Annotated in this window: 105 protein-coding genes, 1 tRNA gene and 3 pseudogenes (1 of these 109 only partly in view); 50 read left to right on the top strand and 59 right to left on the bottom strand. The window is 65.5% G+C overall.

The genetic code is table 11. The features are described from left to right. The 7 genes and pseudogenes from AC1DRE_RS00005 to AC1DRE_RS00035 all read left to right on the top strand — a co-directional run. Window positions 1-258, top strand: a pseudogene (locus AC1DRE_RS00005) (lipoyl synthase); the annotation flags it as partial. An 18-nt stretch (window positions 259-276) separates the two neighbouring features. After that, window positions 277-1110 carry a methylenetetrahydrofolate reductase gene (locus tag AC1DRE_RS00010; protein WP_476982780.1) on the top strand — a complete coding sequence of 278 codons (834 nt, stop codon included), beginning with the start codon at window positions 277-279 and terminating at the stop codon, window positions 1108-1110. Beyond that, window positions 1100-2554 carry a D-serine/D-alanine/glycine transporter gene (cycA, locus tag AC1DRE_RS00015; protein WP_476982781.1) on the top strand — a complete coding sequence of 485 codons (1455 nt, stop codon included), beginning with the start codon at window positions 1100-1102 and terminating at the stop codon, window positions 2552-2554. The genes AC1DRE_RS00010 and cycA overlap by 11 nt, the downstream gene beginning before the upstream one ends. A 49-nt stretch (window positions 2555-2603) precedes the next feature. Further along, complete coding sequence (locus AC1DRE_RS00020; protein WP_476982782.1) at window positions 2604-3359, top strand: lytic transglycosylase domain-containing protein; 756 nt, start codon at window positions 2604-2606, stop codon at window positions 3357-3359. 101 nt (window positions 3360-3460) lie between these two features. Then, window positions 3461-4120 carry an SAM-dependent methyltransferase gene (locus tag AC1DRE_RS00025; protein WP_476982783.1) on the top strand — a complete coding sequence of 220 codons (660 nt, stop codon included), beginning with the start codon at window positions 3461-3463 and terminating at the stop codon, window positions 4118-4120. A 311-nt stretch (window positions 4121-4431) separates the two neighbouring features. Then, window positions 4432-5070: a hypothetical protein gene (locus tag AC1DRE_RS00030; RefSeq protein WP_476982784.1), complete on the top strand. Its 639-nt coding sequence runs from the start codon at window positions 4432-4434 to the stop codon at window positions 5068-5070. 113 nt (window positions 5071-5183) lie between these two features. After that, a complete protein-coding gene (locus tag AC1DRE_RS00035; protein ID WP_104174334.1) occupies window positions 5184-5399 on the top strand; it encodes a death domain-containing protein in 216 nt (71 codons plus the stop codon). Window positions 5400-5430: 31 nt separating this feature from the next. On the opposite strand, the gene AC1DRE_RS00040 is transcribed toward AC1DRE_RS00035, so the two are convergent. Next, the gene (locus AC1DRE_RS00040; RefSeq protein ID WP_476982785.1) at window positions 5431-6033 is read right to left on the bottom strand and encodes a hypothetical protein; all 603 of its coding nucleotides are present in this window, start codon (window positions 6031-6033) and stop codon (window positions 5431-5433) included. Then, window positions 6033-6389 carry a PEP-utilizing enzyme gene (locus AC1DRE_RS00045; RefSeq protein WP_476982786.1) on the bottom strand — a complete coding sequence of 119 codons (357 nt, stop codon included), beginning with the start codon at window positions 6387-6389 and terminating at the stop codon, window positions 6033-6035. The genes AC1DRE_RS00040 and AC1DRE_RS00045 overlap by 1 nt, the downstream gene beginning before the upstream one ends. A gap of 112 nt (window positions 6390-6501) precedes the next feature. Here AC1DRE_RS00045 and AC1DRE_RS00050 point away from each other — a divergent pair. Then, window positions 6502-6825 (top strand): annotated as a pseudogene (locus AC1DRE_RS00050) (YciI family protein); the annotation flags it as partial. 22 nt (window positions 6826-6847) lie between these two features. Continuing rightward, complete coding sequence (locus AC1DRE_RS00055) at window positions 6848-8104, top strand: RNA polymerase sigma factor (RefSeq protein WP_476982787.1); 1257 nt, start codon at window positions 6848-6850, stop codon at window positions 8102-8104. Window positions 8105-8341: 237 nt separating this feature from the next. On the opposite strand, the gene AC1DRE_RS00060 is transcribed toward AC1DRE_RS00055, so the two are convergent. The 6 genes from AC1DRE_RS00060 to benA form a co-directional block, all read right to left on the bottom strand. Then, window positions 8342-11122, bottom strand: coding sequence for a helix-turn-helix transcriptional regulator (locus tag AC1DRE_RS00060; RefSeq protein ID WP_476982788.1), 2781 nt, complete (start codon window positions 11120-11122; stop codon window positions 8342-8344). A gap of 17 nt (window positions 11123-11139) precedes the next feature. Further along, window positions 11140-12546, bottom strand: a complete 1407-nt coding sequence (locus AC1DRE_RS00065; protein WP_476982789.1) for an MFS transporter — start codon at window positions 12544-12546, stop codon at window positions 11140-11142. 77 nt (window positions 12547-12623) lie between these two features. Beyond that, window positions 12624-13472, bottom strand: a complete 849-nt coding sequence (locus AC1DRE_RS00070) for a 1,6-dihydroxycyclohexa-2,4-diene-1-carboxylate dehydrogenase (RefSeq protein WP_476982790.1) — start codon at window positions 13470-13472, stop codon at window positions 12624-12626. After that, window positions 13469-14521, bottom strand: coding sequence for a benzoate 1,2-dioxygenase electron transfer component BenC (gene benC, locus AC1DRE_RS00075; RefSeq protein WP_476982791.1), 1053 nt, complete (start codon window positions 14519-14521; stop codon window positions 13469-13471). The genes AC1DRE_RS00070 and benC overlap by 4 nt, the downstream gene beginning before the upstream one ends. Window positions 14522-14549: 28 nt before the next feature. Then, window positions 14550-15101 carry a benzoate 1,2-dioxygenase small subunit gene (gene benB / locus AC1DRE_RS00080; RefSeq protein WP_476982792.1) on the bottom strand — a complete coding sequence of 184 codons (552 nt, stop codon included), beginning with the start codon at window positions 15099-15101 and terminating at the stop codon, window positions 14550-14552. Between the two features lie 26 nt (window positions 15102-15127). Next, entirely contained in the window at window positions 15128-16495 is a 1368-nt protein-coding gene (gene benA / locus AC1DRE_RS00085) for a benzoate 1,2-dioxygenase large subunit (protein ID WP_476982793.1), read from the bottom strand. 279 nt (window positions 16496-16774) lie between these two features. Between benA and AC1DRE_RS00090 the strand changes: the two genes are divergently transcribed. The 5 genes and pseudogenes from AC1DRE_RS00090 to AC1DRE_RS00110 all read left to right on the top strand — a co-directional run. Next, window positions 16775-17689 (top strand): LysR substrate-binding domain-containing protein, encoded by a 915-nt coding sequence (locus AC1DRE_RS00090; RefSeq protein ID WP_476982794.1) that lies wholly within the window; start codon window positions 16775-16777, stop codon window positions 17687-17689. After that, window positions 17686-18795, top strand: a complete 1110-nt coding sequence (locus AC1DRE_RS00095; RefSeq protein ID WP_476982795.1) for a mandelate racemase/muconate lactonizing enzyme family protein — start codon at window positions 17686-17688, stop codon at window positions 18793-18795. The genes AC1DRE_RS00090 and AC1DRE_RS00095 overlap by 4 nt, the downstream gene beginning before the upstream one ends. 69 nt (window positions 18796-18864) lie before the next feature. Beyond that, on the top strand, window positions 18865-19731 hold the full coding sequence (gene catA, locus AC1DRE_RS00100; RefSeq protein WP_476982796.1) for a catechol 1,2-dioxygenase: 867 nt from the start codon (window positions 18865-18867) through the stop codon (window positions 19729-19731). Window positions 19732-19772: 41 nt separating this feature from the next. Beyond that, entirely contained in the window at window positions 19773-20072 is a 300-nt protein-coding gene (catC, locus tag AC1DRE_RS00105; protein WP_476982797.1) for a muconolactone Delta-isomerase, read from the top strand. Beyond that, a pseudogene (locus AC1DRE_RS00110) lies at window positions 20069-20188 on the top strand (flavin reductase family protein); the annotation flags it as partial. The gene catC and the pseudogene AC1DRE_RS00110, both read left to right, overlap by 4 nt. On the opposite strand, the gene AC1DRE_RS00115 reads toward AC1DRE_RS00110, so the two are convergent. The 10 genes from AC1DRE_RS00115 to AC1DRE_RS00160 form a co-directional block, all read right to left on the bottom strand. Continuing rightward, entirely contained in the window at window positions 20163-20753 is a 591-nt protein-coding gene (locus tag AC1DRE_RS00115) for a heme-degrading domain-containing protein (protein WP_476982798.1), read from the bottom strand. The pseudogene AC1DRE_RS00110 and the gene AC1DRE_RS00115 overlap by 26 nt on opposite strands. 53 nt (window positions 20754-20806) lie before the next feature. After that, on the bottom strand, window positions 20807-21829 hold the full coding sequence (locus tag AC1DRE_RS00120; RefSeq protein WP_476982799.1) for a LacI family DNA-binding transcriptional regulator: 1023 nt from the start codon (window positions 21827-21829) through the stop codon (window positions 20807-20809). Between the two features lie 61 nt (window positions 21830-21890). Next, the gene (locus tag AC1DRE_RS00125) at window positions 21891-23504 is read right to left on the bottom strand and encodes a GMC oxidoreductase (RefSeq protein ID WP_476982800.1); all 1614 of its coding nucleotides are present in this window, start codon (window positions 23502-23504) and stop codon (window positions 21891-21893) included. Next, on the bottom strand, window positions 23501-24718 hold the full coding sequence (locus tag AC1DRE_RS00130) for a glycoside hydrolase family 88 protein (protein ID WP_476982801.1): 1218 nt from the start codon (window positions 24716-24718) through the stop codon (window positions 23501-23503). The genes AC1DRE_RS00125 and AC1DRE_RS00130 overlap by 4 nt, the downstream gene beginning before the upstream one ends. Window positions 24719-24745: 27 nt before the next feature. Continuing rightward, window positions 24746-26263 (bottom strand): aldehyde dehydrogenase family protein, encoded by a 1518-nt coding sequence (locus tag AC1DRE_RS00135; RefSeq protein WP_476982802.1) that lies wholly within the window; start codon window positions 26261-26263, stop codon window positions 24746-24748. Window positions 26264-26303: 40 nt separating this feature from the next. After that, window positions 26304-27128, bottom strand: a complete 825-nt coding sequence (locus AC1DRE_RS00140) for an enoyl-CoA hydratase/isomerase family protein (protein WP_476982803.1) — start codon at window positions 27126-27128, stop codon at window positions 26304-26306. After that, on the bottom strand, window positions 27125-29392 hold the full coding sequence (locus tag AC1DRE_RS00145; RefSeq protein WP_476982804.1) for a gluconate 2-dehydrogenase subunit 3 family protein: 2268 nt from the start codon (window positions 29390-29392) through the stop codon (window positions 27125-27127). The genes AC1DRE_RS00140 and AC1DRE_RS00145 overlap by 4 nt, the downstream gene beginning before the upstream one ends. Window positions 29393-29424: 32 nt before the next feature. Further along, window positions 29425-31059, bottom strand: a complete 1635-nt coding sequence (locus AC1DRE_RS00150) for an acyl CoA:acetate/3-ketoacid CoA transferase (RefSeq protein ID WP_476982805.1) — start codon at window positions 31057-31059, stop codon at window positions 29425-29427. 17 nt (window positions 31060-31076) lie between these two features. Further along, window positions 31077-32087, bottom strand: coding sequence for a Gfo/Idh/MocA family protein (locus AC1DRE_RS00155; RefSeq protein WP_476982806.1), 1011 nt, complete (start codon window positions 32085-32087; stop codon window positions 31077-31079). 9 nt (window positions 32088-32096) lie between these two features. After that, window positions 32097-33116, bottom strand: coding sequence for a LacI family DNA-binding transcriptional regulator (locus AC1DRE_RS00160; RefSeq protein ID WP_476982807.1), 1020 nt, complete (start codon window positions 33114-33116; stop codon window positions 32097-32099). A gap of 271 nt (window positions 33117-33387) precedes the next feature. Between AC1DRE_RS00160 and AC1DRE_RS00165 the strand changes: the two genes are divergently transcribed. The 6 genes from AC1DRE_RS00165 to AC1DRE_RS00190 all read left to right on the top strand — a co-directional run bounded on the left by AC1DRE_RS00165 (window position 33388) and on the right by AC1DRE_RS00190 (window position 38701). Further along, window positions 33388-34677 (top strand): ABC transporter substrate-binding protein, encoded by a 1290-nt coding sequence (locus AC1DRE_RS00165; RefSeq protein ID WP_476982808.1) that lies wholly within the window; start codon window positions 33388-33390, stop codon window positions 34675-34677. A gap of 79 nt (window positions 34678-34756) precedes the next feature. Then, complete coding sequence (locus AC1DRE_RS00170; protein WP_476982809.1) at window positions 34757-35758, top strand: carbohydrate ABC transporter permease; 1002 nt, start codon at window positions 34757-34759, stop codon at window positions 35756-35758. 2 nt (window positions 35759-35760) lie between these two features. Continuing rightward, a complete protein-coding gene (locus tag AC1DRE_RS00175; RefSeq protein ID WP_476982810.1) occupies window positions 35761-36669 on the top strand; it encodes a carbohydrate ABC transporter permease in 909 nt (302 codons plus the stop codon). Further along, a complete protein-coding gene (locus AC1DRE_RS00180; protein ID WP_476982811.1) occupies window positions 36666-37628 on the top strand; it encodes a sugar kinase in 963 nt (320 codons plus the stop codon). Before AC1DRE_RS00175 ends, AC1DRE_RS00180 begins: the two co-directional genes overlap by 4 nt. A 54-nt stretch (window positions 37629-37682) precedes the next feature. Then, window positions 37683-38327 carry a bifunctional 4-hydroxy-2-oxoglutarate aldolase/2-dehydro-3-deoxy-phosphogluconate aldolase gene (locus AC1DRE_RS00185; RefSeq protein WP_476982812.1) on the top strand — a complete coding sequence of 215 codons (645 nt, stop codon included), beginning with the start codon at window positions 37683-37685 and terminating at the stop codon, window positions 38325-38327. Then, the gene (locus AC1DRE_RS00190) at window positions 38303-38701 is read left to right on the top strand and encodes a hypothetical protein (protein WP_476982813.1); all 399 of its coding nucleotides are present in this window, start codon (window positions 38303-38305) and stop codon (window positions 38699-38701) included. Before AC1DRE_RS00185 ends, AC1DRE_RS00190 begins: the two co-directional genes overlap by 25 nt. Here the strand turns inward: AC1DRE_RS00190 and AC1DRE_RS00195 are convergent. From AC1DRE_RS00195 to bioB, 6 genes are read right to left on the bottom strand one after another with little or no spacing between them, the layout of a single operon-like run. Beyond that, complete coding sequence (locus AC1DRE_RS00195) at window positions 38628-39854, bottom strand: cytochrome P450 (RefSeq protein ID WP_476982814.1); 1227 nt, start codon at window positions 39852-39854, stop codon at window positions 38628-38630. The two genes, AC1DRE_RS00190 and AC1DRE_RS00195, sit on opposite strands and share 74 nt — an antisense overlap. Further along, on the bottom strand, window positions 39851-40528 hold the full coding sequence (gene bioD, locus AC1DRE_RS00200) for a dethiobiotin synthase (protein WP_476982815.1): 678 nt from the start codon (window positions 40526-40528) through the stop codon (window positions 39851-39853). The genes AC1DRE_RS00195 and bioD overlap by 4 nt, the downstream gene beginning before the upstream one ends. Continuing rightward, window positions 40525-41712: an aminotransferase class I/II-fold pyridoxal phosphate-dependent enzyme gene (locus AC1DRE_RS00205; protein ID WP_476983315.1), complete on the bottom strand. Its 1188-nt coding sequence runs from the start codon at window positions 41710-41712 to the stop codon at window positions 40525-40527. Before AC1DRE_RS00205 ends, bioD begins: the two co-directional genes overlap by 4 nt. Window positions 41713-41720: 8 nt before the next feature. Further along, complete coding sequence (locus AC1DRE_RS00210; protein ID WP_476982816.1) at window positions 41721-43100, bottom strand: adenosylmethionine--8-amino-7-oxononanoate transaminase; 1380 nt, start codon at window positions 43098-43100, stop codon at window positions 41721-41723. Further along, window positions 43097-43435: a biotin synthase auxiliary protein BsaP gene (gene bsaP, locus AC1DRE_RS00215; RefSeq protein ID WP_476982817.1), complete on the bottom strand. Its 339-nt coding sequence runs from the start codon at window positions 43433-43435 to the stop codon at window positions 43097-43099. The genes AC1DRE_RS00210 and bsaP overlap by 4 nt, the downstream gene beginning before the upstream one ends. Next, on the bottom strand, window positions 43432-44454 hold the full coding sequence (gene bioB, locus AC1DRE_RS00220) for a biotin synthase BioB (RefSeq protein WP_476982818.1): 1023 nt from the start codon (window positions 44452-44454) through the stop codon (window positions 43432-43434). The genes bsaP and bioB overlap by 4 nt, the downstream gene beginning before the upstream one ends. A 328-nt stretch (window positions 44455-44782) precedes the next feature. On the opposite strand from bioB, the gene AC1DRE_RS00225 reads away from it, so the two are divergent. The 5 genes from AC1DRE_RS00225 (at window position 44783) to AC1DRE_RS00245 (ending at window position 50266) form a co-directional block, all read left to right on the top strand. Next, window positions 44783-45946 carry an acyltransferase family protein gene (locus AC1DRE_RS00225; RefSeq protein WP_476982819.1) on the top strand — a complete coding sequence of 388 codons (1164 nt, stop codon included), beginning with the start codon at window positions 44783-44785 and terminating at the stop codon, window positions 45944-45946. Between the two features lie 57 nt (window positions 45947-46003). Further along, a complete protein-coding gene (locus AC1DRE_RS00230; RefSeq protein ID WP_476982820.1) occupies window positions 46004-46528 on the top strand; it encodes a hypothetical protein in 525 nt (174 codons plus the stop codon). Window positions 46529-46566: 38 nt separating this feature from the next. Continuing rightward, window positions 46567-48693, top strand: a complete 2127-nt coding sequence (locus tag AC1DRE_RS00235) for a bifunctional polysaccharide deacetylase/glycosyltransferase family 2 protein (RefSeq protein ID WP_476982821.1) — start codon at window positions 46567-46569, stop codon at window positions 48691-48693. 87 nt (window positions 48694-48780) lie between these two features. Further along, window positions 48781-49260, top strand: coding sequence for a GNAT family N-acetyltransferase (locus AC1DRE_RS00240; protein ID WP_476982822.1), 480 nt, complete (start codon window positions 48781-48783; stop codon window positions 49258-49260). Between the two features lie 58 nt (window positions 49261-49318). Then, window positions 49319-50266 carry a 5'-3' exonuclease gene (locus AC1DRE_RS00245; protein ID WP_476982823.1) on the top strand — a complete coding sequence of 316 codons (948 nt, stop codon included), beginning with the start codon at window positions 49319-49321 and terminating at the stop codon, window positions 50264-50266. On the opposite strand, the gene AC1DRE_RS00250 is transcribed toward AC1DRE_RS00245, so the two are convergent. Continuing rightward, window positions 50267-50539 (bottom strand): helix-turn-helix domain-containing protein, encoded by a 273-nt coding sequence (locus tag AC1DRE_RS00250; protein WP_476982824.1) that lies wholly within the window; start codon window positions 50537-50539, stop codon window positions 50267-50269. It lies immediately after the preceding gene. A 51-nt stretch (window positions 50540-50590) separates the two neighbouring features. On the opposite strand from AC1DRE_RS00250, the gene map reads away from it, so the two are divergent. Continuing rightward, window positions 50591-51361, top strand: a complete 771-nt coding sequence (map, locus tag AC1DRE_RS00255; protein WP_476982825.1) for a type I methionyl aminopeptidase — start codon at window positions 50591-50593, stop codon at window positions 51359-51361. A gap of 430 nt (window positions 51362-51791) precedes the next feature. On the opposite strand, the gene AC1DRE_RS00260 is transcribed toward map, so the two are convergent. After that, a complete protein-coding gene (locus AC1DRE_RS00260) occupies window positions 51792-54185 on the bottom strand; it encodes an ATP-binding cassette domain-containing protein (protein WP_476982826.1) in 2394 nt (797 codons plus the stop codon). A 107-nt stretch (window positions 54186-54292) separates the two neighbouring features. On the opposite strand from AC1DRE_RS00260, the gene AC1DRE_RS00265 reads away from it, so the two are divergent. From AC1DRE_RS00265 to AC1DRE_RS00275, 3 genes are read left to right on the top strand one after another with little or no spacing between them, the layout of a single operon-like run. Continuing rightward, window positions 54293-55522, top strand: a complete 1230-nt coding sequence (locus AC1DRE_RS00265) for a type III polyketide synthase (protein ID WP_476982827.1) — start codon at window positions 54293-54295, stop codon at window positions 55520-55522. Then, on the top strand, window positions 55522-56232 hold the full coding sequence (locus AC1DRE_RS00270) for a class I SAM-dependent methyltransferase (protein ID WP_476982828.1): 711 nt from the start codon (window positions 55522-55524) through the stop codon (window positions 56230-56232). Before AC1DRE_RS00265 ends, AC1DRE_RS00270 begins: the two co-directional genes overlap by 1 nt. After that, entirely contained in the window at window positions 56225-57361 is a 1137-nt protein-coding gene (locus AC1DRE_RS00275; RefSeq protein WP_476982829.1) for an FAD-dependent oxidoreductase, read from the top strand. Before AC1DRE_RS00270 ends, AC1DRE_RS00275 begins: the two co-directional genes overlap by 8 nt. Before the next feature lie 24 nt (window positions 57362-57385). Here the strand turns inward: AC1DRE_RS00275 and AC1DRE_RS00280 are convergent, their stop codons facing one another. Then, a complete protein-coding gene (locus AC1DRE_RS00280; RefSeq protein WP_476982830.1) occupies window positions 57386-57802 on the bottom strand; it encodes a nuclear transport factor 2 family protein in 417 nt (138 codons plus the stop codon). A gap of 59 nt (window positions 57803-57861) precedes the next feature. On the opposite strand from AC1DRE_RS00280, the gene AC1DRE_RS00285 reads away from it, so the two are divergent. Next, window positions 57862-58815: a hypothetical protein gene (locus AC1DRE_RS00285; protein WP_476982831.1), complete on the top strand. Its 954-nt coding sequence runs from the start codon at window positions 57862-57864 to the stop codon at window positions 58813-58815. Window positions 58816-58824: 9 nt separating this feature from the next. Further along, entirely contained in the window at window positions 58825-59496 is a 672-nt protein-coding gene (locus AC1DRE_RS00290) for a peptide deformylase (protein WP_476982832.1), read from the top strand. On the opposite strand, the gene AC1DRE_RS00295 is transcribed toward AC1DRE_RS00290, so the two are convergent. Continuing rightward, the gene (locus AC1DRE_RS00295) at window positions 59493-61574 is read right to left on the bottom strand and encodes a S9 family peptidase (RefSeq protein WP_476982833.1); all 2082 of its coding nucleotides are present in this window, start codon (window positions 61572-61574) and stop codon (window positions 59493-59495) included. The two genes, AC1DRE_RS00290 and AC1DRE_RS00295, sit on opposite strands and share 4 nt — an antisense overlap. 114 nt (window positions 61575-61688) lie before the next feature. Between AC1DRE_RS00295 and AC1DRE_RS00300 the strand changes: the two genes are divergently transcribed. The 4 genes from AC1DRE_RS00300 (at window position 61689) to AC1DRE_RS00315 (ending at window position 64809) form a co-directional block, all read left to right on the top strand. Further along, window positions 61689-62543 carry a methyltransferase domain-containing protein gene (locus AC1DRE_RS00300; RefSeq protein ID WP_476982834.1) on the top strand — a complete coding sequence of 285 codons (855 nt, stop codon included), beginning with the start codon at window positions 61689-61691 and terminating at the stop codon, window positions 62541-62543. Window positions 62544-62665: 122 nt separating this feature from the next. After that, window positions 62666-63127 carry an NfeD family protein gene (locus tag AC1DRE_RS00305; RefSeq protein WP_104174289.1) on the top strand — a complete coding sequence of 154 codons (462 nt, stop codon included), beginning with the start codon at window positions 62666-62668 and terminating at the stop codon, window positions 63125-63127. Between the two features lie 104 nt (window positions 63128-63231). Next, entirely contained in the window at window positions 63232-64194 is a 963-nt protein-coding gene (locus AC1DRE_RS00310; RefSeq protein ID WP_476982835.1) for an SPFH domain-containing protein, read from the top strand. Window positions 64195-64461: 267 nt separating this feature from the next. Then, complete coding sequence (locus AC1DRE_RS00315; RefSeq protein WP_011692034.1) at window positions 64462-64809, top strand: RNA polymerase-binding protein RbpA; 348 nt, start codon at window positions 64462-64464, stop codon at window positions 64807-64809. Between the two features lie 116 nt (window positions 64810-64925). Here AC1DRE_RS00315 and AC1DRE_RS00320 read toward each other — a convergent pair whose 3' ends face one another. The 18 genes from AC1DRE_RS00320 to AC1DRE_RS00405 all read right to left on the bottom strand — a co-directional run bounded on the left by AC1DRE_RS00320 (window position 64926) and on the right by AC1DRE_RS00405 (window position 85785). Beyond that, window positions 64926-65666, bottom strand: a complete 741-nt coding sequence (locus AC1DRE_RS00320) for a polyprenol monophosphomannose synthase (protein WP_476982836.1) — start codon at window positions 65664-65666, stop codon at window positions 64926-64928. A 420-nt stretch (window positions 65667-66086) separates the two neighbouring features. Beyond that, the gene (locus AC1DRE_RS00325; RefSeq protein WP_476982837.1) at window positions 66087-67757 is read right to left on the bottom strand and encodes an amidohydrolase; all 1671 of its coding nucleotides are present in this window, start codon (window positions 67755-67757) and stop codon (window positions 66087-66089) included. A 78-nt stretch (window positions 67758-67835) separates the two neighbouring features. After that, complete coding sequence (locus AC1DRE_RS00330; RefSeq protein WP_476982838.1) at window positions 67836-70733, bottom strand: DEAD/DEAH box helicase; 2898 nt, start codon at window positions 70731-70733, stop codon at window positions 67836-67838. 24 nt (window positions 70734-70757) lie between these two features. Then, window positions 70758-71552 (bottom strand): twin-arginine translocase subunit TatC, encoded by a 795-nt coding sequence (tatC, locus tag AC1DRE_RS00335; protein ID WP_104174284.1) that lies wholly within the window; start codon window positions 71550-71552, stop codon window positions 70758-70760. A 48-nt stretch (window positions 71553-71600) separates the two neighbouring features. Continuing rightward, window positions 71601-71897, bottom strand: a complete 297-nt coding sequence (gene tatA, locus AC1DRE_RS00340) for a Sec-independent protein translocase subunit TatA (RefSeq protein WP_476982839.1) — start codon at window positions 71895-71897, stop codon at window positions 71601-71603. A gap of 32 nt (window positions 71898-71929) precedes the next feature. Then, complete coding sequence (locus AC1DRE_RS00345; protein ID WP_476982840.1) at window positions 71930-72292, bottom strand: hypothetical protein; 363 nt, start codon at window positions 72290-72292, stop codon at window positions 71930-71932. Window positions 72293-72302: 10 nt separating this feature from the next. Continuing rightward, window positions 72303-74294, bottom strand: coding sequence for a helix-turn-helix transcriptional regulator (locus AC1DRE_RS00350; protein WP_476982841.1), 1992 nt, complete (start codon window positions 74292-74294; stop codon window positions 72303-72305). 123 nt (window positions 74295-74417) lie between these two features. Continuing rightward, window positions 74418-74813 (bottom strand): FKBP-type peptidyl-prolyl cis-trans isomerase, encoded by a 396-nt coding sequence (locus AC1DRE_RS00355; RefSeq protein WP_104174280.1) that lies wholly within the window; start codon window positions 74811-74813, stop codon window positions 74418-74420. Window positions 74814-74843: 30 nt separating this feature from the next. After that, window positions 74844-75773 (bottom strand): FKBP-type peptidyl-prolyl cis-trans isomerase, encoded by a 930-nt coding sequence (locus AC1DRE_RS00360; protein ID WP_476982842.1) that lies wholly within the window; start codon window positions 75771-75773, stop codon window positions 74844-74846. A 110-nt stretch (window positions 75774-75883) separates the two neighbouring features. Beyond that, on the bottom strand, window positions 75884-77248 hold the full coding sequence (pafA, locus tag AC1DRE_RS00365; RefSeq protein ID WP_364126807.1) for a Pup--protein ligase: 1365 nt from the start codon (window positions 77246-77248) through the stop codon (window positions 75884-75886). 1 nt (window position 77249) lies between these two features. Then, the gene (prcA, locus tag AC1DRE_RS00370; RefSeq protein WP_476982843.1) at window positions 77250-77957 is read right to left on the bottom strand and encodes a proteasome subunit alpha; all 708 of its coding nucleotides are present in this window, start codon (window positions 77955-77957) and stop codon (window positions 77250-77252) included. 1 nt (window position 77958) lies between these two features. Then, window positions 77959-78780: a proteasome subunit beta gene (gene prcB, locus AC1DRE_RS00375; protein WP_476982844.1), complete on the bottom strand. Its 822-nt coding sequence runs from the start codon at window positions 78778-78780 to the stop codon at window positions 77959-77961. 85 nt (window positions 78781-78865) lie between these two features. Next, entirely contained in the window at window positions 78866-79069 is a 204-nt protein-coding gene (locus AC1DRE_RS00380; protein WP_104174275.1) for a ubiquitin-like protein Pup, read from the bottom strand. Between the two features lie 83 nt (window positions 79070-79152). Further along, window positions 79153-80772, bottom strand: a complete 1620-nt coding sequence (gene dop / locus AC1DRE_RS00385; protein WP_476983316.1) for a depupylase/deamidase Dop — start codon at window positions 80770-80772, stop codon at window positions 79153-79155. 50 nt (window positions 80773-80822) lie between these two features. Further along, window positions 80823-82604, bottom strand: a complete 1782-nt coding sequence (gene arc / locus AC1DRE_RS00390) for a proteasome ATPase (protein WP_104174349.1) — start codon at window positions 82602-82604, stop codon at window positions 80823-80825. 82 nt (window positions 82605-82686) lie between these two features. Further along, a complete protein-coding gene (locus AC1DRE_RS00395) occupies window positions 82687-83754 on the bottom strand; it encodes a tRNA (adenine-N1)-methyltransferase (protein ID WP_476982845.1) in 1068 nt (355 codons plus the stop codon). A 101-nt stretch (window positions 83755-83855) separates the two neighbouring features. After that, window positions 83856-85043, bottom strand: coding sequence for a site-2 protease family protein (locus AC1DRE_RS00400; RefSeq protein ID WP_476982846.1), 1188 nt, complete (start codon window positions 85041-85043; stop codon window positions 83856-83858). Beyond that, window positions 85036-85785 (bottom strand): HAD family hydrolase, encoded by a 750-nt coding sequence (locus AC1DRE_RS00405; RefSeq protein WP_476982847.1) that lies wholly within the window; start codon window positions 85783-85785, stop codon window positions 85036-85038. Before AC1DRE_RS00405 ends, AC1DRE_RS00400 begins: the two co-directional genes overlap by 8 nt. A gap of 197 nt (window positions 85786-85982) precedes the next feature. Here AC1DRE_RS00405 and AC1DRE_RS00410 point away from each other — a divergent pair, with 197 nt between their 5' ends. Further along, window positions 85983-86888: a PAC2 family protein gene (locus AC1DRE_RS00410; RefSeq protein WP_476982848.1), complete on the top strand. Its 906-nt coding sequence runs from the start codon at window positions 85983-85985 to the stop codon at window positions 86886-86888. Window positions 86889-86960: 72 nt separating this feature from the next. On the opposite strand, the gene mshC is transcribed toward AC1DRE_RS00410, so the two are convergent. Both mshC and AC1DRE_RS00420 read right to left on the bottom strand, forming a co-directional pair. Next, window positions 86961-88238 carry a cysteine--1-D-myo-inosityl 2-amino-2-deoxy-alpha-D-glucopyranoside ligase gene (gene mshC, locus AC1DRE_RS00415; protein ID WP_476982849.1) on the bottom strand — a complete coding sequence of 426 codons (1278 nt, stop codon included), beginning with the start codon at window positions 88236-88238 and terminating at the stop codon, window positions 86961-86963. A 15-nt stretch (window positions 88239-88253) separates the two neighbouring features. Then, window positions 88254-89087: an undecaprenyl-diphosphate phosphatase gene (locus AC1DRE_RS00420; RefSeq protein ID WP_476982850.1), complete on the bottom strand. Its 834-nt coding sequence runs from the start codon at window positions 89085-89087 to the stop codon at window positions 88254-88256. A 52-nt stretch (window positions 89088-89139) separates the two neighbouring features. On the opposite strand from AC1DRE_RS00420, the gene AC1DRE_RS00425 reads away from it, so the two are divergent. Beyond that, a complete protein-coding gene (locus AC1DRE_RS00425; protein WP_476982851.1) occupies window positions 89140-90072 on the top strand; it encodes an aldo/keto reductase in 933 nt (310 codons plus the stop codon). Window positions 90073-90120: 48 nt separating this feature from the next. Here the strand turns inward: AC1DRE_RS00425 and AC1DRE_RS00430 are convergent, their stop codons facing one another. Continuing rightward, window positions 90121-90387, bottom strand: a complete 267-nt coding sequence (locus AC1DRE_RS00430; RefSeq protein ID WP_028269224.1) for a hypothetical protein — start codon at window positions 90385-90387, stop codon at window positions 90121-90123. 39 nt (window positions 90388-90426) lie between these two features. Between AC1DRE_RS00430 and AC1DRE_RS00435 the strand changes: the two genes are divergently transcribed. Next, the gene (locus tag AC1DRE_RS00435) at window positions 90427-90660 is read left to right on the top strand and encodes a DUF5703 family protein (RefSeq protein ID WP_476982852.1); all 234 of its coding nucleotides are present in this window, start codon (window positions 90427-90429) and stop codon (window positions 90658-90660) included. Between the two features lie 77 nt (window positions 90661-90737). Here AC1DRE_RS00435 and AC1DRE_RS00440 read toward each other — a convergent pair whose 3' ends face one another. Together AC1DRE_RS00440 and AC1DRE_RS00445 are read right to left on the bottom strand one after the other, a co-directional pair. Continuing rightward, window positions 90738-91901 carry an acyl-CoA dehydrogenase family protein gene (locus AC1DRE_RS00440; RefSeq protein ID WP_476982853.1) on the bottom strand — a complete coding sequence of 388 codons (1164 nt, stop codon included), beginning with the start codon at window positions 91899-91901 and terminating at the stop codon, window positions 90738-90740. Between the two features lie 34 nt (window positions 91902-91935). Next, the gene (locus tag AC1DRE_RS00445; RefSeq protein ID WP_476982854.1) at window positions 91936-93240 is read right to left on the bottom strand and encodes a M20/M25/M40 family metallo-hydrolase; all 1305 of its coding nucleotides are present in this window, start codon (window positions 93238-93240) and stop codon (window positions 91936-91938) included. A 165-nt stretch (window positions 93241-93405) separates the two neighbouring features. Here AC1DRE_RS00445 and AC1DRE_RS00450 point away from each other — a divergent pair. Beyond that, window positions 93406-93488, top strand: a tRNA-Leu gene (locus tag AC1DRE_RS00450). A 1159-nt stretch (window positions 93489-94647) separates the two neighbouring features. Here AC1DRE_RS00450 and AC1DRE_RS00455 read toward each other — a convergent pair. From AC1DRE_RS00455 to AC1DRE_RS00470, 4 genes are all read right to left on the bottom strand, one after another. Then, the gene (locus AC1DRE_RS00455) at window positions 94648-95262 is read right to left on the bottom strand and encodes a carbonic anhydrase (RefSeq protein ID WP_476982855.1); all 615 of its coding nucleotides are present in this window, start codon (window positions 95260-95262) and stop codon (window positions 94648-94650) included. 271 nt (window positions 95263-95533) lie between these two features. After that, window positions 95534-96037, bottom strand: coding sequence for a DUF805 domain-containing protein (locus AC1DRE_RS00460; RefSeq protein ID WP_476982856.1), 504 nt, complete (start codon window positions 96035-96037; stop codon window positions 95534-95536). Window positions 96038-96244: 207 nt separating this feature from the next. Next, the gene (locus AC1DRE_RS00465; RefSeq protein WP_476982857.1) at window positions 96245-96985 is read right to left on the bottom strand and encodes an HNH endonuclease family protein; all 741 of its coding nucleotides are present in this window, start codon (window positions 96983-96985) and stop codon (window positions 96245-96247) included. 127 nt (window positions 96986-97112) lie between these two features. Next, window positions 97113-97691, bottom strand: a complete 579-nt coding sequence (locus AC1DRE_RS00470; protein WP_476982858.1) for a hypothetical protein — start codon at window positions 97689-97691, stop codon at window positions 97113-97115. 108 nt (window positions 97692-97799) lie between these two features. On the opposite strand from AC1DRE_RS00470, the gene AC1DRE_RS00475 reads away from it, so the two are divergent. The 6 genes from AC1DRE_RS00475 (at window position 97800) to AC1DRE_RS00500 (ending at window position 102950) form a co-directional block, all read left to right on the top strand. Then, window positions 97800-98273 carry a hypothetical protein gene (locus AC1DRE_RS00475; RefSeq protein ID WP_476982859.1) on the top strand — a complete coding sequence of 158 codons (474 nt, stop codon included), beginning with the start codon at window positions 97800-97802 and terminating at the stop codon, window positions 98271-98273. Beyond that, window positions 98270-98461 carry a hypothetical protein gene (locus AC1DRE_RS00480; protein WP_209744677.1) on the top strand — a complete coding sequence of 64 codons (192 nt, stop codon included), beginning with the start codon at window positions 98270-98272 and terminating at the stop codon, window positions 98459-98461. Before AC1DRE_RS00475 ends, AC1DRE_RS00480 begins: the two co-directional genes overlap by 4 nt. Before the next feature lie 483 nt (window positions 98462-98944). Next, entirely contained in the window at window positions 98945-100246 is a 1302-nt protein-coding gene (locus tag AC1DRE_RS00485) for a class I SAM-dependent methyltransferase (protein WP_476982860.1), read from the top strand. A gap of 42 nt (window positions 100247-100288) precedes the next feature. Continuing rightward, window positions 100289-101488: an L-2-hydroxyglutarate oxidase gene (gene lhgO / locus AC1DRE_RS00490; RefSeq protein ID WP_476982861.1), complete on the top strand. Its 1200-nt coding sequence runs from the start codon at window positions 100289-100291 to the stop codon at window positions 101486-101488. 143 nt (window positions 101489-101631) lie between these two features. Beyond that, window positions 101632-102003 carry a SpoIIAA family protein gene (locus AC1DRE_RS00495; RefSeq protein WP_476982862.1) on the top strand — a complete coding sequence of 124 codons (372 nt, stop codon included), beginning with the start codon at window positions 101632-101634 and terminating at the stop codon, window positions 102001-102003. A 59-nt stretch (window positions 102004-102062) separates the two neighbouring features. Further along, a complete protein-coding gene (locus tag AC1DRE_RS00500) occupies window positions 102063-102950 on the top strand; it encodes an HNH endonuclease (RefSeq protein WP_476982863.1) in 888 nt (295 codons plus the stop codon). 26 nt (window positions 102951-102976) lie between these two features. Here AC1DRE_RS00500 and malQ read toward each other — a convergent pair whose 3' ends face one another. Beyond that, a complete protein-coding gene (malQ, locus tag AC1DRE_RS00505) occupies window positions 102977-105130 on the bottom strand; it encodes a 4-alpha-glucanotransferase (protein ID WP_476982864.1) in 2154 nt (717 codons plus the stop codon). 89 nt (window positions 105131-105219) lie between these two features. After that, window positions 105220-105738 carry a hemerythrin domain-containing protein gene (locus tag AC1DRE_RS00510; protein ID WP_476982865.1) on the bottom strand — a complete coding sequence of 173 codons (519 nt, stop codon included), beginning with the start codon at window positions 105736-105738 and terminating at the stop codon, window positions 105220-105222. 177 nt (window positions 105739-105915) lie between these two features. On the opposite strand from AC1DRE_RS00510, the gene AC1DRE_RS00515 reads away from it, so the two are divergent. Genes AC1DRE_RS00515 through AC1DRE_RS00535 form a run of 5 tightly spaced genes read left to right on the top strand, consistent with a single transcriptional unit; the run spans window position 105916 to window position 110476 of the window. Continuing rightward, on the top strand, window positions 105916-106281 hold the full coding sequence (locus AC1DRE_RS00515; RefSeq protein WP_476982866.1) for a TraR/DksA family transcriptional regulator: 366 nt from the start codon (window positions 105916-105918) through the stop codon (window positions 106279-106281). Continuing rightward, window positions 106278-107036, top strand: a complete 759-nt coding sequence (locus tag AC1DRE_RS00520; protein ID WP_476982867.1) for a M50 family metallopeptidase — start codon at window positions 106278-106280, stop codon at window positions 107034-107036. The genes AC1DRE_RS00515 and AC1DRE_RS00520 overlap by 4 nt, the downstream gene beginning before the upstream one ends. Window positions 107037-107045: 9 nt before the next feature. Continuing rightward, a complete protein-coding gene (locus AC1DRE_RS00525) occupies window positions 107046-108128 on the top strand; it encodes a glutathione S-transferase family protein (RefSeq protein WP_476982868.1) in 1083 nt (360 codons plus the stop codon). A 38-nt stretch (window positions 108129-108166) separates the two neighbouring features. After that, on the top strand, window positions 108167-109303 hold the full coding sequence (locus AC1DRE_RS00530) for a serine hydrolase domain-containing protein (RefSeq protein WP_476982869.1): 1137 nt from the start codon (window positions 108167-108169) through the stop codon (window positions 109301-109303). Between the two features lie 51 nt (window positions 109304-109354). After that, the gene (locus AC1DRE_RS00535; protein WP_476982870.1) at window positions 109355-110476 is read left to right on the top strand and encodes an FUSC family protein; all 1122 of its coding nucleotides are present in this window, start codon (window positions 109355-109357) and stop codon (window positions 110474-110476) included. Between the two features lie 114 nt (window positions 110477-110590). On the opposite strand, the gene AC1DRE_RS00540 is transcribed toward AC1DRE_RS00535, so the two are convergent. Both AC1DRE_RS00540 and AC1DRE_RS00545 read right to left on the bottom strand, forming a co-directional pair. Continuing rightward, complete coding sequence (locus AC1DRE_RS00540) at window positions 110591-111502, bottom strand: MaoC family dehydratase (protein ID WP_476982871.1); 912 nt, start codon at window positions 111500-111502, stop codon at window positions 110591-110593. Then, window positions 111499-112101: the 3' portion of a 3-oxoacyl-ACP reductase gene (locus tag AC1DRE_RS00545; RefSeq protein WP_476982872.1), read on the bottom strand. The gene runs 738 nt beyond the window's last position; the window shows 603 of its 1341 coding nt (coding positions 739-1341); its start codon lies beyond the right edge, outside the window; its stop codon occupies window positions 111499-111501. Before AC1DRE_RS00545 ends, AC1DRE_RS00540 begins: the two co-directional genes overlap by 4 nt.

Below are 112101 nucleotides of genomic sequence, written 5' to 3' on the forward strand. Positions count from 1 at the left end.
TCCGAACGCCACCTCCCGGTGGACCGCTGGGTCAAGCCCCAGGAATTCGTCGACCTCGCCACCGAGGCCGAGGAAATCGGCTTCCTCGGCGTCATGTCCGGCCCGCTCGTCCGGTCCTCCTACCGCGCCGGACGCCTCTGGGCCACCGCAATGCGCAAAAAGGGCTGGGAAATCCCCGCAGAACTCGCCCACATCGAAAGCTCAGGCACCACCCGCCAGGAAGCCAGCTCCCTGATCGCAGCGCACTCCGGCGCCTGACACTGAAGAGGATCAAACATGTTCCCCACCCGACTTGAGATCATCCCTTCCGAGGGCATCGTCGAAAATATCCGGGCCGCAGTGCCATTGACCACCACCCTCACCATCACGTGCCTGCCGCATCACGGCATCGAGCGGACCATGCGCGCCGCCGTGCAGCTGAGCATGCTTGGCTACTCCGTCATCCCGCACCTCGCGGCGCGGAGCCTGCAGGACCGGGCCGAGCTCACCGGCATCCTGCGCGACTGCACGGTTGCCGGCATCGGCGAGGTGTTCGTCATCGGCGGAGACCGGAAACAGCCGGCCGGCCCGTACGATTCCGCCCTTCCCGTGCTGGAAGACATCGCGCAGCACTCCGGAGGCACGATCCGGGCAGGGATCGCCGGCTACCCGGAGGGTCACCCCTTGGTTGGCCCCGTGGACCTGCTCGACGCCGTGCTCGCCAAACAGCACCTGGCTTCGCACGTCGTCACGCAGATGTGCTTCTCCGCGTCGGCGATCCATGACTACGCGGCGCTCCTGCGACGGGAAGGCATCCGGCTGCCTGTCTGGGCGGGGGTAGCGGGGTCCGTCCCGCGGACCAAGCTGGTGTCCCTTGCCTCGCAGATCGGCGTCGGAAGTTCCTTGAAATTCCTGAGCCGCAAGGGCCCGTTGGCCCGCAAACTCCTCAGCGGCGACCGCTATTCGCCACAATCCCTCGTGTCCGGGCTGGAAAGCCATCCAGGCAGCATCGCGGGCGTTCATCTCTACAGCTTCAACAGCCTTGAGTCAGTTCCCGGCGGACTGGATCAGGCGACAACCTCAACAGCACTCCAGACAGCATTGATTCGAGGAGCAGCACGTGACAACTAAGACCCTAAGCGCCCAGGAAACGCCACACCTTGAGCGGCAGCTCAGCAACCGGCACATCCAGCTGATCGCCATCGGCGGCGCTATCGGCACCGGCCTCTTCATGGGGTCAGGCAAAACCATTTCAGCGGCGGGCCCGTCCGTCATCTTCGTCTACATGATCATCGGCTTCATGCTGTTCTTCGTGATGCGGGCCATGGGCGAACTCCTGCTGTCCAACCTGAACTACAAGTCTTTCAGCGATTTCGCCGCAGATCTCCTGGGTCCCTGGGCCGGGTTCTTCACCGGCTGGACGTACTGGTTCTGCTGGGTGATCACGGGAATTGCGGACGTCATCGCCATCGCCGGCTACTCGAAGGAGCTCTGGCCAGCGCTACCGCTGTGGATCCCGGGACTGGCCACCATAGCCATCCTCCTGCTCCTTAACCTCACCACGGTGAAGGCGTTCGGCGAGACGGAGTTCTGGTTCGCACTGATTAAGATCATCGCCATTGCGGCATTGATCGTGGTGGGCCTGTTCATGATTTTCAGCGGATTCCAGTCCGACGCCGGCCCCGCCTCGTTCACTAACCTCTGGAGCCATGGCGGCTTCTTCCCGAACGAGTTCATGGGGTTTGTGGCCGGTTTCCAGATCGCGGTCTTCGCCTTTGTTGGCATTGAACTGGTGGGCACGACGGCTGCGGAAGCCAAGGATCCGGAGAAGAACCTGCCCAAGGCCATCAACTCCATCCCCATCCGCGTACTGCTGTTCTACGTCGGAGCCCTCATCATCCTGATGTCAGTCACCCCCTGGACCCAGTTCCAGGCAGGCCGCAGCCCGTTCATTGCCATGTTCTCGCTGGCCGGCCTGGGCGCTGCCGCCACCGTGGTGAATCTGGTGGTGCTCAGTTCGGCCATGTCCTCGGCCAACTCCGGGATCTACTCCACGTCGCGCATGGTGTACGGCCTGGCCCAGGAGGGTGACGCCCCATCGGTCTTCAGCGGCCTGTCCCGCCGCAAGGTCCCGCAGAATGCCCTGTTCCTGTCCTGCGTCCTGCTGCTCTCCGGCGTGGTGCTGATGTATGCGGGACAGGACATCGGCAAGGCCTTCGACATGGTCACCACGGTGTCTGCCGTCTGCTTCGTTTTCGTGTGGTCCATCATCCTGGCCAGCTATCTGGCCTTCCGCCGACGCCGCCCGCACCTGCATGATGCCTCGAAGTACCGGATGCCCGGCGGCATCCCCATGGTTTGGGTGGTCTTCTCCTTCTTCGCCTTCGTCCTGTGGGCACTGACCACGCAGCCGGATACGCTGCTGGCGCTCCTGGTGACGCCGGTGTGGTTCCTCCTGCTCGGCGTCGCGTGGTTCTTGCTGCGCCGGCGCCCTGCACACCTGGCCCGCTATGCGACGTTTCAGGCCGAACTCAGCCAGGACCTGGATCGCGAGGAATCAGAAACGGCATCGTGATGTAAATTGCATTGAGGTGAGACACGCAGACCAGAAATGAGGCCATGTCATGCTCCGCCTGAAACGCCTCGCAGTATTCTGCGTTTTCACCATCGCCGTCGTCACCGGGCTCCTCTACTGGGTGCTCCATCCGTCCGGCGCGGCAGCGCCCTGGGGCCAGTTTCCGCCGCCGCAATCAGGTGCCAAGCTCTCGATGCTGTCCACTATCAGCACCCCTGCCGTGGACATCACGGAGGGCCCGGTCGACGCCCAGTGGCTGGAGCAGTCCGCGGCGCAGACCGGGATACCTGCCAGGGCGCTCCAGGCCTACGCGGCAGCAGCCGAACGGGCCAACGCCGACGCGCCGGCGTGCCGGATCGGCTGGAACACTGTGGCAGCTATCGGCTTCGTCGAGTCCGCCCACGGTAGTCACGGAGGCGGAAGCCTGACGCCCGCCGGGCAGGCGAACCGGACAATTATCGGCCCCAGCCTCAACGGCGACAGTTTCGCGGCCATCGCTGACACGGACTCCGGTGCATTTGACGGCGACGCTGTCTGGGACCACGCGGTCGGACCAATGCAGTTCATTCCCTCGACCTGGCAGCAGGCAGGGCGCGACGGGAACGGAGATGGGGAAGCCGACCCGCTGAACATCGACGATGCCGCACTCAGTGCCGCCGCATACCTGTGCGCCGGCGGCCGGGACCTCACCACCGACCGGGGGTGGGCGGACGCCGTCCTCTCCTACAACCAGTCCGATTCCTACCTGCGCCAAGTGCGAGACCAGGCCAACGTGTACGACGCACAATCGGCCCCCACCGGCTAACTCCACCGGTCTTTTCGATCTACGGCGGGGGACTCAGCATCGCTGCGGCCCGTGACACCATCGACTGTGAAGCATACATTTCAAAACGGAAGGAACTCGACATGGCCGGGACAGCAGAGGCGTTCGACAAGGACTACTGGGAACAGCATTGGAAACAGGCCCACGACGCACCGCCGGCAGATCCGAAAGTGATCGCCGCCAACCCCCATCTGACCCGTGAAACGAGCGGACTCGCACCCGGCACAGCGCTGGATGCCGGATGCGGGACAGGGGCTGAAGCAACATGGCTGGCCTCGCACGGCTGGCAGGTCACCGGTGCCGACATTTCCGCAACGGCTATCGCCCAGGCAACCGAGCGCGCCGCAAGGGAGTCTGTGTCCGACAGGGTGACCTGGGTCGAGGCGGACCTCACCTCCTGGGAACCGGACGGCCGGTTCGACCTCGTGACCACCCACTACGCGCACCCGGCGATGCCGCAACTGGCCTTCTACGAACGCATCTCGGAATGGGTGGCCCCAGGGGGAGCGCTGTTGATCATCGGGCACCTGCACGACCCCGCCTCCACAGGGCACGGACACCACCCTCCCGCCGAGGCGACCGTCACGCTCGCGGACATCACCGGGTGCCTGGATCCGGGTGCATGGAGCATAGAGAGTGCCGGGGAGCACAGCCGTAAGCTCCTCGGTCCCGGCGGGCGGCCCTTTTCCCTGCAGGACGTCGTTGTGCGGGCCACCCGGCTCGTTGCAGAGGCGAATATTTGACGCTCCGTTGATTAAGTTCACGACCTAGCGTCCGCGCGCCGTGACACGGGAATTGAGACCATGGATTGCGGGCCAAATGGCCCGCAGTGTCACTAGACTCGGGCCATCAGTTCACGTTTGGGGCCGTGGAAGTGTGCCCTGGCGGTCCGTGCACCACCGGCTTCGTGAGGGCTCAAATGGCATCTAGGGATCCAGCGGAGGCCTTGCCTCCCGTCATCGTCTACGCCGCGCTGAACCCGGGTGCGCCAGTCAGGGAAACGTCCGTGGCCCCGATGCTTAACGCCGGCCTCAGCGCCGCTGAAGCAGCCGGGGTGACCACGCAGGTAACCGATGAAAATGGATGGAACTGGGGAACGAAGACGGCGGTGGCCATGGCGGCCCTGCTGGTCGTTGTCAATTTCTTGCCTGCACAGCTTTCACCGGGATGGCTGGACACCTTGCCTGAGTGGGCGTTCTATGTATACCTGTTTGGGCTGATGCCGGCGTTCGCGTTGGCGGGGATGGTGACGGCCAGGATCCGGGGCGGCCGGTATCGGCGCTGGCTCGTGAGGGCTCAAGAGGTGGGTGCTGAGTGTGGGGACAGGCTTGTCTATCTGGGGGACGTTGAGGGCGAAAACCTTCAACACACGACAGAGCTGATTCAGCGGGTACTGAAAGCAAGAAAGGCCCTGTTGACCGGCCGGGCCGCGGCGGGTGAAGCGGAAGTGAAGGTGATGGCTGCCCTCGCGTCGCTCGCCGAGTACCTCACACACCCCGCACCGCAGCCGCTTCCGGCAACGGCCGGGATGCCGGCCAGTGCCGTCCGCGAGCTGGAGGAGCACCAGACCGAGACAGCGGAGTCGCTGCGCGCCACGACCACGCGGATGTCGTCGGCTCTGGAGGATCTGGAGTTCCTGGCCGGAACGGCGAGCGGCAGCAGGGCTCACAAGAGGTTGACCAGAGCGACGTAACTCAGCATGCCCGGGCCCACAGGAGCGCCTACAGCCCCTAGGACGCCATGGCCTTGCAGCGGCTGGCGTCAACTTATGTTGACGCCACGGGACTCGTCAACTAATGTTGACGCATGGAGGTGGAGCGGATGAAAACGCTGGTGGCATCGATGGACGGGAAAGGTCCCGCTGAGGCCTTATACGCCGTGGCGGAGCTGCAGAAGGAAGTCGGACGCACCGAAGCCTCGTTGGTCCGCAAGGCCCGGCAGGCAGGCCTGTCCTGGGAAGCGATCGCGCTGTGCCTCGGGGTCAGCAAGCAGGCTGTCCACCGCAAATACGGAAAGCAGTAACGTTTTCCTTCAGCAAGCAGCTACTGACTGTTCATCTTTGGATGCCAAGGGTAGCGATGAGGTCTTCGTGGAGCTCGAACCAGATGCGGTGGAAGGAGTCCCGGTCTGTGGCGGTGAGCCAGGCAGGCTCTGTCGCAGCATTTGTGAGGGCCAGCTCGAGGCGGTTGGCGTAGCCGCTGAACCGCGGCAGCACCGGGGTCAGGCGGGCTTCCAAGCCACGCAGGGACGTCAGGGCCCGAGCCAAGGTTTGGCGCGTCTGTTCGTCAATCCCCTCCGGCCGATGCTCGTCGGTGAGCCGCTGCAGCTGGATCTTGCTGCAGGCCGTTACAACATCAGTGTTCAAGGACGCAAAGTCCGAGTGCACGCCGGAGACGGCTGTACGACCGGCCGCCGCGTTCAGCTCCGCCGCCAGCAGCCGTTCGTTTTCAGCCCTTCCGGCGATAGTCAGGGACCACCCCCGGGTTCCCCCGAAGGCGGAGCGAAGTGCCCACCCGTTGGCACCTGCCTCGATAAGGCAATCTTCGACGTCGGCCGGATCCTGTCCGAACCGCTCGGCGATCGGTTCGGTGCCGGCGAATCCAAGCAGCCGCACTGCGTGGAGCGTGAGCTGCATGGATTGCTGCTGCGGGCTCATCAGGAAGTTGTTCCGGTAGTCATAGGTTTCTCGCAGACGGTTCCATAAGTTCCGTCCACTACGAGGGTTGTTCCGGTTGTGATGCGGGTCAGGGCGTCGGTGACCCCCAGAACGGCCGGGATGCCGTACTCGCGGGCAACGATGGCCGCATGCGACAGCGTTCCCCCTGTTTCCGTGATGATCGCGCAGGCGACCGCAAAGAGGGGTGTCCAGGCCGGATCAGTGGTGCGGCAGACCAGGACGTCGCCGGGCCTCACAGCGGAGAACTCGTCGATGTTGTGAACGGTCCGAGCGGTGCCGCATGCAGTACCCGGGCTCACCCCCGTACCAGTGAGGACGTCGCTTGAGATTTCCATTCGTTCCTTTCCCGTTCGGGTGCCAGATGTAACTTCCAGATGAGCCGCCCGCTCCCGCACCGCAGTCTACCCAGCCTCGACGTCCGGCAACGCTGCTGTAAGGCAAAAGTTTTTCGGGCCGGTGTTTATCCGAGCCGGAGTCCTCCTCGCAGCCGAGGGCCTCGACGATCCGAAAGAGGGCGTCGTGGTGGACTTCACCGGCGAAACCCCGGTGGTCACCGACGGGCCCTACGGCGAAACCAAGGAGCTGTTCGGCGGCTACTACATCCTGGATGTCGCCTCGAAGCAGGAAGCCATCGAGTGGGCCAAACGCGCACCCATGACGGCTGGAACCAAGACGGAAATCCGCCGGGTACCTTCGATTGACGAGTTCCCGCAGGACAACGAATGGATCCAGAAGGAACGCGCCTGGCGCGAGCAGACCGGCCAGCTCTGAACCGGCCGGCTCAGATCCGCCAGTGAGCAGCAACGAGGCAAGGGCCGCCGTCGAAGCGGTGTGGCGCAGTGAGTCCGCCCGCATCGTCGGCGCCCTTGCCCGCTATACGGGCGATTTCCCGCTGGCCGAGGACCTCGCACAGGAAGCGTTAGCCGAAGCCCTGGTCGCCTGGTCGGTGAACGGCGTCCCCGCCGAACCGGTGGGTTGGCTGCTGACCACCGGCCGGCGTCGTGCCATCGATACGTTCCGGCGCCGCGCCGCCCGGGACGAAAAGTACGCGCTCCTGGCCACGGACCTCGCCGAGGAGGCGCCGGGCGCGGATTCCCTGTTCGATCCCGCCGCGATCGACGACGACGTGCTGGCCCTGATGTTCGTCTCCTGCCATCCGGTGCTCTCCAAGGAAGCGCGGATCGCGCTGACGCTGCGCGTTGTGGGCGGCCTGGGCACCGACCAGATCGCCAAGGCGTTTCTGGTCCCCGTGCCCACCATCCAGGCACGCATCACCCGTGCCAAGAAGACACTGGCCGCCGCCCACGTTCCCTTCGCAGTCCCTGAACCGCACGAGAGACCGGAAAGGCTCGGCTCCGTCCTCCAGGTGGTCTACCTGATCTTCACGGAAGGCTCCTTTGCGTCCGGCGGCGACTCCTGGATGCAAACGGACCTGGCCAGCGAAGCACGCCGCCTTGCCCGTGTGCTGGTGCGGCTGGCCCCCGAACCTGAGGTCTTTGGCCTGCTGGCCCTGATGGAATTCACTGCAGCTCGTTTCCCGGCAAGGCTCGATGCGGCCGGACGGCCTGTCCTTCTGGAGGACCAGGACCGACGGCGGTGGGACCAGTCCGCGATTCGGCGCGGCCGCGCTGCGCTTTCGACGGCGGCAGCGGCCGGCCGCGGGCTGGGAGCCTACGGGCTGCAGGCTTCCATCGCCGAATGCCACGCGGTGGCTCGGTCGGTTGCGGAAACGGACTGGCAGCGTATCGTCATCCTCTACGAGGCGCTGGGCCGGTTGTCGCCGTCGCCAATTGTCGAACTGAACCGCGCGGTTGCGGTGGCCATGGCCTCGGGTCCGGCAGCCGGGCTGGAACTGGTGGACGTGATCGCGTCCAGCGGCGAACTCAACGGCTCGCACCTGTTGCCGGCCGTGCGGGGCGAGATGCTAAGCAGGCTCGGCCGGCGTGATGAGGCGACATCGGCGCTACAGGAGGCAGCCGGCCTTTGCACGAATGCGGCCGAACGGGCAGCACTTGAACGCAAGATCGACGGGCTTCGGAAGCCGGCGTAGGGTCTTCGTAGGGAGGCGGACAAACCTGTCATCCCGTCCGTGCGGGCCTGAAACGGCAGGCAACAACCTGCGTCAGTGCGCTGGCCGTGTTGGGCGCATGGCTCCCCGGAGCAATACCAATGATCCAGGTGGCCCGCACGTTCCCGGCTTCGTACCAGATGTCGGAATGGCTTTGTCGCTGCTCTCGAGGAAGCACCGTTCTTCCTGCGGCGGAGCGGAAATGAAGCCCGCGGGGTCCTAACGCTGTCCTTCCGTGTACAAGGCGGCCAGTTCGGAACGCGAACTGACGTGGGCTTTTCGGTAAATGCGCGTCAGGTGATACTGCACAGTCTTGACGGAAACGTAGAGCTCAGCTGCAGCAGCCTTGTTGCTTAGGCCGGAGGCGACCAGCCTTGCCACGGCGATTTCCTGATCGGTCAGCTCGTCGAGGAGTTTTGGTGCGCCTGGAGCTGTCAGGGCCGGTGTGCTTTCCCGCCAGTGCTCCTCCGTGCTGACTCCACTGGCGCGCAGTTCACGCGAACATCGATCTGCGTACGCCACGGCACCAAGTACGGAGAAGAGTTCGCGCGCTTGGATCAGCACGTCGGCCGCTTCCCGCCGCTTTCCGGCGCGCCGAAAGGACTGGCCGTAGGCGAAGAGGATCCGGGCCCGCGCGTAGGGCATCGGCAGTGTTTGAATTTTCGCCAGGCCGTCGTGGAAGCTGAGGCGGGCAGCATCGAGGTCGCCCGTGGCCGCGTGGATCCTGCCGCGAACGTAAGCCAGCCGTGCCTGTGTTGACCTGTGTTGGCGCTTCTCGGCAAGAAGCTCAAGAGGGCGAAGGAATTGTCCGGCTTCCTCCACCCGTCCCACCATGACCAAGGCATTGGCGTAGTGGTCCTGCCAGGGCCAGAAACCCGGTTCATCGATTCCGCTGCTGCGTCGCATCCGGACGACAGGTGTCAGAGCCCGGACGACGCCGTCGTAGTCAGCCCTGACCTCGGCCACCTGCGCTTGGGCGATGCTGTAGGGCAGGAGCATTATCGGGTAGCTATCGGTCGCGACGGCGGCCCGCTCCAAGTGATGGGCGGCCGAGTCCCAGTTACCGCGGAGGGCATGGATCTGTGCGCCGCTCCAATGCAGCAGCGGCCTGAGGAGCTCGATGCCGGACTCCTCCTGGACGCTCACGGCATTCTCGACGGTTCGCAGCGCACTGTCCCAGGCACCCAGCGCAAGATCAGTCCTCGCGAGCCAGCCCTGTGCCCACAGGGATATGCGGTGGGAGCCCCGGCGGAATTCCGTGGGCACGGCGCTGGCGAGCTCGCTCCGGGCCTCTTCGGGCCGGTCCATGGCCAGGTGAAGCCAGCCTTTGCCCATGTTGATCCGCTGTTGCTGCGCGCTGTTCTCGGTGAGCCGTTCAACTACGCGGTAGCTCTCCTCCGCCTCGCGGAACCGGCCCATGGCCCCGAGCCCGAGTCCTTCAATGGCGCGGGCCTCGATCGCCGCCGGGCTTTCTACGGGCGCAATGCTTTTGGCCCGGACGGCCCAGGTCACCAGCTCCCGTCCATCGAACCGGGCCAGGGAGTGAAGCACCTGTCGCTGGCATATTTGAGCTGCAGTCCCCGGATCTGTGGCGGTGTCCACGGATTTCCACGCCTTTTCGAGTAATGCATCTGCCTCGGCAGAGCGGCCAAAGAGAATCGCAAGATACGCGCGCACCGCATCGCCCTGCGGGCCCGGTGCCAGGCCTTCCACCGCCGCCGAGGCGCGTGGCAGCTGTCCGGCGCCCACCATGGCGTCCACGGCCCTCACGAGAAGGGATTGCCGTTCCTCCCGTACAGGGTTGAGCCGGGAAGCCTGGGAGTACGCTTCGGCGGCGGATCCCCAGGCGCCGGTTGCTGCGAAAGAGGCGGCCGCCACCTCCAGTTCCGTCGCCAGTGACGCGTCAGGCAGCAAGGCCGCCGCAGCCCGGTGCCGCAGCTGTTCGTGGGGTAGGGGAGTCAGGCGGGCGGCCGAGGAATGCAGCGCGGCTCTGCGTCCGGCCGTCAGGTTCTGATAGGCCGCAGCCCACACCACGGGTAGCGGGAACTGAAGCGTGGTCTCTGCAGCGTCGGTGGATAGTTCAAGCAGACCCGCTGCCCCAAGCGCGTCGATGGCAGGGAGGACATCCGGAACTGACGCCAGGTCTGCTGCCTGGGAAAGCGGGGAGCAGAAGCCGAGTACGGCCGCCGCCTCGGCAAGCCGGAGGGCTGCCGGCGGCAGAGCGGCCAGTTTCATACTGACGGACGCCGCCAGTTCGGCGGGGACCGGCAAGACCTTCCGTCCGGTTGACCAGGCGGACGGAGGGAACTGTTCCAGGAGTGGCCGGACCAGCCCCGGCCGGCCGCCGGTGTGCTCGATGAGGCTCCTGGCGGCAGCCACGGATAGTTCGGATCCGCCGGTGCCATGAATCTGCCGGGCAATGCGCTGCACGTCGCCCGGAGTCAGCGGCCCCAGCTTTATGGTCTGAGCCGCGGGAAAGCTCAGAAGTCCGGCGGCGGCATCATCCAGTTCGCTCAAGGTTGGGTCCGTTGAGAATATGGTCAGCAACGCGATCGGCTGCACCCTGCGCAGGAAATGCAGCAGGGCCCGCAGCGATGCCCGGTCTGCCCACTGGAGGTCGTCGATCCAGAGAATCAGTGCATGGGTGGTCTCGCCGGCCAGACGTGATATTCCAGCAAGTAGGGCGTCTCCGAACCCGCCGGGCCGCTCCGGGATTCCAGCTTTCGGCAACAGGCGGGGCCCGAGAAGGAGCTGCCGGATGAGCCCGAAGTCACTGTCGCGTTCCCAGCGGGCTCCTGCAGCCCGGAGGACTGTTGACCCGTTACCCGCCCTGGCATCCAGCCGGAGGAAGTGTTCCACAAGGGAGGTCTTGCCCAGGCCCTGGTCACCGCGGATGACGGCGACTCCCGGGGCTCCGGAGCGCACAGAATGGAGCAGGTCCTGCAGTTGCTGTAGCTCGGCGGTGCGTCCGGCATAGAAGTCAGCGTCGTTGGCGGGCATCGTTTCCAAGTGTACGACTACGCCGGGAGCCGGACCTGATCATTGTGCCGGACGTTGTTGCCGGCCTGTTGGTGCTGGCGGACGAACATTGTGACCATGCCGCCGGCAAGGGCCACGCCGGCGAAAACGAAGAACGCTGCGTTGCTCGGCAACTGGGCGCTGATCAGGAACCCACCGACCAGCGGACCCCCGATCCCGCCCAGGCGGCCAAAGCCCGCGCACCATGCGACGCCGGCTGTCCGCGCCGGCGTGGGGTAGTAGTTGGATACGAAGCCGTAGACAAGAACCTGCGTGCCGAGGCTGCCCACGCCGGCGAAGGCCACCGCAATCAGCAGCACGGGCAGGGGGAAGCCCAGCGTGAGCAGCACCAGGGACACCGCGGCGATGACGAAGGTGGTGGACACGACGGCTTTGGGCCCAAACCTGTCTGCGGTTCGCGATGCCAGAAGGCCGCCGATCACGGCGCCGGCGTTGAGGGCCAGCAGGAAGCTCAGCGAGTAAGTCTTGCCGTAGCCATGCTGTCCCATGATTTCCGGGAGCCACGTGTTCAGGCCATACGTGAGCAGCAGGCCACAGAAACTCATGCATCCCAGAAGGATGGTGGGCTTCCGATAGTTCCCGGAGGCAAGAGCAGCGAATCCTGCGAGGGGGCGTCCGTCCTTGCGCACCGCATCCGGTGGCTCCACGGTAAGGCGGGACCGCCCGGCGGACGGGCCGCCGCCGGACGTTCCGTCGTGGAGCGGAATGCCGGTCTTTGCGGAGAGAGTAAGCGCCTGTTCTGTGCGGCCGCGCGCCAGCAGCCAGCGGGGTGACTCCGGCAGCTTCACGAGTGCCAGCGGAAACAGGATGACGAGCGGCAACGCACCGATCAGGAACAGTCCGCGCCAGTCAACGATGCCGTTCAGCACAATGGCCAGCAGGGAAGCGAGTAACCCGCCTGCGGGCACGCCGGAGTAGACAATCGCGTTGTAGAAGTTTCTTTTGCCGGCTGGCGCAAACTCCGCGACGACGGCTCCCGCCGTGGCAACGAGTGCGCCCACGCCGATCCCGGTGAGGAAACGAAACACGCCGAACACCGGGACGGCGGTGGCCAGCGACGTGAACGCCATGCCGAGGGAGAACCAGACGATATTGATGAGCATGAGTTTCCTGCGGCCCAGGAAGTCACCCACGGCGCCGGCGGCCAGTGCGCCCACCATGACCCCCATGAGCGCGTAGCTCCCCAAGGCTCCGGCTTGGGCAGCATCCACCGGACCGAGCTGGCCGGGGTCGCGCAGCAGCGTCGAGACGACGGTTCCGTAGACAACCAGGTCGTAACCGTCAAAGAGCAACGCTGCGGCCGCGATGGCCATCACCCACCGGACTGTTTTGGTGCGGGTCGCGTCAGCTGACACGGCCGTGGTTGATGCGTTCAGAGCGTTCATGGAGGGCTCCATTGGCCTGGGCCGCGACGTTGCGGCCGGTTGGTACTGCAGGTGGTTGTGCCAGCGTGGCTGGCGGCTTAGCCGAGGTCGCCGCCGGCGACGGCGAGCACGCTGCCGGTGATATAGGAGGCTTCGTCGGAGGCCAGGAAGGCGATCGGGCCGGCCTGCTCGTCGAGTGTTCCGTACCGTTTCATGAGGGACGATCCGATGGTCTGGTCGACGATCTGCTGGTACCAGGCCTTCTCCGTTTCTCCCTCTGGCCGGGGGCCACGTGCCACCTGGCGCGGCGGTGCTTCCGTGCCGCCGGGCGCTGTAGCCACCACGCGGATCCCGTACGGGGCGGCTTCCAGGGCGAGGGCTCCGGTGATGGCCTTCACGCCGCCCTTAGCGGCAGCGTAGGGAACCCGGTTGACCCCGCGTGTTGCAACGGAGGCGACGTTGACGATGACGCCGGATTGCTGCCCGATCATGTGCGGAAGGACGGCCCGGCAGGTCCAAAGAGTGGGGAAGAGCGACCGCTGGATTTCCTTGGTGATCTCGTCGGGCGTGTAGTGCTCGAACGGTTTGGCCCAGATGGTGCCCCCCACGTTGTTGATCAGGACGTCGATGCGGCCGTGAAGCTGCAGTGCCTCGGTGATGGCGCCGTTCGCACCTTCGTAGCTTTCCAGGTCGGCGGTAAGGCCGACGGCGGTCCCGCCGTCGGCCTGATGTTCGGCGGCCAGGGCAGTGGCCGCGTCCCGGACGAGTGCGGCGCGGTCCACGAGGACGGTGTGGGCGCCCTCCGCGGCAACCCGGGATGCCACGGCGTGGCCGATGCCCTGGGCGGCGCCCGTGACCACGACGACTTTCCCGGCGAAGCGGCCCGGGCTGATGGTCCGGGCCCTGCCGGTTTGCAGACCGCCGGCTCCGGGGCTGACCGGGTTCAAGCGGACGCCCCTGCCAGTGCCGGTGCCGTCGCGGTGCTGCCGACGGCAAAGCGTTCGTAGTAGAAGTTGGCGGGGGTGATGCCCTGGGTGTCCCAGTACTTGCGGACGGCATCCACCATCGCCGGCGGGCCGCACAGGTACACGTCGACGTCGCCGTCGTTCAACTGGGCGGCGGTGATGTACTGGGTCACATAGCCCTTGTTCGGGGCTGCGCTTTCGGGGTCTGCCACGCAGTAGTCAAAGGTGAAGTTGTCGATGGCTTCTGCGTAATGCTGGAGTTTGTCGAGCTCCACGAGGTCCTTGTCGAAGGTGACGCCGTAGGCCAGGTGGACGGGGTGGGCCGGCGCTTCTTCAAGTCCCGTGGCGATCTTTTCCAGCATGGACAGCAGCGGTGCGATGCCGGTGCCGCCGGCCAGCATCAGGACTGGACGCTTGATGTCCCGGAGAAAGAAACTCCCCATGGGGCCGGTCAGGGGCAGTGCATCGCCGACGGCGGCCCGCTCCTTGAGGTAGGTGGTCATGGCCCCGTCGGGGGCGGTGCGGATGAGGAAGCGCAGCTCGTCCGCCGATGGGCCGCTGCTGAACGAGTACGACCTCACGGCCTCGGTGCCGGGCACCGCGAAGTTCATGTACTGCCCGGGCAGGAACTTCAGGTCCCCGCGGTTCTCCAGCGCCAGGGTAAAGGCGGCGGTGTTGTCCGCGAACCAGGTCAGCTCCTTGACAGTAGCCTCGAAAGTGGTTGCGCCCACCTTGGCCATCTCGGATGTGCCGGCTATCTGCAGGACGAGGTCGGTCTCCGGGACCATCTGGCAGGGGAGGCAGAAGCCCTTCTCGGCTTCGTCCTCGGTGAGGGCTTCATCGATGTAGTCGCCGCCGTCGTACTTTCCTGATTCGCAGAAGGCCTTGCACGTGCCGCAGGCACCGTCACGGCAGTCGAACGGAATATTGATCCGTGATTTGTAGGCGGCGTCAGCCACCGTTTCGTTGGGGTTGGCGGTGACAAAGCGGGTGACTCCGTCTTCGAAGCTGAGGGCAATCTGGTAACTCATGGGGGTCTCGATTCCAGTCGTTCGGAAGTTAGATGTGGTAGATGTCCACGACGTGGTGGATGTAGTCGTTCTTCAGGACGACCTTCTTCTTCGTGATGACAGGCTGTGTACCGGAGAAGTCAATGGTGTAGAAGGAGGTTCCGAAGTACGGATCGATGTTCTGGTAGCGGTAGTAGAGCGTGTGCCAGTTGAAACGGACGTCTACTTCGCTGCCGCGCCACCCGATGATCTCCACGTTGGTGATGTTGTGGCCGGTCCGCGGTTCGGGCAGGCTGGTGGCGCTGGAGCGGTCCGTCTTGATGCGGAAGACGCGGTCTTCGAGTCCGCCCCGGTTGGCGTAGTAGATCAGCGAAATTTCACTCTGGGGATCGCTGGTGAGCTGGTCGTCGTCGGCCCAGGCAGGCATCCAGAATTCGGCTTCCGGGTGGTAGCAGTCCAGCCAGCGGTCAAATTCGCGGTCGTCCAGGAACCGCGCTTCCCTGTAGAGAAAGGAATGTATTTCTTCAAGGGTGGCGGGTCTGTTTGTAACGGCGGGCGTAGATACGGCGGTCTGGCCGGTGGCGTCGATGGTCTGTGTCATGGGGTTCTCCTCGGGTCCGGTAGGGCCTAGTTCTGGGCGGCGAGTGCTGCTTCTTCGGCGGCGGCCGCCTTGCGCATCGTCTCCACCCAATAGCCGTGCTGGATGGGATACAGGCCCTCGTCTTCCGTCCGGGCACCGCTGGAAATCGGTTTGAGTCCGACCTTGTCCGCATTGGCGTCCGGGCCCGTGATCTGATGGGTGACGCCGCGGCTGAGGTCGTTCCAGGGTGCTGCCGTGGCAAGGTAGGTCTTCTGGCAGGAGCGGAACTCCTCCAGGTCGTCAGGCGTGGCCATGCCGGAAGCGTTAAAGAAGTCCTCATACTGGCGGATGCGGTTGGCCCGGGCCTCGGCACTTTCCCCCTTCGGCGCAATGCAGTAAATGGTCACCTCTGTCTTGTCGACGGAGATGGGACGGAAGTGCCGGATCTGCGAACCGAACTGGTCCATCAGGTAGACGTTGGGGTAGAGGCAGAGGTTGCGGGAGATGTTGATCATCCAGTCCGCCTTTGCCTGGCCGTACTTTTCCACGAGTTCGTCTCGCCGGTCGAACAGCGGCCGGTTGCTGGGATCCAGCCATTCGGTCCAGAGCAGCAGGTGGCCGTGGTCGAAGGAATAATAGCCGCCCTTTTGCTTGGCCCAGCCCCCGGCATCCATGTTCTTGGTTTCGTTGGCTGACTCGCCGGTAGTGCGGCGGGCTGTGGTGGCGGCATAGTTCCAATGCGTCGCGGAGACGTGGTAGCCGTCGGCGCCGTTCTCAGCCTGGAGCTTCCAGTTGCCGTCGTAGGTATAGCTGGAGGCGCCGCGGAGTACTTCCAGGCCGTCGGGGGACTGGTCCACGATCATGTCGATGATCTTGGTGGATTCGCCAAGGTGTTCTTCCAACGGCTTCACGTCCGGGTTGATGCTGCCGAACAGGAAACCACGGTAGCTCTCGAACCGTGCAACCTTGGTGAGGTCGTGGGACCCCTCCTTGTTGAACTGTTCCGGGTAGCCGGCCTCGCGGGGATCCTTGACCTTGAGCAGCTTGCCGGTGTTGTTGAAGGTCCAGCCATGGAAAGGACAGGTGAATGTGGTGCGGTTGTCAGTCTTGCGCCGGCACAGCATTGCCCCGCGGTGGCTGCACGCGTTGATCAGTGCGTTCAGTCCGCCCTGCTTGTCCCGGGAGATGATGATCGGCTGGCGGCCGATGTACGTGGTGAAGTAGTCGCCGACGTTGGGGATCTGGCTGTCGTGCGCCAGGTACACCCAGTTGCCTTCGAAAATGTGCTTCATTTCCAGGTCGAAAAGCTCCTCATCCGTGAAGATGCTGCGCTTGGCGCGATACACGCCGTTCTCGTGGTCCTCGATCAGGGCCTGGTCCAGGTGGGCCCGGATGCCCGCCAGCGTCTCTGTCATATTGGCTCCTATCAGTGTCCGGGCGGCGTTGCCCGTATATCGGGCTGCGTTGCCCGTGCGGACCTGCCGATCGTTCGGCCGGTCGATGAATGCACTCCACCCTGCCAGCCCGTGGGCCACGTCACACTGGGGCTTTGCCTAGTACGGCCTAGGTACCTATTCAGATGCTTTGAGTCTGAATGACGACTATTTAGGTCTTTGTGGAATACCAAATTCCGGCCTACGCTGTTGAAGGGACAACCACCGGGTGAGGCAGAACACAGGAAAGGGCAATGCGCCATGGAGCTACGGCATTTGCGCTACTTCGTCGTAGTCGCCGAAACGTGTCACTTCGGCCAGGCTGCCGAGCGCCTGAAGATGGCCCAGCCGCCGCTGTCGCAGCAGATCCGCCAGCTGGAGGCTGAGCTGGGAGCGGAGCTGTTTGCGCGGACCACCCGGAGCGTGAAGCTGACCCCGGCCGGTGAAGCGTTTTTCGAGGATGCGCAGCGTATCCTCCGGAACGTCGAGGAAGCCGCCCGGAGGGCACGGCAGTTTGCCGAAGGCAAAGCGGGGACTCTTCGCATCGGGTTGACGGGCACGGCCTCCTACACCCAGCTTCCGGCTCTGGCGCGGCTGGTGAAGGAACACCTGCCGGATGTCGTGCTGGACATCCACACGGAGATGCTGACGCCCGCCATTGAGCTGGCCCTCGCCGCAGGCGAAATCGACGTGGGCGTGCTGCGGCCGCCCGCGAGCGAACCGTCACTGACAGTGCGGGCCATAGCCCGGGAGAATTTCGTGGTGGCCCTTCCTGCCGGTCACCGCCTCACGTCGGCTGACACTGTGACCGTCGGGGAACTGCGTGCCGAGGACTTCATCATGTATCCGGCCGCCTCCCGGTCAGTCGTCAACGATGCCGTTATCCGCGCGTGCCGTGCGGCTGGCTACCACCCCAACGTCGCGCATGAATCCGCAAAGACCTCGACGCAGCTGTCCCTCGTCGCGGCAGGTCTCGGCGTCGCCGTCCTTCCGGAATCCGTCCGAGGAATCGCTCTCACCGGAGTGCAGTACCGGACAGTATCCGGGGCGGAACAGGTCGAGCTCGCGGTGGCATGGCGCCGCCCCAGCGAGTCACCGCTGGTAGACGCCTTCCTCGCCACCCTGGAAGACAACCGCGTTTTCCTGGAACCAAGCTACTCCGGAGGACTTCCGTGAAAATCATTTCCATCGAGGCGATTCCGTTCGCCATCCCTTACCTCAAGCCCCTGCGCTTCGCCAGCGGCGAGGTGCACACCGCGTCACACGTCCTGGTCCGCGTCCGGACTGATGACGGTTTCGTCGGGTTTGCCGAAGCGCCCGCCAGGCCGTTTACCTACGGCGAAACGCAGGAATCCATCGTGGCGGTGATCACGACGCTCTTCGCGCCCCAGATCACGGGCATGTCCATCCTTGATCGGGAACAAGTGCATGCCGTTATGGACAGGACGGTTGGCAACCCGACGGCCAAGTCCGCCGTGGACATGGCCATCTGGGACGCCATCGGCAAGACCCTCGGGCAGCCGGTAACAGCCCTGTTGGGCGGCTTCTCGGACAGCATGCGCGTCAGTCATATGCTCGGCTTCGCCGAACCCGCAAAAATGGTGGCCGAGGCGGAGCGCATGCGCGACACCTACGGGATTACCACGTTCAAGGTGAAAGTGGGCCGCAGGCCGTTTGGGCTGGATGTGGCTGTTTGCCGCGCGCTCCGCGAGGAACTCGGTCCGGACATCGAACTGTATGTCGACGGAAACCGCGGCTGGACGCCGTCGGAATCCCTCCGCGCCCTCAACGCCATGGCGGATCTTGACCTGACTCTTGCTGAAGAGCTGTGCCCGGCCGACGACGTCCTCGGCCGGAAGTGGCTCGTGGAGCGTTGTCCTGTCCCGTTCGTGGCAGACGAAAGTGCCACCAACCCAGGACAGGTGACGCGCGAACTGCTCAGCGGAGCCGCCAATGCCGTCAGCATCAAGACAGCCCGCACCGGTTTCTCGCACTCCCAGCGCGTGCTGTTCCAGTGCGACGGACTGGGTGCCGAGGTGGTGATGGGCAACCAGATCGATGGCCAGCTCGGAACCCTGTGCACGGTCACGTTCGGTGCGGCCTTCCAATCCACCACCCGGCGGGCGGGGGAGCTCTCCAATTTTCTGGACATGAGCGATGACCTCCTGGCCGTCCCCCTGGAAATCGTGGACGGCAGGCTTGCGGCGCGCCAGGTCCCCGGCATCGGAATCGACATAGATCCCGAGAAGCTGGCCAAGTACCGGCTCGACGTCGACAACTGACCTTCCCGGAACACAAACCCAACCCCACAGCGCCGGCAACGAGGCAGGCGCCCTTCAGAAAGTGAGTCAATGATGACAACCCAGCACACCGAATTTGAGGCCAAAGCCGCAGAGTCCGGCAGCGCTGCCACTGAACGTTTCCGTGAGAGCGGCAAGACGGCGGCGCTGGCAGTTCCGAAAGAGCGGGTCTCGCTGCTGGCCAACGAAGTCCTGGGCGCGGTTTACGAAACCATCCGCAAGCACAAGGTGACTTATGACGAATTCAACGCCCTCAAGTCCTGGCTGATCAGCGTGGGCGAGGACGGCGAATGGCCGCTCTTCCTGGATGTCTGGGTGGAGCACGTTGTGGAGGAAGTCTCCACGGAGGACCGCGAGGGCAACAAAGGCACCATCGAGGGTCCGTACTATGTTCCGGGTTCGCCGACGCTCGAAACTCCGGCCACGCTGCCCATGCGTGACGGCGAAGGCGGCACGCCGCTGCTGTTCCAAGGCCAGGTCCGCGCCGTCGACGGCAGCCCGCTATCCGGCGCCCACGTGGAAATCTGGCATGCAGATGACAACGGTTTCTACTCCCAGTTCGCGCCGGGGCTTCCCGAATGGAACCTGCGCGGCACGGTCGTGGCGGACGCCGAGGGTATCTTCGCCCTGAACACCGTGCAGCCCGCGCCGTACCAGATTCCCACCGACGGCGCCTGCGGCAAGCTGATCGCCGCGGCCGGCTGGCACGCCTGGCGCCCGGCCCACCTGCACCTGAAGGTGTCTGCTCCCGGGTACCAGCTGCTGACCGCGCAGCTCTACTTCGAAGGTGACCAGCACCTGTCCGACGACATCGCCTCGGCGGTCAAGCCGGAACTCGTCCTTAGCCCCACCCCGCGCACCGGGGGTGCGGGCAACGAAGTCACCTACGACTTCGTGCTCGACGCCGACCTCGCCTAAGCCAGAGCGCCAAGCTCGAGACGCGAACAAAGGACCAGACCATGCTTTTTGCAGTCCGTATGAACGTCACCATCCCCCAGAACATGGAAGAACACGCAAAGACACAGCTGCTGGCCGAGGAAAAAGCCTATTCGCAGGAACTGCAGCGCACGGGGGAGTGGCAGAACATCTGGCGGTGCGTGGGCGAGTACGCGAACATCAGCATCTTCGATGTTGCCGGTAATGAACGCCTGCACGAGATCCTGTGGGGACTGCCGCTCTTCCCTTACATGAAGATGGACATCACGCCGCTGGCAGCCCATCCCTCGGACATTGCACTGGTCTCAGGTCCGGGGGTATGACCGGGTTCACCGCCGCAACCAAGAACGGCCGGGCCGGCTTCACCTGCCAGTCTTTCTCGTCCCTGTCGCTGGAACCGGCACTGGTGGCGTTCAGCCCGGCACGGACCTCGAGTACCCGCGGTGGCCCTGGGCTCCAACGAACGACGTGAGTGCCTCCACGACGAACTCGTGGTCGGCCTTCTGCGGCAACCCCGAAACTGTCACGGTTGCCACGTGCCCGGTGCCCTTTACGTATATCGGGAAGGCACCGCCGTGGGGCGCGTAGCGTGTCTGGTCGAACCAGCCGTTGTCCTCCAGGGTTCCCCCGCCAATCCTGCCTTTGAGACCGACCAGAAGCGACGGTTCGGCATACCGCTCCGCCGTCCTGCTCTTTTTCTCCACCCAGATTTCGTTGTCCGGTGTCGCGCCGGGCAGGGAGACGTGGAAGAGGATGTGTTCGTTCCGGCGGATGTCGATGGCGACCGGGAGTTTCCGCCCTGTAGCCATCTCCACCAGCAACAGGCCAAGAGCGAGGGCATCGGATTGGCTGAAACTGCCCAGCTGTAACGCGCGGACTTCACCTTCGATGCGTGCGATCAGCGACCGTAGCGCCGGCTCGGACTGCCTGTCGGGGGAGTCCGGGTCGAATTCTGCCTGTGCTGCGGCCGTAGGAGCGGCGGGTTCGGGGACCATAAGGATCATTTCCTGTCTTTGGCCGTCGCGGCGGTTCCCGGAGGGGATACCGCACGGCGTGGTTACGTCCGGGGCCGCCAGGTGGCCGTGGAGGACCGGATCTTGAGCTGGGGCTGGATGAGGGTCTGTTGGGTGGGCATGTCTGCGTTCCCGTCGGAGAGGCGGGACATTAGCATTTCGGTGCCTTTCGCCCCGATCTCCTGGGGGAATCCGGCCACGGATGTCATGGGAGGAACCTGGCTTGCGGCGATGCGGGTGTCGTCGAAGGATGCCACCGCGAGGTCGCGGCCGGGCTCCAGCCCCCGGCGCCGCATCTCGTCGTAGACACCCTGGGCGACGGCGTCGTTATAGGCGATGATCGCGTCGGGAAGTTTTCCCTGGTCGAAGAGCCGGCCCACCGCGGCGGCGCCCCCTTCGGGGGTGATGGGGCTGCGGAACTCGTCCGTGCTCCACACCTCGCAGCCATTGGGTTCAAGCGACGCCCGCAGGCCTTCCTCCCGTTCGGCGAGGGATGATGCCGCCAGGCCACCGAGGAACGCCACGCTCCGGCAGCCCAACGCCGAGAGGTGACCTCCGAGCATGGATGCCCCCTTGACGTTCTCACTGCCGACGTAATCGAAGCCGGCGAACCGGCGTGCGAGCAGAACCACCGGGACGTTGGCGGCATTGACCTGCTTGGCGAGCTTTTCCGGGTCCGTGTCCGGCGCCGGCAGCAGGAGGATCCCGTCGACCTGGCGTTCGATCATGGAAGAGATGATTTCATGCTGCCGGTCAGCATGGTCCCGGCTGTAGCCGATGAAGATGGTGTAGCCGGAGTCATGGGTGATCTGGTCCACGGCCATCGCCAGCTCGGCGAAATAGGGGTTGATGATCTCGGTGACGATGAGCCCGATGGTCATCGACCGGCTCTGCCGCAGGTTGGCAGCCTGCCGGTTGTACACGTAGCCCAGATCGTTCATCGCTTCGCGTACCTTGGCCGCTGTGGACTCAGGGATGCGGGAGCTGCCGCGAACGACAAGGGAGGCCGTGGAACGGGAGACGCCGGCAGCCTTGCTCACGTCTTCTAGGGTGATGCGCGGGGCCATGCTGTAATCCTGCCGGTGGGTCGATAGGCGGAGAAGCGGCGCTCCCCGCGTCTCGACTTTATCAATCCTTTCCCGCGGAGAGCCGCTGGACGCCCGGGTCGCGGGTGGCGAGGATGGTGTCCGCGACCCGGAGGGCGTTGGCCGCGATGGTCAGGGCCGGATTGAGGGCAGCCGATGAAGGAAAGAAGGAACTGTCCACGATCCACAGGTTGTCCAGGTCATGGGCGCGGCAGTCCGGACGGAGAACGCTGCTGGCGGGATCGTCTCCTGCCACGGCCGTTCCGCATTGGTGGGAGTTGGTTTCGATGCCCATGCGCTCACTGAGGATGACCGGATACCCGGCCTTCCGGACGGCATTGCGGATCCGGCGGACCAGTTCCTTGTGGGGCCCGAGGTTGTTCGGCTCCCACCAGACGTGGATGTTTCCGTTGACCAGGTTGATGCCGTTGCTCTTCCGCGGCAGGTCCTCGGTGGTCAGGTAGATGTCGATGCTGCGGTCGGACAAGCCCTTCAGCAGCCAGGATGGCGCCCAGGGTTTGGCCATCTTGAGCATGCTGGCGCGCAGCTTTCCGAGCATCTGCAGGTTTCCCAGCGGGTATTTGTTGGTGGGTCCGGCTTCATACCAGTCGTTGAGGCCCAGGGTCTTCTGCCACAGCGTGCGGTTGACCCTGAACGGGTTGATGCCGATGAAGAAGGTGCTGTTGTGCACCATGTAGTTCCGGCCCACGAGTCCGGAGGAGTTGGCCAGGCCCCGGGGAAACTCCGGCGTGGCCGAGCCCAGCAGGAGCGCTGCTGAGTTCACGGCGCCTGCGGCAAGGATGAACTTGTCGGCTTCGATGCGGATGAGGCGGTCATCACGTTCAGCCAGGGCGGCGACGATGGTCCGCCCGTCCCGTCCTGGGATGAGGCGGATGACCCTGGCATCCGTCATGAGATCTACCCCAGCCGCAAGGGCCGGGTCGATGGCGATCCTTTCGGCGTCGGACTTCAGTCCGGCTGCGTTCGGGGCGCCGTCGCTGGTGGCGCAGAGGGCGCGCTTTTCCGGAGTGTCGGCGTCGAGGCCGTTGGCCATCCGGAAGGGGTGCAGGCCTTGACGGCGGAAGGAGTCGGCAAGGTCCTGGATGACCGGTTCGTGGTCCAATGCCGGGAACGCGTAGGCCCCCGAATGGGCGGGCTCGGTGGGGTCTTCGCCGATCTGGCCACGGACCCGGAACAGCTTCTCGGCCCGCGCGTAGTAGGGCTCGAGGTCCTCGTAGCTGAACGGCCATGCCGGGGAGGTCCCATCCTGGTGCGTCGTCTCCTCGAAGTCGCTGGCGCGGAAGCGCGGCAGGCAGGCGCCGTAGACCTTGGTGCAGCCTCCCACCCAGTAGTAGACGCCGGGCTTGAAGGCTTCGCCGGTACGGCCGTTATACCAGGTGTCGGCATTCTTGTACCGGCCCTTGAGGTACACCTCGTCCAGGTCGGAGTTCTGCGGCTCCGCAGGAAGGCGGTGGCCGCGTTCGATGATCAGCACCTCGGCCCCGGAGTCCTTCAGTGCGTACGCCATGGTGCCGCCGCCCATGCCTGATCCGATGATGGCGATGTCGGTCCGGATCACCTCGTCCGGGCGCGCAGGCTCCGCCGACACTCCCGGACAGGGCGCCTCGTCAATGGTTTTCCGCGACAGGGTAGTCACCGGCCTCTCCGGCCTTCGTCGAACTGCTGGATCTGGTCGATGGTGTCCAGGAACCAGTAGTCGCCCCACATCACGGATTCGTCGACGCCCAGGTCCTTGCCCTCATGGTAGCTGCCGTGCTTGAGCACGCCTTCCCAGTCCTCGCCCGGCCCGGCAAGGACGTCGTCCTCGGTCAGGCGAAGCAGGATGTCCACCGCGTAGTCCGCATAGACCTGCGCTTTGGTGCGGTCCTGGACGAGGCCGGCGAGCTGCCAGAAGCCTCCCGCTGCGGCGGCAGCCGCGGACGTTTCGTAGGGCCGGGCGGGGTTTGGTTCGTCCCAGTCGTTGGGCGGCACGAGGCGGTCGCCGGTCCTTTCGATGTAAAAGTCGGCGGCGGCGATGGCTGTTTCGAGGAAGCGCAGTTCGCCGGTGAAGCGGTAGACGGTGCCGAAGCCGTAGAGGGCCCAGGCCTGTCCGCGGGCCCAGGATCCTTCGTCGGAGAATCCCTGTTGCGTGGTCTGCTTCAGGAAGGCGCCGGTTTCCAGGTCGAACATGCCTTCGTGGGACGCGGAGCCGTCGCCGCGCATGAGGAACCGGCGGGTGGTCAGGCAGTGGTCCACGGCTTTGCGGGCCATGTCCTGGTCACCGGTCTGTTGTGCTGCGTAGAGCGCCATGTGGATGTTCATCATGATGTCGATGAACAGGCTGTCGGGCTGGCGGAAGCTGGGCATGTACCGGCCGGTTTCCCGGTAGCGGCTGGCGGTGGTGCGTCCGGCCTCGATGACGACGTCGCGCTTGGTGGTGTCCCCCGTGGCTTCGTACCAGCGCCGGTAGGTGGACCAGAAGAGGAAGCCCAGGTCATGGACTGTGTCGTCGCTTTTCCGTTCTTCGATGAGCTCGGAGTAGTGTTCGGCGGCGCTGCGGTAGCGGGCGCGGTCGGCGTCGCCGGCCCGGCGGGAGAGCATCCAGAGCTGGCCGCCGAGGAAGCCTTCGCACCAGTTGGTCCATGCCTCGCCGTCGACCACCCATTTGCCTTCCTCGGTGTACAGCGGGAACCGGTCCGGGTGTCTGGTGATCAGTCCGTCCAGTTTCGCTGAGGCGGTTTTCCATGCCTTGGCGGCTGCCTCACGGAACGCTGCCGGCACTTTATACCCGGCAGGGAGGGTGAGGGGGAGCATGGTCGGCAGCACTTCCGCGGTGGCGTTCGCGGGGGCTGCGGCGGTTGTGGTTGTCATGTTCGTTTCTTTCAGGGGTTTGGGGTCTTAGCGGCGGGCGGCGTCGGGGGCGTCGACCCAGCGGTTTTCGCGGATGCCGACCTGGAGCTGGATGGTTTTCAGTTCGCTGAACTCTGCGAGCGCCTGGCGTCCCAGTTCGCGGCCGATGCCGCTGTGTCCATAGCCGCCGAACGGCACTTCGGGGTAGCCGTCCATCCATCGGTTGACCCAGACGGTTCCGGCGCGCAGATCGCGGGCGGCGGTCAGGGCTTCGTTGATGTCGTTGCTCCAGATCCCCGCGGACAGGCCGAACGAGGTGGAGTTTGCGATCCCGATGGCCTCCTCCAGGGTGTCGTAGGGCAGGACGGACAGGACGGGTCCGAAGATCTCCTCGGTGGCGATGGACATCCGGGCGGTCACGTCCGTAAAGACTGTCGGTTGGAAGAAGCGGCCGTTGAGCCCGGTATCGAGCCGGCCGCCGCCGGTGAGCAGGTGGGCCCCGGCGTCGCGGCCTTCGGCCACGTAGCGTTCGACGACGGCGAGCTGGGCGTCGTTGACAAGGGAACCGACGAGGGTGTCTGCCTTGAGCGGGTCGCCTACGCGCATGTGCTTGGCCCGCTCGACGACGGCGGCGGCGAATTCGTCGGCCATGGAACGGTGCACGATGAGGCGGCTGCCGGAATTGCAGCACTGGCCGACGTTGAAGTAGCCGCCGAAGACGCCGGCGTCGACCGCGGCGGTGAAGTCAGCGTTGGGCGTGATGATCTGCGGGTTCTTCCCGCCGAGTTCGAGTTCCACCTTCTTCAGGTCCCGGCCCGCCGCGGCGGCAATTCCCTTGCCCACACCGGTGGAGCCGGTGAAGCTGATCATGTCGATGCCGGGGTGATCCGCGATGGCCGCCCCGACCACGCGGTCGCCCGTGACGATGTTGACGACGCCGGCGGGGAAGCCCGCTTCGCGGATGAGTTGGCCCAGCATGACGGTGGTGGCTGACGTGCTTTCACTGGGTTTGATCACGGCAGTGTTGCCTGCGGCCAGGGCGAAGGGCAGTTTCTGGCTGATGATCAGCAGCGGGAAGTTCCACGGCGTGATCATGCCGACGACGCCGATGGGTTCGTGGACCACCATGGCCAGGGTGTCCCGGCCGAGGGCGTTGTGGGCGTCGCCCTGGGTGTTGCGGGCCAGGCTGGCGGCGTATTCCCACAGCTCGGCGGTGCCGGCGACTTCGTTGCGGGACTGGGTAATGGGTTTGCCGGTCTCCAGGGTCTCGGCCAGCGCCAGCGCCTCGGCGTCGCGGCGGACGAGGTCGGCCACTTTCAGGAGCAGCTTGGACCTCTCGGATCCGCTGGACTGGCGCCAGCCGCGGTCGAGGGCCGTGCGGGCGGCGGTGACCGCACGGTCAACGTCCTCCTGGCCGCCGTGCGGGAAGGAAGTGACCTCAACTTCATGGGCCGGGCTCAGCCGGGTGAAGGTCCGGCCGCTTTGCGCCTGGGCGTCTTCGCCGTCGATGATCATCGGGCGGTAGGTGGGCTCGACGTCGTCGAGCGTGTAGCTCTTGGTTTCCATGTCTGGTGTCCTTAGAAAGAGTTCTGTGTGCCGGGCTGCGTCAGTTGTCCGTGAAATGCGCCGGGCGCTTTTCCCGAAAGGCGGCGACGCCCTCGGCAAGGTCGTCGGTGGCGGCGGCGAGGCCGCCGGCCAGGGCTTCGAGCACCCGGGACGGGGCGCCGTCGGCGGCTGCGTTGATCAGTTGCTTGCCCAGCTGCACCGCCAGCGGCGCCCCCGCCAGCAGGTCGGCGCTGAGCCGCGCCACCGCGCCTTCCAGCTCGTCTTTGGGTGCGACGGCGGTGGCCAGTCCCCAGGCGACGGCTTCCTCGCCGGAGAGCTGACGGCGGGTCAGGACGAGTTCCTTGGCCCGCGCCCTGCCGACGAGTTCAGTGGCCCGTTCGGTGCCGCCCCACCCCGGAACCGTGCCCAGGCCTGTTTCGGGCAATGCCACCCGTGCGTCGGTGGCGATGACGCGGAAGTCGCAGGCCAGGGCAAGCTCCAGCCCGCCACCGTAGGCGAGGCCGTCGATCACGGCGATGCTGGGCTGCCGCATCCCGGCGAGGGCATCGAAGGCGCGGTGCCCGGTGGCGATCCAGTCCCGCCACATCCCTGCGGCGCCGAGACCTGCGAAGTGGTTGATGTCCGCACCGACGCAGAAGACCTTCTCGCCCCCGGTGCGGACGACGACCAGCCGGGCCGACGAGGCGGCAACCTCCCGGGCCGCGGCGGCGAGGCCGTCGAGGAGTCCAAGGGTCAGGGCGTTCAGTTTCGATGACCTGTCAATCAGAATGGTGGCCGTGCGGCCGTCTGCGGAGTAGCCGACGGTGACCTGTTCGGTGGCCTCACTGACGGGCTGTTCTGTCAGGGGGGTGGTTTCGGTGCTCATGGCTGGTCCTTTCGGTGTCCGCCGAGTTCGCCGGCGAGGTGTTCGGCGGCGCGCATGACGATGGCCCAGATGGTCAGGGTGGGGTTGATCCCGGGGCAGCTGGGGAAGGCGGCGCCGGAGTACATGTACAGGTTGCGGGTGTCATGGACTGCCAGGTGCTCGTCGAGAACAGCGTCAGCCGGGTCGTGGCCGAAGCGTGCGCCGCCGAGGTCGTGGCTGGAGCCGACGCCGGTGAAGTACGGGCCCTGCCAGGTCTTGGTGGCGCCCATGTCCCGGAGCAGGCCGGTTGCCTTGTCCGCCATCCAGGACGCCAGGCGCCGCTCGTTGTCGCGGAGCCGGTAGGTCACACGGACCAGCGGCATGCCAAGCCCGGAGGAGTCGCGGTGCCGTGGGTCGATCTCCAGCCGGTGCGAAGCATAGGGCAGCGCGTCGGGCTGGATCCGGATGACGCCCTGCTGGGACCAGAGCTTCAGGTGGTCGCGGTAGCCGGCGCCCCAGCGGCGGACGTCCCCGGGCAGGGTTTCGCGGGCGATCTGCAGCGGCAGGGCCTGCTGTTCGGCGCCGAGGGTGGCGCCGCCGATGAAGCCGTGGTCCAAGGAGCGGAACCCGGGTGAGAGGAAGTCGTCCAGAACGACGCCTTGCGCGGCGGGGCCGGTGTGCCGATTGAATTCGGTCCCTGGGAACAGCGCGTCCACGTGGCCGAACATCTTGGTCATGTAGTGCATGCCCAGCTGGCCGGTGTTGTTACCGAGCCCGTTCTCGTGCCGGGAGTCGGCCGAGAGGTACATCAGGCGCAGGTTCTCGTAGGTGTACGCCGAGAGGATGACGGCGCGGGCGTACTGGCGGCGCACCCGGCCGAGCGGATCAACCCATTCCACGCCCCGGGCGGCGCCGGAGTCATCCATGATGATCCGGGTGACGCGGGAGTGGGTGCGCAGTTCAAAGTTCCCCGTTTCGATCGCGGCCGGTACGGGTCCCAGGCCCGGGTGCCAGCGGTCACCGCGGAAGGAACCGAGGCCGTTGTTCCAGGCGCTGTAACCGGTGGCCGGTCGCCCTCCATAGGATTCGGTGGTGAAGCCCACGGGCACAGGATGCGGGTGCAGCCCGGCAGCTTTGGTGGTCTCGGTGAATTTGTTGCCCAGGATGAACGGACGGGTCGGCGGCAGCGGGAGCGGCTTGCTCCGCTTGACGAACGGGTTGGACTCGTCCCCGGCAATGCCGATCAGGTGCTCGAGCCTGGTGTAAAACGGCTCCAGGTCCTCATAAGTGACAGGCCAGTCCGCCAGGGTGCAGTCCTCGGGCAGCGCGCCGGTGCCGTAGAGGCCGTCGTAGTGGCTCTTGGGGGCGAACTGCCAAGGGTGGAAGCGGCGGAGCCATGACCCGTAGTGGCCTGCGGATCCGCCGACGCCGTTGACCATGCGGCCCAGCGAGAACGTTGCCTCCCGGCTGTCTTCCTCGTCCGGGGTTTCGCGCCAGCGCGGGGTTTCCTGCTGGAACTTCGGGCCCAGTCCGCCCCGGGTGTAGTAGGCGTGTTCGAGTTCGTCGGGGAGGAACTCGTCGAGGGGACGGAAGGGGCCCGCTTCGAGGCCGACGACGCTCAGGCCGGCCTCCGCGAAGACCTGGGCGCTGAGTCCGCCCATGGCGCCCACCCCAACGAGCAGGACGTCCACTTCATCGGTCATCTGGGGGTTGACGGCGTTTTCGTAGCCGAGCTGCTTGAGCCGGTGGCCGTCGGCGTCGCGGGGGATTTCCTGCATCGCGTCGGCAAGGGTTTTGATGACCCCGCCCTTGGTCACATGTTCGCCGCTAAGGTTTTCTTCGGCGGAGTTTTCCAGCCAGACACCGGGGTGCCTAAGGAAGTTCCAGCCGACGGCGTCCTTGTTTCCGCCGTGGGCAGGGTCCGCGAAGAGACCTTCCTGCAGGTGGGAAACAACCAGCCCGAAGAGGTCCCGCTGTTCCGCGGCAGGGAGTTGTTCGGTCAGTTCGCCCTGCTCGAGCCGGACCAGTGTGTCCGTCCGTTCGTCAAGGGTGAGGGCCGCGAAGTTCCGGCCGTATTTGTTATCCGCGTAGCGGTCCAGTGCACCGAACAACCACTGGTAGCGGGGGAGGTCCTTGCGTCCGTAGCCCTCCAGGGTGAGGTCCAGATATTCGGTGACTCCCGCCTCACGGACGTCGGGGCTCCCACCGTCGGTGGGGAACATCGCCTCGAACAGGGCATCGGCGAGTTCGGATTCGTAGGGCGTGAGGATACGGAGGCTGCTCATGTGAGGGTCCTTTCAGGCGTTTCGGCCGCGCGTCAGTGCGCGGCCAGCGAGGCGGTGCGCTGTTCGATCCGCTCGTGCAGCGGCAGCGTCGGAAGGTGGAGGCCGACGGGTGCGTCGGCGAACAAGGCGAGGTCCATGGTGCGCAGGTCCGCGGAGACGATGAGCGGGAATTCGCAGCGGTCGAGGACGTCCTTTTGCAGGTCGACGCCGGGGGCAATTTCAGTGACGACGAGGCCGTCGGCGGTCAGTTCCAGCACCGCGCGTTCGGTGATGTATTTGACTTTCTGGCCGCGGGCCAGGGCCCGCGGTCCCGAGAATGTCACGGCCGAGACATCGTTGACGAACTTCGTGAAAGGCCCGTCGGCGCGGATGTCCAGGCCGTTCCCGCCGGCGGCTATGTCCCGGCGTCCGGCAGTGAAGGCGCCCATAAAGATGATCTCCGGGGCCGACGAGGTGATGTCGGCGAAGCCGCCGACGCCCGCGGTGACGTGGCGCTTTTTGGGCAGGTGATGGACGTTGACGTTGCCGTGCCGGTCGATTTCCAGGAAGGAAAGCAGCGAACGGTGGAAGCCGCCGCCCTGCAGGAGGGTGAACTGATCAATGCTGGGCATGATCGCATCGGGGTTCTGGGCGCAGCCGAACGCGAAGTCCAGCAGCGGGACGCCGCCGACGGCGCCCTGTTCAATGACCCAGCTGACTTCCCGCCCCTGGTTTTCTTCAACCAGGACGTGCGGGACGAGGGCGGAGACACCGAAGCCGAGGTTCACGATCTCGCCTGCTTTGAGCTCCTGGGCGGCGCGGCGGGCGGTGATCTTCTCCAGGGAGAAGCCGATGTGGGGGAGCGAGCTCAGCGGCCTGCGCAGCTGGCCTGAGATTGCCGGATCGTTGGGGGTCAGCGTGGTCTGGAGCTGGTCTTCGGCGATCACAATGGCGTCGACGAGGATGCCGGGAACCTTCACATGCTGCGGGTGGAGGCTGCCGGCCTCAGCCAGGCGCTTGACCTGGGCGATGACGACGCCGCCGTTGTTGTGCGCGGCGTAGGCCAGGTCCAGGGCACCGAGCGGGGATCCTTCGTCCTCGAAGGTCAGGTTGCCGTATTCGTCGGCGGTGGTGGCGCGGATGATCGCGACGTTGGGGATGACGGACGGGAAGAACAGCCATTCCTTCCCGGCCAGGGTGGCGGTCTCCACGTGGCTTGCGGGTGTGCTGCCGTTCATCCGTCCGCCCTGGAGGCGGGGGTCGATAAAGGTATCCAGGCCCACCTGGGTGAAGACGCCCGGCTGCTTGGCCGCGGCAGTGCGGTGCATCTGGTAGATGACACCGGACGGGAAGTTGTACGCCTCCACTTCGTCACGCTCGATCATCTGCCAGATCAGCGGCGGTTCCGCGCTGGAGGGCCCGGAAGGGTAGGACCCGGCGATGACCTTGCGGAGCAGCCCCGGCCGGGCGATGTGGTCGATGCCCTTGACGCCGTACATGTCGCCGGCGGCGATCGGATGTACGGAAGTCAGGTTGACCGGGCGGGCGGTTTCCTCGAACCGCTGGCCGATTCCGGCCAGGACGCTGTCCGGGCAGCCGAGGGCGCTGGAGGAGCTGACGGTGATGACGTCGTCGTCGTGGATGAGGTCCGCTGCTTCGCGGGCGGTGAGGATCTGTACCTTCTGCATGACGTTCTTTCTGGCTGTTAGTTGATGTGGACGGTGCGTCCGGAGTTTGCGGATTCCTGGGCGGCGAGGGCGACTTTGAGGGCCATCAGGCCGTCCCGGCCGCTCGCCGCAGGGCGGCCCGTGCCATCCACTGCTGCGGTGAAGGCTCGCAGGCCGATGAGGTAGAGGTCTTCTGAGCAGTCGACGTCGACCGCCTGGCTGCCTGACCCGGTGGTCAGGATGACCTGGCCCGCGGTGTCCTGCGTCATGGCGTCGGTGACCCGGATGGTGCCTTCCGTACCGTGGACTTCCAGGAAGGTCCCGGCGTATCCGACGGTGAACGAGTCATGGGTCTGGGCCAGAACCGGTGGCAGGCCGTCCCGCTCGTAGCGGATGACGGTCATGGCGGCATCTTCCTGCCCGCCGGTGTTCCAGCCGGCCTGTCGGACGGCCAGCGCGCTGACTTCCACCGGCGTGCCCAGCAGCGGGTTCAGCACCGAAGCGTCGTGGCAGGTGATGTCGAGGATCACTCCGCTCCCGGGGGTGCCTTTCCCGAGCCGCCAGCCGCGGAGCCGTTCCGGCAGGAGCACCGCGTGGGCGATCTTGGCCGAGAGGACTGTGCCGATGGCGCCGGCGGCGACGAGATCGCGCACTGTGGCGTGCAGCGGGCTGCCGGGAAGGTGGTGGTTTGCGGCGAGCACCAGGCCCCTCTCCTCTGCCAGTTCCACTATGGCCTCGGCCTGGCCGGCTTCAAGGGCGAGTGGTTTCTCGCAGAGGACGTGCTTTCCGGCGTTGAGCGCGCTGGTTGCCTGCTCGAAGTGCAAGGCGTTCGTGGAGGAGATGTAGACGGCGTCGATGTCCCAGCCCAGGAGACCGTCCAGTTCTGTGGTGAAGTTGGGCAGCCCGTGGACCGCGGCGAAGTCCCTGGCCCGGTCTGCCGACCCGCTGAAGACGCCAACGGTGTCACCGCCGCTGGCCCGGATAGCGCCGATGACCCGGGTGGCAGCGATGTCGCTGGCGCCGATCAGGCCCCATTTCAGTGCTGGCATTCTGTTCTCCTACGTTCGGGGTCGCCATTGGGCGGTGGAGGCTCTGACTTTCAGGGCCGGTTCAATGAGGGAGCGCTGTGGTTGCAGCGCCGGGTCGCGGATACGGTTCAGCAGCAGCTCGGCTGCCCTGCGTCCGATCAGTTCGGGGTAGGTGGACACCGAGGTCAGCGGCGGCAGCAGCAGTTCGGCCATGGCGATGTCGTCAAAGCTGGCCACCGAGACGTCGCGGCCCGGGTCGAGGTTTCGCCGGCGCAGTTCGGCGTAGATTCCAAGGGCGACCGCGTCACTGTAGGCGACGATGCAGTCAGGCCAGATCCCCTGGTCAAGGACGCGGGCCACGCCTTCGGACCCGCCCGCAGCGTTGTTCGTTGTCGCGGCCGACAGGGAAGCATCGAACGCCACGCAACTTCCCGTAAACCCGGTTTCCAGGCCCTTGATCCGTTCGATACGTGCCGAAGAATGCTCCGGGCCTCCGACCAATACCGCCGTTGACGCCCCCAGGGAGGACACGTGCTGTGCCAGTTGCTGGCCGGCAGCGACGTTGTCGGGGCCCACATAGTCCAGTTCCTCCGAGAAGTAGCGGGCCAGCTGGACAACCGGCACGGAGGAACGGTCAATGATGCCGCAGACCGGGGCCAGCTCGGACCCTGTGGCCGGAAGCAGGAAAATGCCGTCGACCTGCTGTTGGACCATGGTCTCCAGCTGCAGGTACTGCCGCTCCACATCGTCCCTGCTGTACCCGACGAAGAGGGTGTATCCGGCGTCGTGCGCGGCCTCCTCGATGGTCATGGTCAGACCCGCAAAATAGGGGTTGCGGATGTCCGTCACGATCAGGCCCAGGGTCATGGATTCGCTGCGGCGCATGTTCGCGGCCTGCCGGTTGTAGACATAGCCGAGTTCGGCCATGGCCAGCCGCACGCGGTCTGACGTTGCCTCCGGAATCCGCGGGTTTCCGCGCAGCACCAGCGACGCAGTAGATCGCGATACTCCGGCGGCCCGGCTGACATCACTCAGAGTCACTTTCTTCATTGCTTGTCCATCTCCCTTCAGGCTCGGTCCAATATTTCTACCACGTTTCTGATGCAGTTGGTAGACCGATCCAATAGAAATCCACCAGACCGTCATGGCGAAATCTAGGGAAATCTCGCTGCCGGCCTTTAGCTTGGAGTGATTTCAAGAGGCGGGCGGTGGCACTCCTGAGATTTCTATTGCATCGATCTACTTAACTATGTAATCTGAACCACAACGCAGGCTCCAGCCGGGCCTTATCCGGCGTCTGACAACCCAAAGGAGAGTAGTCATGCGTGCACCTATCAAGCTCAGGATTTCGCTGGCCGCAACGGCAGCAGCAAGCCTCATTGCAGTAACCGGATGTTCCGCCAACGCCCCCGCCGGAAGCTCCACCGGGGGAGGCTCCGACAAACTCGAAATCACGTCCTGGTGGACCTCCGGTTCAGAGGCGGATGCGCTCAACGTGCTGATCGACGGCGTGAAGAAGTCCTCACCCGGGTTGTCCGTGGACAACGCGGCGGTCTCCGGCGGTGGCGGCGCCAACGCGCGGCAGGCCCTGGCCGCGAGGCTGCAGGCCGGCAGCCCGCCGGATGCCTGGCAGGTCCATCCCGCCGGGCAGCTGAAGAGTTACGTCGACGGCGGGCAGGTCGCCGACCTGACGGAGTTGTGGACCGAGGGCAACTGGGCGTCCCAGATGCCCAAGGACGTGGCCGAAGCCCAGCAGGTCGACGGCAAGTATTACACCGTTCCGATCGGCGTCCACCGCGGCAACGTCTTGTGGACCAACCCGTCCGTGCTGGCCAAGGCCAACGTCAAGATCGACGCCGCCGGCGTCGACGGACTCATCAGCAGCCTCAAGCAGGTCCAGGCCAGCGGAACCACGCCGGTCTGCCTCGGAGACAAGGACATCTTCGCCTCGGCCCAGCTGCTGGAGTCCCTCATCATGTCCCGGGCGGGTGCAGACAACTGGACGAAGCTGTTCACCAACGAGTATTCCTTCGACGCCCCCGAAGTGAAGCAGGCACTGGAGGACTACAAGGCCATCCTTGCCCTTGCCAACAAGGATCACTCGGCCATCACCTGGGATGAAGCCGCCAAGAAGATGGCCGATGGCGACTGCGCCGTCAACCTGATGGGGGACTGGGCGTACGGTGAGTTGCTCAACGCCGGAAAGAAGCCCGGCGAGGACTTCGCCTGGGTGAGCTTCCCAGGCAAGGAGGACATCTTCGACTACGTCGGGGACGGTTTCTCCATCCCGGCCACCAATATTCCGCATGCCGCAGCCGCCCGGACGTGGCTGAAGACCCTGATGGACCCGAAGATCCAGACGGAATTCGCAGCCAGGAAGGGGTCAATCCCGGCGGTAACCTCCGCCGACATCTCCGGGTTGTCCGCATACCAGCAGGAAGCTGCCAAGAGCCTCGCCTCAGGGGCAGTGGTCTCCTCCCTGGCCCATGCCCAGGCCGCCGGAGCCGAATTCGCCCAGACGTACGCCGACGCAGTCTCCACCTTCAACGGCAGCAGCAACATCGATGCCTTCATCGCCAGCATGACGCAGGCCCAGAAGACCCAGCTGTAGCAGCCGGTCAGCCAACCAAGTCGGAAGGGTGTGGCTGCAGGTCCCTGCAGCCACACCCCCGGACAGGAACAGTTCACTCATGACAACCTCAACAGCTCTGCCACCGGCACCGCCCGGCCCCCGGCCGAAGAAGCAAGTGCCCCACAACGTCAAGACATCCCGCCGGGCCGCCTGGATCTTCGCACCCAGCCTGCTCGTCAGCTTCCTCTTCGTGTACGTCTTCATCGGCATCACGGTCTACATCTCCCTGTCGAACTGGAAGATCGGAACCAGCCCGAACCTGACACTGCGCCAGCCGTTCGGTGGCACTTACGCCGAAATCGTCCAGGAACAGCGGTTCCAGGCAGATATCCGCAATGTGGTGATTTTCACGATCATCTTCCTGGTCCTGGCCATCCTCGGCGGACTGATAGCCGCCTTGTTCATCCACCACGTCTCTGTCGGCAAGGGCCTGTTCCGGACAGTATTCCTCCTGCCGTACGCGCTGTCCTTCATCGTCACCGGTGTTGCCTGGCGCTGGATCTTTGCTCCCTCCACCGGAGTCAACGAAATCCTGCGGAGTATGGGCATCGAGAATCCTCCGGGATGGACCACCGACACCACGATCCTCGGCGCCCTGAACGACTCCTCAGGAACGGACTTCCTCAAAGTCCAGTTCGGTATTCCGGTGGCGCTGCTGCCTATTATCTTCGCGGCCGCATGGCAGCTCGTCGGCTTCGCCATGGCCATGTACCTTGCCGGGCTGGCTTCCATCCCGGAAGAACACCTCGAGGCCGCCAACGTTGATGGCGCAAACGTGTGGCAGCGCCTCCGGTACATCGTGCTTCCCCAGCTGTGGCCCTCCACCATCACGTGTTTTGTACTCCTGCTTCACGTGGCCCTGAAAATCTTCGACCTCGTCGTCGCCATGTCAGGCTCCGGCCCCGGATTCGTCACCGACGTGCCCGGCATATACATCTACAACTACCTCACCAGCCGTTACGACAAAGCCTCGGCAATGGCGATCATTCTGCTCCTGCTGACCCTCGTGGTGATCGTCCCCTACCTCGTACGCGGATACCGGAAAGAGCGAAAGGCATAGAAATGGCCGTCGAAACCCTCGAACCGACACCGTCCCGAACAGCCCAGGCACCACGCCGGCGCCCCGGCAAGCTGGCCCCCAAGCCGCGGTCCTGGAACATCCCCAAGACCCCGGGCGGCTGGATTGTCCTGGCTGTCTGTACCCTCGCGACGCTCGGCATGCTCGTGCCTGTCTACGTCATCATCACCACGGCACTTTCAGGAAGCACCGGGGCGCCGAACTTCTTCCTCGCCTTCCCGGATGCGCCGAGCCTTGATGCCTTCAAAGGCGCCTGGACAAAGCTTCATGGATCCCTCGTGAATTCTTTGCAGATCACCGTCCCTGCTGCACTGATCTCCTGCCTTCTGGGCTCGATCAACGGCTACGTCCTGTCCAAGTTCCCGTTCCGGGGATCCAACGCCCTCTTCACGGTTCTGCTCGTGGGCATGTTCATCCCGTTCCAGGCCGTGATCATCCCCGTCTTCCAGTTCCTGAACATGCTGCATCTCCAAGGAAGCATCATCGGCCTGATCCTGGTCCACATCATCTACGGCATCCCGATCACCACCCTGATCTTCCGCAACTACTACGAGGGCATCCCCAGCGCCATCATCGAGGCTGCCTCCATCGACGGGGCAGGGATCTGGAAGACCTACATCCGGGTGATGCTCCCGCTCTCCGTGCCGGGCTTCGTCGTCGCGGGAATCTTCCAGTGCACCAACATCTGGAACGACTTCCTGTTCGGCTTCATCCTGGCCTCGCCGGCAGCGTGGCCCGCCACTGTGACCCTGAACAACCTCATTGGAACCACCACCGTTGACTACTCCGAACTGATGGCCGGTGCAGTGCTCGTCGCCGCGCCAACCGTCCTGCTCTACCTTGTCCTGGGCAGGTTCTTTGTCAGCGGCCTCACTGCAGGAGCCGTGAAATGACCTTCCTGGACGTGCTCTGCGTTGGTGAAACCATGGCTGTGGTCACCCCCGCCGGGTCCGAGTCACTCAGCAAGGCTGATGAATGCCTGCTGGGCTTCGGGGGAGCCGAATCCAACGTCGCAGCCCATCTGGCCGAATTCGGCTACCGGACCGGCTGGGCCAGCCGCGTCGGCGAGGACCCGTTCGGCCAACGCATCCTGGGAGGCCTGGCAGCCCGCGGAGTGGACGTCAGCTTCGTCACCCGTGACAGTACATGCCCCACCGGGGTGTATTTCAAGGATCCGGATCTGGGCCACGGAGCCAGGACGCTGTACTACCGGGCCGGGTCCGCGGCCTCCCGCATGGCGCCGGCCGATTCCGACGCCTGGCAACTGGAACAAACCGGCTGGATCCATACCAGCGGCATCAACGCCGCGCTGTCAGCCGGCTGCTCGGCGCTGGCAGAGCATCTTCTCGTGGAGGCACAGGCGAAGGGATACAAGGTCTCCTTCGACGTCAACTACCGACCCGCGTTATGGAACGCTGATGTTGCGGGCCCGCGACTTCTGGAGCTGGCCGGCATGTCCTACGTCGTCCTCGTGGGCCTGGATGAAGCTGAAACGTTGTGGGGGTGCACTGCGGCGGAACAGGTATCGGATCTCCTGCCCGGCCCGCGGCACCTGGTAATTAAGGACTCGGCCACGGAAGCAGTGGAGTTCGTCCGGGAAGAAAACCGCGAAGAACGTGTCCACCGGATGCCCGCCCACCGGGTGGACGTGGTCGAGCCTGTGGGCGCGGGCGATGCGTTCGCGGCCGGATTCCTTGCCGGGCTGCTTCGCGGAGACAAGCCCGCGGACCGGCTCGCCCTGGGCCACTCATTTGCCGCCTGGACACTGGGTACGCGTGCCGACTTCCGCCCCGGCCACGGTACCCAACCCCGCATCTACGAACACGGCAACCAGCAGACGGCGTACAGCTGACGCACTACCGCTGCAGAACACCGACCCGCGGCACAACCCCTGAAAGAGAACACCTTGGTACACACATTGCTCAATGACTGGTTCGACGACGGCTTCTTCCGGGTCCCCGTTATCGCCGTGCTCCGCGGCCTTACCCCCGGGGAAGCGGTGCGGTCGGCCACGAGGGCCTGGGACGCGGGCGTCCAGCACGTCGAAGTCACCATCGAAACCCAGGACGCCGTCAGGACGCTGGCCGCCGTGGCCGGCGCCGCCTCAGAACGAGGTGTTGCGGTCGGCGCAGGCACCATCATCAGCATCGAGCAGCTGGACGCGGCAGAGTCGGCCAGTGCGTCTTTTACGGTTTCTCCGGGCCTGGATGATGGCGTCATCCGGGAAAGCATCCGGCGCGGCATTCCGCACCTCCCCGGCGTGGCAACCCCCAGTGAAATTCTCCGTGCCAAGGCCTTTGGCCTCACCTGGCTCAAGGCATTTCCAGCCTCCCTTCTCGGCCCCGGGTGGGTCCCAGCCATGAAGGGCCCCTTCCCCGACATGCAGTTCATCGCCACGGGCGGCATGAAGGCGGCGAGCGCCCAAGACTACCTGTCAGCAGGTGTCAGCGTCGTCGGCCTGAGCTCGGATTTCTCCTCCGACGCGCGGTCCGCAGCCGTCCGTGAACTGCTTACGTCAGTCAGTTCGTGCTCCCTGCCACCGTCACGCTGACGGGCGGCGCCGGCACCCTCAGCGGCGTCCTCCCGACCTGGAACGGGTCCGCCCGCGACTGGTACGGCGGGGGAGTGGGGATCATCGCCCCGATCCTGCTTATCGCGCTCCGGCTTCTTCAGGGGCTCGGTGCAAGCGCGGTCGTCGCGTCGAACGGCGGACCCGACGCCGCTGAAGCCGGACTGGGAGCATGGCTGCCGATAGCCGGAACCCTTGCCCTGCTGACCGCCATCACCGTTGTCGCCATGTTCTTCACCCGGGAAACGATCGGCCACGACCTGGATCACAGCCTAGGGAGGCTCAGCGTGGCCTGTCCGTTACCGTTACTGTCCGCGGAGCCTGGAAGGACAGCAGCCGGATCCATTCGGGCGTGAGGTCCCGCAGCCGGATTCCGGGCAGTGCTGCAGCAGTTTCCTGGACGGTGACGGCGGCCTCCAGCTCCGCGAGCTTGGCCCCGAGGCAGCGGTGGATGCCGGAGCCGAACACCAGGCCGTAGGCCGTTGACTGTCCGTTCCTGTCCGGTGAAGTCATGGGATTGCCGCTCAGTTCGAGGAGGATTTCGGCGCCGGCAGGGATCGGGGCGTCACCGAGCTGGGTGTCGCGGGCTGCCACGCGGCGCCAGGTGGGGACGGACGATTCGGTGGTGAGTACGTGCCGGACCACGGTCCTGGAGCCTGTTTCGGTGGCGGCCTCGTTCCAGCCCACGGGCGCGGATCCTTCGAGGAGCCGGAACAGGGTGGTGCTGATCAGCTGGGTGGTGGTTTCCTGTCCGGCGATCAGCAGGAAGTAGCCCAGCGAACACATCTCCGGAGTGGACAGCCCGTGGTCGGCCAGGGATTTGAACAGGTTGCCTCCGGGGGCCGCCAGGGATTCCTTAACCAGCTTCCGCAGCCAGACGTAGAAACCTGCGGCGCTGTGGGCCAGTTCGAGTTGCCGGTCCTCGTCGGGCCAGCCCCAGAACAGCTCCATGGAGTCAAGGCCCCACCGTTTGAGATCCGCAAGATCCCGGACGGGCAGTCCGAGGAGTTCGAGCATGACGACTGCCGGGGGAAACGCCGCGACCGTCAGCACCAGGTCCACGTGGCCGGAACGGTCGAGCTGGTCCGCGGCGTTCCCTGCCGCTTCCCGGGCCAGTTCCCGGATCCGCGGCTCCATGGCGGCGACTGTGGCTGGTGTGAAATAGCCCGCCACCACCTTGCGGATCCCGGCGTGCGTGCCCGTGTCGTTGCTGGCCAGCACAGGCGGTAACGCAAAGCCCACGCGCTGCAGCACGCGTAGGGCCGGTCCTTCCAGTGGCGTGACCGCGACCAGGGCATTGCCGGGGCTGAAGTCGGCAGGACGGTGCAGCACCTCACGGACCGCGTCCGGGTCACGCACCACGAGGTACGGGCACCGCGCCTCGCCGGCTCCGGCAGTCTGTCCCGGGGCCTCCGTCACTGCCAAGGCCCCCGGTCCCGCCGGTCCCGTCCGTCCCGGCCCCGCCGACACCAGCATCTCCGCGGGTCCGGCCGTCATCGCCGGGTTCATGCGGGCAGGCCGTTCAGCCAGGCAGCTGCGCCGGCGCGAAAATCCGCCGGGGACAGTCCCGAGGCCTGCTCGGGGAGGGCGCCGAAAAAAGGCACCCGCAGCGATCCGAGCACCTGCCGGTTGCTGTGGTGCACAACATCCGGAATGTGCGGCCAGCTTCCGAGCACCACCCCAAGTACCTGCAGGTGCCGGGCGTCCAGCGCCTCGAGGGTCAGGGCCGTGTGGTTCAGGGTGCCGAGGGCAGGCCGCGCGACAAGCACGAACGCGGCCGCCAGGAGCGATCCGAGGTCTGCCAAGGTGCAGCCGTCGGAATCCAGTTCCACCAGGAGGCCGCCTGCGCCCTCAACCAGGACATGGTCGTGGCGCCCGGCGAGCGCGCGGACCTTCTCGGCGTGGGCAGCCACGCTGGGGAGCGTTGTTCGGTCGACGGCGGCCGCAGCGACGGGCGCCAGCGGTTCCTGTAGGACGACTCCCGTTTCTGCTGTCACGGCGCCGGCGAGCCGGACAATTTCGGCCGCGTCGGAATCGCCGTCGGCGGCTCCTGACTGGCACGGTTTGTACACTGCGACGCTGCGTCCCGTTCCGTGCAGGACGGCGGCGAGGGCCGCCGTCGTCATCGTTTTACCGACGCCGGTGTCCGTTCCGGTGACCAGGATGATGCCGGGCAGGTTCATGGAAGCTCCTCCAAAATGCCACGCAGCACTGCGCAGCTGTCTTCGATTTCCTCGGGTGTAAGGGTGGCGCGGGCGGTGAGCCGCAGCCGTGAAATTCCGTCGGGAACGGCCGGCGGGCGGAAGCAGCCGATCCGGACGCCGGCAGCACGTGCGGCACCGGCCGCCGCCAGCGCTGCTTCGGCGGACGGCATGGCAATGGACTGGACGGCTCCCGCTGATTGCTCGACGGCGGCCCGCTCGACGGCAGTGCGGTCGACCGCAGTGCCGCCGGCCGCAAGGGCAGGGGCGAGCCCGGCGGCCAGCGCCGTGGCGTTGCTCCGGACGGCTCCCGCCCGCCAGGGCTCTTCCCGGACGATCCGCACTGCGGCGAGGGCCGCCGCGGCAGAGGCAGGCGCCAGACCGGTGTCGAAGATGAAGCTCCGGGCCCGGTTCACGAGGTGTTCCCGCAGGAGGGGGGATCCCAGGACCGCGCCGCCCTGGCTGCCCAGGGCCTTGGACAGGGTGGCCGTCACGATCACGTTCGGATGCCCGGCAAGGTCTGTCCCGGCCACCGAGCCGCGGCCCTGGAAGTCACCGGTGCCGGTGACTCCGAGGCTGTGCGCTTCGTCGATGAGGAGCACGGCGTCGTGTTCCTCGGCCAGGGCCAGCAGGACGGCGAGCGGGGCCTCGTCGCCCAGGACGCTGTAGAGGGATTCGACGGCGATCAGTGCGCGCGGTTCCGGCCGGCCGGCAAGCAGCCGGCCGGCGTCCTCCACGCTGTTGTGCGCGAACGATTCGGTGCGGGAGCGGCTGAGCCTGAATCCGTCGATCATCGAGGCGTGGCAGTGTTCGTCCGCGATGATCAGGGTCCCGGGGCCACCGAGCGCCGTGATCACGCCGATGTTGGCCAGATAGCCGGAGGAGAAGACCAGCGCCGTCTCCATCCCGGTCAGCATGGCCAGTTCCTGCTCGAGGTCCAGATGCAGCCGCGTGGTTCCGGCCACCAGGCGCGAGGACGTGGCGCCCGCGCCCCACACCGAAGCGGCAGCCGCAGCAGCCTGGGCAACCCGGGTGTCCGCCGCGAGGCCCAGATAATCGTTGCTGGCCAGGTCTATGAACCGTTCGTCCGCGTCACGGGCGAGCGGGCGGCGGACCAGGCCCCGGCGGTCCCGGACCGCGGCCTGCCGCTCGAGCCACTGTGCCATCGAGGTGCTCATGCCGTTCCTCCCACTCTTGTTGGGACGCCCTTCCGAGCCGGGACGGGCTCATGGACTTCGGCGACGGCCGCCGTCATGCCTGCGGTGATCTGCTCAATGTCCGCTGCAGTGCTGACGTACGGGGGCATGGTGTAGACGAGGTTCCGGAACGGCCGGACCCAGACCCCGTGCCGGATGGCTGCGGCGGTGACAGCAGTGACGTCCACGGTGTCGTGCAACTCGATAACTCCCACGGCCCCGATGGTGCGGACTTCCCTGACAGCCTCAAGCTCCAGGGCGGGGGATAGCCCCGATTCGAGGCCGGCGCCGATCCGCGCGACGTCGGCCCGCCAGCCACCGTCGCCGATGATGCCGAGGCTGGCGTTGGCCACCGCACACGCCAGCGGGTTCCCCATAAAGGTAGGACCGTGCAGCAGCGCACCTGCCCCGCCGTTGGAAACAATCGACGCAATCTCCCCGGTGCAGAGCGTGGCGGCCAGCGTCAGGTACCCGCCGGTCAGGGCTTTGCCGACGCACATGATGTCCGGCACAACGCCGGCGTGATCCGCGGCGAACAGCTCCCCGGTACGCCCGAAGCCGGTGGCGATCTCATCGAAGATGAGGAGCAGCCCGTGCCGGTCCGCTACCTCCCGCAGTACTGTCAGGCATGCGGCCGGGTAGGCGTGCATCCCCCCGGCACCCTGCAGGACCGGTTCGACGATAATCGCTGCCAGCTCCCCGGAATGCACAGCCGCGATGTCAGCGAGGTCGGACGCCCACGCCTGCACGGCTTCCGGGGTCGCGGAAGCAGCGGCCGGGGGACGCGGAGCGAAGACATTGCCGGCCAGCAGACCCGGGAACGCGGAGTGCATGCCGTCCACAGGATCGCAGACCCCCATCGCTGCGAAAGTGTCGCCGTGGTATCCGCCACGGAGGCTCAGGAACCGCTGCCTGGTTGGCCTGCCTGACGCGGTCTGGAACTGCACCGCCAGCTTCAGCGCAACCTCCACGGCTACCGAGCCCGAGTCCGCCAGGAACACACGCTCCAAACCCGGCCGCCCCGGCGCGGAAGGGGCCATGCCCACCAGCCGCTCAGCCAATTCCACCGCCGGAGCATGAGTAAGCCCCCCGAACATCACATGGCTGAAACTCTCCAGCTGCCGCTGCGCGGCGGCGTCCAGCACCGGGTGGCGGTAGCCGTGGATCACCGACCACCACGAGGACATCGCATCAATCACCTCGTGCCGTGCGCCGTCCTCGCCCCGAAGCTGCAGCCGGACGCCGTCGGCCGCCTCGACCTCCCAGAGCGGGAGGTTCGGAGACGCCGGTGCGTACGGGTGCCACAACCGCGCGCGGTCGCGCTGGATCAGGCCCGGCAGTTCCGAATCCTGCCTCATGGTGCAAGCACCCCGTGGCGGGAGCATTCCGCTGACCAACCTGTTGGTGTGACCTGGACTTTCATGCGCCGCCGGCAGGCGGCGCAGTACCGCGGCGGCTCCATCGCGAGGCGTTCGCCGCAGCGGCGGTGAACGTCCGACGTCGGGCTGACGCCGCCGTCGAAGGGTTCACCGCAGTGCCCGCAAAACTCAGCGGTGGTTGCGCCCGTCGAAACTGGGGCCACGACCGCCGGGTTCCCTGGCAGTGGGCCCACACCGGCGAGGGACCCAGCCTGAGCTTGCGAAGGCTGGGAGCCGGCGGGGACTTGCGAGGTTAGGGAGCGGTTGGGGATCATAGCGTTTTCTGGAGTTCCTTGATGGGCATGTTCAGCTCGACGAGCAGGTTAAGGTCGGCGGTGGCCGGCCGGCCCAGGGTGGTGAGGTAGTTGCCGACGATGACGGCGTTGATGCCGCCCATGAGGCCTTCGCGGGTGCCGAGGTCGCCCAGGGTCAGTTCCCGGCCGCAGGCGTAGCGCAGCACGGTGCGGGGCATGGCCAGGCGGAACGCGGCGATCGCGCGGAGGGCGTCCTTGCCGTCCATGATGCCTTGGTTTTCCAGCGGGGTGCCGGGGCGGGGGTTGAGGAAGTTCAGCGGGACCTCGTGGGGTTCGAGGGCTGCAAGCTGCGCGGCGAGTTCGGCGCGCTGCTCCAGCGATTCGCCCATCCCGATCAGGGCGCCGCAGCACAGTTCCATGCCGGCGGCCTTGACCATGTTGCAGGTCTCCAGGCGTTCTTCGTAGCTGTGGGTGGTGACGACGTCGGGGAAGTAGCTGCGGGCTGTTTCGAGGTTGTGGTTGTAGCGGTGCACGCCCCATTCGGCGAGCTGGTCCACCTGGCGCTGGGTGAGCATGCCCAGGGAGCAGGCGATGTTGATGTCCACGGCTTCGTTGATGCGGTCGATGGCGAACTTGATCTGGTTCATGAGCTTGATGTCGGGGCCGCGGACGGCGGCGACGATGCAGAACTCGGTGGCTCCTGTGGCGGCGGTTTCCTTGGCGGCCTTGACGAGCTCGGGGATGTCGAGCCAGACGCCGCGGACGGGGGAGTCGAACAGGCCGGACTGGCTGCAGAAGTGGCAGTCCTCGGGGCAGCCGCCGGTCTTGATGGAGATGATGCCTTCCACTTCGACGTCCTCGCCGCAGTGCTTCAGCCGGACCTGGTGGGCAAGTTCGAGGGCTGCGGGCAGTGCGTCGTCCGGGAGCCGGAGCACTTCCTCGAGCTGCGCCTGGGTCAGGCCGATGCCGTCCTCGAGGACCTGCCGGCGGGCGATTTCCAGGATCTCGTAGGTTGTGGGGAGGTTCGCCTGAATCGTCATTGATGGGTCCTTTGCGCTGCGTAAGTTGCGGATATTCCTCCGAACCGACGCTAGTTCCCAGTTGGAGGCAAGATTTTGTCGGGTCCCGACAATGGGGGGAACGTGACTTTAGACGGACCATCCTGTGGGCCGTCCGTGTGCGCCGCCTGTGTGCGCCCCTCAGAGCCCTCCACCGGCCGAAGGTCAGGATTCGTCCAGCCAGGCAGGGAATACTGGGAGAAGTCGCGTGGCCTGGGGCCCGGACTCAAAATTCATGTCAACAGGCAAGTGCCGGTTCTTGCCCTGATTCGGCTGACATTGAAACCGGCCAAAATAGCCACGGAGGCATATGACGTTGCTGGTTGGTGGAACCGTCGAGACGGCCGCCGGGAAGAGCACCGGACAGGGCGCGGGACAGGGCGCGGGACAAGCTCCGGTGCGGCGAAGGCTGGACGGCCTCGATGTCCTTCGCGGCGCTGCCGTCGGTGCCGTTCTGATGGGACATTCATGGCCCGGGGTATTTCAGGGTGCCGGCATCGTGGGTGTCATTGTCTTCTTCGTGCTGAGCGGTTACCTGATCACAGGCGTGCTGATCAGGGACGTCGAACAACATCGCAAGGTCCGTTACGGCCGCTTTTACGCGCACCGGGCTTTCCGCCTGTTGCCGGCACTTATCGCCTTCCTTGGTGTCTACGCCATCGTGGAACTGACGGCCGACGTGCTCGGGGACCGTTCCAAGGGAATCATCGGCTACACGCTCCTCGCCGGTTTCGGCTACCTCAAAGACCTGCCGCTGCCCTTCGACGTCAGCATGGCCATCGGACCGCTCTGGACGCTGGCTGCGGAAGAACAGTTCTACCTGATCTGGCCGGTACTGCTGGTCATCGCCCTCCGGAAAAGCCGCCAGGGACGGCTGATCGGCTGGTCAGCCGCCGTCGTCTACTCTCTGATGACTGCCAGCGTGCTGGCGATGCTTGTCCTGGCTCCGAACCTTCATTCCCTGGTCTACGCGCTTCCGACGACGTGGGGGCTTGGGCTGATCATCGGTTCGGCACTGCGCCTCTACAGGGTCCGGATGTTCAGCTGGTTCTCCGGCCGCCGGCGCAGGCTGGTGGCCCTGTTGGGCTCGATCCTTGTTCTGGCCGCGTTGGTGTTCGTCCCCAGGGCCAACGAATCGCCGGCCTTCTTCTTCGTCGGCGGCCCGCTGGCCATGGCTGCCGCCGCCGTCCTCGTAATACTGGCCGCCTCCCGGACACGCGCCATGCCCAAGTGGACGCGGGCGCTGCAGCTCCTGGGCATGGTTTCCTATGCGGCGTACCTCTGGAACTACATCGTGATCCTCTGGCTCAACGACGGATCAACGGCCGACCTGCCGCCCCTCGTCGCCGTGACCGCAACCCTGCTGACCCTGCTAATGGCCGTTATCAGCTGGCACACCGTCGAAAGGCTGGGACGCATCGGGCGCGACCGCTTCGACAGGTACTACGACGCAAGGGCCGGCTCCCGGACCTGACTTGGCCCGGTCACACTTTTGGGATGCGGATCGCGGATCCTCTAAGGTTGATGCCCGATGCTAGCTTTTGATGAAACCTCCGGTCAGTCGAGCCCCGCGCAGCCGCGCGGGCCGGTCTTTGTCGATGAATCAGGACGGCGCCTGCGGCTGGTGAAGTTCCTCGGCCTCGGGTCCCTCGGGCTCGTGGCGGGATACGTCGTCCTCCTGGTGGTGGCGTTCATCGGCGGGCCCAATGTGGCTGCGCCATACCTGCCGCTGCCTCCTGCCGCCGCAGCTCCCGCGGCCCATGACGTTCCTCCTTCCCCTCCGGCACCTTCGTCCAGCGACGCCGCGCCCCCGGCCGCACAGGCTGTGCCGGCCGGGCCCGCAGCGCAGGCCGCTTTCCCGGCCCCTGCAGCCGGGCCGGCAGCCGTTCCGGTGACGCCACCGAGCGGTGGCACGGAAACTGGTACTGAAGTTCACAAGGCGCCCCCCTCCGAGCCTGTGCAGGATGCTGCACCGGTCACGGAGCCGACGGCACCGGGCAAGAGCGGTACGGCACCGGGCCAGGCCACGCGTCCGTCTGCGCCGCCGCAGCCGTGACTGTGAGCCGCCCCGTCAAGTCCGCAGGTCCCGTCAGCGTGAGGTCTCACTGGTTCGTCCTCATCGCAGTCCTGTTTGCGTTGGGTGTCGCCCTCGCGGTACAGGGATACATGCACCATCTCGCCGGGATCGGCGATGACTCATTGCCGTCGAGCACGTCTGCGGCAAGCGTGCCGGATGCCGTCTCCGGTGGCGGCCCGGTGGTCGACTCCCGTGGCGGGGCGGTCCGCACCGTGAGTCCGCCGGACCATACGCTCGCGCTGACATTCGACGACGGACCGGACCCCGTCTGGACACCGCAGATCCTCGACGTCCTGCGGAAATATCACGTTCGTGCGACGTTCTTCGTGGTTGGCTCGGCGGCAATCGACCACCCCGACCTTCTGCGCCGCATCATTGCCGATGGTCACGAGATTGGTGTTCACACGCTCACCCACACAGACCTCGGCACCGCGCCGTCGTGGCGGCGCGATCTCGAAGTCCAAGGTGCCCAGGAAGCCATCGCCGGCATCACCGGCCATGCGACCTCGCTGCTGCGCCCGCCGTACAGCTCCGGGAACGATGCGATCAACGACAGCACCTGGTCGGCCATGCGAACGTCGGCGGATGAGGGCTACATTACTGTCCTGAGCACCGTCGACAGCGAGGATTGGCGGCGGCCGGGCGCCACGGCTATCGAGCGGAATCTCGCTCTATCCGGCCCGAAGGGGCAGGTGCTCCTGATGCACGATGGCGGTGGCGACAGGGAGCAGACCGTTGCCGCGCTCGATTCCGCGTTGTCACGTTTCGCCGGCCAGGGCTATCGCGTGACAAGCGTCGGTGACGCCATCGGTGTTGACAGCATGCGGGAGGCCTCCGCTCCCGAGCAGACGACCGGAACGGCGTTCGTGCGGGGCATCCAGCTGAGCGACTTCGTCGTCACGGCCATATCGTGGGGGCTGGTTGCGGCAGGCATCGTGACGTTTGTCCGCGCTGTCCTCGTGGTCGGGTTCGCGGCCCGGCACAGTCGGGCTGCACGGCGTCTTCAGACGGTCAGCCGGGGCCGGCGACGGATGAACGTGCCGGTCAGGCCGGAGATCACGGAGCCGGTCAGTGTGATCGTCCCCGCTTACAACGAGGCCGTCGGCATCGAAGCCGCGGTCCGGTCCATCGTCGCGTCGACCCATCCCGTGGAGATCATCGTGGTCGACGACGGCTCAACCGATGGGACCGCGGGCATCGTGGAAGCCCTTGGCCTGCCGGGCGTCACCGTTATCCGGAAGGAGAACGGAGGCAAGCCGTCCGCCCTCAATGCCGGCCTTGATGCTGCCAGCCACGAACTTGTGGTGATGGTCGACGGCGACACCGTTTTCGAGCCGGACACAGTTCGTGCCCTCATCCAGCCTTTTGCTGACCCGCGCGTGGGGGCAATTTCGGGTAATACCAAAGTGGCCAACCGCGGCGGAATCCTCGGCGCGTGGCAGCACATCGAGTACGTCGTCGGCTTCAATCTGGACCGCAGGCTGTTCGACGTCGCGGAGTGCATGCCAACCGTCCCCGGGGCTATTGGTGCCTTCCGCCGGGACGCCCTCCTGCGGGTCGGCGGAGTCAGCGACGATACGCTCGCCGAAGACACGGATCTCACCATGTCACTGTGCCGCGACGGCTGGCGTGTCGTGTACCAGGACGACGCGCGGGCCTGGACCGAGGCCCCCGCTACCCTCGGCGCCTTGTGGCGCCAGCGGTACCGCTGGTGCTACGGCACGTTGCAGGCAATGTGGAAACACCGCGGCGCGGTCGTGCAGAGGGGAGCGGCCGGCAAACTCGGCCGGCGGGGGCTCGGCTACCTGCTGGTCCTCCAGGTGCTGCTTCCCCTGTTCGCCCCTGTAGTCGACGTCTTTGCTGTCTACGGACTGATCTTCCTCGATCCTGTCAGGATCGCGGCACTCTGGCTCGTCTTCCTTGTGGTTCAGATGCTCATGGCCACCTACGCGTTCCGGCTCGACAAGGAAAGGCTCGGGCCGCTATGGACCCTTCCACTCCAGCAGTTCGTCTATCGGCAGCTGATGTATCTCGTGGTCATCCAGTCCGTGGTCACCGCGTTGGCGGGTGTGCACCTTGGCTGGCACCGAATGGAGAGGTACGGCAGCCTGCGTGTCCCGCCCACCGCTGAGGGTCAAGTGTAGCCAGAGCCGTCCCTGTCCACTGACAGCCAGGGCCCTGGCGGACAGGCCGGGGTGGACGCCGGCCGGTGCGGCGAGCATGATGAAGCCGTGACCGCTGATGACCAGGCCTTCGTCGAGCCGCCGCGCCGGGCGACTGCGGCCGACGCCGCAACCGTCGCCCGGATGCTCCACGATTTCAACACCGAGTTCGAGACGCCCAGCCCGGGCATCGACAACGTGACGTCGCGGGTGGCCGAGCTGCTGGCGGGGGAGGACGTGGTAGTCCTGCTCGTCGGCGAACCGGGCGACGGACTTGCCGTGCTGAGCTTCCGCTCCAATGTCTGGTACCCGGGCCCGGTCGCGATCCTGGACGAACTGTACGTCCGTCCGGGCCTGCGGGGCGGTCGACTGGGCAGCGCACTGCTCGCTGCCTCCTGCGAGCTGGTACGGGGGCGCGGCGGCGCCGTGCTCGAAATCAACGTCGACGGCGAGGACACTGACGCGCGCCGGTTCTATGAGGCGCGGGGGTTCACCAACACCGACCCCAACGGCACAGAGCCGATGCTTTATTACTATCGGGAGCTCTGAACCGCAGCCTGCACACCACCCTGATTCTCAACAGAGCGTTTCCGTGTGAGGATCAGGTATGCCCCACCGCCTGATGCTGCTGGACACTGCCTCCCTGTACTTCCGCGCCTTCTACGGTGTGCCGGACACGATCCGCCGCGCGGACGGCACACCGGTGAACGCCGTCCGCGGCCTGCTCGACATGATTGCGCGGCTCACAACCGACTTCGAAGCGACGCATCTCGTTGCGTGCTGGGACGACGACTGGCGGCCGCAGTGGCGTGTCGACCTCATCCCCACCTATAAGTCGCATCGGGTTGCAGAGGTGGTGGCCGGCGGTCCCGACGTCGAGGTGGTGCCGGACGCGCTCGAGGCGCAGATTCCGCTGATCCGGCGCGTACTTGAGCTCGCCGGCATCGCCGTGGTCGGGGCTGCTGAATATGAGGCCGACGACGTCGTCGGCACCTACGCCAGTAACGCCGCCTTGCCGGTGGACGTGGTAACCGGCGACCGTGATCTCTTCCAGCTCGTCAGCGACGACCGTCAGGTGCGCGTGATCTACACCGCACGCGGGATGAGGAACCTCGAAGTCTTGACCGACGCCGTCGTCGTCGGCAAGTACCGCGTGCTGCCTGAACAGTATGCCGATTACGCGACCCTCCGCGGCGATGCGTCCGACGGGTTGCCGGGCGTCGCCGGAATCGGCGAGAAAACCGCCGCATCGCTGCTCGGCGAGCACGGCACACTTGACGGGCTGCTCGCCGCGGCAGCGGATGCCGATGGAGGGGTGTCCGCCTCCGTGCAGTCGAAGCTGGACGCAGCTGCGGACTACCTCGCGGTCGCGCCCAGGGTTGTGAGGGTCGTACGCGACCTCGAGCTGCCGTCGCTCGACGAGGCGGGCGCGCGGCTGCATCCTGTTGTCGGCCAGCCGCGGGCCGACCTTGAGCGCCTGGCCACGGAATGGAACCTCGGAGGTTCGGTCAGGCGACTTCTCGACGCCCTTGACCATCGGGATCCATCGTCGTGATCAGGAAGCTACATCGAGCGTCTCACCTGATGGCCTTCGGAGCGTTCCGTGGATGGCATCCAGAGAGAGGGCCAGTTCGTCGGCGAGGGCAGCCACGATCATGAAAGACGGTGTTGCGATCCGGCCCGTCTCGATCTTCCGGAGTGTCTCAGGGGATATACCTGCACCAAGAGCTACCTGGACCAGCGTCCGTTCCCCCCGGGCATTACGGAGCATCTCTCCGAGGAGCTGCCCTGCTCGGATGTCTTCGGGGCTTAGCGGGACTCTAACCATCTTCCCAGAGTAGTACCGTTATAATAATAACGGTACTACCTGGAGGAACCATTGATTGAGCTACTCACGCCCCGAGAAGTTGACGCGGCACGCGTCTCCGGCCAATTCGTGGCGAAGACCCTGTCGGACTTGAGGGAGAGAATCGAACCCGGGACGAATCTCCTGGAAATAAATGATTGGGCAGCTTCGATGATCCGGATGGCTGGTGCCCGCTCGTGCTACGTCGACTACGCCCCTTCATTTGGGCGCGGCCCCTTCGGAAAAGTCATCTGCACGTCCGTTAACGATGCCGTTTTGCACGGACTCCCTTATGACTACGTCCTGACGGAAGGGGATCTGCTTACCCTTGATTTCGCAGCAAGCGTTAACGGGTGGGTCACTGATTCCGCCATCAGCTTCGTCGTGGGGGAGTCCCTCGCACCTGTGGACCGGCACATGATTGAAACCACAGAGAAGGCGCTTCTGGCCGGTATCCATGCCGCCCAGTCCGGAGCGCGTCTTGGAAGCATTTCCCATGCAATTGGCTCAGTGCTCGAATCGGCCGGCTTTGAGGTCAACACCGAATTTGGCGGGCACGGTGTAGGAAGCACCATGCATCAGGACCCGCATATACCAAACATCGGCACAGCTGGACGCGGATACGTACTTCGCCCCGGCCTGCTTTTGGCAATAGAACCCTGGGTCATGGACGGCACCAGCAAACTCGTTACAGCTCCAGACGGGTGGACCTTGTGCAGCTCCAATGGCCGTCGTACTGCGCACTCCGAGCACACGATCGCCGTCACGGAATCCGGACCCGTTATTCTCACTCAACTGGCCTGACGGGGGCTGATTCTCTTGCCCGGCATGCCTGGATCCCTGTAGCAGCGCGGACTTCAGCGTCAGGGTACCCGCACACGGGGAAGCGGTATCACTGAGTCAAGTTCTGCAGAGTCTGCAGCAGAATCACTTCTACTTTACATAATGTAGATTATCGGCGTTCTTGGAACACCCGGAAAGGGTCTCGTTTGAAAGTCTGTCCAACCCTCTGAAAACGCCAAGATGAACCCTGTTTTCCACGACGTCGTCCCGTCCGTGTTCGCGACACTGACTCATCCCTGAGATCAACGACCGGATCGGAAATTCCCCACTTGGTGCATCAACGACTTCCTATGAGGCTCCTCAGGCCAGAAAGGCTTAGGGCGCCCCGCACCCGAACTTAGTTGACATAACTCGGCCCGGTTTGGCTCCATCCACCCCATTTGCCCCACGCCTATCCGCCGACGTAGGCCGCGAGGTGCTCGCCGGTCAGCGTGGAGCGTGCGGCCACAAGGTCCGCCGGTGTGCCCTCGAACACGATCCGTCCGCCGTCGTGGCCGGCGCCCGGGCCGAGGTCGATGATCCAGTCGGCGTGTGCCATGACTGCCTGGTGGTGCTCGATAACGATGACAGATTTTCCGGACTCCACGAGGCGGTCGAGAAGGCCCAGCAGATTCTGGACGTCGGCAAGGTGGAGGCCGGTGGTCGGTTCATCGAGAACGTAGACGTCGCCCTTTTCGGCCATCTGGGTGGCGAGTTTAACGCGCTGACGCTCACCGCCGGACAGCGTGGTGAGCGGCTGTCCTAGGGTGAGGTAGCCGAGTCCGACGTCCACGAGCCGGTCGAGGATCTTGTGGGCCGCCGGCGTGCGGGCCTCACCTTCGCTGAAAAATCCCTCCGCTTCGGTCATCGACATCGCCAGCACCTCGGCGATGTTGCGGCCGCCCAGCTGGTATTCGAGGACTGATGCCTGAAACCTCCTGCCCTCGCAGTCCTCGCAGGTGGACTCTACGGTGGCCATGACACCCAGTTCAGTGAAAATGACGCCCGCGCCGTTGCAGGTGGGACAGGCGCCTTCCGAGTTGGAGCTGAACAGCGCCGGCTTGACCCCGTTGGCCTTTGCGAACGCTTTGCGGATCGGCTCCAGCAGGCCCGTGTACGTCGCCGGGTTGCTGCGCCGGGACCCCTTGATGGCACCCTGGTCGACCACCACAACACCGTCGCGGCCGGCCACTGAACCGTGGATCAGGGAACTCTTGCCCGAACCCGCTACGCCGGTGACCACACAAAGCACGCCCAGCGGAACGTCGACGTCGACGTCCTTAAGGTTGTGCGTCGAGGCACCGCGCACCTCAAGCGTGCCGGACGGGGTACGCACGGATTCCTTGACCCTGGCCCGGTCGTCGAGGTGGCGGCCGGTGATGGTGTCACTCCCCCGCAGCCCCTCGACACTCCCCTCGAAGCAGACTCTGCCGCCCTCGGTGCCGGCCCCGGGGCCGAGGTCAACGACGTGGTCGGCAATGGCGATGGTCTCCGGCTTGTGCTCGACCACGAGCACGGTGTTGCCCTTGTCGCGCAGCTGCAGCAGCAGCTGGTTCATCCGTTCGATGTCATGCGGGTGCAGGCCGATGGTCGGCTCGTCAAAGACGTAGGTGACGTCCGTGAGGGACGAGCCGAGGTGCCGGATCATCTTGGTGCGCTGGGCCTCTCCCCCGGACAATGTGCCCGCCGGCCGGTCCAGAGAAAGGTAACCCAGCCCGATTTCGGCGAAGGAATCCAACAGGTGGCGCAGGCCCCTGAGAAGCGGCGCGACTGACGGCTCGTCGAACTCGCGGACCCACTCGGCCAGGTCGCTGATCTGCATCTCGCACAGCTCGGCGATGTTCTTGCCCTGGATCCTCGACGACCTGGCCTCGGGGCTGAGCCGTGTGCCCTCGCACTCGGGGCAGGCCTGGAAAGTGATGGCGCTCTCCACGAAGCGCCGCACGTGTGGCTGCATCGCCTCGACGTCCTTGGACAGCATGGACTTCTGGATCTTGGGGATGATGCCCTCGAACGTGAGGTTGATGCCCTCGACCTTGATCTTGGTGGGCTCGGCGTACAGCATCGTCTCGAGCTGCTTCTTGGTGAACGTGGCAATCGGCTTGTCCATCGGCAGGCCCATCCCCTCAAACAGCCTGCCGTACCAGCCGTCCATGCTGTAACCGGGAACGGTCAGGGCACCCTCGCCCAGCGACTTGCTGTCGTCGTAAAGCGCGGTGAGGTCGAAGTCGGAGACCGAGCCCATGCCCTCGCAGCGCGCACACATTCCGCCCAGGTAGACAGCGTTCTGGATAACGGCCTTCTCCACCCGGCCGCCCGCCTTCTCGGTGCTCATTACGCCGCTGGCCTTCCGCGTCGGGACGTTGAAGGAGAACGCCGTGGGCGGCCCCACGTACGGCTGGCCCAGCCGGCTGAAGAGGATCCGGAGCATGGCGTTGGCGTCCGTCGCAGTGCCCACCGTGGACCGGGGATTGGCCCCCATCCGCTCCTGGTCCACAATGATCGCCGTCGTCAGTCCCTCAAGGAAGTCGACGTCGGGCCGGGCCAGGTTCGGCATGAAGCCCTGCACGAAGGCGCTGTAAGTCTCGTTGATCATCCGCTGCGACTCAGCGGCGATCGTGCTGAACACCAGCGAGCTCTTGCCGGAGCCGGAGACGCCGGTGAATACCGTCAGCCGGCGCTTCGGGATCTCCACGCTGACGTCCTTGAGGTTGTTCTCGCGGGCGCCCTGCACGCGGATCAGGTCGTGGCTGTCGGCGACGTGCTCCGTGTGCAAATGCGAGTCCGCCTGGGTGGCCATGCTCATCGTGTCTCCATCCGTTCTTCGGGGGCCGCCTTCGTGGCATGCGCCGGCGTCGCCTGCCCCAATCTAACCAGCATTGTCTTAACAGCAAAGCTCGCTGAGAATGAACCATGACGGTCTACATGAGGTCCCTGGAAACTGCTGTCCCGCCCACCGTACTCATTCAGTCTGAAGCCCGCGATGTATTTGCCGCCCAACCGGGCCTCACCAGGCTGGGTTCCCGGCTGGTGAGCACGTGCTTTGACTCCGCCGCCATCGACACCCGGTACACAGCTGTCACTGAACTCACCAAGGACAGCCGCGCGGACGAGCCGAAGTTCTTCGACCCGGACACCGGCCTGGTGCTGAGCCCCAGCACCAAGGTCCGCAACGACATCTTCGGCCGCGAAGCCACCAAACTCTTCGTGCAATCCGCCCAGGCCGCGCTGGATGCCTGCCCCGGAATCGGTGCACAGGACATCACCCATCTCGTGACGGTCTCGTGCACAGGTTTCTTCAATCCCGGACCGGACTACAAGATTGTCCGCGCCCTCGGCCTGAATCCGGCGGTGCAGCGCTACCACCTTGGCTTCATGGGCTGCTACGCGGCTTTTCCGGCGCTGCGTGCCGCCAAGTCCTTCTGCGAGGCAGATCCCGACGCCGTTGTCCTGGTGGTCTGCGCCGAGCTCTGCTCGCTCCATGTCCGCACGTCCAACGATCCCGACACGATCATGGGCTCGGCATTGTTTGCCGACGGTGCAGCGGCGGCCATCATTTCCGCCAGGGACATTCCGGACGGAGACCCGCTGCTGCGGCTGGACCATTTCGAAACCGTTCTCACTCCTGTCGGTGAGGAATCCATGGCGTGGAACATCGGCGACGAGGGCTTTGAAATGGTGCTGGGGAACTATGTTCCGCACATTATTGACGATCACATCATCGGCGCGCTGGAACCCCTGCTTTCCCGCGATGAATCCCTGCGCGGACTCCCCTACCGGGATATCACCCACTGGGCCATCCACCCCGGCGGCCGGAGCATCCTGGACAAGGTGCAGTCCCGGCTCGAACTGACGGACGAGCAACTGGTGCCCGCCCGGGAAACCCTCCGCAACTACGGAAACATGAGCAGCGCCACGGTGCTCTTTGTCCTCAAGCACATCGCCGGTCTCCCGCCGCAGGATGGTGCTGAACGGATCTGTTCCATGGCGTTCGGACCAGGCCTGACAGTGGAAACGGCGATGTTCACCAAGGTGCGCGCAACGCTGACGGGAGGTTCGCCTGAGCCAGCTGCCCGGGACGCGTCCGCCATACCGGACGCCGCACCGGACGCCGCAGCACAGACTGAGCCGTCACTGATTTGATGGCCACCAGGGGCCCGCTGCGCGACCGTGACGTCCACGCGGTGGAGGAAATGGACCGCCCCGGCTGCGACCCGGCACGGCTGAACCGCACGTACGCGCAGTTCTCCGTGGTCAACAAGGCCGTTGCCGGCTGGCGCGGAATCTACCGGACGCGCATCCGGCCCGTCCTGTCGGCCACTACGGTGACAACCCTGTTGGACATCGGGTGCGGCGGCGGGGACGTGCCTGTCCTGTTGGCTGCGTGGGCGGCCCGCGACCGGCGGAAACTGGAGATAACAGCCATTGATCCGGACCGGCGCGCCTTCGACTTCGCCCGGCGCCGTAGGCACACCCCCGGGGTGACGTTCCGGCAGGCGTCCACGGCCGAACTGGCCGGCGAGGGGAAGCGCTATGACGTGGTGGTCTCCAATCATGTCCTGCACCATCTGGGCACAGCCGAGCTGCCGCAGTTCCTCGCTGAATCGGCGCTGCTGTCCCGGGGCACCGTCATCCACAACGACATCCGCCGCAGCCCCGCCGCGTACGCGCTGTTCTATGCGGCCTCGTGGCCGTTCCCCGGTTCCTTCATCCGGGAGGACGGGCTGACCTCGATCCGCCGGAGCTACACGACCGCGGAACTCCAGGCTGCCGCTCCCCCGGGCTGGACCGTGCTGGCCCGCCCGCCCTTCCGCAACGTCCTCACCCTGAACCGGAACGCGCGCGGTGATTGACGTCGTCGTGGTGGGCGGCGGACCGGTGGGACTGTACCTGGCAGCCCTCTTGCTGCAGCACGGTGTGTCTGTCCGCATCCTGGAGCAGCGCGCCGAACCGAACACCCACTCGCGCGCCATCGGCATCCATCCCCCGTCGCTGGAAGCACTCGACGGCATTGGCGTCGCGTCCGCGCTGGTGTCGGAGGGCGTGCAGATCCGACGCGGCGTTGCCTTCGGGGGCGGCGTGGAACTGGCGGGGATGTCCTTCCGCGCTGTGTCACGCCGCTACCCGTTCGTGTTGTCAGTCCCGCAGGCGCGCACGGAAGCCGTCCTGGAACGGCGCGTCCGGGAACTGGACGGCGGGGCGATGCTGCGCGGAGCCACCGTGACGGGACTGCACGACGACGGCGCGAGGGTTGCGTTGGACGTCGTCACCGGGGACGGGGAGTCCCGGATTCATGCCTCCCTTGCCGTGGCCGCAGACGGTGTCCGGTCCACGGTCCGGCAGCTGCTGGGCATTCCGGTGCGGCTCAAGGACTACCCCGATTCCTACCTGATGGGAGACTTCGCAGACAGCACCGCGATCGGCCCGGATGCGGCGCTGTTCCTGGAAGCCGCAGGGATCGTGGAGTCCTTTCCGCTGCCGGGGCGGGTGCGGCGCTGGGTGGCGAGGATGCCTGCAGCCGGCGAAGACGCGCCAACCGCCCGGTCCCTGGGCGGCATCGTGCAGGACCGGACCGGCGTAGCCGTCGACCCCGGCACCAATTCCATGCTGAGCAGTTTCGGGGTCCGTTCGCGCCTGGCGAAGCGAATGATCCACGGCCGCACGGCGCTCATCGGTGACGCCGCCCATGAAATCAGCCCGATCGGCGGCCAGGGAATGAACCTGGGCTGGCTGGACGCTGCTGAGCTGGCACCGCTCCTCCTCAGCCGGCTTGCGCACGCGGAGCTGGAGGGGGAACTGCAATGCTTTGAACGTCACCGGCTGCAGGCGGCCGCGCGGGCCGCCCGGCAGTCCGAAATCAACATGGCCCTTGGCCGGCCGCTGCCCCTGCCGCTGTGGCGTGCCCGGAACCGGCTGATCGGCTTTGCGGCAAGCCTGCCGGCCATCAATTCACGCGTGGCAGCCCGGTTCACCATGCACTAGAGCACCGGCGTACTCCGCACCTGCCTATTCGGCGTCCGCGTCATCGGTGAAGTAGCAGTCGTAACTGTCCTGGCTGGTAATCCGGCCGTCCCGGACCTCGAAGACCGACGTGGTCCGCGCCCGGATGGTCTCGCCGGCATCCCAGTAGCGGAGGTCCATCAGCAGCGTGGCCGACCAGTCGACTTCCAGCACCACACGGCTTCCTTCGCAGGTGGTCCGCCGAACGTCGAAACGCTGGCCGGACACCACGTGGCGGCTCTGATCAGCACCGGCGAGCACCTGGTCGCGGCTGCGGGTCGAACCTCCGGGCGCAAGAATGTGCGGCGCTTCGACCAGGGTGAAGTCTTCCGCAAGGTAGGTGTCCACCTCCGCCGCGCCGCCGCCGGCCTCAATGGCTCGTACAAATCCAAGGACACAATTGAGCGGCGTCTGTTCAGTCATGCAACGAGGGTAGCCCATCACCCGGCGACGCCGCGGAGCCCTGCCCTTAGACTGCTGGCATGACCGGCGTCCTACAGGCACGACGACGGCGGCACGCGGCTGCCGCCGTCGTTCTCGCTGTCCTGATGGCTGCTGCCGCCGTGCAGGGCTGCAGCCCGGGAACGCCGGTCCCCGCACCGCGCCCGTCCGGCGGTCCCGCCGCGGCGTCCGGAGCGCCTTCGCCGCGCGGGCCGCTAACTGCCGGGCTCAACCAGTTCAGGGACAATTACGCCACGCAGATCATCGAGATCCAGCTCAGCAACACATCGTCCGTGCCCGTGACGGTCCTGGGCGCCGATGTGTTGAGCACCCTGTTCCCCGCGGGGGCCGCCTGGCAGGCCGGACCGGAAGGTACCGAGGTGCCGCCGGGCCAAACCAAGAGCCTGCCGGCAAGGCTCCCCGCCCCCTCCTGCCAAAATCCCGCCGAGGACGCCGGTGCCCGCACGGTTCCCGCCGAGGCGAGGGTCACCGTCCGGCAGGGATCCACAACCAGCACGGTGCAAATGGCGGCCGCGGATCCCTTCGGTGTCCTCTCCCGGAACTATGAGGAGCTGTGTCTTGCCCGCGACGCCGGGCGTGTGGCCGTGTTCAGCCTGGCCCCGGACCTGGAGGTCGCGGCGGACGCCCGTACCGCCGTCGTGCGCCTGACGGTCACACCGAACAAAGCCGGAACCGGAACGATCCGCGAACTGACCATCCACCGCATAGATGGAACCACCCTCCTGGCCGCCCCGCCTGACAGCCCGTGGCCGAGCGGCGTGACGGTTGCTGCCGGTACCGGTCCCGCGGAGTTCCGCCTCCGGGTCCGCCCCGCCCGCTGCGACCCCCACGCCGTTGCCGAGGACAAGGTGGGAACGCTGCTGCCCCTGCTCGTGAACGTCGGCGGCAGGGAAGGTACCCTGAAGGTTGCCGCCGGGCCCGCACTCAAAGGGCAGATCCATGACTTCGTCACCACCGCCTGCGGAGCGCACTAGGCTTTTCCCATGCTTCAAGTCGCGAACCCCACGCCGTTCAGCACCGCACAGATCCACGAGACAGTTCAGGAGATCCTCGCCGCGGGCGTCCTTCCGCCCATTGTCCAGGCCGGCCATCCCGTGCTCCGGCAGCAGGCGGCCGTCTTCGACGGCCAGCTGGACAGCTCTGAACTCACGGCGCTGATCGCACTGATGCGTGAGGTGATGCACGACGCACCCGGTGTCGGCCTCGCGGCACCGCAACTGGGGATCCCCCTGCAGCTTGCGGTCCTCGAGGACCAGTACGACGTCGACGCCGAAACTTCCGCCGTCCGCGGCCGGTCACCGCTGGCGTTCTTCGCGGTCATCAACCCGTCGTACCGCGCGGCGGGCACGGGCAGCGCGGCGTTTTACGAAGGCTGCCTCTCACTCCAGGGCCTGCAGGCCGTGGTGCCTCGCCACGAGTCCGTGCGCCTCGATTTCACCGACCCGGCCGGAACGGCCCGGCAGCAGGAGCTCTCCGGCTGGCAGGCACGGATCGTGCAGCACGAGACCGACCACCTGCAGGGAATCCTGTACATCGACCGGGCGGAATTGCGCTCACTCAGCAACAACGCCGAATACGCCGCCCGCTGGGCGCATCCGGATATCGGCCTGGCCCGGCAGGAATTGGGCTTCCTGCCGGGCGCCGCCACGGGCTAGCCGGGCGCCCCCGGGTTCGCCTTGGTGGGCAGGTAGCGGGCCCACCACCGCAGGATCTCCTCGAAGCGCTGCTTCCGGTGGTGCGGGGTGCCCGACCGGGAAAGCTCGTGGTTTTCCCCCGGGAACACGAGGAATGCGGCGTCCACACCCTGCTGCTTCAGCGCGGTGAAGTAACGCTGGCCCTGTTCCACCGGGCAACGGAGGTCCTCTTCGCTGTGGATCACCAGCGAGGGCGTGCGCACGTTCCGGACCGTGGCCATGGGGCTTTGGGCTGCCATCTGCTCCGCTGAGCTGCCGGTGTACTCGCCGCCGAAGAACCAGCCGATATCGGAGGAGCCGACGAAACTGACGGGATCCAGGAAGCCGCGCTCCACGATGGCCGCCCTGAAACGGTGGTCCTGACTGATGGTCCACGCCGTGAGGTAGCCTCCGTAGGAGCCTCCCATGATGCCGAGGGCACCGCCGTCGAGTTCCTGGAACTTTGCCAGGGCACCGTCGAGGAAGGACAGGACGTCCTGCATGTCCACGGTCCCCATCTTCTCCTTGATGGACCGCCCGTGTGCCTGGCCGTAGCCGGCGGAGCCCCGGGGGTTGCACATCAGTACCGCGTAGCCGGCGGCGGCATAGACCTGGGCCTCATCGAACAGGGCTGCCGTGTACTGCGAGAAGGGTCCGCCGTGGATGTTGAGCAGGACGGGGTGCGGGCCTTTCCCGGGCGGCAGCACCAGCCAGCCGTGGACCGGATACCCGTCCGCGGCATCGAAGGTCAGCTCCTGGGGCTCGATGATTTCGGCCTGAAGCCGGAGTTCCGCCGAGAAATCGGTCAACAGCCTCAGCTGGCCGTCCTCCAGCGCGGCCAGGTCCCCGGCGGTAGCTGCATCGGCGAAGCTGACGAACGTGGCACCGGCGGCCGACGCGGCACCGGTGACAACCCGGTCTCCGTGCACCAGCAGCGAGTGGTTCCCCGTCGCTCCGAACTCCAGCAGCTCCACAGTGCCCTGGGCGTTGTTCAGCAGCAGCACGGAATCGGGGCCGCGCAGCTCGAGGCCGGCCGCGGAACCGGAAACGTCCATGCTTTCCACGTCGCTTAGAACAATGGCGTCGCCACCGTCCACAGGCATCACGTAGAGGGCGGTGTTCCGCGCCACGAAGTCCTGGCCTGATTCGCCAAGCTCCTGGGCCGTGAAGAACAGCCACTTGCCGTTCCTGGACTGGCGTGCCGCCCCGACAGTCTGGCGGCCGCAATTGGCAGCCTTGACGTGTTCGGGCTCTCCGCCCGCGACGGCCACTCGGTACACGCCGGTCTCAAGGTCCAGGTCGCGGCCCTCATGAAGCGCGGCCACGAAGTACACGAACCGGCCGTCCATGCTGAACGATTCACCGCTGTGGTCCGTCGCGGCAAACGTGAGCTGCCGTGCCGACGGAAGCAGGGCTTCGGCGGCCAGCGTGTCGGTCTCGGTTTCTGCTGCCCCACTCTTGGCGGATGCCTTGAGAGCACTGAGCTTGAGTGCCCTGAGCGCGCGGCCCGCGGGCGCCACCCGCGGTTCGTCGTCCAGCTCGGGCACGTCCACGACGTACAGCTGGAGAGGTTTGTCGGCCGTGTAGCCGACGCCGTTCATCCTGTATTGGTAGTCGGTGATGAGCCGCGCATCCTCGGCCCCGGCGGACACGCCGTCAAGCGTGCCGTAGCGGCCGTCGTCGGGCGTCCTGGCGCCGAAGACAATGCTGTGCGAATCGGGAGACCACGCAAAAGACGAGACGCCGAGTTTGGCGTTTGTCAGGACCTGCGGTTCGCCGCCCGCGGCCTCCACAACATAAAGCTGCGGTTTGCCGTCGGCAGTTGCGCGGAGAAAAGCCAGCACCAGCCCGTCGGGTGAGAATGCCGGGGCCGTGTCGCGGAATCCGCGGGTCAGCCGGCGTGGCAGCTTTTCCGGGTCCAGCGGCACCGTCCACAACTGCCCCACATAAGTGTCGGCGTCGAAGTCAGGACGGAGGACCGAGACCACCGCCCGGCTACCGTCCGGATGGACGGCCGGGGCGGAAACGGACTTCAGCAGGGGCAGATGTTCTGGTTTCACGATTGTGAGCCTAACCGCTCGCGCACAGCCTGTGAAATAACTCACTTGTCCCGCGGGGATCCCGGGGTACTGCAGCGGGAGGCCCGCCGCCATGCCGGCCCTAGGATGGGATCTATGCTCCCCGACGCTGTCCGCTCCCTGCTGTGCCCCGTCTGCCGGAACGGCCTGATGCCGGGCGGCGACCACCGGCTGGCCTGCCCCGGGGGTCACAGCTTTGACGCGGCCAGGCAGGGTTACTTCAATTTCCTGGTGGGCAAGGGAACAGTCTTCGAGGCCGATACTGCCGCCATGGTGGCTGCCCGGTTCGATTTTCTGTCCCGGGGACACTACCAGCCCCTTGCCGACGGGATCGCCGAGTTTGCGGCGCCCGCGTTGCAGGGGCCGGAGGCCGCGGTGCTCGACGCCGGTACGGGAACCGGACATTACCTGCAGAGGCTGTTGGCGGTGGTTCCCGCGTCCGCCATCGGACTGGATATTTCCAAGTTCGCGCTGCGCCGCGCGGCCCGGCTGAATCCCGGCGCCATCAACCTTGTCAGCGACGTCTGGCAGCCGCTTCCCGTCAGGGACGACGCCGTCGACGTCGTCACGGTGGTCTTCGCGCCACGGAATGCGGCGGAGTTCGCCAGGGTGCTCCGCCCCGGCGGGCGGCTGATCGTGGTGACGCCGCGGACCGGGCACCTTGCCGAGGTTGCGGGGCAGACCGGCATGCTCGGCATCGAGCCTGCCAAGGAGGAGCGGCTGGCCGCTTCCCTCGACGCACACTTTGAGTCCCGCTCGGTCCGGGAGCTCGATCTGGAGCTGCGGCTTGAGCCCGCCGACGTCGGCAACCTGGCCCTGATGGGGCCGGCCGGCCACCACCTGGACCGTTCCGCGCTGGACGCCATCGTCGCCGGCCTGCCGCCGGTCACGTCGGTTTCCGCGCGGTTCCGAATCAGTGTGTTTGAACCCCGAAAGCAGCCGTCCGCATAACGACTTGGCTACTTTCGGAACGTGCCTGACAGCCCCCTCCTGCGCCCCTCGGCTTCGGTCTAGGATGGAAGGACAGTTACTGAGGGCCTGCTGCCGCAGCTCCGGGGACGAAGGGGGAACGCATGTTTGAATGGCTTGGCGAGAACTGGTGGGCATTGTGGCTCACTGTATTCCTGGCGTTTGCAGTGGTGGAGATGCTGACCCTGGACCTCTTTTTCATCATGCTCGGAGGCGGCGCGCTCGCCGGGCTGCTGGCTGATTTCGCCGGCGCCGATTTCTGGCTGCAGATCGTGGTCTTCTGTGTGGTTTCGCTCCTGATGGTCGTCTTCGTCCGACCCGTTGCGCTGAAGCACCTGAAGAAGGGGCCCGCGGAGCAGCGGACCAACATCGACCGCCTGATTGGCGAATCCGCCCTTGTTATGGAGACCGTCAGCACGTCCTCCGGCCTGGTCAAGATCGGCGGTGACGTCTGGAGCGCCCGCTCGGAGCAGGGTGTGCTGAACGCCGGACAGCGCGTGGTGGTTTCGGCGATCGAAGGCGCAACCGCCGTAGTGGCGCCACAGCCCGAAACAGCCGTGCAGTAAGTCCAGCAACAATCAATTTTCCGGCAGCCGCCACCGGCACCGGGCGCGCGGCGGGACACCGCCGCAAAACATGGCAAGACCACAAACTGGGGAATAGGTGATGTATGGATATCGCAGTCGCAATTGTGCTGCTGGTTCTCGTTGCGTTCGTAATTATCGTGCTGGTACGTTCGGTGCGGATCGTCCCGCAGGCCCGTGCCGGCGTCGTGGAGCGGCTCGGGAAGTACCAGCGGACGCTGCTGCCCGGCCTTACCATCCTGATCCCGTTCGTTGACCGGCTCCTGCCCCTTCTGGACCTTCGCGAGCAGGTGGTCTCGTTCCCGCCGCAGCCCGTCATCACCGAGGACAACCTCGTCGTCTCGATCGACACGGTGGTGTACTTCCAGGTCACTGACGCCAGGGCAGCCACCTACGAGATTGCCAATTACATCCAGGCAGTTGAACAGCTGACCACCACCACGCTCCGAAACGTCGTCGGCGGGCTGAACCTCGAAGAGGCCCTGACCTCCCGCGACCAGATCAACGGCCAGCTCCGAGGCGTACTGGACGAAGCAACGGGCCGCTGGGGCATCCGCGTCTCCCGCGTGGAGCTGAAGGCCATCGATCCGCCCCACTCCATCCAGGACTCGATGGAGAAGCAGATGCGCGCAGAGCGGGACCGCCGCGCTGCCATCCTCACCGCCGAGGGCACCAAGCAGTCGGCCATCCTCACTGCGGAGGGCCAGCGTCAGTCCTCGATCCTTAAAGCCGAAGGTGACGCCAAGGCAGCGATTCTCCGGGCTGACGGTGAAGCCCAGGCAATCCAGAAGGTGTTCGACGCCATCCATAAGGGCAACCCGGACCAGAAGCTCCTGGCCTACCAGTACCTGCAGACGCTTCCGAAGCTGGCCGAGGGTTCCTCCAACAAGCTCTGGATCATCCCGAGCGAGGTCGGTGAGGCCCTGAAGGGCATCGGCAACGCCCTGGGCGGAACCAATCCGGATCCCCGCACAGGTGGCCTGTTCGACGGCGACAAGGACTCCAAGCCGGCACAAGCCCCGCCGAGCGATTCGAAGCAGCCGCTGTAGGACTGCACGGCTCAGCGACCGGCAGGGGAGGTGTCCGCTTTGCGGGCGCCTCCCCTGCTTTTGACCGCTTTTGCCCCCGGCTTTACGCGCCGGGAATCTAGCCCGTATAATGGGATATTTGTCCGGGTGGTTCAGACCGACTGGAACATTAAGGCTTAGCAAAGCGTTGCATCTATTGATGCAGGGCAATGCAAACAGTAGTCCGTGGCGTGAGCTGCCCCGGCTAGCGCGGAGCCTGACTCCGTGAACCGACCAAAGGGAGAAATCATGAGCGATCGCAGCCTCCGGGGCATGCGTCTTGGCGCACAGAGCATGGAGACCGAATCCGGTGTTGAGCCGGCTCCACGCCAGCGGGTTGAGTACCGTTGCGAGGACGGCGAGCAGGTCTTCGTAACCTTCTCCTCCGAAGCCGAGATTCCCCCGGTATGGGTTTCGAAGACCGGCAAGGAAGCCTTGCTTGTTGACGGCGAACGCCCCATCAACAGCAACGAGAAAGCAGTGCGCACGCACTGGGACATGCTCCTGGAACGCCGCTCGCTGCCCGAGCTCGAGCAGATCCTCGAAGACCGTCTGACCATTCTGCGCGAACGGCGCGGCGAACGGCGCTCGGCTTAGTCCGAAAGCGCCGGCGGCACGTGCCGGCCTAACGGCCACGTGCCCGTCTGATACCGCAAAGGGCCGGGCCCGTAACCTCAATTCGAGGTTACGGGCCCGGCCCTTGCTGCTTCTGCCTAGGACGCGGCTGATCCCCGGCGCGTGAGCTTGTTCCAGCGGGCGGTGAGCCCCCACTTGGTGACGTTGATCATGGCTTCCAGCACGATGTTCCCGCTCATTTTGGAGGCTCCGAGTTCGCGCTCCACGAAAGTGATGGGGCGCTCCACAATTTTCAGGCCCATCTTTGCCACCCGCCAGGCGAGGTCCACCTGGAATCCGTAGCCCACGGAGTCCACCTGGTCGAGGTTGATCTTCTCCAGGGTTGTGCGGCGGAAGGCGCGGTAGCCGCCGGTGACATCCTTGATCCTGATACCCAGCATGATCCGGGCGTACGTGCTGCCGATCCGTGAGATTGCCTGCCGGTACAGCGGCCAGTTAACCACGCTGCCGCCGGGAACCCAGCGCGAGCCCATGGCCAGGTCTGCGCCCTCCTCAACGGCGTCCAGGAGCTGCTGCAGCTGCTCCGGCTTGTGTGAACCGTCGGCATCCATTTCCACCAGGACGTCGTATCCGGCTTCCAGGCCCCATTTGAAACCGGCGATGTAGGCGGCTCCCAGTCCGGCTTTGCCTTCGCGGTGCAGCACGTGCACCTGGCTGTCCTGTGCAGCGATGCCGTCCACCAGCTGTCCGGTTCCGTCCGGGCTGTTGTCGTCCACCACCAGCACATCGGAAGCCGGGACGGCTGCACGCAGGCGTGCGAGTGTCTTGGGCAACGATTCGAGCTCGTTGAAGGTGGGGATGATGGTGAGGACACGCACAGCGAGGCCCTTTCCTTGATGGGAGCGGTCAACGCGCCATGAAGCTGAGCATGGGTGCCGGCTTTAAGGCGCAAGTCACCATTATAGGGAGTTCAGGCCTGCCGGGCGCGTCACACAGGCAAGCCGCGGGCAGGTCCACCTGCCTCGGGCCAGTTTCAGTCAGATGCGATGTGCACCGGCGGAACTGTTTTCTGCTGCGAAGTGGACCTGCCCCTGGGACTACCACGGCCTGGACCACCAGCCGGGCCGGGCTGGGCAACCCGCTGGAGAGTGACGTGGCCAGACGGAGTCCCTTGAAGGTGGATTCCGTCCGTTGCCACAATCGTACGGACAGCCTCAACAGTGTCAACCCGCGTTTGACGTGCGGTTTTAGCCATCACCGCAGGTCAGGAGCATACGGCGCGCCGGTGGCTTTCCGGACTATGACCGCAGGGAGCCGTTTGTGAACAGCTCCTGCCCATCGCGGACGGTCAGCAGGCAGACAGGATCGCTTCCCGTGTCCAGCGCCGGGAGCAGGGGGGTGCGGGCCCGGGGATCCGTACTCCAGGACTGCACCCGTCCGTCCGCAACCTGGACCATGAGCTCCTCCACCTCCCAGACCGCAAAGCTGGCGGGCGCTCCCGGCACCAGCTGGCCCGCCATCGGATTGCTGTACTTGGCTGCGCGCCAGCCGGCCCTGGTGTGGCCGAGGAACGCGGCCCGCGCCGAGATGCGCTGGTCCGGGTTGCTGTGCTCGAGGCAGGCACGCACGCTCGCCCACGGGTTCAGCGGTGTCACGGGGCTGTCGCTGCCAAAGCAGATAGGGACGCCTGCGGCGTAGACGGAGGCGAAGGCGTTCATCGCACGCTCCCGGTGCCCCAGCCGTTCCTGGTACAGGCGCCCCGGGCCGCCCCAGGCTGCGTCGAATACGGGCTGCATACTGACTGTCACCGAGTACTTGGCCAGCCGGCCAATGGCATCGGCATCGGCCATTTCAACATGTTCGAACCGGTGCCCGGCTGCCCTGACCCGCTGCTCTCCCACTTCCGCTGCTGCCCGGTCCAGCGCATCCAGGGCTGCGTCGAGTCCGGCGTCGCCGATGATGTGGAACCCGGCCTGGATTCCCAGCTCCGAACAAGCAGCCAGGTGGGCCGCCGCTTCGTCCACGGACAGGTAGAGGCTGCCACGCTCCCCCGGGGCGTCGCTGTAGTCCTCCCTCAGGGCCGCGGTGCGCGAGCCTATGGACCCGTCAATGTTCAGGTCGCCCGCCAGGCCCCGCACGCTGGTTCCAAGGCCGTCGAGGATGCTCCTGGCGTGGTCCGCGGACCCGGCCAGCTGGCCCCAGTACGGAAGGACCTCCGGCACGGGCTTCCCGGAAGGGTGCTGGCTGTTCCACCCTGCTGCGATCCGCAGGTCGGTGGTGCTGCCGATGTGCGGTGCCGCCATCTCGGCCACGGCCACGTATCCGTTTGCCGCCGATTCAGCCAGGGCGCGGCCCTGGTAGCTTCGCAGCACGCTGTCCGGCAGCTGCCTCGCGGCAAGCCTCGCCGACGTGTGCGCATGCCGTTTGACCTGGCCGCCGGACGAGAAGCCGTCCAGGCCTGCCAGGCCTGCCGCTTCGGCCAGTGAGGACGACACGAGGGCGGAGTGGGCGTCCACGCGCGAAAGATACACCCGCCTGCCGCCGGAGGCACGCTCCAGTTCCTCGCGGCCGGGCAGGACCTGGTCATCCCAGCGGCTTTCGTCCCAGCCATGGCCGAGGACGGTGGCACCGGCGTCCGCACCGGCAACGGCGGCGGCCACCGCGTCCAGGATTCCGGCCGCTGAACGCACGCCGCCCAGTTGCAGCGCGTCCAAGGCAATGCCCGTTTCGGTCAGGTGGACGTGTGAATCAACAAAACCGGGCGCCACCAGGGCGCCGTGCAGGTCGATGACCTCCATGGACGCATCGGCGATCGACGTTGCCGCCTGCTCCGAACCGACCCAGGCCACGGTGTCCCCGTCCACCAGCATGGCGGTGGCAAACGGGTCGGCAGCGGTATAGACCGAACCGTTGCGGTACAGCGTCACTTTGCGTTCTCCGGCCGGCAGGTCCGCCCGTGCATCAGTCATGTTGTGTGGTGCTCCTAAGCAGCCTTGAAGGTTATGGATGGTGCTGGGTGTGCAGTGCTTCGCGGGACCGGCGTGCGGTCACACCACCGTGGAGTATGCCACCACGCCGCGGCGCACCAGGATGATGGCCTCCGAGCACAGCCGTGAAAGCCGGGGATCCAGGCCCGGGATCTTCGCCAGCTGGTCGAGGAGGTCAATGACCTGTTTGACCCACCGGACAAAGTCGCCCGCTGCGAGGTCTGTCCCGCTAAGGACTTCCTGGAGGTGCCGGCCCTTGGCCCACTTGAAAATCGGCCAGACGAGTCCGAGTTCCGGCTCCCCGGTCAACGGCAGTTTGTTGTCCTCCTCGGCGTCTTCCAGGACGGACCACTCACGGACGACAATGTCGACGGCGGTCTCAAGCGACACGCTCGGCATCCTCGGCCGCAGCCCGCGTTCTTCCCGCTTGGCCTGGTAGACCAGCACGCTCGCGAGTGCGGCGACTTCCGTGGCGTCGAGGTCGCTGAATGCGCCCTGCCGGAGGGACTGGGAGATGAGGAGGTCCTTTTCACCGTAAATCCGGCGCAACTTCTGGCCGTCGGCGTTGATGGTCACCTTTCCCGATTCCGAGGTTTCGAGGTAGCCGTAGCTGGAGAGGAGATCGCAGACCCTGTCGAATGTCTTGGCGATGGTGTTGGTCCGCCCCTGGATCTCGCGGACCAGTCCGTCGGTTTCGCGGCGCAGCTTCCACCAGCGCTCGGACCAGCGGGCGTGGTCCTCCCGTTCGCTGCAGCCGTGGCAGGGATGGGACCGCAGCGCCATCCGCAGTTCGGTGATCTTCTTTTCCAGGTCCGGCAAGGCTGCGGACCGGCCGAAATCCGTGTTCCGGTTGCTGGGCGGGGACGGCGGCCGGTTTTCCCGGATCGCGTTCCGGACCGAGGACGCCAGGTCCTTGCGTGACTTGGGCACCTTCGCGTTAAACGACTTCGGTATCCGGACCCTGGTGACCGGGGTGATGGGCCCTTCGAGGTCCTGGATACCAAGCCTGCGCAACTGGTTGTCGAGGGTCAGCACGGCAGGCCGCGGCTCGCGTGAGTTGTGGTCGGACCCCAGCACGACGGCGAAGCCAGGCGCCCTGCCCGTCGGCACGTCCACAACGTCCCCCGGCAGCAACCTGCTCAGTGAGTCCTCGGTAATGGACTTGCGCGCCCGTGAGGTGCTCCGGGACGCAAGGTTTTCCGCGTCCGAGAGTTCCCGCCGCAGCCGTGAGTACTCGGTGAAGTCGCCAAGGTGGCACGTCATGGATTTCTGGAAACCGGCCAGGGATTCCTCCCTGCTGCGGACCTGCCTGGCAATGCCGACCACGGAGCGGTCGGCCTGGAACTGGGCAAAGGAGGATTCGAGGATTTCCCGGGCACGCGGCCTGCCGAACTGGGCCAGCAGGTTGATGCTCATGTTGTATGTGGGGCGGAAGCTGGAGTTCAACGGGTAGGTCCGCCGTGAAGCCAGGCCAGCCACGGCGGTCGGGTCGGTTCCCGGCTGCCACAGGACAACTGCGTGGCCCTCCACATCGATGCCGCGGCGGCCTGCCCGGCCCGTGAGCTGGGTGTACTCGCCGGCGGTGATGCCGACGTGGGCTTCTCCGTTGAACTTGTCCAGCTTTTCGAGCACCACCGACCGTGCCGGCATGTTGACGCCCAGCGCCAGGGTTTCGGTCGCGAACACGGCCTTGACCAGGCCTTCGACAAAGAGTTTCTCCACGACTTCCTTGAACGTGGGTAGCATCCCGGCGTGGTGGGCAGCCAGGCCCCGCAGGAGGCCATCCCGCCAGCTCCAGAAGCCGAGGACGTCAAGATCATCTGACGGAATGTCCTGGGCCGCTTCGTCAACACGGCGGGCGATGACCTGTTGTTCCCGTTCCGTGGTCAGCCATAATCCGGCCGAGACGCACTGTGCCACTGCTGCGTCGCAACCGGCCCGGGAAAAGATGAACGTGATGGACGGCAGGAGGTCCTGCCTGTCCAGGCTGGCGATGACCTGCGGGCGGCTGGCCTTGCGGACGGGGCTCTGCTGGCCTCCCTGGGCGCCGCGGGTGTCCCCGCCGCGCTGGCCCTGCTGGCGGCGCTGGCTGCGTCCGCCGTGCCCGAAGCGTGCCCGCGAATTCATCTGGCTTTCGGTGCGCGCCATTGCCAGGAGGTCGGGGTTCACCTCGAAGCCCCGTTCCAGTGCAATGTTGACCTTTTCCGCCGTCGCGGCGGGATCCGCTTCCCCGGCCGGTGCAATTTCGTCAAAGGTCGTTTCGCCGGCGAAAAGGTCGACGATTTCGCGGCCCACCATGACATGCTGCCAGAGCGGGACCGGACGGTGCTCGGACACGATCACGTCCGTGTGGCCACGGACCGTGTCCAGCCAGGCACCGAATTCCTCGGCGTTGGAAACGGTGGCGCTCAGGGACGCCACCTGGACTTCGCTGGGCAGGTGGATGATCACTTCTTCCCAGACCGCGCCGCGGAACCGGTCCGCGAGGTAATGGACTTCATCCATGACCACGAAGCCAAGGTCGTCCAGGGTGTCCGAATCCGCGTAGAGCATGTTCCGCAGGACCTCGGTTGTCATCACGACCACCGGGGCATCGCCGTTGATGCTGGTGTCCCCCGTGAGGAGGCCCACGTTCTCCGGGCCGTACTTGCCGGCCAGCTCCGAGTACTTCTGGTTGCTCAGGGCCTTGATGGGGGTCGTGTAGAAGGCTTTGAGGCCCCGCTCGAGGGCCAGGTAGATAGCGAACTCCCCCACGATGGTCTTCCCGGCTCCGGTGGGCGCCGCGACCAGGACTCCCTTCCCCTGCTGCAGGGAGCTGCAGGCCCGGCGCTGGAAATCGTCAAGTTCGAAATCCAGCGTCCGGACGAAAGCGCCGAGGTAAGTGTTTGCTTCTGCGGTCCGTTCGGCACTGGCCCGATAAAGCTCGGACGGCGACTGTGGCCCGGTTGTGGAGGACATACTTCCAGCCTAGTGGGCTTGGGACTACAGTTTCCCCAGTTCGGAGCCGGGCGTTGCGACGTCGGCGGTCGCTTCAGTTTCGGCGGCGATCTTCGCGGCCTTCCGGTCCCGGCGCCGGTCATTGAAGATACAGAGTCCGATGGCGGCGAAAAAGAGTGCAAGCAGCGGGCCTGCGAGCAGGAACATGGACAGGGCATCCGCACCCGGCGCAGCGACGGCGGCAAGCACGAACACGAGGAAGACCGTGATGCGCCAGGCCTTCAGGATGGTTTCACCCCTGATGATGCCGGCCATGTTGACCCCCACCAGGACCACCGGAACCAGGAAGGCGAGGCCAAGGAACAGGACCATGCGGGTGACGAAATCGACGTAGTCGCGGGCATCGATGAGGTTGGAAAACCCTGCAGGGGTGAACTGCGTCAGGGCCCGCACCACCTGCGGCGTCACCATCCATCCCACCCACACCCCGGCAAGGAACAGCGGCACGGCTGCGGCCATGTAGCCGAGCGTGTAGTGCCGCTCCTTCTTGGTGAGCCCGGGAGTGATGAAGGCCCACAGCTGGTAGATCCAGATGGGGCTTGAGATGACGGCGCCGATCAGGAGCGACAGCTGCAGTTTGAAGTCAAACGGCGAGGCGATGCTCGAGAAGTTGACTGAAGACGTACCGCCGGTGTGCTCGGCGATCCGGTCGACAGGTTCCTTGAGGGCGCTCAATACGGGGTCGTAGAGGATCCAGCCACCGATCCCGCCAATGACAAGGCCAATGGCTGACTTAATGAGCCGGTTCTTGAGCTCCTTAAGGTGGTCCATCAGGGCCATCCGACCCTCGGGGTTGGATTTACGGCCCTTCGTCAGTGCCACTTCAGGTCAAACGCGGTTCGACGGCGGAACGTCGGTGCCGTCTGCACTGCCCGTGCCGCTGGTTGAGTCACCGTTCTGCGGCCTGGACTGCGGGTGGTTGACGATCTTGCCCTCGACCGGGTCCGTGCCTTCCTTGGTCTCGGGTTTGCCGTCGTTCTTCATTTCCTTGACCTCGGACTTGATGATCCGCATGGACTGGCCGAGGCTGCGGGCCATGGCCGGAAGTTTGGGCGCGGCAAAAAGCAGCAGAGCCACGATGATAATAATCACGATGGGCCAAGGGCCCTCAAAGAGTCGTCCCACTGGAAGTCCTTTCCTCGAAATACATCCTACGTCTAACTGAATTCGATGTCGCGCAGCGCCTGTGGCTGGCCACGGTCCGCTTTGCGCTGAACGCGCCGCCGGCGGCGCTCTTCCCTGCGGGAGGATTTGGACGTGAGGTAATCATGTCTCATCTGCATCGGCGAGGCAAAAACTGCAGAACCTGGCACTGCCCGCCGCCCTTCCGGGGCCGTCCCCGGCTGCGGGGCCGGGTCGGTGATATCGGCGAGGGGTGCCCCGAACCGCTCGCCGGCAGCGCCCAGGTCCTTCATCGTGGCCATGAACTGGCGGAAAAGCCTGATCCCCAACAGCACATAAAAGAGCAGGGAAACGGCTACGAGCGCTATCCAAATCAGGATCCAGGACCACCAAGGCATGCTGAGAAGTCTAACCGCCGTAACGGGACAGTGCTGCGACGATCCATTCCTGCGCGGCGTCGGCCAGCTCCGCCGGCTCCAGGATACGGACGGCGCCGCCATGCTGGGCAACAAACATGGGCAGCCAGCTGGTGCTGCCGAACCTGATCTCGGCAATGAGCCCGCCGCCCGGTAGCGGTGCGGTCCGTTCGGCGTAATAGTCATCCGCGAGGCCGGCGCCCTGGGGTGCCAGTTGCACCGTTACCAGAGTGTCGTCGTCGTTCGGGGTGAACAGCTTGACGGGGAAACCCTCGGCGGGTCTCGCCGCCTCCGTCACCGCCCGTCCGTTCGGCGCCAGCCCCTCGATGCGGTCCAGCCGGAAGTTCCGGAGGCCGCCGGCGCTGTGGCAGTACGCCTCGAAGTACCAGGTGTTGTCCAGGGAGTAGAGCCGCAAGGGGTCAACGTCCCGCTCGGACATGGAGTCGCGCTGCGCTGAAAAGTAGGTGAGGTGCAGCTGGCGGCCGTCGGCAATGGCCTGCCGTATCGTCGCCAGATGCGCCGAGTTCGCCGGGCCGACCTGGGGGCCGGCGATGGAGCCGGCCTTCAGGCCTTCCTCCCCCGCGGCGGCCATCAGCTTCACCGTTACGGACTCCAGCGCGCTCCCCTCGGCGAGCTCAGGGAGCCCGTTGAGGGTCTCCAGCCCTGTCAGCAGGGCGCACGCCTCGTCCACTGTGAAACGGACGGGACGATTGAGGTCCAGGTCCTGGGTGATGAAGACGTGGTCGTCTTCCCACTGGATGTCCAGGAGATCATCCGGGTAGCCCTCGGGCAGGCCGGAACATATCAGGATCCGCAGGTCGTCCTCCAGCTCTTTCCGCGTCACGCCGAAGCTGGAGGCGACCTCGCTGATATGCAGGCCCTGGTTGTGGACCAGGAACGGGACGAGCTGGAGCATCCTCTTGAGCTGGTCCTCGGACGTTCGCTTGCGCGGACGCTTCGACGGCACGGTGTCCGGAAAGACGACGGCGGGAGCCGGGGAGGCGGAAAAATCCGCGGCGGCCTTCAGCCTTCTGCGGACAGCGGCTGCCAGCTCCGTCGGCGCAGAAACCACCACGTTCGGGCCGTAGGAGGCCAGCTCTTCACCCAGTACCTCAGCGTCGCGGTACGGGACGCTGAGGCGGTCCCATCCGCCGTCGGGCATGCTGCCATGCGCTTCGGGTGTGGGGGTTTCGGTGGCGCGCTTGCGAAGTCCCAGCAGCTTGCCTGCGGCCACGTCCACGAAGGCTGACTGCACTGGCAACTCAGGAAGCGAATCCAGTTCGCTGCGGACGTTGAAGCCGGCCGGGGGCGTGTAGCTGTCCTTGTCGAGGACGGTCACGGCCGACGTGAAGCGGGACAGTCGGAAGAAGCGCTTCGCGGCCCGGTCCCGGTCAAAACCCACCAGGTACCACTGGCCAAATCGGCTGCCCAGGCCCCACGGTTCAACAGTACGGTTCTCTTCGCGGCCGGTAGTGCCGGCAAGGTATGTGAAGCTGACGGGATGCTGGGCGTGCATCCCCGTGATCAGGTCCTCAAAGGCCTGCCCGGCCGGTTTGATCCGCGGCTGCACGCCGTGCGGCAGTTCAGCCGCAGCGAGCCCGCCGGCTGCCTGCAGCTTGCGCATGGCGTCCTGCGCCGCCGATCCCAAGGCGGCCCGCTCCCACAACTGTGCCGCCAGGATGAGGACGGTGCATTCGGCGGAAGTGAGGCTTACATCCGGGAGCCGGTTGGACTCTTTGCCGATCCGGTAGCGCGTCGTGGCCGGGTCGTCGGAACTCCAGCCGTGGTCCATGACCGTCTCGACGTCAAAGCCGAACTGGCGGAGGTCGCTCTTGTCCCGCTCGAACATGCGTCCGAAGGCAGCTTCGGTGCTGCTCGTGTCGTGGTAGACCTTTTCGCGCAGATCACTGCGCCGCAGCCCGTAGCGGGTGTTGAGCAGCGCGATGAGCAGGTTCAGGAGGCGTTCTGTACGTGAGGCGGACACCTTGGCTACGTTACTAAAGCCGCTGCGGCTTAATGCCGAAAGCGCGGCAACAAACGGAAATTTCCTTCCGATTGTTACCGCGCTCCCTATGGCTTGCCCGGCGGGTGCCGGGCATTCCTCCGCTTAGCGGACTCCGACGAGGTCCACAACGAAGATCAGCGCTTCGTTGGGGCCGATCGCTCCGCCGGCACCGCGGGATCCGTAGGCGAGTTCCGAAGGGATTTCGAGACGGCGGCGGCCGCCGACCTTCATGCCCAACAGGCCCTGGTCCCAGCCCTGGATGACCTGGCCCACGCCGACCCGGAAGTCCAGGGGGGCTCCACGGCCCCATGAGGCGTCGAACTCCTCGCCCGTGGACCAGGCGACTCCGACGTAGTGGGTGGAAACGGTGTCGCCCGGCTTGGCCTCGGCGCCGTCGCCCTCGATGAGGTCGGTGATGACCAGATCGGTGGGGACGTCCCCCTCCGGGAAGTCAATTTCCGGCTTCTGGCGGTCGAAATTGCGCTGTCCAAATGACATGTTTGCTCCTTTTTCTTGGATTGGGATGGCTTACTTGACGCCGAGGATATCGACGACGAACACCAGATCGCCCTTGGCCTCGCCCTGGCCGGCATCACCGTAGGCAAGGTCCTTCGGGACGACCAGGAGGACACGCGAGCCCACGTTCTTGCCGGCAAGGCCCTGCGTCCAGCCCTTGATGACACCGGTGAGCGGGAAGCTGGCCTTTTCGCCGCGGTCGAAGCTGGAGTCAAACTTGGTGCCACCGTTGAGGGTGACGCCGACGTAGTTGACGGTCAGCGTGTCGGTTTCCTTGACGGCCGGGCCGGTGCCCTTGATCAGGTCCTGCGAGACGAGGGCTGTCGGTGCCTTGACACCTTCGACGGAGATTTCCGGGATTCCCTTGTCGTTTTCCTTGACGGTCGGCAGTCCGGCGGGCGGCGTGACCGTTTCGCCTTCGGGCTTGTCGAGGACCTTCGGGGCATCCTTGGCGGCCAGGACCTTAACTACCAAGAGCTGCGTGGGGCCGGCCTCGGCGCCTTCCTTGGCGGCCTGGCCCGGGACCGCAAGCGCAAGCTCCGAGCCGATTTTGGCGCCCACGAAGGCGTTGTAGATCACGGCGTTGCCGGTCTTGAGTGCATCGTTCAGCTCAAGGGGCTCGGGGTCCTTCGCGAAGGTGTCCTCGAGCGTGGTGCCGTCCTTGCCGCTGACGGCGAGGATCGAGATGTCGGCGACTTGGTTCGCCTTAAGGCGCTCTCCGTCGCCCTCGTTAACCACCTTGACGGTAGGTTCCTTCACATCAAGGGGCTTATCGAATTCGACTCCGGGTGCCTTCTTGTCACCGTTGTCCGTAAGCTTCAGAGAGTCGAGCTTGGCGGTCTCGCCAGCAGACTGGCTGGTGGGCTCCGGGGCTGCAGGCGAGCCGCCGCAGGCGGTGATCAGCAGCAGTCCGGGAATGAGAATTGCTAGTAGTCGGCGCACGTAAGAACTTTCGTCGGGGCAAGATGGATGCGTTGCCGCCGATGAAGCACGGCAACACAGTCTGTGGCCGCGTAAACGGCCCCATCCAGAATAGCCCCTGAAGCTGGGTATCAGCCCATAGAGTCCAGGAGCGCATCGACGCGCTCGTCCACGTTCCGGAACGGATCCTTGCACAGGATCGTCTGGTGGGCGCGGTCGTTCAGCTTCAGGTGCACCCAGTCCACCGTGTAGTCACGGCCCAGTTCCTGCGCGCGGCGGACGAAATCCCCGCGGAGTTTTGCCCGGGTTGTCTGCGGTGGCGCATCTACGGCGTCCTTGACTGCGGTGTCGTCCACCACGCGGCGCACCGCTCCCCTGGCTTGCAGCAGGTAGTAGAGGCCGCGGGTCCGCGAGATGTCGTGGTAGGTCAGGTCGAGCTGGGCAATCCGCGGCGCATCCAACCCGAGTCCGTGCCGGTTCCGGTAGCTGTCCATCAGTTTCTTCTTGATGGCCCAGTCGATCTCAGTGTCGATCGTGCTGGTGTCTCCGCTCTCAATGGCGGAAAGCGTCCGCTCCCACAGGTCCAGGATGACGGGCACATGCTGATTGTGCGCGCCGTGTTCGGCCACAAACGAGGTGACCTTGTTCAGGTACTCGCGCTGGATCTCCAGCGCCGTCAGCTGCCGGCCGTTGGCCAGACGGATGAGCGCCCTGCCGCTGAGGTCGTGGGAGACCTCCCGGATGCTGCGGATGGGGTTCTCCATCCGCATGTCCCGCATGATCACGCCGGCCTCGATCATCCGGAGGATCAGGTCCACGGTGCCCACCTTCATCAGGGCCGTGGTTTCAGACATGTTGGAGTCACCCACGATCACGTGGAGGCGGCGGTAAAACTCGGCGTCGGCGTGCGGTTCGTCCCGGGTGTTGATGATGGGCCGGGACCTGGTGGTGGCGGAGGAAACGCCTTCCCAGATGTGGTCCGCGCGCTGGGAGAATGCGAACGTGGCCCCGTGCGGGGTCTTCAGGATTTTCCCGGCACCGGCGATGAGCTGCCGGGTCACCAGGAACGGAATCAGGATTTCCGCCAGCCTGGAGAATTCGCCGCGACGGGGAATGAGGTAGTTTTCGTGGCTGCCGTAGGAATTGCCCGCGGAGTCCGTGTTGTTCTTGAAAAGGTATACCGTGCCGTTGAACCCCTCGGCGGCGAGGCGTTCCTGCGCCTCGTCAACGAGGTCGTCCAGGATCAGCTCCCCTGCGCGGTCATGGGCGATCAGCTGTCCCAGGTCATCGCATTCGGCGGTCGCATACTCGGGGTGCGAGCCCACGTCGAGGTACAGCCGGGATCCGTTGGTCAGGAACACATTCGACGAGCGTCCCCAGCTGACCACTTTGCGGAAGAGGTAGCGTGCCACCTCCTCCGGGGCGAGCGGACGCGAGTCCGGGCTCGAGTAAGAGATGCCGAACTCGGTTTCGATGCCGAAAATGCGCTTGTCCATTTCAGTTCTCCTCAGACAGCAGGGCGGCGATTTCGTCGTCGCCGAGGCGTCGGAAAGCCCGCCGGGATCCCCGGGTGCCCTCCGAATTGCGGTCCAGTACTGCCACCTCAAGGGCTGACGCGGGCAACTCGCCCGCTTCCTTGTCCGTGACCAGTCCCTTCATGGCGAGCCTGATTGCACCGGCGAAGTTCAGTTCCCGCTGCCACCCGCCGTCCACGGTCTCGGCCACTTTGTCTGCCTGACCGCCCATCACAATGAAGCCCTTTTCGTCAGCGATCGAACCGTCGAACGTCAGCCGGTAAAGGTGGTCGTCGGCCGGGCTGCCGCCAACTTCCACCACTGCGAGTTCCACTTCGAACGGCTTCTGCTCGGCCGTAAATACGGCACCGAGGCTTTGCGCGTAGACGCTGGCCAGTCCCCTGGCCGTGACGTCTTCCCGGTCGTAGGAGTACCCGCGGACGTCCGCGTACCGCACGCCCGCCTGCCGGAGGCTTTCGAATTCGTTGTACTTGCCGACCGCGGCGAAGGCGATCTTGTCGTAGATCTCGCCGATCTTGTGCAATGACGGCGACGGATTCTCCGCGACGAGGGCGATTCCCTCCTCGCAGCTGATCACCACGACAGACCGGCCCCGGGCAATTCCCTTCCGTGCGAAATCCGCACGGTCCTTCATCAGCTGTTCGGGCGACACATAAAACTGTTGAGTCATGTCAGGCCTCCCGCCGTGCTGCGGTTCTGGCCTCGATGATGGTTGCGGCCACGGCAGCGAGATCGTGGTCGGGGATGCGTCTGGCCCCGCTGCGGCCCACAGTGTAGACAACAGGCCACAACTGCCGGACCGGGTCCGGTCCGCCGGTTGCCGAGTCGTCATCCGCTGCGTCATAGAGGGCTTCAACAGCGACGGCCACCGCCTCCTCTTCGCTAAGTCCCGGCCGCCAGAGCTTCTTGAGGGCACCGCGCGCAAACATGGAACCCGAACCCACTGCGTGGTGTTCCTGCTCCTCGTACCGGCCGCCGGTGACATCGTACGAGAACAGGCGGCCGATGCCGGCAGGGAGGTCAAACCCGGCGAAGAGGGGCACAACGGCAAGGCCCTGCATGGCCATGGGCAGGTTACCGCGGATCATTGCTCCGAGCCGGTTGGCCTTGCCTTCGAGGCTCAGCAGCGTTCCCTCGATCTTTTCGTAGTGTTCCAGCTCCACCTGGAACAGCCGCGTGAGGTCGATGGCGATGCCCGCGGTGCCCGCAATTCCCAAAACCGAATAGCGGTCGGCCGGAAAGACCTTTTCAATGTGCCTGCTCGCGATGATGTTCCCCATCGTGGCGCGGCGGTCGCCGGCCATCAGCACTCCCCCGCCATAAGTCAGCGAGACGATGGTGGTGGCATGCGGCACCTGCAGCGGCTGCGAGCCGGGGCCGGCAGGCGGGAATGGCTGATTGTATGGAAGTAAGCCGGGCCTGTTGCGTTGAAGGTGTTCAGTGAACGATGACGTCGCGTTGGCAGCTACCTGGTTGGCTGTTGTGTCCTGCACTGATGCACTCCTTCAACGTGGTGGGTCAACGTCTCTTCGACCGTCCGGGCTGCCGTCCTCCAATCAGGCGCTGGCAGCGTGAATCCTACTGGCCGCCTTTTTGAACGAAGGCCCGGACGAATTCTTCGGCGTTGGATTCGAGGACGCCGTCGATTTCGTCCAGGAGGTCGTCCACGCCCTGGGTGGCTGCCGATGCCTGGGCGTCCCCGGCTGCTGGTGGCGTTGCGGGGGCGTCGTCTTCGATTTCGCTTTCCCGCGACTGCGGCTGCTGTTGCTCCTGGCCTGCCATTTCCTTCTCCTTCTATCCGTCCCCGATGAGAGGGGACATCCTGTAAGCCCATATTGCCACGGCTTAAGCCGCGGTGGGGTGCTTTATGCCGGTGGCGGAGGCGGAGTTTGTCCGAGCAGTTCGGCCAGGAAGGATCCGGCGTCTTTGTGCCTGGCAAACAGGCCTCCCGTGAGGGCTTCGGTTCCCCTCAGTGGCTCCCGGGTAGGCACCCGCTGCAGCCTTCCGTGGCCGGGGACGTCGAAGATGACCGAGTCCCAGCTGGCGCCCACCACATCCTTGCTGAATCTGCTGACGCAGTGGCCGCGGAAAAAGGCGCGCGTGTCCGACGGCGGTTCCGTCATCGCCCGGGCGATTGTTTCGTCGTCGACGATCCTGTCCATCCGGCCGCGGGCAAGCATCCGGTGGTACAGCCCCTTTTCCGGCCGCACGTCCGCCCACTGGAGGTCCACGAGGCCCAGCCGGGCGTCGTTCCACTCCAGTCCATCCCGCTGCCGGTAGCCTTCCAGCAGCGAGTGCTTGGCCAGCCACTCCACGGAGGATGCAGCGGCCGTCCGGTTGCTATCCAAGTCCGTCAGCGTCGCCGCCCAGCGGTCCAGGAGAGCGTGCGTGTGTCCGTCACCGTCCACGGCGTCGCCCACCCCGGTGTCCTGTGCCAGCTTGGCCGCGGCCTCGTGGTAAATCCACTGCAGGTCCAGGGCCGTGACCCGGCGCCCGTCGAGGAGCCGGAGCGTGGCGGTCAGCGAGGTGTCGTGGCTGACGGTCTGCAGGGCCGCCACGGGCTCGTGGACCTCCACTCGGGGAGCCAGGCCCGCCTCAATCAGGCTGAGGACGGCGGCCGTTGTCCCGAATTTGAGGTAGTTGGCGGCCTGGCTGAGGTTCGCGTCACCGATGATCACGTGCAGCCGGCGGTATTTGTCCGCCGTTGCGTGGGGTTCGTCGCGGGTGTTGATGATCGGCCGCCGGATGGTCGTTTCCAAGCCCACCTCCGCCTCGAAGAAATCCGCGCGCTGGCTGATCTGGTAACCCGGCCGGGAGCTGTCCTGCCCAAGGCCCACCCGCCCGGCGCCGCACATGATCTGGCGGGTGATGAAAAACGGGGTCAGGCCCCGGACGATGTCGCCGAAGGGCACCGCACGAGGCATCAGGTAGTTCTCGTGCGAGCCGTACGACACGGATTTGTTGTCCGTGTTGTTCTTGTAGAGGTTCACTGGCGGCAGCTGCGGATCCGCGGCCATGCGGCGGACCGCCGAAAGCGCCACGACGTCCCCCGCGGCGTCCCAGGCGACGGCGTCGCGCGGATTGGTGACTTCCGGGCTTGAGTACTCCGGATGCGCATGGTCCACGTAAAGGCGTGCGCCGTTACCGAGGACCATGTTCATGAGGAGTGAACCTGATTCGTCCTCGCCGTCCTGCTCCAGCTCTTCCCGTCCGTAGGCCAGTGCCACGGCTTCGGCGTCAAGCACCGGCGGCTGGTCGGTCAGCTGGCTGGGGTCCGCCTGGTTCCGTTCCAGGGTCCAGCCCCGGGCATCGTGCAGCGGTTCTTCATCCGTGTAGTCCCAGCGCGTTTCCGCGCCTCCGGCGGCACGCTGCCGCGTCAGCTGGGCGTACGCCTGGATGACCCGGGCGGACATCATGGTCGCGTTGGCGCCCGGAGCCGACGGCGCGTGGATGCCGTATTCGGTCTCCGATCCCATCACCCGCATCACGCCGCCGACCGGCAGCGGACCTCCTGGTACCGCTCCGCTTCGCGGCGTCACAGGTACTGGCCCGTGTTGGGCATTGTCTCGATGGATTTCCCGGGTTCCTGTCCTGCCTTGCCCTGGACGATGGTGCGGATGTAGGTGATGCGCTCACCCTTCTTGCCTGAGATACGGGCCCAGTCATCCGGGTTGGTGGTGTTGGGCATATCCTCGTGTTCGCGGAACTCGTCGACGACGGCGCGCAGCAGATGGTCTATGCGAAGACCCTTCTGCTGCGTGGTCAGCAGGTCCTTGATGGCGTACTTCTTGGCACGGTCCACCACGTTCTGGACGACAGCGCCGGAGTTGAAGTCCTTGAAGTACAGCATCTCGGTGTCCCCGTTGGCGTAGGTCACCTCAAGGTATTCGTTGGACTTTTCGGTGGAGTACATTGCTTCGACGGTGCGCTGGATCATGGCATCGACGGTCGCCTGGACGTCGCCGCCATGCTCCGCGAGGTCGGATTCGTGGAACGGCAGGTCCGTGGTGACGTACTTGTAGAAAATATCGGCGGCGGCCTCTGCGTCCGGCCGCTGGATCTTGACCTTGACGTCCAGCCGGCCCGGGCGAAGGATGGCCGGGTCAATCATGTCCTCGCGGTTCGACGCACCGATGACAATGACGTTGTCCAGGCGTTCGACGCCGTCGATCTCGCTGAGGAGCTGGGGCACGATCGTCGTTTCGACGTCGGAGGAGATGCCGGTGCCGCGGGTGCGGAACAGCGAATCCATCTCGTCGAAGAACACCACCACGGGGCTGCCGTCCGAGGCCTTCTCCCGTGCACGGGAGAAGATCAGGCGGATGTGCCGTTCCGTTTCGCCGACGTACTTGTCCAGGAGTTCCGGGCCCTTGATGTTGAGGAAGTAGCTCTTCAGGTCAACGTTCCCGGTGCGCTCGGCAGCCCTGGCGGCCAGGGAATTCGCTACAGCCTTGGCGATCAGTGTCTTGCCGCATCCCGGAGGGCCGTAGAGGAGGATGCCCTTGGGAGCCTTGAGGCCGTGTTCGCGATAAAGGTCAGGGTGCAGGAACGGCAACTCCACGGCATCCCGGATTTGTTCAATCTGCGGCCCCAGACCGCCGATGTCCTCGTACGTGATGTCCGGAACCTCTTCAAGCACAAGGTTCTCCACTTCGGAGCGAGGAACCTTCTCCAGGGCGTAGCCCGTGCGGGAGTCGATGGAGAGGGCGTCGCCCACGCGAAGCTTTTCCGACATCAGGGCCCCGGAAAGGCGGATGACGCGTTCCTCATCCGCGCGTCCCACCACGAGGGCGCGGTCCGTGCCCAGCATTTCCTTGAGCGTGACCAGTTCGCCGGCGCGTTCATAGCCGAGGCCGGCCACCACCAGGAGTGCTTCGTTAAGAAGGACTTCCTGGCCGACGGCGAGCTGGTTCATGTTCACCAGCGGGCTCACCCCGACTCGCATCTTCCGGCCGGCGTTGAAGATGTCCACGGATTCCTCCGTGGCCGCCTGCCCGCTGTTACCGGCGGTGGGCTGCCGTTTGGGGTTCAGCTGCAGAATGGTGCCAAAGCTGTAGGGTGGCTGGCCTTCCTGGTCCAGGGCATTCTTGAGCCGCAGGATTTCCGCTTTCGCGGTTTCCAGCATGCCTACCAGCTTTGAGTTGTTCTGCGTCGCGGCCGCAAGCTGGCGGTCGATGTGCCGCAGTTTGTCCCGGAGGATGTTCACCTGCCGGTCCGCAACTGAGAGTTCGTTGGCCACATAGCGGGCGTTCTCAGGTTCCACTGCCCCCGTGGTTTCGTCCGGTGTCCGTGAGGAGTCGTTGTTCGGAGTCTCCATCATGCATCAGCCCCTTCCTGCGCTTCTATTAAGACCTTAGCCCCAAGAAGCCGGGTACTGCTGGAGACATCCGAAATACGGACTAGTTCGTAACCTCCGGGTCATCCTTCACGTTGGTTCCGGCGATGGCATCGCGTGCGGCGCGGCGGAGTTTCTTGTCGGACACCGCTCGTTCGCCCACGGCGCCGGGCGTCCAGGCGTTGACGTCCTCTTCGTTGAAGTCAGTCTTGGAGGGACGGCGCTTCACGGAGATGCCGGTGACCCCGTCCGCGAGCCTGCGCGTGACCAGCAGGAAGCCCGTGTGGGCCACCATGCGGTGGTCCGGGCGCACGGCGAGTCCTTCCAGGTGCCAGCCACGGACCATGGATTCCCAGGCATCGGGCTCGGTAAAGCGGCCGTCGGCCCGGATGGCCTCCGCCGTCCGGGACAGCTGGGTCACGGTGGCCACGTAGTTGATCCACACGCCGCCGGGGGCAAGCACGGTGGCTACGGCGTCGAGGCATTCCCACGGTGCCAGCATGTCCAGGACCACGCGGTCCACGGAACCGGGAGCCTCGCTGCGGACCACTTCCTCCTGGAAGTCGCCGAGGGAAATCTTCCACGCAGGGTGCGGACCGCCGAAAATGGTTTCCACGTTGCCGCGGGCTATGTCCGCGAATTCCTCGCGCCGTTCAAAGGAGTGCAGGTAGCCGTTGTCTCCGACCGCACGCAGCAGCGAGATCGACAATGCACCCGAACCGACGCCGGCCTCCACCACACGGGCGCCGGGGAAGATGTCCGCCATGGTGACGATCTGGCCGGCGTCCTTGGGGTAAACCACAGCCGCGCCGCGGGGCATGGACAGGACGAAGTCGGAGAGCAGCGGACGGAGCGTCTGGTACTGCTGGCCCACGTTGTTGGTCACCACGGACCCGTCCACCTTGCCGATGATTTCGTCATGGTTCAGGAAACCGCGGTGGGTATGGAACGCTCCGCCGACCTCCAGGGTGATCGTGTTCATCCGGCCGCGCTCGTCAGTCAGCTGTACCCGCTCGCCCTCCCGGAACGGACCTCGACGGCGGGCGGCGCCGACCGGCAGTGCGCCGGTGGTGCCGGCGACGTCTGCGGTGTCGCCAAGCGTGATGTTGTTGGCGGCAGTTTCGCTGCTCATGGAATATTCCTCGCTTTTGTAAACCTGTGTGGCCGTGCATCAGGACGGCCGGGCACCAGTCGCCGGCCCGGGCGCCGATATTTCACGACCGGCAGGTAACTCTACCGGTTCCGGACCTTCGCGCGCCCGCTGCGGCGCATTTCTTTGCCTGTAATGGCCGTCACCACGGCCGACTGCCGGAGCAGCCCGGTCACTCTTCCCTGGTGATCCACCACTGCGTACTCACGGCCCTCAAGCTGGGCCAGGTACTGCACCAGCTCCTGGCCCTGGGACCATTCCGGCACGTAGGCTCCGGCGCTTAGGGCGTGCGAAACCGCAGTGGCCGGCGTTGTTGCCGCGGCCCCGGCCGGAACGGAAGCGACGGCGGCCTCGTCCACGATTCCAGCGGGCCGGCCGTCCGCTCCGCACAGAACGATGGCCGTTGTACCGTCCGTAGCAAGCCGGCGGACATCAGCCACCGTGGAGGATTCCGGTATCCCGACGGCGGGCTCAGCCAGTGCCGCGGCGTTGACGAGGTGCAGCCGGCTGCGGAGGCGCCCGTGCTGGATGGAGGCGGAAGCCCCCATCCACAGGAAGCTGCCCACCAGCACCGTAATGAGCATGAGCGAAACGTCCGGGCGGTCACCCCGCAACAGCGGAAGCAGGACGAACCAGGCGGCCAAGGCGATGACGATGATCCGGCCGGCCCAGCCTGCTGCCACCGTGCCCTTTTCCTGGCTGCCGGTGGCTTTCCAGACGGCGGATTCCACGAGCCGCCCGCCGTCGAGGGGAAGGCCCGGAAGAACGTTGAAAATACCGATCAGCAGGTTCGCCCAGACAAAGATATTGGACAGGATTCCTGCCACGCCGGAAGGGTCCGATGCCATGATGAGCAACCAGCCCGCACCGGCCAGGAGGAAATTGGCTGCCGGCCCGGCCAGGGCAACCAGGACGGAGCGGCCCGGCGTGGCGGTGAACCCCTCGAACTGGGTGTGCCCGCCCCACAGGTTCAAAACGATCTTCTCCGTCGGCCAGTGGAAAATCTTGGCCGTCAGGGCGTGGGCGAGCTCGTGAACCAGCACCGAAATGAGCAGCAGCAACGCGTACGCGAAGGCCACGTAGTAGGCGGCAACGCCCATGTCCGGGTACTGGCCCTCGAGCACGGGTCCGTACACAATCACTGTGAACGCTGCGATGATGAACCACGAATACGCCAGGACAACCCTGATGCCGGCGATGCGGCCCAGCGAGATGCCTTCCCGGCGGCCGTTGGCGGCCTTCTGGTCCCCGCCGCTTGCTGGCTCAGTCAAGGCTGTGGCTCCGAACCGCTGCTTCTTCCAGCCCGAAGTCCCCCGCCGGGGATTCGTTGCGCCGGACCACCAGTTCGTGCAGGTCCGCCACAGTGCGTCCATCGAGGGAATGCCACGTGGCCCGAGCCGGATCGTGGGGCAGCGGGACGATGTGCGGGATGGCCACTGTGACCACTCCGGACGCCATGGCGGCAGCGACGCCCGGCGCAGAGTCCTCAAGGGCAACGCATTCGTGGATGCTGAGGTGTGGGTCCTCCTGCCGCAGCAGGGCGACCGCCTTGAGGTACGCCTCGGGGTGGGGCTTGCCGTTGATGACGGTGTCCCCGGTGACCAGGAACTCGAAGTAGGGCTTCGGCAGGCTCGCCACGATTTCGCGCGCCAGCGGCGCCTCGGACATCGTCACCAGGGCGCACCGGATGCCTGCCTCATGGAGTTGGTCCAGCAATTCGCGCGCACCGGGCCGCCACGGAACGGAGGTGCGGACCTTGCTGATGACCTGGGCCGTGAGTGTGTCGATGATTTCCCGTGACTCCAGCTTCACGCCGGCCTGCTGGAGGATGGCGGCCGAGAACACCAGGGACTGCCCCACCAGCTGCATGGCCTGGGCGTGGGACCACTGGCCGCCGTGGGCAGCAACGAGGGCATGCTCGGCTTCGATCCAGTACGGTTCGGTATCGACGATGGTGCCATCCATGTCCCATAAAGCGGCTTTGAGAAGTGGCTGGGAGGCTGAGGATCGCATGGATCCAAGTCTACGGTGCAGCAATCGGGCGCAGGCCTGCAGTACGCCCTTGGCGAATATCCTGCAGGATGCTGGGGAGTTGTCGCGGCGTCGGCGCAGTGGGGAAGCAGCGCGGAAGCGGAATCGCTGCGGCTCGGCCAAGATTAGTGGCGCTTCATTTCATGCAACCGGCGGGGTCTTGGACGTAGGGTGAAGAAATGAATAGCTTCGAGGGAGACACCAGCGAACCGGGTGCCACGCCCGAGCCGGAGCGGCTGCTGCAGCCCGTGCCCGAAGGCCAGCGCATCACAGTGATGCTTGCCGCTTTTGAAGGCTGGAATGATGCCGGCGAAGCAGCGAGCGATGCCCTCCGGTACCTGAACAAACTTTGGGGCGGCAAGAAAGTGGCCTCGATTGACGCCGACGAATACTACGACTTCCAATTCACCAGGCCCACCATCCGCCGGACGTCGTCCGGGGAACGCAAGATCAAATGGCCGTCCACGCGCATCTACAAGGCCAGTGCCCCGGAGGCGAACGTCGATGTGATCTTCGTCCAGGGCACGGAGCCGTCCTATAAGTGGCGCGCCTACACCGCTGAGCTGCTGGTACACGCCGAGGCCCTGCACGTTGACTACGTCATCCTCGTGGGTGCGCTGCTGGCTGACGTGCCGCACAGCCGGCCCATTCCGGTGAGCACATCGACGGACGACAGCGCCCTGCGGGAACGGATGAACCTGGAGGCGTCACAGTACGAGGGGCCGGTGGGAATCGTCGGCGTGCTGTCTGAAGTGGCGCTGCTGGCAGGCCTGCCCACTGTGTCCCTCTGGGCGGCCGTCCCCCACTACGTGGCACAGGCGCCCTCGCCGAAGGCCCAGCTCGCCCTCCTGCACAGGATTGAGGAGCTGCTCCAGGTCCCGCTGGACACGCACGAACTGGCGGAAGAAGCGGATGCCTGGGAGCGGGGGGTGGATGAGCTCGCCACCGAGGACCCTGAGATTGCCGCCTATGTCCGGCAGCTGGAGGAAGCGAAGGACACCGCTGATCTTCCCGAAGCAAGCGGCGAGTCCATTGCCCGCGAGTTCGAGCGCTACCTCAAGCGCCGCGGCAAGGATAAGCAGTAAGGCCCAGGCCGTCCAAAAAAGCTCCGGGGTCCCGCGAAGATCGCCGGACCCCGGAGCTTTTTCCGAAAAAGGCTAGAGTTCGACGCCGAGCAGGGAGTTCACGGCGTCACTGACCAGTGCCTCGTCCATGGCCGACGCGGCAACCGCCTGCTTCCGTGCCTCGGCGGCCCAGCGGTCCACGGCTGCGAGGGCGCCGGGGGCATTGAGGTCGTTCGCCAGTTCAGTCCGCATTTCGGCGACGAGGGCGGCTGCCGAGCCTTCCGGGGCCATGGCAAGCGCGCTGCGCCAGTCTTCGAGCCTGGCTTTGGCCTCGGCGAAGCCAGCCTCCGTCCAGGACCAGTCACTGCGGTAATGGTGGGCGAGGATGGCCAGGCGGATGGCTGCAGGTTCCTCGCCGTCGGCCCGCAGTTTGGACACAAGCACCAGGTTTCCCTTGGACTTGCTCATTTTTTCGCCGTCGAGCCCCACCATCCCGGCGTGGGCAAAGTGCCGGGCCAACGGAACGCCGGACAGGGAATACGCGTGGCCGGCACCCATCTCATGATGCGGGAAAACCAGGTCGGAACCGCCGCCCTGGACGGTAAACGGTGCCGGCAGGTACTTCTGCGCGATCACCGTGCACTCAATGTGCCAGCCGGGCCGGCCATCCCCCAGTTCCCCGCCGGGCCAGCTGGGTTCACCGTCGCGGGCGACACGCCAAAGAAGCGGGTCCAGCGCCTGGCGCTTGCCGCTGCGGCCCGGGTCGCCGCCGCGCTCCGCAAAGAGTTCCAGCATTTCGGTTTCGGAAAGCCCGGACACCGAGCCCAGGGTCCACGCCCCGGCGTCGGTTGATTGCTTGCTGGCGGCTTCGACGTCGTAGTAGACGTCGCCGTCGGGCTCACCGGCAGTTCCGGCCACACGGTAGGCCAGGCCGAACTGCAGGAGCCGCTCGATTGCGGGAACAATTTCCGGGATGGATTCGACCGCACCGACGTAGTGGTCGGGCGCCAGGACATTGAGTGCTGCCATGTCGGTTTGGAAGAGCTCGATTTGGCTTGCCGCGAGCTCGCGCCAGTCCACGCCGGTGGCGGTGGCCCGCTCGAGGAGGGGGTCATCGATGTCGGTCACGTTCTGCACGTAGGCAACGCGCTGGCCGCCGTCACGCCACGCGCGGTTCAAAAGGTCGAACGCTACATAGCTCGCGGCGTGGCCCATGTGGGTGGCGTCGTATGGGGTGATTCCGCAGACGTACAGTGATTGTTCACCCGCGGCCTCAAGGGTGCTGTAGGCACGCTCGACGGTGTCGTAAATTCGAACGGCGGGCATGCGGCCCGGGAGCTGAGGAACAGGGCGGGAGATCCAGGATTTCACAGGCCAAGCCTAGTGCTAGGCGCTGATGACATTGAAACCGAGCAGCAAATACAACGCCATGCCGAGGAAAATGCGATACCAGACGAAGAGCCGGTAGCTGCGCGTGGAGACGAACTTCAGGAACCATCCGATGATGACGTAGCCCACCACGAAGGCGATCACCGTGGCCAGGGCCGTTTCCGGCAGGCCGTACGGACCGGTGATGCCGTCCTTGGAGACCACTTTGTACAGCTGGTAGAGCCCGCTGCCGAATACTGCAGGAATGGCCAGCAGGAAGGAATACCGGGCTGCGGCTTCCCGGGTGTAGCCCATCAGCAGGCCGGCTGTGATGGTTCCCCCGGACCGCGACACGCCGGGAATGAGAGCCATGGCCTGCGCCAGGCCGTACAGGATGCCGTGTTTGTAGGTGAGGTTGGTAAGTTCCCGTTCCTGGCGGCCCACCGTGTCCGCCACGGCAAGGATCAGGCCGAAGACGATCAGCATGGTGGCCACGATCCACAGGCTGCGCAGCACGGACTCGATCTGGTCCTGGAAGATCAGGCCGAGGACGATGATGGGAAGGCTGCCCAGGATCACCAGCCAGCCCATGCGGGCGTCGGGGTCGTTCGACGGCACACGACGCGTCATTGACCCGGACCATGCCTTGATGATGCGCACGATGTCCCGCCAGAAGTAGACGATGACTGCCGTCTCGGTTCCGAGCTGGGTGATGGCGGTAAACGCCGCCCCAGGGTCCGCCGCATTAGGCAGGAACGAACCGACGATGCGCAGGTGCGCGCTTGAGGAAATCGGGAGGAATTCAGTCAGCCCTTGTACAAGACCCAGCAGGGCCGCTTCAAACCAGTTCACGTTTATAGACCCTACGTCATGAAGCAGGGTGAATCCCCGTAAGCTAACAGCTATGCAGCAGCGTTATGTCGGCAACAGTGGGTTGCGCGTGTCCTCACTCTCCCTGGGCACCATGTCGTGGGCACGGGAGACCGATGAGCAGGACGCGTCGGAGCTGCTGCGCACGTTCGTCGACGCAGGCGGAACCCTGATCGATACCGCCGCCTCCTATGCTGACGGCCAGGCGGAGGCCCTCCTGGGAGCCATGCTGGGTGACGTCGTCTCCCGCTCCGAAGTGGTGATTTCCACGAAAGCGGGGATCTCGACGTCGGACGGCCGGCGCAGCGTCGATACCTCACGGAACGGCATGTTGTCCGGCCTGGACGCCAGCCTTGCCCGGCTCGGCACGGACTATGTCGATATCTGGTTTGCGCAGGCATGGGATGCCAACGTCCCACTGGAGGAGACGCTGTCCGCCCTTGAGTTTGCAGTGCGCACAGGCCGCGCCCGGTATGCGGGCGTGTCGAACTTCACAGGCTGGCAGACCGCCAAGGCCGCGGCGATAGCGGGCTTCCCCCTGGTCGCAAGCCAGTCGGAGTACTCGCTGCTGCAGCGCAGGCCGGAAGCCGAAGTCATCCCGGCTGTCGAAGACGCCGGGCTTGGCCTGTTTGCCTGGGCCCCGTTGGGCCGCGGTGTGCTGACCGGGAAGTACCGCGGGCACATTCCGGCGGATTCGAGGGCGGCGCAGAAGAGGCTGGCCAGCTACGTGGAGCCCTACCTGGAGCAGCCTGCATCCCGGATCGTGGAGGCTGTGGCGATGGCCGCTCGCGGACTCGGCCGGTCGTCGATCGATGTGGCCCTGAGCTGGCTGCTGTCCCAGCACGGTGTGGCCACCGCGATTGTTGGCGCCAGGTCCCCCGTGCAGCTCAAGGAGATCTTGGATTCGCAGCTGGCGCCGGTGCCGGCGGAAATCGCGCGGGCACTGGAAGACGTCTCTGCGGTGTAGCAGGCGGTCGGGGCGGCGCCGGGACCCGGGTCAGTGCTGGACGGTTCCTCAGTCCTGGACGATTTCCAGGTCTTCGTCGTCTTCGGCGTCCTGTTCATCGTCGTCGTCATCCACGTCGTCGATGACCTCCAGCGGAGTAACCTCCCCGTAGGCCTCATAGAGGGAATCGTCATAGACTTCGAAGGCATCAGCTACGGCAAAGAACGCCGCTTCGACCGTTGGGTCTCCCTCGCCCCGGCGTGCGGAGGCAGCGATCAGGTGTTCTTCAAGGGCTGTGGTCAGGGACTGAAGCGCGACACGCGGATCGATGCTCATGACTTCACGTTAGTCGGAAATGGACGAAAATGGAGAGCAATGAAAGAACATTTTCTGAGCAGTTCAGTCCAGCGGGAGCGGGACTACGCGAGGCAGTACGAGTACCTGGTACTGACGGTCAGCCCTGAGGATTCGCTGCCGGAGGCGCGCCGGCGCCTTGTTGAACACTCCGAATACGGCAAGTGGGAGCTGGAGCGCAGCCGGCTCTATGTGGGCGGTGGCAGGCGCTTCTGGCTCCGCCGCAAAGTCATCCAGGTCCAGCGGACGGTTTAGCGGAGTCCAGCGGACCGTTTAGCGGAGTCCAGCGGGGCCCCGGGGAAAAGGTACAGCCTCCCACTGCCCGGCAGCTGCTACGGCGTCTCCAACGGGCCCAGCCAGGCGTTGGCCACGGTGTTGTGCGCTGACTCGTCATCGGAAGGGTGGAACATCCCGGCGAGCACGTCACGGTAGAGGCGTTCAAGTTCGGTTCCCCGGAAATAGCTTGAGCCCCCGGATACCCGGATTGCCAGGTCGACAACAGTCCGCGCCGTTTCCGTGGCCCGGACCTTGAGGCCCACGAGCCTGGGAAACCACTGGCCGCCGTGGTCCACCAGCCCGTCAACGTCACGTGACAGCTCGGCAAGCTGCGGGTACAGGGCGTCCATCGCCATGGCGGCCTCCGCCACCTTCCACCGGATGTCGGGGTCCTGGGCGTAGCTGCGCCCCCCATTCTTGAAGGATGTACGCCGTTTGGCCGCTTCCACACCCAAAGCCAGCGCCCGCTCGCCGATGCCGGTGTAGACAGCGGCCAGCAGTGTCTCGAAGCAGGCAAAGATCGCGAAGATCAGCGGATCGGCGTTCGGCCCTACCGGGAGCTTGCGGAAGATGCGGTCAGCGGGCACGACGGCGCCGTCCAGCACGGTGGTGTTCGACTGGCTGGCCCGCATGCCCAGGGTGTCCCAATCTCTGAGGATTTCATAGCCGGCAGCGTCCCTGGTGATGAAGCCGTGAATCAGTTCGCCTTCGCCGTGCCGGGCGGAGCTGTCCTTGCCGAAGATCCCGAGCCTGGTCCAGGCAGGTGACAGGCTCGTGAAGATCTTCCGTCCCGTGAAGCCGTAACTGCCGTCAGCGTGCGGCGTGGCAACGGTCCGTGAATCGAAAAGCACGGAGTCGTTGCCGGCTTCCGAGTTTCCGAACGCGAAAATTTCCCCCTGTGCCGCCTCCCGGAGGACGAAGTCGAGCGAGGAATCACCGCGCGCGGCCAGGACCTGCGCGACGCCGGTCCATACCAGGTGCATGTTGATCGCCAGCGCGGTGGCCGGGGCCGCCGTCGCCAGTCTCCTTTGCAGCTGGGCTGCCGCTGCAAGGCCCAGCCCCAGTCCGCCGTCGGACGCCGGCACAAAGATCTTGAGGTAGCCCGCCGCGGCAAGTTCCTCCAGATCCTCAGCGAAGAAGCTGTTCTCCTGGTCATAGCGGGCCGCACGGCCGCGGATCCGCTCCAGCAGGGGCTCGGTGAGGATCTGGTCCGGCGTCATGGTTTGGCCTTCATGGGCTTCGGCGACGGGGGGCTCAGTAGGTGGTCAGCAGCCTGTCCAGCACCCTGGCCCCGAATTTGAGGGAATCTGCCGGTACGCGCTCATCCACGCCGTGGAACATGCCGGTGAAATCCAGTTCATCCGGCAGCTGGAGCGGGGCGAAGCCGTAGCCCGTTATGCCGAGCCGGCTGAGGGACTTGTTGTCCGTGCCGCCGGACAGCGTGTAGGGAAGCACCTTGGCGCCGGGGTCTTCGGAATGCAGGGCATCGATCATGGAGTCCACCAGGTTTCCAGCAAAAGGGACCTCGAGTGAGACGTCGTTGTGGACGTAGGAAACATCGACGCCGGTACCCGCGAGTTCCCTCACGATTTCCAGGACCTGCTGCTCCTGGCCCGGCAGCGTCCGGCAATCGACCAGCGCCTCGGCGGATTCGGGGATGACATTGTGCTTGTACCCGCCTTTGAGGAGAGTCGGGTTGGTGGTGTTCTGTAGCGTGGCTCCAACGAACCGCGCCACGGTTCCCAGCTCCTTGAGGAGCTTGTCCGGATCGTCCGGATCGAATTCGACGCCTGTGAGTTCGGTCACGCCATCCAGGAACTGCCGGGTGGTGGGTGTCAGCTCCACCGGCCACTGGTATTCGCCGATGCGGGAGACCGCGCTGGCGAGGCGGGTGACGGCATTGTCAGTGTTGATCTGCGATCCGTGGCCTGCGCGGCCATGGGCCACCAGCCGCAGCCAGGAGAGTCCCTTTTCTGCGGTCTGCAGGAGATAGGTGCGCTGGCCGCCGATGGTGGCCGAGAAGCCGCCCACCTCGGAGATCGCTTCGGTGGCTCCGTCGAAGAGTTCCCGCCGGTTTTCGACGGCGTAACGGGCGCCGTAGGTGCCACCCGCCTCTTCGTCGGCGAAGAATGCGAAAATCAGGTCGCGCTTGGGCTTACGCCCCGTCCGGGCAAAGTTCCGCATGACGGAGAGGATCATGGCGTCCATGTCCTTCATGTCCACGGCTCCGCGGCCCCAGATCAGGCCGTCCTTGAGTTCCGCTCCAAAGGGATCGACTGACCACTGCTCCCGGAGGGCGGGCACAACGTCGAGGTGCCCGTGCACCACCAGGGCGCTGGCAGAAGGGTCCTCCCCCGCAATTCGGGTGACGACGTTGGCCCGGCCCGGCGCTGATTCGAAAATCTCGGCCTCGAGGCCCACTTCGGTGATGAGCCCGGCCGTGTATTCCGCAGCCGCACGTTCCCCCGGTCCTGTTCCGTCACCGTAGTTCGAAGTGTCGATCCGGATCAGTTCCTGGCAGATCCTGACAACTTCATCCTCGGGGCGTACTTCAGTCATGTTTCACTCCTCGTGGGGGCGGTCTGATTGCTGGTTTCAGCCTACCCACAAGCCCCCTGCAACCCCCGATTATTTGTTTCCGGAAAAGTCGTGCTAGAGTCTTTCTCGCTGCTTCGGAGAAATCCAAAACGCTGAAAGGCGGAACGGATCCCCGAATTACCACCTGCGCGGGTGGCGGAATGGCAGACGCGCTAGCTTGAGGTGCTAGTCCTCGAAAGGGGGTGGGGGTTCAAGTCCCCCTCCGCGCACAAGGGAAAACCCCTGGAATCCAAAGGATTCCAGGGGTTTTTTTCTGTCTCCATCATGACCTTCAGCGACTTCGTGAGCCTGCAGCCGTTGCTCACCACCGCAACTCAAAGCAACCCATTCGTGTTTGTGAACTCGGTTGGCGCCCCTCTAGCTCACAACCGCAGCTGGGATGAATGGGATCTGGCTGTCAAAAGCGTATTGGCACGCTTGGATGACAGGATGCGACGAGGAGGACACCTGACGATGTCCGGCTGTTAGCCATGCTCGGTCGTGGTTGAGAAACGCACGAACACGACAAGCCATGCCGCAGGGTAGTGACACGACGAACATCGGACTCCGCAGCCGACACGACGCCTCTCCGATGCTCCGGTGACCTCCACTCAGTCCACGCAGCTCGTAAGCTGCCGGGGCCCTTGTGTACCGCCGTGAGTCTTAGCTCTCGTTGACGTGGAGTTCCACGATGCCGATCTCGGAGAGCGTGTCCAGGAGGGTCGTTTCGTGAACGGGTCGACCAACAGGACGTTGACCGTGGGCTTCGCCGGGGTGCCGTAGTGGGCGTACTCGGTCGCGACCAGCACGAGCGGCACATCCGGGTTGCCCGACTCGGAGATCTTGTCGATCTTCTCGGCCCGGTCGGTGAAAATGGCCGTCAGGACAGGACATCCTCGGTCTGCAGGGACGCGGCGAACTTACCTACCTGACAGGCGCTGACCATGCGTTGCTCGGCCCACCAGCCACCGCTGGTCGTCCCGTGCTCCGGTAGTAGTGGTCGGCGTGGAAATTCCCCTCAGGGGCGCATCCATAAGCGTAGGGGTTGCCAAAATCTCCTAGCTTGAAAGCCACCAAATCGCTGTTGGATGTGTCTGTGGCCTTCGTGAACCGGAGGTACCAGCCCTTGCCGTGCCGTTCATCCTGCTCCGGTACCTCAATGCCGTACTTCTTCAGATACCGGTACGAGGTGGCTCTGGACCAGCCGACCACGCCGGCAGCCCGCTCCGCGCTCTTGCTGATGGTGCATTCGGGGCCACGCAGGAGGACCGTGCCTCCTCGGCGACGAGGATGCGTCCACGGCGTTCCTGTTTGTGGGTGGTGATGACTCCATACGCGTGCCTTCGAGGAACGGGCTCATCCTCCTCAGCCAGATCAGCCGCGTCCGCTTTAGAGGACGCCGGCTGTGGAGACGAGCTGTGCCCGGCCCTCTTCGAGGCGGTAGGTGACGCCGACCACCACGGTGGAGTAATTGTCCACGGCGTCGAAGATCGCCCGTGAACTGTCCAGCAGCCGCCGCACGGTCTGCTTGACGTGTTCGATGACCATGTCGTTGACCTCCGTTTTGTCCTCACGCAGCGACCTCAGCACCGACGGCGTGATCCGTTCAACCAGGTCGCGGATGTGGCCCTGGGGCGACTCCCCGGTTTCCACGGCGTCTTTCGCGGCCGTGACGGCGCCGCAATTGTCATGTCCGAGGACGACGATCAGCGGGACGTGGAGCACCGAGACCGCGTACTCGAGCGAGCCGAGAACGGCGTCGTCCATCACGTGGCCGGCTGTGCGCACCACGAAGACGTCGCCGAGGCCGACGTCGAAGATGATCTCCGCGGCGAGACGGGAGTCCGCGCAGCCAAAGATGACGGCGAACGGATTTTGCATGTTCACCAGTTCGCTCCGCCGGGAGGCGTTCTGGTTCGGGTGCAGCGAATCTCCCGAGACGAAACGCTCGTTGCCGTCAAGGAGGCGCTGCCATGCCTCGTACGTGCTGATTCTGCTGCTCACTCTCCTTACTGTAGGGGAGCACCCCGTCGCCCCTAGAGACTCCCGTCTTCAAAGAGGCCAGCGACGAGGCTCGTCGCCTTCTTCTACATCGGCACAGCCTTTCTCATCGACCTCGCAGCATCCGGGAACACAGCCGCCCGGCGACTCTCCAGTCGGTCACCCCGGCCGACGTCGAGGAACGCCCCGGTAGCCGGCACGCCAGAAGGGCCCGTTCAGGAACGGGCCCTTCTGCGTTGGTGATTCAGCCAGATGCTGGCCGGCGTTTTGCGTCCTAGACGCCGGCAGGCTGGTCGAACCGCTGGCCTGCCGGGTTTGAGCCCAGGATCATGAACACCAGCAGTGCCAGGGCACCGAGGAACGGAACCAGGACGATGAGCACCAGCCAGCCGCTGAAGTTGCCGTCGTGCAGGCGGCGCACAACGAGGGCAAGCGACGGAACGATAGTGGCCAGCCACCAGACGGCGAGCAGGATGTAACCGACAGTGGCACCAGGACCGGGAGCTGCCTGGCTCGTGAGGGCGGATGCCGGAGTGGTTGCGGCGGATCCGACTCCGATAATGATGTTCAGGATGATGCCCACAGCAACGGAGACGAGGGTCCACCACCAGTATTCGCTCCGGCTGGCCCGCCCGGAGAACGTGGCGTACTTCTTGAAGAACCGTTTGACCGCTGCCGGGAACGGGGCACCGTAATACGGCGCCCAGAGAGGCGGTTCGCCGCCGCCCTGCCAGGTCTGCTGCGGCGTCTGCTGTTGCGGGTACTGCGAATAGCTCAAGGTGTTCCCCCATGGATTTGGATTGACGAGACGAGCCCATCGTACGTGCCAGCGGGGGCCGATTAGCCATTCGATGGATAAAATTTACTTCGATTTACGGCAGGTGACACTTTCGTCGATGGAGAACCGCGGCCAGGAGGGCGTTGGCGACCATGACGCCGCACCTTCCCGGCTGTCTGTTGCCGACTGCTCTTCACGCGCCGTAGCCTACGTGCAGGAGGCTAGGATGCTCCCGATCGCGTCGTGTTCCGGCCGGGTGACCCAGAGCTTGTACTTGGCCTTCACCGCCGTCATCCGGGCAGCGTACTCGCACCGGAAGGCCTTGTTCGGTGGCAGCCAGGTGGCGGCGTCCTTATCGGACTTGGCCATGTTGGAAGGACCGTCGGCTGCCATGAGGTTCAGAGGATCGTTGGCGAATTGCTTCCGGTTGTCTTCGCTGATCAGCTGGGCACCGGTCTGCCACGCCAGTGACAACGGAACGATGTGGTCAATCTGGACCGCCGAGCTTGTGTCCGCGCCGCGGACGAACTGGATTGTCTTACCGGTGTATTTGTCAGCCAGCGTACCGGCAGCCACCACGCAGTCGTGCGTGCCGGGTTTGAAGGACTCCCCTGTCAGGTCACGGGCCAAAATGTCATTCCGTGTGTCGCAGCCGTTGTGGTCCACGTCCGCCCAGGCGGCGCCGAACTGATCGCGGCTGTAACCGGTCTTCGGCGCACGGCCCTTCACCGGAATACTGGCGAGCCGGGCAATGGCGGCGGCCACTTCATCCGGGTTCGCTGCCTGATCTTCCGCAGGCGTGGACGGCGCGGCGCCGCGGGCGGCCTTCGCGATCGCCGGACCCGCGGAGGCTGCGGCGTCACAGCCTGCCAGGCCCCCGAGCAGCAGAGCGGCGGTCAGGAGGGTCAGGGCTTTGGAACGGCGGCGTGAGATCGTCTTGTCCTTCATTAATACGGCGGTCCCGCTCAGGCTATCCTCGCCGCGGGTCCGCGCCTCGCAGGCCAAACGATGGCGCCGGTCACAGTTGTGCCCGCCGGCGCACGGGCCGCCACAATCCGCACGCCTCGAAACGAGCCTAGAGCGTGTCCTTCCCGGCGCGGGCACCGTAAAGGTAGGCGAGGTCATTGAGTGTCTGCAGGGTCAGCTCCTGCGCTTGGGCAATCCTTGACTGCCGTCCCGGAGAACCGGCACCGTCATCCGGCCCGGACCGCAGCGGTTCCACGGAAACCGGTTCATCGCCGAAAAGCGCCTTGAGGTACTCAAGTTGCAGGCGGCCGCGGACGCCATCGGCCTTTGACTGGACGTCAGCCAGCGCCATGAGAGCAAAGGCGACGTGCCGGCGCTCGCCCCACAGGCCAGCCCTCAGGGCCAGCCCAAAGAGCCCGTCCAGTTCCTGCCCGGCGGACGCCTTTGCCCTGCCGACGAAGATTTCGGCTGCCGGGCCGGACTTTGACTCCGTCCACCGGTAACCCATGGGCACACGGCGTCCTCTTTTGGACAGGTAAAAAGCCGAGGCCGTCAGGAACATCTGCCCGGCACCCAGCACCGTATAGCCCAACGTGATGTCGCTCAGCTGCCCGTGCCGGCAGGCAATGATGAACTCCTGCACGTCCTTGTCCCACAGCCGGTCCGTTACGCCGCTTTCCATTTCCATGCACCCCCGAAATAACGGTACCGGTCCGGAGCGCGCCGGATCAGGAGACTCGCTGCGGCGGCTCCCTAAATGCCGTTCCTGCAAGCAGGCAACGCCTAGTCTTGGTCTGTGACGTTGTCCCCTGGCCCCTTTGAACTTGGTGTTGCTGCCCCTGCCGAATGGTGGCAGATCGTGGCGGCGCTGGGGCCGCTTGCGGTTCTGGCCGGCGCTGTCCTCGCTGCATTCATCGGGTGGCGGACACTGCGGCAAAAAGCAGTGGCGGACGCCCAGGCACTGAAGCAAAGAACCCGGGCCGACGACCGTGCCGAATGGTGGAAGCGCACACAGTGGGCCCTCGACAAAGCCCTGGACGCCGACGGGGACGCCAAGGCCCTTGGGCTGGCATCCCTGGCAGTCCTGGCACGGAGTGACCTTGCCCGCGAAGAGGAACTGGAACTGCTGGACATTGCGTGGCAATCGGTGACGGAGGCCAACGGCGACGAGGGTACCTGGGACGAGGACGTCGACGCCGTGGACTCCGAGGAACCAATCGGCGACAATGGAACCACGAGCACCGACGGTACGGAGGAGGGAAAGCCATGAGCACCAGCACACCGGAACAGAAAAAGTCCCGGACGCCCCGCCACGTCTCCACTTCCCGCGGCAGGCAGTTGACCCCCTCGGAACACAGAGTCCAGGTGGCGGCAGCCAAGCTCCGTGTGGCCCTCGACGAACGTTTGGGCCGCCCTACCCCGGCAGAGACCAAGGCGCTGTCCAAGGAAGATCTCTGACGCAAGCCAGATCCTCATGCCAAAGGCCCCGCACGGCGGGGCCTTTGGCATGATTCGTTATCGGAGTTCCCTCAGACCTTCTCGGGCGTGCGGTCCACAACCGGTTCCGAACCCGTGAACTTCCGTTCCCGGCGGGGGAAGGCCCAGAACTTAAAGTCCTTTGCTTCCACCCGGGGTTCCGGCTGCTTTTCAGGTTCCCGCGAGTCCTCTTTCCGAATGTCCCTCCGGTAATCCTTGTTATACGGATAGCACATCACTGACCTCCTCATAGTGAATGCTCCTTAATCCTCCTCCCATTTCCCTCGGCGGTCGACACGTTTTTTGGGATGACAGGTCCGGGGGTGTCGTTCGGCCCAAGACACAGGCGGGGGTTGCACCATAGATTGAACAGCTACAGGTGCGTGAGCACGGGCAGAGCGCTCCAGCAGCAATGGGATGAGGATCTGGCAGGCAGCAGGATCAGTTGGACGAAAGGCAGTGCACATGACGAAGACTACGGGTGTGGCACCAAGGCTGGCGGAAGCGCTTGCCATCGTTTTGGGCACCAAAGGGATCCCGCTCCGGCTTCGCGCCTGGGATGGCTCGGAGGCAGGCCCGGAAGGCGCCCCGGTTCTCGAGTTCCACTCCCGGCGCGCACTGCGGCGCATGCTTTGGTCGCCCGGGCAGCTGGGCATCAGCCGGGCTTATGTATCAGGGGAAATCGATGCCCCCGGCGACGTATTCGCCAGCTTCGCCGCGCTCAGCTCGGCGGGAAAGTTTTCCAAGCCCGGGCCGTTCCCGCCGCTTACCGCGCGGGAAGCATGGACTCTGCTCAAGACAGCGGTCCGGGTCGGCGCAATCGGCCCGAATCCTGCTCCCCCGCCGGAGGAATCAAGGGTGCACCGGCTCGGCGGCCGGCACTCCAAGACCCGGGACGCGGCGGCCATCTCGCATCACTACGACGTCGGCAACGACTTCTACGCCATGGTCCTTGGCCCATCGATGGTCTACTCCTGCGCTATCTGGAACCACCCCGCTGACGGGAACGGCGGACCAGACAGCCTGGAGGCCGCGCAGGAGGCCAAAATCGACCTGATCTGCCGCAAACTGGGGCTACAGCCCGGCATGCGGGTACTGGACGTCGGCTGCGGCTGGGGCAGCTTCGCCCTGCACGCCGCCCAGCACTACGGCGTCGACGTCGTCGGCGTCACCCTCTCAAACGAGCAGGCGGGACTGGCCCGCAAACGCGTGGCCGAAGCCGGTCTGACCGATCGCGTCGACATCCGGGTCCAGGACTACCGCGATGTGGACGACGGGCCGTTCGACGCGATCAGCTCCATCGGCATGTCCGAGCACGTGGGCCGCGAGCAGATTTCACGCTACGTCTCCCAGCTGCACGGCCTGCTGCGTCCCGGCGGCAGGCTACTCAACCACGCGATTTCCTGGAATGCCGGACCGACCAAAGAAGACCCCGACTCCTTCATTCCCCGCTACGTCTTCCCGGACGGCGAAATGCTCAGCCTCGCCGACATGGTCGGGGCGCTTGAGTCCGGCGGGTTCGAAGTGCTCGACGTCGAGGCGCTGCGGCGGCACTATGCGCTGACGCTCCGCGCCTGGGTGCGCAACCTGGAGCGGCACTGGGATGAGGCAGTCAGCGCCAGCAGCCCCGGACGTGCCCGCATCTGGAGGATCTACATGGCTGCCAGCGCACTGGGCTTCGAAGACGGACTCACGGGCGTCAACCAGGTGCTCGTGCAACGCTCCGGCGGAACCGAACCGCCGCTGCGGCGAACCGCATGGATTTGATGGCCCGCGAATCATCGGCAAGCAGTCAGGGGCGCCACGGCGATGGCTGAGAGCATAGGCATCATTGGCGGCGGCATCGTCGGAATCGCAATGGCGCGAGCCCTCAGCACCCGCGGGCTGGCGGACGTCACTGTCCTGGAAAAGGAACAGCGCGTTGCCATGCACCAGACAGGGCACAATTCCGGTGTGGTGCACGCGGGGCTTTACTATGCGCCGGCCTCGCTGAAGGCCCGGCTGTGCCAACGGGGCCGGGTACTTACGCGCGATTACTGCAGGGAGCGGAATCTGCCGTACCGGGAACTGGGCAAGCTCGTCGTTGCCCTCACGGACGATGAACTCCCTGCCCTGGCGAACATTGAAAGCCGCTCCGTCGCGAATGGCGTGCCCGGGCTGCGCCGGCTCGATGCCGGCGCGATGCGCGACGTCGAGCCGCACGTCGCAGGGGTGGCGGCGCTTCATTCGCCGCATACCGCCGTCGTGGATTTTGTGGCCATCACGGAGGCCATGGCCGAGGACATCCGGTCCGCGGGCGGGCAGATCCTGTTCGGGCATAAAGCCGTTGCCATCACCACCGAGCGCGGTAAGGTGCGAGTCACCACCAGCCACGCGGAGTTCATGTTCGATCGCCTGATCGTCTGCGCCGGCCTGCAGTCCGACGTCGTTGCCAGACTTGTGGGCGCATCCGCGGCGCCCAAAATCCTTCCTTTCCGCGGCGAATACTGGGGCTTGTCCGCAGCGAAGCAACATTTCGTCAAAGGCATGATTTACCCGGTGCCGGATCCCCGTTTTCCCTTCCTGGGCGTGCACTTCACCCGCGGGGTGTATGACGCCGTCCACGTAGGACCGAATGCCGTTCCTGCCCTGGCCCGGGAGGGCTACAGCTGGGGCAACGTGTCCCTCAAGGACACTGCCGCGTCGATCCTGTGGCCGGGTGCCGGCGCCCTGGCCAGGAAACATTGGCGGATGGGCGCGAAAGAGATCGCCGCGTCGCTGGTCAAGCCCCTGTATTTCCAGCAGGCCCGCAGGTTCATCCCTGAACTGCAGATGGACGACCTCACGGCGAAGACTGCCGCCGGCGTCCGAGCCCAGGCATGGTCGCTGGACGGTGGCCTCCTCGATGACTTCGCAATCGAGAAGATGGGGCCGGTGACGCTCCTGCGGAATGCGCCCTCCCCCGCGGCAACCTCCGCAATGGCCATCGCCGAACATCTCCTGGAGCACCATGTCCTCTCCCGCAATTGAAGGGCAGTCCGTGCTGCGTGGTTGATGGACAACGGTGCTCCGGCCCGTTAGATTGACGCCGGGGCAGGTTTCCGGCCCGGAACCGCCGGGGAAAATAATTGCAGCCGTCCGGCTGAGCCGAGTACTGCCCCTTGGGGGACCCAATGACAAACAACACGGAGGCCAACGTCAGTGTGGTCCGCGTACGCCAAGGAATATCGCGCATTACCTTGCGGCCCAGCGCCCGGATCACGGAGGAGGACGGTGTCCGCACCCGGGAACAGCTGCTGGCACTGACCGGGGGCTCCCGCGGTGGCGTGTTGCTGGAAATCACAGGAGTGGGTTCAGTCAGCAGGGAAGCGATCGGCGTCTACAGCTCGGCCGTGACAGTCAGCGCCTTCGCCATCGTTGGCAGTACTCCCGTGGACCGCGTCATCGCCCACGGTTTGCTCGGGCTCCCGCTGCCGGCCTGTCCGAGCGAATACTTCACCGACGAGGACGAAGCACTGAACTGGCTCCAAACCGTCAGCGAATGAATTTCCCCACCGCACGGACCGGCGTGTCCGACGGACTGAAGCACTGAAAGAATGGGCGCATGACAGCCATCTTCCTGGTGTGGAACCCGGAGCGCTGGAACGACTGGAACTACACGTCCGTCGTCGAACAGGTTCGCGAAACCGGGCAGTTCCACGTCCGGTGGGACGTTGCCCGCCCGGCAGGCACTCCCGCCGGCGGGGATGCCTGGCTGCTGTTGCGGGGCAAGCATGGGAGGGGCCTGCTCGGACACGGCACGGTGATCCCGGTGCAGCCCTGCGAAGGGGCGGCCGCCGGTACGGCATCCACGCAGCTGATCGTCGCCTTCGATTCGCTCCTTCCCCTCGGCGACCAGGTGGCGCCCGAGGTTCTGAGGGACAGCGTTCCGGAGGTGCAGTGGAACGTTGTCCGCAACGGCCAGGCCATAGCGCTGTCCGCGGAGGCCCGCATCCGTGACTTATGGCAGGTGGAAGGCCCGGCGCCAATCCCGGACTCCGCGTTGCCGGTGCCCGGGACCTACCCCGCCTGGGCCGTCAGCACAGTTGGTGTGAACCGCTATGAACGGAACCCGGAGGCACGACGAGCCTGCATCGCCCACTACGGAACCATCTGTGCTGCCTGCGGTTTTTCCTTCGAAATCGCCTACGGTGAAACCGGCAGGGACTTCATCGATGTGCACCACACGGTGCCGGCATCGCAGCTCGACAGCAACTACCGGCTGGATCCGGTCACGGATCTGGTGCCGCTCTGTGCGAACTGCCACGCCATGGCCCACATCGGTGCGACCACGCCGCGGTCCCTCTCCGAACTGCGCCAGCTCCTGGCCGGCGCCGGCTTCATGCGCGGGCGCACCCTTAGCCCCGGGGAACTGGAGTCCCAACACGAGGCACAGCGGATCCTCGGCCCTGCTCAGGCTGAGCCCGGGTATCCGCCGGTTCCCGGGCCGTAAAGATCGCGCAGCGCGGCAACGCCTCTTCAGCGTGAGGCCTTCAGCGCGTCGCGGACCACCCCGACCAGGGAATTGAACCTGTCATTCGCCGGCAGGTCGTCAATGAGGACCGGCCCCTCGGGGCCCGCAAGCGGGATGCGCCAGTTAGGGTGTTCCGCGTCCGTTCCGGGCTGGTTTTGGGTGCGGGTTTCCCCCACGGCGTCAACGAGGGCGACACCCAGCAGGGCGGACGGCGTCAGGGCGGTGAAGGCGTAGAGCGCCTCTACCGTGCGTTGGACATCGTCCGGCGCATCGGGCAGCAGCCCCCGTTCGCGCACCATGGCCAGCACGGCCTCCTGTTCGGCCAAGGCCTCCGCCCGCTCCTCCTCGACGGGGCGCAGCAGCAGCCCCAGGGATTCGCGGAGCGTGACGTGCTCCCCGGCGAGATATCCCGCCGTCGGGGGCAAATCGTGGGTGTTGACGCTGGTCAGGCAGTGTTGCCGGTATTCCTCGGGCGAAAGCGGTCCGTCTTCGCCGTGTTCGAACCACAGAATGGAGGTACCAAGGATGCCCCGCTCCGTCAGGTAGTCACGGACCCAGGGCTCGAACACGCCAAGGTCTTCCCCGACCACTGTGGCGCCCGCCCGCTGGGCCTCCAGGGCGAGGATGCCGATCAGGGCTTCATGGTCGTAGTAGACATACGTGCCGTCAGCCGGTCCGGCGCCTTCGGGAATCCACCACAGGCGGAAGAGACCCAGGATATGGTCGACCCTGACGCCGCCTGCATGACGGAGTATGGTCCGGAGCATGTCTCGGTAGGGCCTGTACCCTGCAGCCGCCAGACGGCCAGGATGCCACGGCGGCTGGGTCCAGTTCTGTCCCTGCTGGTTAAAGACGTCGGGCGGGGCGCCGACCGTGACGCCCTGGGCGAGCACGCCGTGGAGCATCCAGGCATCCGCCCCGTCCGTCTTCACGCCCACGGCAAGATCATGGACGATCCCGATCGCCATCCCGCACGCCTTGGCCGCCCGCTGCGCTGTGGCCAGTTGTTCGTCGCAGATCCACTGCATCCATCGATAGAACTCCAGCCGGTCCGCCAATGCCTCCCGCATGGTGTCGCAGTACGGGGTGTCCGGTGACGACGCCTCGCCGCGCCATTCGGGTGCCGCGGACGGAAGCCGTTCCGCAAGGGCGCACCACAGCGCGAAGTCATCCAGCCCCTTACCTTCCGTTGCGCAAAAATTCTTGAACATGAGGGCACGGCCGGGGCTGCGGCGGACCCTGAAAATGAGCTCGAGCGCGGCGAGTTTTGCTTCGTAGCTGGAATTTCGGTCCAACAGGCCGTCGGCCGTATTGGCGGAGTGCAGGCCGGCCGCGCTGTTCCCGATCGCGGCCCGGGACGCAGGATCGAGGTACCCGTACTCCGGTACGTCCTCAACGCGGATATAGAGCGGGTTGAAGAAACGGCGCGTGGTGGGCAGGTACGGTGAATCTTCAATGGGCGGCCGGGGCTCCCCCGCATGCAGTGGATTCACCAGGACAAAACCCGCACCATCGTTGCCTGCAATCGCGGCAAGGTCAACGAGGTCTGAAAAGTCGCCGATGCCCCACGACCGGGACGACCGCACCGAATACAACTGGGCGGTAAGGCCCCAATGTCGCTCCGACGCCAGGTGCCGGGCAGTCTCCAGCCGTTCGGGCGTGATGATCAGCGCACACTCTGCCCGCTCCCCGTCGGCGTCGGCATGCAGGGTGTGCCAGCCCAGGGGCAAACCGCCGGGAATGGCGAAAGCAGCCCTCCCTGTCAGGACGCCTTGCACGTCCCTCGGCGCCTGCCAGTCTTCACGCTGCTCCGCGTCCACGCGGTTCCCGTCCTCAGTCACCGCCCACACATTGACGCCGGTACCGTGCGGCACATGAACGGCAATATGGATTTCCCTGCCTTCCCTGGCAACGAGCGACGGCGGCAGCACGCGCGTCCACGGCTCCAGTTCCGCGGCACGCAGGGCGCCTTGAAGGTCCTCCACCGTCTCGGTTCGATCCCCCAAAGCGGTCAGCACGCTCCGCAGCGTGCTGGCCGCAACGGGATGCGCAACGCCGTCCCAGCCGCGGAAGGAGGTGCTCACGCCGCGGGCTGCCGCCAGTCTCCGGAGCAGTTCGTCGTCAATGTCCATGTGGTCCTGTGCCGTTACATCCGCCATGGCCCTACTCTATGGGCTAGCCGACCCGCGGCAAGGGCAGGCCCGGCCCCCATTTTTCCAACCGTCGGTGACCTCGGGAGCGGATACGGTTAGCCATGCCCGCTTCCCCGGCGGTGCGCATGCTCTTCGCCCACAAGCTCGTGCAGCCCTGAAACGGCTTCGGCCAGGGACAGTTCGGGCGAGGCCACCACGAATGGCATGAGGAGCCGGTTCTCTTTATCCAGATGCAGGGCAAAGATGCGTTGAATGGCGCCGGCGGCTACCGCGGCCCTGACGCCCCTGGCGCCGCGGAACTCCTCCACGAGGGCCACGATCACCTGGTGCTCTGCCAGCATGCCTTCAACCAGCAGCCTTCCCGCCTCGGATTTCCGCGGCCCGCCATAAAGGGGGCCTTCTTCGGCGAGCGCATGGGGCACCAATTCGTTCTCGCACCACTCCAGCAGCACTGCGTGGGCATCATGCTCGGCCGAGGCGTCATGCTTCTCCACGGAGCTCGTGAAGGCGTCAGTGAGCGCCGTGAGTCGTCTTAGCATGCTCGCGTGGTGCCTCTCCACGGCCTCCAGGGCTTCGGCCTCTGCTGCGGGGTCCTTCTTCGACGGATCGTTCATGGTCTCTCCCGGTCTCATGCGCGCCTGCCGTCCGGCGGGCGGGCCTCTCACCGGGCAAGAACTGGCGTTACGCACTTTCACTCTACGGAGGCACGGCCCTGCGGCAAGGGGTCTTTGGGCCTGACTACATCAGGCCGCTTTCGACTCGCTGCCTGGACCGGGCTAGCCTTGGACACTATGGTCGACGTCGAGAGATTCAGGATGCTGCTGGAAGAGGAGCGTGCCCGGAAGGCTCTGTTGCTACCGGCCCTCCGTGCGGACATTAGCTCCGCCAATGCTGCACGCCAGGACTCAAACGTCGACGACGAACATGATCCGGAGGGCTCCACCATCGCCTTTGAGCTCTCCCAGGCCGCCGCACTGATGCAGCAAAGCAGCGCCACGCTCGTGCAGGTCGAGGCGGCATTGGGACGGATCGCAGACGGCAGCTACGGCTACTGCGAAATCTGCGGGGCGCCCATAGCCGAAGGCCGGCTCGAAGCCCGCCCCTGGACGCCGTACTGCATCGACCATGCCGGCGGAACGTTGGGCCGGAAAGCATGACGGACGTTGCCGGTTCGCTGTGGCAGCGGATTCTGTCGGGATTTTCACAGTCCCCGTCCCCGCAGGTGACTGCAATGGAACTGATGCTGGTCATCCTGGTTGCCACGGCCTTATCCCTCCCCAAGGGGTCCTGGCGGTACTTCGGGCTGCTGGCCACCGTCACCCACGAGCTTGGCCACGCGTTCGCGGCCCTCATGACCGGGCAACGCCTGGGAGGCATCAGGCTGAGCCTGGACCACTCCGGGACAACCACCACGTACAGCAGGGGCCGCTTCCCAGCCATCTGGTCGACGTTTTGGGGCTATCCGGTACCCGGCGTCGTCGGATCCGCCATGGTGTGGTCTGGTTTCAACGGCTGGGGCCCGGCGGCGATGTCTGTCGGCACCCTGATCCTGCTGGGCTCCTTCCTGTTCATCCGCAACGCCATGGGGCTCCTGATCACGTCTGCAGCCGTCCTTGGCTCAGCGCTCCTGGTGCTGTTCGTTCCGCCTGAATTCACCGCCCACGTGGTGATCTCCCTGGGGCTCGCCCTGCTCGTCGCCGCCGTCCGTGACCTGGCCAAACTCTCCAACGTCCATCTGCGGCGCCGGGACAGGCTGCCCACGTCAGACGCCCACCTCCTCTACCGTGCAACGTCCGTGCCCTCAGCCATCTGGATTCTGCTATTCGCCGCCGTCGTTGCGGGTTCCTGGTGGGTGGCCTGGCAGCCGATGGCCCAAGTGCTGTCGGCTTTGCCGGGGCTGGCGCGGCAATAGGGTGGAAGCATGACTTCCGTTTCCCGCGCTGCAGCCGAACATCGATCCGACCCCGGGTCCAGCACCAGAGGGTCCTACGTCACCGGCGGAGAAGAATTCACCCGGGACACCAACTACATCGAGGACCGGATAACCCGCCACGGCACCCCCGGACCCAACGGCGAACCCGGCTGGCCGGTGGAGGCGGGCAGGTACCGCCTCATCGCAGCCCGTGCCTGCCCGTGGGCAAACAGGACGGTAATCGTCCGGCGGCTGCTGGGGCTTGAGGACGCCATTTCCCTCGGGCAGCCCGGTCCCACTCATGACGCACGGTCGTGGACATTCGATCTGGACCCGGACGGCGTCGACCCGGTGCTGGGGATCGAGCGGATCCAGGACGCCTACCTCCGGAGGTTCCCCGATTACCCCCGCGGAATCACCGTGCCGGCGATCGTGGATATCCGGTCAGGTGAGGTGGTCACCAACAACTTCCCCCAGATCACGCTGGACTTCGCCACGGAGTGGACAGCGTTCCACCGTCCCGGGGCACCCGATCTCTACCCGGAACATCTGCGCCGGGAAATCGACGAGGTCAACAGAAGAGTGTTTACCGAAATCAACAACGGCGTGTACCGGTGCGGCTTCGCAGGTTCCCAGCAGGCCTACGCCGCCGCCTACGCACGCCTCTGGACTGCCCTGGACTGGGCCGAAGAGCGGCTTGCCGGGCAACGGTACCTGGTGGGCGACACGATCACCGAAGCGGACGTCCGCCTGTTCACAACCCTCGTCCGGTTCGATGCCGTTTACCATGGCCACTTCAAGTGCAACCGCCAGAAGCTCAGTGAGATGCCGGTCCTGTGGGGTTACGCCCGGGACCTGTTCCAAACGCCGGGTTTCGGCGACACCATCGATTTTGTCCAGATCAAACAGCACTACTACATCGTTCATGAGGACATCAACCCCACCGGAATCGTGCCGCAGGGACCGGATCTTTCCGGCTGGCTGACCCGGCACGGCCGGGAGGCGCTTGGCGGGCGTCCCTTCGGAGACGGCACCGCGCCCGGCGCCGTACGCAGCGGCGAAGAAGTTGCGCCGGGACACGGCGCCCGCTGATCGCCGCTGTCATCCGCCCGCCCCGCTAATGTTGAGCCATGCCATTCTCGTCAGGATTTGCCGCGCCCGAATACCAAGCGGTCCGGGCTCTTTTTGAATCGTTCCTCGGGGATGATCCGGAATACAGTGCCCAGCTCGCCGTCTACCGGTCAGGCAGCAAGGTGCTGGACCTCAGCGGCGGCCCGCACCTGGCTGCCGACTCCATCACGGGTGCCTATTCCTGCACCAAGGGCGTGGCGGCGTTCGTCGTCGGCCTCCTGGTCCAGGACAGACTACTTGACCTTGACCGCCCGGTGGCGCACTACTGGCCGGAGTTCGCGGCCCATGGAAAAGGCGCAGTCACCGTCCGGCATGCGCTCTCCCACCGGGCAGGGCTGCTTGGCGTTGAAGGCGGATTCGCACTCAGTGAATTCACGACGGCGGACGCGGCCCGCAGGCTCGCGGAAGCCGCTCCCCTGTGGCGTCCCGGTGCCACATTCGGTTACCACGCCCTGACCATTGGGATCCTCATGGAGGAGCTCTGCCGCCGCGTCACCGGCAGCACACTGCAGGAACTGTACGATGCCCGCATCCGCGTGCCCTTCGGCGTCGACTTCTTCCTGGGACTGCCGGAGGACCAGGAACCCCGCTACCGGGACGTGCTGTACGACGTCGACCCCCTCCAGCCGTGGCTGGATCCGCTGGGACTCGATGGCCTGAACGGCAACGCCGCCGTCAGCACGGTCATGGAACTCCCCAACCACAGGGTCATCCGCGAGCACGGCATGAGCAGCGCCGGAGGCGTGGGATCCGCCGACGGCCTCGCACGCCTGTATGCCGCCGGCACCACCGGCGTCGACGGCGGCGACGGCTTCCTTTCGGCAGAAACCGTCCGGACCATGTCCGAGGAACAGGTGTGGGGCCTGGACCGCGCGTCGGGCCTCGACAACGCTTTTGCCATCGTATTCATGAAGCCGCATCCCAGCCGGAATTTCGGCAGCCACCGTGCGTTCGGCCACGAAGGTGCCAACGCCGCGCTCGGCTTCGCAGACCCCGCCTACGATCTCGCCTACGGCTACATTCCCGGGAGGCAGGAGGAAGGCCGCACCCCCGGCAGGGCACACCGACTGGCCTCCGCGGTGAGGCAGGCAGCAGCCACGGCCCGGCATGTACCGGCTACCAAAACCTACTCGTGAGTAGGTTTGTCCACTTGTAGCACCATCAGGACCCGCTTAGGGTGAGGCCAAATGGAAATCGCAAAACAGCAAGATGAAGCCAGCCCATCGCGGACCGGCAGGATATGGCAGTCCGTGCGGGACAGCGTGGCCGCTGCCCTCTCGGGCCCCCGGCTGCAGCTGGCAGCGAAGGCAGGCCTCGCGGCGGGCCTGGCCTTCCTCATTGCACCGCTGATGCCCGGCGCCGCAGCCCAGTACCCCTACTACGCCCCGCTCGGCGCCCTCGTGGCGATGTACGAGAACGTTTCGGGTTCCATGAAGCAAGGCGTGCAGACGCTGGTGGGGCTGGGGCTCGGAATTGGCCTGGCGTTCCTGCTGGTCAGCTTCAGCGATCCGTCGCCGGTGACGGTGGCCGTCGTGATGGGGCTGGGCGTCCTGCTGGCCGGGCTGCCGCGGCTTGGAGCCGGACGCGACTGGATTCCGACGGCGGCACTGCTGGTCCTCCTGGTGGGGGGCGACAACCCGGACGATTTCTCCTTCGGCTACCTCCTGCAGATGGGCGTGGGTGTGGTTGTGGGCATCGCCGTCAACTTGCTGGTCTTTCCCCCGCTCCACTTCAAGGCCGCAGCCCTCAGCCTCGCCGAACTCCGGTGGGCGCTCGCCAAGCAGCTCGCGGACATGGGGGCAGCCCTGCGGGAAACCTGGCCGCCCGAACACGAGGATTGGGCAGTGCGTTCGGAGGCGCTCGCCCAATCGGCACGGGCGGTTCGCGCTGCCGTCCAGAAGGCTGATGCCAGCAGGCAGGCCAATCCACGGCGCCGTCTCCACGACCACGACCTGGACCGGGATTACAGGGACCTCAGCGGCCTGGAAAGCGTGACCTTCCACATCCGGGATATGACCGAAGTCCTGTCGGACGTCATTTGGGACAAGGACGTCCCCTTCGTGATCCCGCTTCCCTACAGCGAGCCCCTTGCTGATGCGCTGGAAGCGGTCAGCGAGGTGATGAGGTCCATGGAGGACGAGCATCCGGACAAACAAAACGAGCTGATTGCCGCGGCCAATTCCGCCGTGGACACCCTGGCCGGGCGGATGGCCTCCGATGACGTCAACCCGCAGGCCCCGAGCGCGGCCGAATCCATTGTCCTGAACCTGCACCGTATCCTCCGTGCGGTCACTGCCGGGCAGTCCTGAGCCGAGGCGGTAGCGGCGGCCAGGATTAGCCACCGCGTTAACCACGACGCCGGAGTTCACCGTGCGGGGTGACCGCCGGCGTCGTGATTTCGGCGGTATTGCGGGACCGTGGCGCTACAGCGCCGCCACGGAACCGCTAAAGTGCCGCCGGCCCGACCGCGGATTCCACGCAACGTACTCGGAGTGCTGCCAGGCGCCGGCCGGAGCATGGACCGAACTGATGTCCAGTGCCACACGGGCCGGCAGGAACACCGGCGCTTCAAAGGCAACATCCCAGCGGAAGGAATCCCCCTTCACGGCGCCGACGTCGGCGAGTGCGCGCGAGGCCAGGTACATGCCATGCGCGATGGAGCGCCGCATGCCCAGGGCCTTTGCCGAGAGCACACTCAGGTGGATGGGGTTGAAGTCGCCGGACACCGCCGCATATGCCCTGCCGGTGTCGACGCCCAGCTGCCAGAGTGCCGTGGGGTCAGGCGCCGCGAACGCTGTGGACGTGGCGGGTGCCGAGGGCTTGTCGATCCCCGGGAGGAAGACGCCTTTAGCCAGGTAGGTGGAGGTTCCCTTCCAGCGGACCCGGGTTTCCCCCGTGCGGCGGACCTCCGCAACGATGTCCACCTGGGTGCCGGCACGGTGCCCGCGCAGGTTCTCGGCCCAGGATGTGATGTCCACTGCCTCGGTGAACAGGACCGTTTCGTGTTGCTCCACGGTGTTGTTGAGGTGCACCATTCCCAGCAACGGCAGCGGGAAATCGTCACGGTTCATCACGCTCATTGACACGGGGAACGTGAGGGCATGAATGAACCCGGCCGGCAGGACGTCGCTTGCGGTCTCGCCCACAAGGTGCTGGTAGGCGGTGAGGTTACCCACTTGCGCTTTCACGCCCCTGACCTCATGCCCGCAGGGGGGCAGTGCGATCCCCGCGTCGGTACCAAGGATGCGGCGCCTTGCCGCAGTGGCGGCAGCATTGACGTACAGCTTGGACAGGGACGGCATGTCCCCGAGGATTACGGGCTGGGCACCGGTCATGCGCCCACCATGTTCTGTCCGCACACCCGCAGCACCTCGCCTGTGATGCCGCCGGCGGCGTCGCTGGCCAGGAACGCAATGGCCTCGGCGACGTCACCGGGCTGCCCGCCCTGCTGCAGGGAGTTGAGGCGCCGGGCTATTTCACGCGTCGCAAACGGAATCCGTGCAGTCATTTCAGTTTCGATGAAGCCCGGGGCAACTGCATTGATGGAACCGTGGCGTTCCGCCAGGAGCGGTGCCGTGGCGCGCACCATGCCCAACACGCCGCCCTTGGACGCCGCGTAGTTCGTCTGCCCGCGGTTGCCGGCAATGCCGCTGGTGGAAGCGACCGACACGATCCGCGGTGCGTTCCGGAAGTGTTCGGACGCCAGCAGCGCCTCATTGATGCGAAGCTGCGCCGCGATGTTGACGGCAATCACCGAATTCCAGCGGCCCTGGTCCATGTTGGCCAGCAGCTTGTCCCGCGTGATGCCTGCGTTGTGGATGACGATGTCCAGCCGGCCGTGCCTTCCCACCGCATGGTCGATGATCCGCTGGCCGGCATCCTCCCGGCTGATGTCCAGCTGCAGGGCAGTCCCCCGGACTTCGTTTGCCACCGC

The organism is Arthrobacter sp. P4_H3 (assembly GCF_056400885.1).

Excerpts from the sequence above, each read along its gene's own strand:
- AC1DRE_RS00010 (WP_476982780.1), top strand. The coding sequence starts at position 277 with ATGTTCCCCACCCGACTTGAGATCATCCCTTCCGAGGGCATCGTCGAA.
- AC1DRE_RS00020 (WP_476982782.1), top strand. The coding sequence starts at position 2,604 with ATGCTCCGCCTGAAACGCCTCGCAGTATTCTGCGTTTTCACCATCGCC.
- AC1DRE_RS00025 (WP_476982783.1), top strand. The coding sequence starts at position 3,461 with ATGGCCGGGACAGCAGAGGCGTTCGACAAGGACTACTGGGAACAGCAT.
- AC1DRE_RS00035 (WP_104174334.1), top strand. The coding sequence starts at position 5,184 with ATGGAGGTGGAGCGGATGAAAACGCTGGTGGCATCGATGGACGGGAAA.
- AC1DRE_RS00040 (WP_476982785.1), bottom strand. The coding sequence starts at position 6,033 with ATGAGCCCGCAGCAGCAATCCATGCAGCTCACGCTCCACGCAGTGCGG.
- AC1DRE_RS00045 (WP_476982786.1), bottom strand. The coding sequence starts at position 6,389 with ATGGAAATCTCAAGCGACGTCCTCACTGGTACGGGGGTGAGCCCGGGT.
- AC1DRE_RS00060 (WP_476982788.1), bottom strand. The coding sequence starts at position 11,122 with ATGCCCGCCAACGACGCTGACTTCTATGCCGGACGCACCGCCGAGCTA.
- AC1DRE_RS00065 (WP_476982789.1), bottom strand. The coding sequence starts at position 12,546 with ATGAACGCTCTGAACGCATCAACCACGGCCGTGTCAGCTGACGCGACC.
- benC (WP_476982791.1), bottom strand. The coding sequence starts at position 14,521 with ATGAGTTACCAGATTGCCCTCAGCTTCGAAGACGGAGTCACCCGCTTT.
- benB (WP_476982792.1), bottom strand. The coding sequence starts at position 15,101 with ATGACACAGACCATCGACGCCACCGGCCAGACCGCCGTATCTACGCCC.
- benA (WP_476982793.1), bottom strand. The coding sequence starts at position 16,495 with ATGACAGAGACGCTGGCGGGCATCCGGGCCCACCTGGACCAGGCCCTG.
- AC1DRE_RS00090 (WP_476982794.1), top strand. The coding sequence starts at position 16,775 with ATGGAGCTACGGCATTTGCGCTACTTCGTCGTAGTCGCCGAAACGTGT.
- catA (WP_476982796.1), top strand. The coding sequence starts at position 18,865 with ATGATGACAACCCAGCACACCGAATTTGAGGCCAAAGCCGCAGAGTCC.
- catC (WP_476982797.1), top strand. The coding sequence starts at position 19,773 with ATGCTTTTTGCAGTCCGTATGAACGTCACCATCCCCCAGAACATGGAA.
- AC1DRE_RS00115 (WP_476982798.1), bottom strand. The coding sequence starts at position 20,753 with ATGATCCTTATGGTCCCCGAACCCGCCGCTCCTACGGCCGCAGCACAG.
- AC1DRE_RS00120 (WP_476982799.1), bottom strand. The coding sequence starts at position 21,829 with ATGGCCCCGCGCATCACCCTAGAAGACGTGAGCAAGGCTGCCGGCGTC.
- AC1DRE_RS00130 (WP_476982801.1), bottom strand. The coding sequence starts at position 24,718 with ATGACAACCACAACCGCCGCAGCCCCCGCGAACGCCACCGCGGAAGTG.
- AC1DRE_RS00135 (WP_476982802.1), bottom strand. The coding sequence starts at position 26,263 with ATGGAAACCAAGAGCTACACGCTCGACGACGTCGAGCCCACCTACCGC.
- AC1DRE_RS00140 (WP_476982803.1), bottom strand. The coding sequence starts at position 27,128 with ATGAGCACCGAAACCACCCCCCTGACAGAACAGCCCGTCAGTGAGGCC.
- AC1DRE_RS00145 (WP_476982804.1), bottom strand. The coding sequence starts at position 29,392 with ATGAGCAGCCTCCGTATCCTCACGCCCTACGAATCCGAACTCGCCGAT.
- AC1DRE_RS00150 (WP_476982805.1), bottom strand. The coding sequence starts at position 31,059 with ATGCAGAAGGTACAGATCCTCACCGCCCGCGAAGCAGCGGACCTCATC.
- AC1DRE_RS00155 (WP_476982806.1), bottom strand. The coding sequence starts at position 32,087 with ATGCCAGCACTGAAATGGGGCCTGATCGGCGCCAGCGACATCGCTGCC.
- AC1DRE_RS00160 (WP_476982807.1), bottom strand. The coding sequence starts at position 33,116 with ATGAAGAAAGTGACTCTGAGTGATGTCAGCCGGGCCGCCGGAGTATCG.
- AC1DRE_RS00165 (WP_476982808.1), top strand. The coding sequence starts at position 33,388 with ATGCGTGCACCTATCAAGCTCAGGATTTCGCTGGCCGCAACGGCAGCA.
- AC1DRE_RS00170 (WP_476982809.1), top strand. The coding sequence starts at position 34,757 with ATGACAACCTCAACAGCTCTGCCACCGGCACCGCCCGGCCCCCGGCCG.
- AC1DRE_RS00175 (WP_476982810.1), top strand. The coding sequence starts at position 35,761 with ATGGCCGTCGAAACCCTCGAACCGACACCGTCCCGAACAGCCCAGGCA.
- AC1DRE_RS00180 (WP_476982811.1), top strand. The coding sequence starts at position 36,666 with ATGACCTTCCTGGACGTGCTCTGCGTTGGTGAAACCATGGCTGTGGTC.
- AC1DRE_RS00195 (WP_476982814.1), bottom strand. The coding sequence starts at position 39,854 with ATGAACCCGGCGATGACGGCCGGACCCGCGGAGATGCTGGTGTCGGCG.
- bioD (WP_476982815.1), bottom strand. The coding sequence starts at position 40,528 with ATGAACCTGCCCGGCATCATCCTGGTCACCGGAACGGACACCGGCGTC.
- AC1DRE_RS00205 (WP_476983315.1), bottom strand. The coding sequence starts at position 41,712 with ATGGCACAGTGGCTCGAGCGGCAGGCCGCGGTCCGGGACCGCCGGGGC.
- AC1DRE_RS00210 (WP_476982816.1), bottom strand. The coding sequence starts at position 43,100 with ATGAGGCAGGATTCGGAACTGCCGGGCCTGATCCAGCGCGACCGCGCG.
- bsaP (WP_476982817.1), bottom strand. The coding sequence starts at position 43,435 with ATGATCCCCAACCGCTCCCTAACCTCGCAAGTCCCCGCCGGCTCCCAG.
- bioB (WP_476982818.1), bottom strand. The coding sequence starts at position 44,454 with ATGACGATTCAGGCGAACCTCCCCACAACCTACGAGATCCTGGAAATC.
- AC1DRE_RS00225 (WP_476982819.1), top strand. The coding sequence starts at position 44,783 with ATGACGTTGCTGGTTGGTGGAACCGTCGAGACGGCCGCCGGGAAGAGC.
- AC1DRE_RS00230 (WP_476982820.1), top strand. The coding sequence starts at position 46,004 with ATGCTAGCTTTTGATGAAACCTCCGGTCAGTCGAGCCCCGCGCAGCCG.
- AC1DRE_RS00245 (WP_476982823.1), top strand. The coding sequence starts at position 49,319 with ATGCCCCACCGCCTGATGCTGCTGGACACTGCCTCCCTGTACTTCCGC.
- AC1DRE_RS00250 (WP_476982824.1), bottom strand. The coding sequence starts at position 50,539 with ATGGTTAGAGTCCCGCTAAGCCCCGAAGACATCCGAGCAGGGCAGCTC.
- AC1DRE_RS00260 (WP_476982826.1), bottom strand. The coding sequence starts at position 54,185 with ATGAGCATGGCCACCCAGGCGGACTCGCATTTGCACACGGAGCACGTC.
- AC1DRE_RS00265 (WP_476982827.1), top strand. The coding sequence starts at position 54,293 with ATGACGGTCTACATGAGGTCCCTGGAAACTGCTGTCCCGCCCACCGTA.
- AC1DRE_RS00270 (WP_476982828.1), top strand. The coding sequence starts at position 55,522 with ATGGCCACCAGGGGCCCGCTGCGCGACCGTGACGTCCACGCGGTGGAG.
- AC1DRE_RS00280 (WP_476982830.1), bottom strand. The coding sequence starts at position 57,802 with ATGACTGAACAGACGCCGCTCAATTGTGTCCTTGGATTTGTACGAGCC.
- AC1DRE_RS00285 (WP_476982831.1), top strand. The coding sequence starts at position 57,862 with ATGACCGGCGTCCTACAGGCACGACGACGGCGGCACGCGGCTGCCGCC.
- AC1DRE_RS00290 (WP_476982832.1), top strand. The coding sequence starts at position 58,825 with ATGCTTCAAGTCGCGAACCCCACGCCGTTCAGCACCGCACAGATCCAC.
- AC1DRE_RS00300 (WP_476982834.1), top strand. The coding sequence starts at position 61,689 with ATGCTCCCCGACGCTGTCCGCTCCCTGCTGTGCCCCGTCTGCCGGAAC.
- AC1DRE_RS00305 (WP_104174289.1), top strand. The coding sequence starts at position 62,666 with ATGTTTGAATGGCTTGGCGAGAACTGGTGGGCATTGTGGCTCACTGTA.
- AC1DRE_RS00310 (WP_476982835.1), top strand. The coding sequence starts at position 63,232 with ATGGATATCGCAGTCGCAATTGTGCTGCTGGTTCTCGTTGCGTTCGTA.
- AC1DRE_RS00315 (WP_011692034.1), top strand. The coding sequence starts at position 64,462 with ATGAGCGATCGCAGCCTCCGGGGCATGCGTCTTGGCGCACAGAGCATG.
- AC1DRE_RS00325 (WP_476982837.1), bottom strand. The coding sequence starts at position 67,757 with ATGACTGATGCACGGGCGGACCTGCCGGCCGGAGAACGCAAAGTGACG.
- AC1DRE_RS00330 (WP_476982838.1), bottom strand. The coding sequence starts at position 70,733 with ATGTCCTCCACAACCGGGCCACAGTCGCCGTCCGAGCTTTATCGGGCC.
- tatC (WP_104174284.1), bottom strand. The coding sequence starts at position 71,552 with ATGGCCCTGATGGACCACCTTAAGGAGCTCAAGAACCGGCTCATTAAG.
- AC1DRE_RS00345 (WP_476982840.1), bottom strand. The coding sequence starts at position 72,292 with ATGCCTTGGTGGTCCTGGATCCTGATTTGGATAGCGCTCGTAGCCGTT.
- AC1DRE_RS00355 (WP_104174280.1), bottom strand. The coding sequence starts at position 74,813 with ATGTCATTTGGACAGCGCAATTTCGACCGCCAGAAGCCGGAAATTGAC.
- pafA (WP_364126807.1), bottom strand. The coding sequence starts at position 77,248 with ATGGACAAGCGCATTTTCGGCATCGAAACCGAGTTCGGCATCTCTTAC.
- prcA (WP_476982843.1), bottom strand. The coding sequence starts at position 77,957 with ATGACTCAACAGTTTTATGTGTCGCCCGAACAGCTGATGAAGGACCGT.
- AC1DRE_RS00380 (WP_104174275.1), bottom strand. The coding sequence starts at position 79,069 with ATGGCAGGCCAGGAGCAACAGCAGCCGCAGTCGCGGGAAAGCGAAATC.
- dop (WP_476983316.1), bottom strand. The coding sequence starts at position 80,772 with ATGCGGGTGATGGGATCGGAGACCGAATACGGCATCCACGCGCCGTCG.
- arc (WP_104174349.1), bottom strand. The coding sequence starts at position 82,604 with ATGGAGACTCCGAACAACGACTCCTCACGGACACCGGACGAAACCACG.
- AC1DRE_RS00395 (WP_476982845.1), bottom strand. The coding sequence starts at position 83,754 with ATGAGCAGCGAAACTGCCGCCAACAACATCACGCTTGGCGACACCGCA.
- AC1DRE_RS00405 (WP_476982847.1), bottom strand. The coding sequence starts at position 85,785 with ATGCGATCCTCAGCCTCCCAGCCACTTCTCAAAGCCGCTTTATGGGAC.
- AC1DRE_RS00410 (WP_476982848.1), top strand. The coding sequence starts at position 85,983 with ATGAATAGCTTCGAGGGAGACACCAGCGAACCGGGTGCCACGCCCGAG.
- AC1DRE_RS00425 (WP_476982851.1), top strand. The coding sequence starts at position 89,140 with ATGCAGCAGCGTTATGTCGGCAACAGTGGGTTGCGCGTGTCCTCACTC.
- AC1DRE_RS00430 (WP_028269224.1), bottom strand. The coding sequence starts at position 90,387 with ATGAGCATCGATCCGCGTGTCGCGCTTCAGTCCCTGACCACAGCCCTT.
- AC1DRE_RS00435 (WP_476982852.1), top strand. The coding sequence starts at position 90,427 with ATGAAAGAACATTTTCTGAGCAGTTCAGTCCAGCGGGAGCGGGACTAC.
- AC1DRE_RS00440 (WP_476982853.1), bottom strand. The coding sequence starts at position 91,901 with ATGACGCCGGACCAGATCCTCACCGAGCCCCTGCTGGAGCGGATCCGC.
- AC1DRE_RS00445 (WP_476982854.1), bottom strand. The coding sequence starts at position 93,240 with ATGACTGAAGTACGCCCCGAGGATGAAGTTGTCAGGATCTGCCAGGAA.
- AC1DRE_RS00465 (WP_476982857.1), bottom strand. The coding sequence starts at position 96,985 with ATGAAGGACAAGACGATCTCACGCCGCCGTTCCAAAGCCCTGACCCTC.
- AC1DRE_RS00470 (WP_476982858.1), bottom strand. The coding sequence starts at position 97,691 with ATGGAAATGGAAAGCGGCGTAACGGACCGGCTGTGGGACAAGGACGTG.
- AC1DRE_RS00480 (WP_209744677.1), top strand. The coding sequence starts at position 98,270 with ATGAGCACCAGCACACCGGAACAGAAAAAGTCCCGGACGCCCCGCCAC.
- AC1DRE_RS00485 (WP_476982860.1), top strand. The coding sequence starts at position 98,945 with ATGACGAAGACTACGGGTGTGGCACCAAGGCTGGCGGAAGCGCTTGCC.
- lhgO (WP_476982861.1), top strand. The coding sequence starts at position 100,289 with ATGGCTGAGAGCATAGGCATCATTGGCGGCGGCATCGTCGGAATCGCA.
- AC1DRE_RS00495 (WP_476982862.1), top strand. The coding sequence starts at position 101,632 with ATGACAAACAACACGGAGGCCAACGTCAGTGTGGTCCGCGTACGCCAA.
- AC1DRE_RS00500 (WP_476982863.1), top strand. The coding sequence starts at position 102,063 with ATGACAGCCATCTTCCTGGTGTGGAACCCGGAGCGCTGGAACGACTGG.
- malQ (WP_476982864.1), bottom strand. The coding sequence starts at position 105,130 with ATGGCGGATGTAACGGCACAGGACCACATGGACATTGACGACGAACTG.
- AC1DRE_RS00510 (WP_476982865.1), bottom strand. The coding sequence starts at position 105,738 with ATGAACGATCCGTCGAAGAAGGACCCCGCAGCAGAGGCCGAAGCCCTG.
- AC1DRE_RS00515 (WP_476982866.1), top strand. The coding sequence starts at position 105,916 with ATGGTCGACGTCGAGAGATTCAGGATGCTGCTGGAAGAGGAGCGTGCC.
- AC1DRE_RS00520 (WP_476982867.1), top strand. The coding sequence starts at position 106,278 with ATGACGGACGTTGCCGGTTCGCTGTGGCAGCGGATTCTGTCGGGATTT.
- AC1DRE_RS00525 (WP_476982868.1), top strand. The coding sequence starts at position 107,046 with ATGACTTCCGTTTCCCGCGCTGCAGCCGAACATCGATCCGACCCCGGG.
- AC1DRE_RS00530 (WP_476982869.1), top strand. The coding sequence starts at position 108,167 with ATGCCATTCTCGTCAGGATTTGCCGCGCCCGAATACCAAGCGGTCCGG.
- AC1DRE_RS00535 (WP_476982870.1), top strand. The coding sequence starts at position 109,355 with ATGGAAATCGCAAAACAGCAAGATGAAGCCAGCCCATCGCGGACCGGC.
- AC1DRE_RS00540 (WP_476982871.1), bottom strand. The coding sequence starts at position 111,502 with ATGACCGGTGCCCAGCCCGTAATCCTCGGGGACATGCCGTCCCTGTCC.